This is a genomic window from Sphingomonas aerolata (assembly GCF_003046295.1).
GTDB lineage: Bacteria > Pseudomonadota > Alphaproteobacteria > Sphingomonadales > Sphingomonadaceae > Sphingomonas > Sphingomonas aerolata.
Genome location: NZ_PZZN01000001.1, coordinates 283389 through 397955, shown reverse-complemented (window position 1 = coordinate 397955; position 114567 = coordinate 283389). Strand labels below are relative to the sequence as shown.

105 protein-coding genes and 2 tRNA genes (1 of these 107 cut by a window edge) are annotated in these 114567 nt (G+C 66.5%); 54 read left to right on the top strand and 53 right to left on the bottom strand.

Annotated elements, in window-relative coordinates; translation table 11 throughout:
• Complete coding sequence (locus C8J24_RS01945) at positions 1-1776, top strand: SLC13 family permease (RefSeq protein WP_107929911.1); 1776 nt, start codon at positions 1-3, stop codon at positions 1774-1776.
• A 34-nt stretch (positions 1777-1810) separates the two neighbouring features.
• Here the strand turns inward: C8J24_RS01945 and C8J24_RS01940 are convergent, their stop codons facing one another.
• Entirely contained in the window at positions 1811-3235 is a 1425-nt protein-coding gene (locus tag C8J24_RS01940) for an aldehyde dehydrogenase family protein (RefSeq protein WP_107931402.1), read from the bottom strand.
• A 104-nt stretch (positions 3236-3339) separates the two neighbouring features.
• Here C8J24_RS01940 and C8J24_RS01935 point away from each other — a divergent pair, with 104 nt between their 5' ends.
• Positions 3340-4305, top strand: coding sequence for a quinone oxidoreductase family protein (locus tag C8J24_RS01935; RefSeq protein ID WP_107929909.1), 966 nt, complete (start codon positions 3340-3342; stop codon positions 4303-4305).
• Between the two features lie 255 nt (positions 4306-4560).
• On the opposite strand, the gene glnA is transcribed toward C8J24_RS01935, so the two are convergent.
• From glnA to aroQ, 6 genes are all read right to left on the bottom strand, one after another.
• Positions 4561-5973 carry a type I glutamate--ammonia ligase gene (glnA, locus tag C8J24_RS01930; RefSeq protein WP_056674602.1) on the bottom strand — a complete coding sequence of 471 codons (1413 nt, stop codon included), beginning with the start codon at positions 5971-5973 and terminating at the stop codon, positions 4561-4563.
• A 120-nt stretch (positions 5974-6093) separates the two neighbouring features.
• Positions 6094-6432 (bottom strand): P-II family nitrogen regulator, encoded by a 339-nt coding sequence (locus C8J24_RS01925; RefSeq protein WP_031394505.1) that lies wholly within the window; start codon positions 6430-6432, stop codon positions 6094-6096.
• Between the two features lie 156 nt (positions 6433-6588).
• Positions 6589-6924, bottom strand: a complete 336-nt coding sequence (locus C8J24_RS01920; RefSeq protein WP_107929907.1) for an arsenate reductase family protein — start codon at positions 6922-6924, stop codon at positions 6589-6591.
• A 102-nt stretch (positions 6925-7026) separates the two neighbouring features.
• Entirely contained in the window at positions 7027-8379 is a 1353-nt protein-coding gene (gene accC, locus C8J24_RS01915; RefSeq protein ID WP_107929905.1) for an acetyl-CoA carboxylase biotin carboxylase subunit, read from the bottom strand.
• Positions 8379-8867, bottom strand: coding sequence for an acetyl-CoA carboxylase biotin carboxyl carrier protein (gene accB, locus C8J24_RS01910; RefSeq protein WP_107929902.1), 489 nt, complete (start codon positions 8865-8867; stop codon positions 8379-8381). Before accB ends, accC begins: the two co-directional genes overlap by 1 nt.
• A 14-nt stretch (positions 8868-8881) precedes the next feature.
• Positions 8882-9340: a type II 3-dehydroquinate dehydratase gene (gene aroQ / locus C8J24_RS01905; RefSeq protein ID WP_031394575.1), complete on the bottom strand. Its 459-nt coding sequence runs from the start codon at positions 9338-9340 to the stop codon at positions 8882-8884.
• Between the two features lie 142 nt (positions 9341-9482).
• Between aroQ and thiS the strand changes: the two genes are divergently transcribed.
• From thiS to C8J24_RS17440, 4 genes are all read left to right on the top strand, one after another.
• Positions 9483-10490, top strand: coding sequence for a sulfur carrier protein ThiS (gene thiS / locus C8J24_RS01900; protein WP_107929900.1), 1008 nt, complete (start codon positions 9483-9485; stop codon positions 10488-10490).
• A 105-nt stretch (positions 10491-10595) separates the two neighbouring features.
• The gene (locus C8J24_RS01895) at positions 10596-10778 is read left to right on the top strand and encodes a CsbD family protein (RefSeq protein ID WP_031394577.1); all 183 of its coding nucleotides are present in this window, start codon (positions 10596-10598) and stop codon (positions 10776-10778) included.
• 141 nt (positions 10779-10919) lie between these two features.
• Entirely contained in the window at positions 10920-11582 is a 663-nt protein-coding gene (locus tag C8J24_RS01890; protein ID WP_107929897.1) for an HAD-IA family hydrolase, read from the top strand.
• Between the two features lie 115 nt (positions 11583-11697).
• Complete coding sequence (locus C8J24_RS17440; protein ID WP_156360324.1) at positions 11698-11853, top strand: hypothetical protein; 156 nt, start codon at positions 11698-11700, stop codon at positions 11851-11853.
• 32 nt (positions 11854-11885) lie between these two features.
• Here C8J24_RS17440 and C8J24_RS01885 read toward each other — a convergent pair whose 3' ends face one another.
• Both C8J24_RS01885 and C8J24_RS01880 read right to left on the bottom strand, forming a co-directional pair.
• Positions 11886-12956 carry a PA0069 family radical SAM protein gene (locus C8J24_RS01885; RefSeq protein ID WP_107929895.1) on the bottom strand — a complete coding sequence of 357 codons (1071 nt, stop codon included), beginning with the start codon at positions 12954-12956 and terminating at the stop codon, positions 11886-11888.
• A gap of 82 nt (positions 12957-13038) precedes the next feature.
• The gene (locus C8J24_RS01880; protein ID WP_107929892.1) at positions 13039-13761 is read right to left on the bottom strand and encodes an outer membrane protein; all 723 of its coding nucleotides are present in this window, start codon (positions 13759-13761) and stop codon (positions 13039-13041) included.
• A gap of 153 nt (positions 13762-13914) precedes the next feature.
• On the opposite strand from C8J24_RS01880, the gene C8J24_RS01875 reads away from it, so the two are divergent.
• Positions 13915-14097, top strand: a complete 183-nt coding sequence (locus tag C8J24_RS01875; RefSeq protein WP_031394581.1) for a hypothetical protein — start codon at positions 13915-13917, stop codon at positions 14095-14097.
• A 9-nt stretch (positions 14098-14106) separates the two neighbouring features.
• Here C8J24_RS01875 and C8J24_RS01870 read toward each other — a convergent pair whose 3' ends face one another.
• From C8J24_RS01870 to C8J24_RS01855, 4 genes are all read right to left on the bottom strand, one after another.
• A complete protein-coding gene (locus C8J24_RS01870) occupies positions 14107-14391 on the bottom strand; it encodes a hypothetical protein (RefSeq protein ID WP_107929890.1) in 285 nt (94 codons plus the stop codon).
• A gap of 221 nt (positions 14392-14612) precedes the next feature.
• Positions 14613-15140 (bottom strand): molybdenum cofactor biosynthesis protein B, encoded by a 528-nt coding sequence (gene moaB / locus C8J24_RS01865; RefSeq protein WP_107929887.1) that lies wholly within the window; start codon positions 15138-15140, stop codon positions 14613-14615.
• A gap of 6 nt (positions 15141-15146) precedes the next feature.
• Positions 15147-17018 (bottom strand): lytic transglycosylase domain-containing protein, encoded by a 1872-nt coding sequence (locus tag C8J24_RS01860; RefSeq protein WP_107929884.1) that lies wholly within the window; start codon positions 17016-17018, stop codon positions 15147-15149.
• Complete coding sequence (locus C8J24_RS01855) at positions 17015-17782, bottom strand: uracil-DNA glycosylase (protein ID WP_031394585.1); 768 nt, start codon at positions 17780-17782, stop codon at positions 17015-17017. Before C8J24_RS01855 ends, C8J24_RS01860 begins: the two co-directional genes overlap by 4 nt.
• Positions 17783-17932: 150 nt before the next feature.
• On the opposite strand from C8J24_RS01855, the gene C8J24_RS01850 reads away from it, so the two are divergent.
• From C8J24_RS01850 to C8J24_RS01825, 6 genes are all read left to right on the top strand, one after another.
• On the top strand, positions 17933-19594 hold the full coding sequence (locus tag C8J24_RS01850) for an electron transfer flavoprotein-ubiquinone oxidoreductase (protein WP_107931401.1): 1662 nt from the start codon (positions 17933-17935) through the stop codon (positions 19592-19594).
• Between the two features lie 4 nt (positions 19595-19598).
• Entirely contained in the window at positions 19599-21023 is a 1425-nt protein-coding gene (locus tag C8J24_RS01845; RefSeq protein WP_244180340.1) for a tetratricopeptide repeat protein, read from the top strand.
• Positions 21024-21043: 20 nt separating this feature from the next.
• Positions 21044-21901 (top strand): 4-(cytidine 5'-diphospho)-2-C-methyl-D-erythritol kinase, encoded by an 858-nt coding sequence (locus C8J24_RS01840; protein WP_107929882.1) that lies wholly within the window; start codon positions 21044-21046, stop codon positions 21899-21901.
• Between the two features lie 313 nt (positions 21902-22214).
• Positions 22215-23288 carry a recombinase RecA gene (recA, locus tag C8J24_RS01835; RefSeq protein ID WP_031396669.1) on the top strand — a complete coding sequence of 358 codons (1074 nt, stop codon included), beginning with the start codon at positions 22215-22217 and terminating at the stop codon, positions 23286-23288.
• A gap of 259 nt (positions 23289-23547) precedes the next feature.
• Positions 23548-24405 (top strand): class I SAM-dependent methyltransferase, encoded by an 858-nt coding sequence (locus C8J24_RS01830; protein WP_107929878.1) that lies wholly within the window; start codon positions 23548-23550, stop codon positions 24403-24405.
• A complete protein-coding gene (locus tag C8J24_RS01825) occupies positions 24402-25037 on the top strand; it encodes a glutathione S-transferase family protein (protein ID WP_107929875.1) in 636 nt (211 codons plus the stop codon). The genes C8J24_RS01830 and C8J24_RS01825 overlap by 4 nt, the downstream gene beginning before the upstream one ends.
• A 58-nt stretch (positions 25038-25095) precedes the next feature.
• Here C8J24_RS01825 and C8J24_RS01820 read toward each other — a convergent pair whose 3' ends face one another.
• On the bottom strand, positions 25096-26433 hold the full coding sequence (locus C8J24_RS01820) for a dicarboxylate/amino acid:cation symporter (RefSeq protein ID WP_031441733.1): 1338 nt from the start codon (positions 26431-26433) through the stop codon (positions 25096-25098).
• A 105-nt stretch (positions 26434-26538) separates the two neighbouring features.
• On the opposite strand from C8J24_RS01820, the gene C8J24_RS01815 reads away from it, so the two are divergent.
• Positions 26539-27774: a M24 family metallopeptidase gene (locus tag C8J24_RS01815; protein ID WP_244180338.1), complete on the top strand. Its 1236-nt coding sequence runs from the start codon at positions 26539-26541 to the stop codon at positions 27772-27774.
• Positions 27775-27790: 16 nt separating this feature from the next.
• Here C8J24_RS01815 and C8J24_RS01810 read toward each other — a convergent pair whose 3' ends face one another.
• The 5 genes from C8J24_RS01810 to C8J24_RS01790 form a co-directional block, all read right to left on the bottom strand.
• Entirely contained in the window at positions 27791-28492 is a 702-nt protein-coding gene (locus tag C8J24_RS01810; RefSeq protein ID WP_107929870.1) for a phosphocholine cytidylyltransferase family protein, read from the bottom strand.
• A gap of 1 nt (position 28493) precedes the next feature.
• The gene (locus C8J24_RS01805) at positions 28494-29585 is read right to left on the bottom strand and encodes an inositol-3-phosphate synthase (RefSeq protein ID WP_031396675.1); all 1092 of its coding nucleotides are present in this window, start codon (positions 29583-29585) and stop codon (positions 28494-28496) included.
• Between the two features lie 15 nt (positions 29586-29600).
• Positions 29601-30371 (bottom strand): CDP-alcohol phosphatidyltransferase family protein, encoded by a 771-nt coding sequence (locus C8J24_RS01800; RefSeq protein WP_244180336.1) that lies wholly within the window; start codon positions 30369-30371, stop codon positions 29601-29603.
• Positions 30372-30491: 120 nt separating this feature from the next.
• Positions 30492-32567 (bottom strand): NAD(+) synthase, encoded by a 2076-nt coding sequence (locus tag C8J24_RS01795; protein ID WP_107929866.1) that lies wholly within the window; start codon positions 32565-32567, stop codon positions 30492-30494.
• A 70-nt stretch (positions 32568-32637) separates the two neighbouring features.
• The gene (locus C8J24_RS01790; protein ID WP_156363278.1) at positions 32638-32868 is read right to left on the bottom strand and encodes a hypothetical protein; all 231 of its coding nucleotides are present in this window, start codon (positions 32866-32868) and stop codon (positions 32638-32640) included.
• A 254-nt stretch (positions 32869-33122) separates the two neighbouring features.
• Between C8J24_RS01790 and C8J24_RS01785 the strand changes: the two genes are divergently transcribed.
• The 8 genes from C8J24_RS01785 (at position 33123) to C8J24_RS01750 (ending at position 39117) form a co-directional block, all read left to right on the top strand.
• Positions 33123-33479: an ArsC family reductase gene (locus C8J24_RS01785; RefSeq protein WP_107929864.1), complete on the top strand. Its 357-nt coding sequence runs from the start codon at positions 33123-33125 to the stop codon at positions 33477-33479.
• An 11-nt stretch (positions 33480-33490) separates the two neighbouring features.
• Complete coding sequence (locus C8J24_RS01780) at positions 33491-33772, top strand: DUF427 domain-containing protein (RefSeq protein WP_107929861.1); 282 nt, start codon at positions 33491-33493, stop codon at positions 33770-33772.
• A gap of 85 nt (positions 33773-33857) precedes the next feature.
• Positions 33858-34730, top strand: a complete 873-nt coding sequence (gene panB / locus C8J24_RS01775; RefSeq protein ID WP_107929859.1) for a 3-methyl-2-oxobutanoate hydroxymethyltransferase — start codon at positions 33858-33860, stop codon at positions 34728-34730.
• A gap of 92 nt (positions 34731-34822) precedes the next feature.
• On the top strand, positions 34823-35560 hold the full coding sequence (locus C8J24_RS01770) for a tetratricopeptide repeat protein (RefSeq protein ID WP_031441741.1): 738 nt from the start codon (positions 34823-34825) through the stop codon (positions 35558-35560).
• On the top strand, positions 35557-36879 hold the full coding sequence (locus C8J24_RS01765) for an outer membrane protein assembly factor BamB family protein (RefSeq protein ID WP_056406153.1): 1323 nt from the start codon (positions 35557-35559) through the stop codon (positions 36877-36879). The genes C8J24_RS01770 and C8J24_RS01765 overlap by 4 nt, the downstream gene beginning before the upstream one ends.
• 71 nt (positions 36880-36950) lie before the next feature.
• On the top strand, positions 36951-38339 hold the full coding sequence (gene der / locus C8J24_RS01760; RefSeq protein WP_031395626.1) for a ribosome biogenesis GTPase Der: 1389 nt from the start codon (positions 36951-36953) through the stop codon (positions 38337-38339).
• A 3-nt stretch (positions 38340-38342) separates the two neighbouring features.
• Positions 38343-38624, top strand: coding sequence for a sulfurtransferase TusA family protein (locus C8J24_RS01755; protein WP_338110767.1), 282 nt, complete (start codon positions 38343-38345; stop codon positions 38622-38624).
• A 55-nt stretch (positions 38625-38679) separates the two neighbouring features.
• Positions 38680-39117, top strand: coding sequence for an Hpt domain-containing protein (locus C8J24_RS01750; RefSeq protein ID WP_031441744.1), 438 nt, complete (start codon positions 38680-38682; stop codon positions 39115-39117).
• A gap of 54 nt (positions 39118-39171) precedes the next feature.
• Here C8J24_RS01750 and bfr read toward each other — a convergent pair whose 3' ends face one another.
• The 3 genes from bfr to purL form a co-directional block, all read right to left on the bottom strand.
• The gene (gene bfr / locus C8J24_RS01745; RefSeq protein WP_042467738.1) at positions 39172-39687 is read right to left on the bottom strand and encodes a bacterioferritin; all 516 of its coding nucleotides are present in this window, start codon (positions 39685-39687) and stop codon (positions 39172-39174) included.
• A 93-nt stretch (positions 39688-39780) separates the two neighbouring features.
• Positions 39781-39951 carry a (2Fe-2S)-binding protein gene (locus C8J24_RS17765; protein WP_037527780.1) on the bottom strand — a complete coding sequence of 57 codons (171 nt, stop codon included), beginning with the start codon at positions 39949-39951 and terminating at the stop codon, positions 39781-39783.
• Positions 39952-40044: 93 nt separating this feature from the next.
• Positions 40045-42264 (bottom strand): phosphoribosylformylglycinamidine synthase subunit PurL, encoded by a 2220-nt coding sequence (purL, locus tag C8J24_RS01735; protein WP_107929857.1) that lies wholly within the window; start codon positions 42262-42264, stop codon positions 40045-40047.
• A gap of 160 nt (positions 42265-42424) precedes the next feature.
• Here purL and C8J24_RS01730 point away from each other — a divergent pair, with 160 nt between their 5' ends.
• The gene (locus tag C8J24_RS01730) at positions 42425-42847 is read left to right on the top strand and encodes a hypothetical protein (RefSeq protein ID WP_107929855.1); all 423 of its coding nucleotides are present in this window, start codon (positions 42425-42427) and stop codon (positions 42845-42847) included.
• A 131-nt stretch (positions 42848-42978) separates the two neighbouring features.
• On the opposite strand, the gene map is transcribed toward C8J24_RS01730, so the two are convergent.
• Positions 42979-43806, bottom strand: a complete 828-nt coding sequence (gene map / locus C8J24_RS01725; protein ID WP_107929852.1) for a type I methionyl aminopeptidase — start codon at positions 43804-43806, stop codon at positions 42979-42981.
• A gap of 52 nt (positions 43807-43858) precedes the next feature.
• Between map and C8J24_RS01720 the strand changes: the two genes are divergently transcribed.
• Together C8J24_RS01720 and C8J24_RS01715 are read left to right on the top strand one after the other, a co-directional pair.
• Positions 43859-44617 carry a competence/damage-inducible protein A gene (locus C8J24_RS01720; protein WP_037527778.1) on the top strand — a complete coding sequence of 253 codons (759 nt, stop codon included), beginning with the start codon at positions 43859-43861 and terminating at the stop codon, positions 44615-44617.
• Positions 44618-44942: 325 nt separating this feature from the next.
• Entirely contained in the window at positions 44943-47699 is a 2757-nt protein-coding gene (locus C8J24_RS01715) for a response regulator (RefSeq protein ID WP_107929850.1), read from the top strand.
• Between the two features lie 66 nt (positions 47700-47765).
• Here C8J24_RS01715 and C8J24_RS01710 read toward each other — a convergent pair whose 3' ends face one another.
• Positions 47766-48380 carry a TetR/AcrR family transcriptional regulator gene (locus C8J24_RS01710; protein ID WP_031441750.1) on the bottom strand — a complete coding sequence of 205 codons (615 nt, stop codon included), beginning with the start codon at positions 48378-48380 and terminating at the stop codon, positions 47766-47768.
• 70 nt (positions 48381-48450) lie between these two features.
• On the opposite strand from C8J24_RS01710, the gene C8J24_RS01705 reads away from it, so the two are divergent.
• Complete coding sequence (locus C8J24_RS01705) at positions 48451-49404, top strand: NAD(P)-dependent oxidoreductase (RefSeq protein WP_338110765.1); 954 nt, start codon at positions 48451-48453, stop codon at positions 49402-49404.
• On the opposite strand, the gene C8J24_RS01700 is transcribed toward C8J24_RS01705, so the two are convergent.
• From C8J24_RS01700 to C8J24_RS01680, 5 genes are all read right to left on the bottom strand, one after another.
• Positions 49401-49772 carry a thiol-disulfide oxidoreductase DCC family protein gene (locus C8J24_RS01700; RefSeq protein WP_107929848.1) on the bottom strand — a complete coding sequence of 124 codons (372 nt, stop codon included), beginning with the start codon at positions 49770-49772 and terminating at the stop codon, positions 49401-49403. The two genes, C8J24_RS01705 and C8J24_RS01700, sit on opposite strands and share 4 nt — an antisense overlap.
• Complete coding sequence (locus tag C8J24_RS01695) at positions 49769-50344, bottom strand: TspO/MBR family protein (protein ID WP_107929846.1); 576 nt, start codon at positions 50342-50344, stop codon at positions 49769-49771. Before C8J24_RS01695 ends, C8J24_RS01700 begins: the two co-directional genes overlap by 4 nt.
• Before the next feature lie 3 nt (positions 50345-50347).
• Positions 50348-50596: a glutaredoxin domain-containing protein gene (locus C8J24_RS01690; RefSeq protein WP_107931398.1), complete on the bottom strand. Its 249-nt coding sequence runs from the start codon at positions 50594-50596 to the stop codon at positions 50348-50350.
• Positions 50597-50690: 94 nt separating this feature from the next.
• A complete protein-coding gene (locus tag C8J24_RS01685) occupies positions 50691-51710 on the bottom strand; it encodes a phytase (protein WP_167396668.1) in 1020 nt (339 codons plus the stop codon).
• Complete coding sequence (locus C8J24_RS01680) at positions 51710-54766, bottom strand: TonB-dependent receptor (RefSeq protein WP_159511178.1); 3057 nt, start codon at positions 54764-54766, stop codon at positions 51710-51712. The genes C8J24_RS01685 and C8J24_RS01680 overlap by 1 nt, the downstream gene beginning before the upstream one ends.
• A gap of 278 nt (positions 54767-55044) precedes the next feature.
• Between C8J24_RS01680 and C8J24_RS01675 the strand changes: the two genes are divergently transcribed.
• Positions 55045-55118: transfer RNA gene (locus tag C8J24_RS01675), tRNA-Gly, on the top strand.
• A gap of 95 nt (positions 55119-55213) precedes the next feature.
• Here the strand turns inward: C8J24_RS01675 and C8J24_RS01670 are convergent.
• Both C8J24_RS01670 and C8J24_RS01665 read right to left on the bottom strand, forming a co-directional pair.
• Positions 55214-56836 carry an OFA family MFS transporter gene (locus C8J24_RS01670; protein WP_208620893.1) on the bottom strand — a complete coding sequence of 541 codons (1623 nt, stop codon included), beginning with the start codon at positions 56834-56836 and terminating at the stop codon, positions 55214-55216.
• Between the two features lie 123 nt (positions 56837-56959).
• Positions 56960-57634, bottom strand: coding sequence for a fumarylacetoacetate hydrolase family protein (locus C8J24_RS01665; protein ID WP_107929838.1), 675 nt, complete (start codon positions 57632-57634; stop codon positions 56960-56962).
• A gap of 141 nt (positions 57635-57775) precedes the next feature.
• Here C8J24_RS01665 and C8J24_RS01660 point away from each other — a divergent pair, with 141 nt between their 5' ends.
• Together C8J24_RS01660 and C8J24_RS01655 are read left to right on the top strand one after the other, a co-directional pair.
• Complete coding sequence (locus C8J24_RS01660) at positions 57776-58867, top strand: catalase family protein (RefSeq protein WP_107929836.1); 1092 nt, start codon at positions 57776-57778, stop codon at positions 58865-58867.
• 1 nt (position 58868) lies between these two features.
• Positions 58869-59633 (top strand): metallophosphoesterase family protein, encoded by a 765-nt coding sequence (locus C8J24_RS01655; RefSeq protein WP_107929833.1) that lies wholly within the window; start codon positions 58869-58871, stop codon positions 59631-59633.
• Positions 59634-59745: 112 nt separating this feature from the next.
• Here C8J24_RS01655 and rpoC read toward each other — a convergent pair whose 3' ends face one another.
• Together rpoC and rpoB are read right to left on the bottom strand one after the other, a co-directional pair.
• Positions 59746-64032 carry a DNA-directed RNA polymerase subunit beta' gene (rpoC, locus tag C8J24_RS01650; RefSeq protein ID WP_031393739.1) on the bottom strand — a complete coding sequence of 1429 codons (4287 nt, stop codon included), beginning with the start codon at positions 64030-64032 and terminating at the stop codon, positions 59746-59748.
• 199 nt (positions 64033-64231) lie between these two features.
• Positions 64232-68413, bottom strand: a complete 4182-nt coding sequence (rpoB, locus tag C8J24_RS01645) for a DNA-directed RNA polymerase subunit beta (RefSeq protein ID WP_031393738.1) — start codon at positions 68411-68413, stop codon at positions 64232-64234.
• Between the two features lie 561 nt (positions 68414-68974).
• On the opposite strand from rpoB, the gene C8J24_RS01635 reads away from it, so the two are divergent.
• Together C8J24_RS01635 and C8J24_RS01630 are read left to right on the top strand one after the other, a co-directional pair.
• Positions 68975-70252 carry an EAL domain-containing protein gene (locus C8J24_RS01635; protein ID WP_146163611.1) on the top strand — a complete coding sequence of 426 codons (1278 nt, stop codon included), beginning with the start codon at positions 68975-68977 and terminating at the stop codon, positions 70250-70252.
• 126 nt (positions 70253-70378) lie between these two features.
• Positions 70379-71722: a hypothetical protein gene (locus C8J24_RS01630; RefSeq protein WP_107929827.1), complete on the top strand. Its 1344-nt coding sequence runs from the start codon at positions 70379-70381 to the stop codon at positions 71720-71722.
• A 211-nt stretch (positions 71723-71933) separates the two neighbouring features.
• Here C8J24_RS01630 and rplL read toward each other — a convergent pair whose 3' ends face one another.
• Positions 71934-72308 (bottom strand): 50S ribosomal protein L7/L12, encoded by a 375-nt coding sequence (gene rplL / locus C8J24_RS01625; protein WP_031392842.1) that lies wholly within the window; start codon positions 72306-72308, stop codon positions 71934-71936.
• 64 nt (positions 72309-72372) lie between these two features.
• Positions 72373-72888 carry a 50S ribosomal protein L10 gene (gene rplJ, locus C8J24_RS01620; RefSeq protein WP_031392843.1) on the bottom strand — a complete coding sequence of 172 codons (516 nt, stop codon included), beginning with the start codon at positions 72886-72888 and terminating at the stop codon, positions 72373-72375.
• A 402-nt stretch (positions 72889-73290) separates the two neighbouring features.
• On the opposite strand from rplJ, the gene C8J24_RS01615 reads away from it, so the two are divergent.
• Together C8J24_RS01615 and C8J24_RS01610 are read left to right on the top strand one after the other, a co-directional pair.
• Complete coding sequence (locus tag C8J24_RS01615) at positions 73291-75795, top strand: PhoX family protein (RefSeq protein WP_208620892.1); 2505 nt, start codon at positions 73291-73293, stop codon at positions 75793-75795.
• 95 nt (positions 75796-75890) lie between these two features.
• Positions 75891-76745 (top strand): oxidoreductase, encoded by an 855-nt coding sequence (locus C8J24_RS01610; protein WP_107929824.1) that lies wholly within the window; start codon positions 75891-75893, stop codon positions 76743-76745.
• An 84-nt stretch (positions 76746-76829) separates the two neighbouring features.
• Here C8J24_RS01610 and rplA read toward each other — a convergent pair whose 3' ends face one another.
• Positions 76830-77522, bottom strand: coding sequence for a 50S ribosomal protein L1 (gene rplA / locus C8J24_RS01605; RefSeq protein ID WP_031439626.1), 693 nt, complete (start codon positions 77520-77522; stop codon positions 76830-76832).
• A 4-nt stretch (positions 77523-77526) separates the two neighbouring features.
• Positions 77527-77958, bottom strand: a complete 432-nt coding sequence (gene rplK, locus C8J24_RS01600) for a 50S ribosomal protein L11 (RefSeq protein WP_031392847.1) — start codon at positions 77956-77958, stop codon at positions 77527-77529.
• A 447-nt stretch (positions 77959-78405) separates the two neighbouring features.
• On the opposite strand from rplK, the gene C8J24_RS01595 reads away from it, so the two are divergent.
• The 3 genes from C8J24_RS01595 to C8J24_RS01585 all read left to right on the top strand — a co-directional run bounded on the left by C8J24_RS01595 (position 78406) and on the right by C8J24_RS01585 (position 81703).
• Positions 78406-78795, top strand: a complete 390-nt coding sequence (locus tag C8J24_RS01595) for a hypothetical protein (protein ID WP_056674699.1) — start codon at positions 78406-78408, stop codon at positions 78793-78795.
• A gap of 122 nt (positions 78796-78917) precedes the next feature.
• Positions 78918-80297 (top strand): sensor domain-containing diguanylate cyclase, encoded by a 1380-nt coding sequence (locus C8J24_RS01590; RefSeq protein ID WP_107929822.1) that lies wholly within the window; start codon positions 78918-78920, stop codon positions 80295-80297.
• A gap of 5 nt (positions 80298-80302) precedes the next feature.
• Entirely contained in the window at positions 80303-81703 is a 1401-nt protein-coding gene (locus C8J24_RS01585) for a methyl-accepting chemotaxis protein (protein WP_107929820.1), read from the top strand.
• Between the two features lie 33 nt (positions 81704-81736).
• Here the strand turns inward: C8J24_RS01585 and C8J24_RS01580 are convergent, their stop codons facing one another.
• The 3 genes from C8J24_RS01580 to C8J24_RS01570 form a co-directional block, all read right to left on the bottom strand.
• Positions 81737-84736, bottom strand: a complete 3000-nt coding sequence (locus tag C8J24_RS01580) for a TonB-dependent receptor plug domain-containing protein (protein WP_244180334.1) — start codon at positions 84734-84736, stop codon at positions 81737-81739.
• 130 nt (positions 84737-84866) lie between these two features.
• On the bottom strand, positions 84867-85544 hold the full coding sequence (locus tag C8J24_RS01575; protein WP_056406405.1) for a FadR/GntR family transcriptional regulator: 678 nt from the start codon (positions 85542-85544) through the stop codon (positions 84867-84869).
• Between the two features lie 39 nt (positions 85545-85583).
• Positions 85584-86930, bottom strand: coding sequence for a GntP family permease (locus C8J24_RS01570; RefSeq protein WP_244180332.1), 1347 nt, complete (start codon positions 86928-86930; stop codon positions 85584-85586).
• Positions 86931-87320: 390 nt separating this feature from the next.
• On the opposite strand from C8J24_RS01570, the gene C8J24_RS01565 reads away from it, so the two are divergent.
• Both C8J24_RS01565 and C8J24_RS01560 read left to right on the top strand, forming a co-directional pair.
• The gene (locus tag C8J24_RS01565) at positions 87321-87533 is read left to right on the top strand and encodes a helix-turn-helix domain-containing protein (protein ID WP_037529849.1); all 213 of its coding nucleotides are present in this window, start codon (positions 87321-87323) and stop codon (positions 87531-87533) included.
• A gap of 85 nt (positions 87534-87618) precedes the next feature.
• The gene (locus C8J24_RS01560; RefSeq protein WP_107929815.1) at positions 87619-90615 is read left to right on the top strand and encodes a glycosyl hydrolase family 28-related protein; all 2997 of its coding nucleotides are present in this window, start codon (positions 87619-87621) and stop codon (positions 90613-90615) included.
• Positions 90616-90648: 33 nt separating this feature from the next.
• Here C8J24_RS01560 and C8J24_RS01555 read toward each other — a convergent pair.
• From C8J24_RS01555 to C8J24_RS01545, 3 genes are all read right to left on the bottom strand, one after another.
• Positions 90649-90724 (bottom strand) — tRNA-Thr (locus tag C8J24_RS01555).
• 17 nt (positions 90725-90741) lie between these two features.
• Positions 90742-91596 (bottom strand): hypothetical protein, encoded by an 855-nt coding sequence (locus tag C8J24_RS01550; protein WP_107929813.1) that lies wholly within the window; start codon positions 91594-91596, stop codon positions 90742-90744.
• A 74-nt stretch (positions 91597-91670) separates the two neighbouring features.
• Positions 91671-92990, bottom strand: a complete 1320-nt coding sequence (locus C8J24_RS01545) for a replication-associated recombination protein A (RefSeq protein ID WP_056406173.1) — start codon at positions 92988-92990, stop codon at positions 91671-91673.
• A 176-nt stretch (positions 92991-93166) separates the two neighbouring features.
• Here C8J24_RS01545 and C8J24_RS01540 point away from each other — a divergent pair, with 176 nt between their 5' ends.
• A complete protein-coding gene (locus C8J24_RS01540; protein WP_416365528.1) occupies positions 93167-93778 on the top strand; it encodes a PadR family transcriptional regulator in 612 nt (203 codons plus the stop codon).
• The gene (locus tag C8J24_RS01535; RefSeq protein WP_107929811.1) at positions 93775-94065 is read left to right on the top strand and encodes a DUF2218 domain-containing protein; all 291 of its coding nucleotides are present in this window, start codon (positions 93775-93777) and stop codon (positions 94063-94065) included. Before C8J24_RS01540 ends, C8J24_RS01535 begins: the two co-directional genes overlap by 4 nt.
• 25 nt (positions 94066-94090) lie before the next feature.
• Here C8J24_RS01535 and C8J24_RS01530 read toward each other — a convergent pair whose 3' ends face one another.
• Positions 94091-95242 carry a glycosyltransferase family 4 protein gene (locus C8J24_RS01530; protein WP_107929808.1) on the bottom strand — a complete coding sequence of 384 codons (1152 nt, stop codon included), beginning with the start codon at positions 95240-95242 and terminating at the stop codon, positions 94091-94093.
• 124 nt (positions 95243-95366) lie between these two features.
• Here C8J24_RS01530 and radA point away from each other — a divergent pair, with 124 nt between their 5' ends.
• From radA to C8J24_RS01505, 5 genes are all read left to right on the top strand, one after another.
• A complete protein-coding gene (gene radA, locus C8J24_RS01525) occupies positions 95367-96737 on the top strand; it encodes a DNA repair protein RadA (RefSeq protein ID WP_107929806.1) in 1371 nt (456 codons plus the stop codon).
• Positions 96738-96847: 110 nt separating this feature from the next.
• Entirely contained in the window at positions 96848-97414 is a 567-nt protein-coding gene (locus C8J24_RS01520) for a CvpA family protein (protein ID WP_107929803.1), read from the top strand.
• Positions 97411-97899: an iron-sulfur cluster assembly scaffold protein gene (locus tag C8J24_RS01515; protein ID WP_107929801.1), complete on the top strand. Its 489-nt coding sequence runs from the start codon at positions 97411-97413 to the stop codon at positions 97897-97899. Before C8J24_RS01520 ends, C8J24_RS01515 begins: the two co-directional genes overlap by 4 nt.
• The gene (locus C8J24_RS01510) at positions 97899-99662 is read left to right on the top strand and encodes a cation:proton antiporter domain-containing protein (RefSeq protein ID WP_107929799.1); all 1764 of its coding nucleotides are present in this window, start codon (positions 97899-97901) and stop codon (positions 99660-99662) included. Before C8J24_RS01515 ends, C8J24_RS01510 begins: the two co-directional genes overlap by 1 nt.
• Positions 99659-99988 (top strand): DUF423 domain-containing protein, encoded by a 330-nt coding sequence (locus tag C8J24_RS01505; protein WP_107929796.1) that lies wholly within the window; start codon positions 99659-99661, stop codon positions 99986-99988. The genes C8J24_RS01510 and C8J24_RS01505 overlap by 4 nt, the downstream gene beginning before the upstream one ends.
• A gap of 13 nt (positions 99989-100001) precedes the next feature.
• Here the strand turns inward: C8J24_RS01505 and C8J24_RS01500 are convergent, their stop codons facing one another.
• From C8J24_RS01500 to C8J24_RS01490, 3 genes are read right to left on the bottom strand one after another with little or no spacing between them, the layout of a single operon-like run.
• Positions 100002-100142, bottom strand: a complete 141-nt coding sequence (locus tag C8J24_RS01500) for a DUF2256 domain-containing protein (protein ID WP_081874135.1) — start codon at positions 100140-100142, stop codon at positions 100002-100004.
• Entirely contained in the window at positions 100142-101242 is a 1101-nt protein-coding gene (gene aroB / locus C8J24_RS01495) for a 3-dehydroquinate synthase (protein ID WP_107929794.1), read from the bottom strand. Before aroB ends, C8J24_RS01500 begins: the two co-directional genes overlap by 1 nt.
• The gene (locus C8J24_RS01490) at positions 101239-101778 is read right to left on the bottom strand and encodes a shikimate kinase (protein ID WP_031395245.1); all 540 of its coding nucleotides are present in this window, start codon (positions 101776-101778) and stop codon (positions 101239-101241) included. Before C8J24_RS01490 ends, aroB begins: the two co-directional genes overlap by 4 nt.
• 103 nt (positions 101779-101881) lie before the next feature.
• On the opposite strand from C8J24_RS01490, the gene C8J24_RS17945 reads away from it, so the two are divergent.
• From C8J24_RS17945 to C8J24_RS01475, 4 genes are read left to right on the top strand one after another with little or no spacing between them, the layout of a single operon-like run.
• On the top strand, positions 101882-102016 hold the full coding sequence (locus C8J24_RS17945; RefSeq protein WP_260171443.1) for a hypothetical protein: 135 nt from the start codon (positions 101882-101884) through the stop codon (positions 102014-102016).
• Positions 102000-103892 carry a hypothetical protein gene (locus tag C8J24_RS01485; protein WP_107929792.1) on the top strand — a complete coding sequence of 631 codons (1893 nt, stop codon included), beginning with the start codon at positions 102000-102002 and terminating at the stop codon, positions 103890-103892. The genes C8J24_RS17945 and C8J24_RS01485 overlap by 17 nt, the downstream gene beginning before the upstream one ends.
• A gap of 13 nt (positions 103893-103905) precedes the next feature.
• Positions 103906-104856, top strand: coding sequence for a tyrosine-type recombinase/integrase (locus tag C8J24_RS01480; protein ID WP_107929790.1), 951 nt, complete (start codon positions 103906-103908; stop codon positions 104854-104856).
• 31 nt (positions 104857-104887) lie between these two features.
• Positions 104888-105835, top strand: a complete 948-nt coding sequence (locus C8J24_RS01475; protein WP_031396232.1) for an acetyl-CoA carboxylase carboxyltransferase subunit alpha — start codon at positions 104888-104890, stop codon at positions 105833-105835.
• A 74-nt stretch (positions 105836-105909) separates the two neighbouring features.
• Here C8J24_RS01475 and C8J24_RS01470 read toward each other — a convergent pair whose 3' ends face one another.
• Complete coding sequence (locus C8J24_RS01470) at positions 105910-106080, bottom strand: Flp family type IVb pilin (RefSeq protein ID WP_107929788.1); 171 nt, start codon at positions 106078-106080, stop codon at positions 105910-105912.
• A 120-nt stretch (positions 106081-106200) separates the two neighbouring features.
• The gene (locus C8J24_RS01465) at positions 106201-106416 is read right to left on the bottom strand and encodes a Flp family type IVb pilin (RefSeq protein ID WP_414711882.1); all 216 of its coding nucleotides are present in this window, start codon (positions 106414-106416) and stop codon (positions 106201-106203) included.
• Positions 106417-106447: 31 nt separating this feature from the next.
• On the opposite strand from C8J24_RS01465, the gene C8J24_RS01460 reads away from it, so the two are divergent.
• Positions 106448-106858, top strand: a complete 411-nt coding sequence (locus C8J24_RS01460) for a (deoxy)nucleoside triphosphate pyrophosphohydrolase (RefSeq protein ID WP_107929786.1) — start codon at positions 106448-106450, stop codon at positions 106856-106858.
• A gap of 39 nt (positions 106859-106897) precedes the next feature.
• On the opposite strand, the gene C8J24_RS01455 is transcribed toward C8J24_RS01460, so the two are convergent.
• Positions 106898-107479 carry a DUF1989 domain-containing protein gene (locus C8J24_RS01455; protein ID WP_107929784.1) on the bottom strand — a complete coding sequence of 194 codons (582 nt, stop codon included), beginning with the start codon at positions 107477-107479 and terminating at the stop codon, positions 106898-106900.
• Positions 107472-108170, bottom strand: coding sequence for a guanitoxin biosynthesis heme-dependent pre-guanitoxin N-hydroxylase GntA (gntA, locus tag C8J24_RS01450; RefSeq protein WP_107929781.1), 699 nt, complete (start codon positions 108168-108170; stop codon positions 107472-107474). The genes C8J24_RS01455 and gntA overlap by 8 nt, the downstream gene beginning before the upstream one ends.
• A 68-nt stretch (positions 108171-108238) precedes the next feature.
• On the opposite strand from gntA, the gene C8J24_RS01445 reads away from it, so the two are divergent.
• The 4 genes from C8J24_RS01445 to C8J24_RS01430 all read left to right on the top strand — a co-directional run bounded on the left by C8J24_RS01445 (position 108239) and on the right by C8J24_RS01430 (position 112796).
• On the top strand, positions 108239-109027 hold the full coding sequence (locus C8J24_RS01445; protein ID WP_338110759.1) for a Crp/Fnr family transcriptional regulator: 789 nt from the start codon (positions 108239-108241) through the stop codon (positions 109025-109027).
• Positions 109024-109242, top strand: coding sequence for a hypothetical protein (locus tag C8J24_RS01440; RefSeq protein WP_037529014.1), 219 nt, complete (start codon positions 109024-109026; stop codon positions 109240-109242). The genes C8J24_RS01445 and C8J24_RS01440 overlap by 4 nt, the downstream gene beginning before the upstream one ends.
• A gap of 195 nt (positions 109243-109437) precedes the next feature.
• Positions 109438-111507, top strand: a complete 2070-nt coding sequence (locus C8J24_RS01435) for a M3 family metallopeptidase (RefSeq protein ID WP_244180330.1) — start codon at positions 109438-109440, stop codon at positions 111505-111507.
• Positions 111507-112796 (top strand): MFS transporter, encoded by a 1290-nt coding sequence (locus C8J24_RS01430; protein ID WP_031395035.1) that lies wholly within the window; start codon positions 111507-111509, stop codon positions 112794-112796. The genes C8J24_RS01435 and C8J24_RS01430 overlap by 1 nt, the downstream gene beginning before the upstream one ends.
• A 42-nt stretch (positions 112797-112838) precedes the next feature.
• Here the strand turns inward: C8J24_RS01430 and C8J24_RS01425 are convergent, their stop codons facing one another.
• Positions 112839-114167: a sensor histidine kinase gene (locus tag C8J24_RS01425; protein ID WP_107929777.1), complete on the bottom strand. Its 1329-nt coding sequence runs from the start codon at positions 114165-114167 to the stop codon at positions 112839-112841.
• 52 nt (positions 114168-114219) lie between these two features.
• Positions 114220-114567 carry the 3' end of a response regulator gene (locus C8J24_RS01420; RefSeq protein WP_031395033.1) on the bottom strand. Its footprint extends 372 nt past the window's final position, so 348 of the gene's 720 nt are visible here — the last part of the coding sequence; its start codon lies beyond the right edge, outside the window — the gene reads right to left on this strand; the stop codon is at positions 114220-114222.

The window sequence follows — 114567 nt, the reverse complement described above, 5'->3', positions numbered from 1 at the left end:
ATGACCCTTCCCCAATCCCTTTCGATCGCCACGCTCATCGGCATGATGATGCTCTTCATCTGGGGACGGTTTCGCTACGACGTCACAGCGATCCTGGCGTTGCTCGCGAGCATCGCGCTCGGGATCGTCAGTCCGAAGGACGCTTTCAAGGGCTTTTCCGACGACATCGTGATCATCGTCGGTTCGGCGCTCGTCATCTCGGCGGCGGTCCAGCGCTCGGGGGTGATCGAGCTCGCGCTGGCGAAGCTCGCAAAGCGGGTCACGCGGGTGCGGTCGCAGCTCGTCGTGCTGACAGCGTCGGTGGGGTTCTCGTCTGCGTTGGTCAAGAATATCGGCGCGCTGGCGATGCTGATGCCCGCCGCGTTCCAGATGGCCAAGAAGAACAACACCTCGCCATCGGTGTTCCTGATGCCGATGGCGACCGCGTCGCTGCTCGGCGGTCTCATCACGCTCGTCGGCACCTCGCCCAACATCATCGTCAGCCGCGTCCGCGAGCAGATGACCGGGCAGCCGTTCGGGATGTTCGATTATACCCCGGTCGGGCTCGGGCTGACGGTGATGGGGCTGATCTATCTGCGCTTCGCCTATCGCCTCCTGCCGCGCGACCGGCGGGCTGCGCCAACGATGGGCGAGGCGCTCGATATCAAGGGGTATATCACCGAAGCCGCGATCCCCGAGACGTCCCCCGCGGTCGACGAGTCGGTCGAGGATTTTCTCGCACGGCACGACGGCGAGGTGTCGATTACGCGGATCCTGCGTGCGGGCATGCGCAGCGCGCCGAACGAGCATACGCACCTGAGGGCGGGCGACGTACTGATCCTCGGCGGCGAACCGGATGCGCTCGAACGCGTGATCGCGCGCGACCGGCTGAAGCTCGAAGGCGAGGACCGCGAAAAGGCGGATCAGGCGGACGACGATGAAGTCGGCGTAATCGAGGCGGTCGTCAATGTCGGTTCGCCGCTGGCGGGCCGGACCGCGGCGCGGCTTGCGCTGCAGGCGCGGTTCGGGGTCAATCTGATCGCGATCTCGCGACAGGGCGAGCATCTGTCGCGCAGACTGGCGAATATCGAGCTGCGCGCGGGCGACGTGCTGGTGCTGCAGGGGCCGCTCGAACAGCTGCCCGGCAAGCTGCGCGACCTGGGCTGCCTGCCGCTGGCACAGCGGGAAATGCGGCTCGGCGTGTCGAAACGCAGCTGGCTGCCGATCGGGATCCTCGGCGTCGCGATGGGCGCGACGGCGATGGGCTTCGTGCCCGTGGCGGTGGCGTTCTTCGCGGCGGCGGGGCTGATCATGGCGACCGGCGTGCTGCCGGTGCGCGAGGCCTATGACCATGTCGAATGGCCGATCCTGATCATGCTCGGCGCGTTGATTCCGGTCAGCGATTCGCTTCGCACCACCGGCGCGTCGGACGTCATCGCGACATGGTTGTCCGCGACCGCATCGACGCTGCCGCCCTGGGGGGCGGTCGCGCTGATCCTGGCGGCGGCGATGGCGGTGACGCCGTTCCTGAACAATGCCGCGACCGTGCTGGTGATGGCGCCGATCGCGGCAACGTTTGCGGGCGATCTCGGCTATCGGCCCGAGGCGTTTCTGATGGCGACCGCGGTCGGCGCGGGGTGCGACTTCCTCACGCCGATCGGTCATCAGTGCAACACGCTGGTGATGGGGCCGGGCGGCTACAAATTCAGCGATTACGCCCGGCTCGGCGCGCCACTGTCGCTGCTGGTGCTACTGGTCGGCACGCCGCTGATCGTCGCGGTATGGCCGATGCACTGAGCCCCCTCCCGCGGGGGAGGGGGCGTCGGCGGCATCAGCCGGGCAGGCCCACCACGGTCTTCACCTCCATGAAGTCCGTCAGCCCGTAACGGCCGTTCTCGCGGCCATTGCCCGATTGCTTGTAGCCGCCGAACGGCGCGCCGATGTCGGGGCTCCACGAATTGATCGTGACCAGCCCCGCACGCAGCTTAGGCGCGACCTTCGCTGCGGCGGCCGGATCGCCTGAGATCGTCGCGGACAGGCCATATTCGGTCGCGTTGGCGATGCGAATACCCTCGTCCTGGTTTGCATAGGCGGTGATCGTCGCGACCGGGCCGAACGTCTCCTCCTGCGCGATCCGCATGTCGGGGCGGACATCGGTGAACAAGGTCGGCTGGATGTAATAGCCCGCGTTGCGCCCGTCGGGACGACCCACGCCGCCGGTGACCAGCGTCGCACCCTCGTCGATCGCCGACTGGATCAGCCCCTGGATCTTGTCGAACTGCGCCTTGTTGACGACGGGGCCGATATGCTGGCCCATTTCGGCAGGGTCGCCGACCCTGGTCTGCTCCATCATCCCCTTCACGATCGCGGTGGCCTCGGCGACCTGGCTGGCATGCACCAGCAGCCGGGTCGGCGCGATGCAGCTCTGCCCCGAATTGGCGAGCACGCCCGCAACCGTCGGCGGCAGGACTTTGGTAAGGTCCGCACCCTCGAGCACGAGGTTCGCTGCCTTGCCGCCCAGCTCCTGATGGACGCGCTTGACCGTCGGTGCGGCGGCCTGCGCCACCGCGATGCCCGCGCGGGTCGAGCCGGTGAAGCTGACCATGTCGATGTCGCGGTGGCTCGACAGGGCGACACCGACGCCCGGGCCATCGCCGTTGACGAGGTTGAACACCCCCGCCGGGACGCCCGCGGCGTCCATGATCTCGGCGAGGATGATCGCGCAGGAGGGCGCCTCCTCGGACGGCTTCAGGATCATCGTGTCGCCTGCCGCCAGCGCTGGCGCGACCTTCGCGCAGATCTGGTTGAGCGGCCAGTTCCAGGGCGTGATCATCGCGACGACGCCGAGCGGTTCGTGCACGACGGTCGCCTTGCCGATGACTTCGGAGAATTGGAACGCCGCCAGCGCCTTGGCGGTCGCGGAGAAATGCGCGAGGCCGGTCGGCGCCTGTGCCATCGATGCGAGCGCCATCGGCGCGCCCATCTCCTGCGACATCGCCTTGGCCAGATCGGGCATGCGCGCCTTGTACTCGGTCATGATCCGGCCGAGCACGTCGAGCCGCTCCTGAACGCTCGTCTGGCTCCAGCTTTCGAACGCGGCGCGGGCGGCGGCGACCGCCTTGTCGACATCGGCCGCGGTGCCGAGCGTGATCTCGGTACAGGGCTGTTCGGTCGAGGGATCGATGACCTGGTGGATCCGGCCGCCGTCGCTGTCGACCCAGGCGCCGTCGATATACTGCTTCAGATAGCTCTTCATCATGCCTCTCCGCATCGTGTTTTGCAGAGGAATGGGCGTCGGGCGGATCGGTTGCAACCCGAAACGCGGAGCCTAGTTAGGGTCATGACCAACAGGAGACGGGCATGGCACGCGTAGCGACAATCAGGACGACCGGTGGCCCCGAGGTGATCCAGTGGGACGACGTCGACCTGCCCGCGCCGGGCAAGGGCGAGGTGTGGATGCGCAACACCGCGGTCGGGCTGAACTATATCGACACCTATCACCGCAGCGGTGTCTATCCGGTAGCATTGCCCTCGGGGCTCGGCAGCGAGGCGGTCGGCGTGGTGATGAAGGTGGGCGAGGGGGTCACGGGCTTTGCCGCGGGCGACCGCGTCGGCACCTTCGGCCCGACCCGCGGGGCCTACGCCACCGAGCGCAACGTGCCCGCGGGTGAGCTCTTCCATTTGCCCGACACGCTCGACGACCGCACCGCCGCGGCGATCCTGCTGAAGGGCTGCACCGCGGAGTTCCTGATCGAACGCTGTGCGTGCGTCGAGGCGGGGCAGACGGTGCTTGTCCATGCCGCCGCGGGCGGGGTCGGGCATATCCTGGTCGGCTGGCTGAAGGCGATCGGCGCGACCGTGATCGCCAGCGTCGGCAGCGAGGCAAAGGCCGAGCGGACGCGCAAGGCGGGGGCCGATCACGTCATTCTCCACCGGTCCGAGGACATCGCGGCGCGGGTGCGCGAGATCACCGGCGGGAAGGGCGTGCCCGTGGTGCTCGACGGCGTCGGTGGCGCAACGTGGGCGGCGTCGCTCGACAGCGCGGCGAAGCGCGGGCTGATCGTCAGCTATGGCAATGCGGGGGGTGTGGTGGACGGCGTCAATCTGGGCGTGCTGGCGGCCAAGGGGTCGCTGTTCGTGACGCGCCCGACGCTGTTCGATTATGCCGAGCACCGGCAGGCGATGGTCGATCGGGTGTTCGCGATGCTCGAGCAGGGCGCGTTCAAGCCGGAGATCGGCCAGACCTTCGCGCTGGAGGATGCGGCAGATGCGCACCGGGCGCTCGAGGCAGGGGAGACGTTCGGGAGCAGCGTGCTGCTGGCCTGAGCGCGCCGCAGCCATGTTCTCCCGCGAAGGCGGGAGGCCAGACTGGGGCGCCGCCTCCGCGGGGACACAGGGTCTGGATGTATCGTGCAGTTTGAGCCTCCCCGGTCGGTGGAGTTTGCAGAGCACCTCAACGGAAAAAGGGCGCTCGGATTGCTCCGGACGCCCTTTCTCTGTCAGCGCCGTGGCGAAGCCACGTCGTCGGTCGTCGCTATAGGCGACGCCGGCCGACAGCGGCTAAGCTGCCGGCACGGCAGATTAGCCGCTGTAGTACATGTCATACTCGACCGGGCTCGGCGTCATTTCCCAACGCGCGACTTCGGCACGCTTGATCTCGACATAGCTCTCGATCTGGTCCTTCGAGAACACGTCACCCTTCAGCAGGAAGTCGTGATCGGCGAGCAGGCAGTCGAGCGCCTCGCGGAGCGAACCCGCGACGGTCGGAACCTGGGCGAGTTCTGCGGGCGGCAGGTCGTACAGGTTCTTGTCCATCGCTTCGCCCGGATGGATCTTGTTCAGGATGCCGTCCATGCCCGCCATCATCAGCGCCGCATAAGCGAGATACGGGTTGGCGAGCGCATCGGGGAAGCGCACTTCGACGCGCTTCGCCTTGGGGCCGGTGCCGTACGGAATGCGGCACGAGGCCGAGCGGTTGCGCGCCGAATAGGCGAGCAGCACGGGCGCTTCGTAGCCGGGGACGAGGCGCTTGTAGCTGTTGGTCGTCGGGTTGGTGAACGCGTTGACCGCCTTGGCATGCTTGATGATGCCGCCGATGAAATACAGGCACATGTCGCTGAGGCCCGCATAGCCGTTGCCGGCGAACAGCGGGGTCTTGCCTTCCCAGATCGAGAAATGCGTGTGCATCCCCGAGCCGTTGTCCTCCTTGATCGGCTTGGGCATGAACGTCGCCGTCTTGCCATATGCGTGCGCGACCTGGTGGACGACGTACTTGTAGATCTGCATGCGATCCGCGGTCTGCGTCAGCGTGCCGAAGGTCAGGCCCAGCTCATGCTGTGCAGCCGCGACCTCGTGGTGATGCTTGTCGCAGGGAAGGCCCATCTCGATCATCGTCGAGACCATCTCGCCGCGGATGTCGACGGCGCTGTCGACCGGCGCGACCGGGAAATAGCCACCCTTGGCGCGCGGACGGTGGCCGAGATTGCCGCCCTCATATTCGCGACCCGAATTGCCCGGCAGCTCGATGTCGTCGATCTTGTAATAGCTGGTCGAATAGCTGTTCTCGAACCGGACGTCGTCGAACATGAAGAACTCGGCCTCGGGGCCGACATAGACGGTGTCGCCGACGCCGGTCGTCAGCAGATACGCCTCGGCGCGCTTGGCGGTCGAGCGCGGATCGCGGGCGTAGAGCTCGCCGGTCGACGGATCGGCGATGTCGCAGATCAGGATCATCATCGGCGTCGCCGAGAACGGATCGACATAGACCGCGTCGAGATCGGGCTTGAGCGTCATGTCGCTCTCGTTGATCGCCTTCCAGCCCTCGATCGACGAGCCGTCGAACATCAGGCCGTCGGTCAGCTCGTCTTCGCCGATCAGGCTGGCGACCATCGTCAGATGCTGCCACTTTCCCTTGGGATCGGTGAAGCGCAGATCGACCCACTCGATCTCCTGGTCCTTGATCATCTTCAGGACGTCGTTGGCCGAATTTGCCATGATGCTAAGCCCTCTTTGCTCGATAGGTCGGCAGATATGCCGGAAATGATAGTGCGGCGCAGCGCGCTAATTCCACAGATTGTTGCGCCGCGTCAAATGAAGTCGGTGTCAGTAAAGCCGTTAAATCGCGTCGTCGTCGCGCTCGCCGGTGCGGATACGCAGCGCGCTTTCGACGGGAATGACGAAGATCTTGCCGTCGCCAATCCGGCCGGTCTGCGCGGCCGCGGCGATCGCCTCGACGACGCGCTGTGCCAGACCATCCGCGACGACGACCTCGAGTTTCACCTTGGGCAGGAAGTCGACGACATATTCGGCGCCGCGATACAGTTCGGTATGGCCCTTCTGCCGGCCAAAGCCCTTGGCCTCGGTCACGGTGATGCCGCTCACGCCGATCTCGTGCAGCGCTTCCTTCACCTCATCAAGCTTGAACGGCTTGATGATGGCTTCGATCTTTTTCACAGGTACGCCCCCGATTGTCGTTGAAACCAACGCCCTACAGGGCGCCTTGCACCAAACGTGCCAGTTGTCGCCACTTCGGGCAACGGCCGATTCACCCGTAAACCCTGCCCGAAAATACAGCATCCGGAAGGGATGTGCACGATGCGGGGGCAGCGATCACAAAATTTCGTGCAGCCGCGCGATGGGCCGTCCGAGGCGGACGCCCTTGTCGGTTTCGACCAGCGGACGCTCGATCAGCAGCGGATCGATCATCATCGCGTCGAGGATCGCCTCGGCGTCGCCGTGCTTGACCGCCTTCGCGCCATCCTCTGCCATGCGCAGACCCTGGCGCGGCGTCATGCCTGCGCGCTCGTAGAGACGGACGAGATCGGCGCGCGACGGGGGAGTCTTCAGATATTCGATGATCGTGACGTCCGCACCGGCCTCTTGCAACAGCGCGAGCGCCTCGCGAGACTTGGAGCATTTCGGATTGTGGTAGATCGTCGCCTTCACGAATGCTCCGTCGTCATTGGACTGACCTCGGCCAGACCATGTGTCCCGCCCGGTTCTTGTTCTCCCGCCTTCGCGGGAGAACATTCTAAGTGGCAGGAGCGCTTACGCCCCCTGCTTGGCGAGCCACTCTTCCAGCCACTTGATCGTGTACGCGCCTTCCTGGAATTCAGGATCGTCGAGCAGTGCACGGTGCAGGGGAATCGTCGTCGTGACGCCCTCGATCACCATCTCCTCAAGCGCACGCCGCAACCGTCGCAGCGCGCCCTGACGCGTCGCGCCGTAGACGATGAGCTTGGCGACCATCGAATCGTAATAAGGCGGCACGCGGTAGCCGGCATAGAGCCCGCTATCGACGCGAACATGCATCCCGCCGGGTGCATGATAGAGCTTCACCAGCCCCGGCGACGGCGCGAAGGTGCGCGGATCCTCGGCGTTGATGCGGCATTCGATCGCATGGCCGCGGAACTGCACCTCTTCCTGGCGCAGCGTCAGCGGATGCCCCTCGGCGATGCGGATCTGTTCACGCACGAGATCGAGGCCGGTGATCATCTCGGTCACCGGATGCTCGACCTGAAGCCGGGTGTTCATCTCGATGAAGTAGAACTCACCCGCTTCCCACAGGAACTCGATCGTCCCCGCGCCGCGATAGCCCATGTCGGCCATCGCCTTGGCGACGATCCCGCCCATCCGCTCGCGCTCTTCGGCGGTGATGATCGGTGAGGGGGCTTCCTCGAGCACCTTCTGGTGGCGGCGCTGGAGCGAGCAGTCGCGCTCGCCGAGATGGATCGCGTTGCCCTCGCCGTCACCGAAGATCTGGAATTCGATATGCCGCGGATTGCCGAGGTATTTTTCCATGTAGACGGTGGCGTCACCAAACGCGGCCTTCGCCTCGCTGCCGGCCTGCTGCATCTGCGTTTCGAGGTCTTCGGCGTCGGTGACGACCTTCATCCCGCGACCGCCGCCGCCGGATGCCGCCTTGATGATCACCGGATAGCCGATCTCGTCGGCGATCCGCTTGGCCTCGGCGATGTCGCTGATCGCGCCGTCCGAGCCGGGGACGAGCGGCAGCCCGAGCGCGCCTGCGGTGCGCTTGGCCTGGACCTTGTCGCCCATCGTGCGGATGTGCTCGGGCTTCGGGCCGACGAACAGGATGTTGTGCAGCTCGACGATCTCGGCGAACTGCGCGTTCTCGCTGAGAAAGCCGTAGCCCGGATGGATCGCATCCGCGCCGCTGATCTCGGCGGCGGAGATGATGTTGGGGATGTTCAGATAGCTGTCGGTCGCCGACGGCGGTCCGATGCAGATCGCCTCGTCAGCGAGCCGCACGTGCATCGCGTCGGCGTCGGCGGTCGAATGGACCGCCACCGTCTTGATGCCCATCTCATGGCAGGCACGATGGATCCGCAGCGCGATCTCGCCGCGGTTCGCAATGAGCAGCTTCTTGATTTGCTTCATTATTCGACCACGACCAGCGGCTGGTCAAATTCGACCGGCTGGCCGTTCTCGACGAGGATCGCGGTGACGGTGCCGGCCGAGGGCGCGACGATCGTGTTCATCACCTTCATCGCCTCGATGATCAGCAGCGTGTCGCCCGCATTGACCTTCTGGCCGACGGTCGAGAACGGCTTCGCCTCGGGGTTGGCGGCCAGATAAACCGTGCCGACCATCGGCGACTTGACCGCGCTCGCGCTGATCGCCGGGGCGGACGCGCCGACCTCGGCCTGCGGGATCGCCAGCGGTGCGGAGACGGGTGGTGCCGCAGGGGCGGGGGCATAGTGCGCGACGGGTGCGGCCTGCGCTGCCTTGCGTGCGACGCGGATCCGGCGCGAGCCGTCCTCGACTTCGATCTCGGTCAGCTGCGTGGTGTCGAGCAGTTCGGCGAGCTGGCGCACCAGGGTCACATCGACCTGCATTGCGCCTGTTGTTTCTGGTGTATCGGTCATGGCGGGGCCTCCTGTCAGAACCGTGCGACGGCTTCAAGCGCGAGCAGATACGAAAGCGCGCCGAAACCCGCGATCGTTCCCTTCGCCGCCTGTCCGACCAGGCTGACGTGCCTGAACGATTCGCGGGCGTGGGGATTGGAAAGATGGACTTCGATCACCGGCGTCTTCACGCCCTTGATCGCGTCATGGACCGCGACCGAGGTATGCGTGAACGCGCCGGCATTGAGGATGACGGCCTTCGCGCCGCGCGCCTGCGCCTCCTGGATCCAGTCGACGAGGTGCCCTTCGTGATTCGACTGGCGCATGTCGATCGTCAGGTCGAGTTCTCGCGCGCGGTCCTCGAGCTGGCCGGCGATGTCGTCGAGCGTCTCGTCGCCGTAAATCTCCGGCTCGCGCGTCCCCAGCAAGTTGAGGTTGGGGCCGTTCAGGACGAAGATTGTCGCAGGGACGGTGGCAGGGACTGTCGCGGGCAAAGGCTGCTCCTGGTTGCAGGGGCGGCAAACCACCCTCTATATGCACCCCCCTTACCCGTTCGTGTCGAGCGAAGTCGAGACATGAGACCGGCAGCGGACGGGTGGTTTCCTGACTTCGGTCGAAACGAACGGAAAACTCTGCATGCCCCACTCCGACGGCACCGTCTCGATCACCGTGAACGGCGAGCACAAGCGTGTTTCCACCGGCCTCAGCCTTGCAGGGCTCGCGACCGAACTGGGCCTCATCCCCGAAAAGATCGCAGTCGAACGCAATATGGAGGTGGTGCCGCGTTCGACGCTGGCGGACGTGATGGTCGAGGATGGCGACGACCTCGAGATCGTGCACTTCGTCGGCGGCGGCGATCATGCCGCGGCGATCAACACCGACAGCTGGACGGTTGCCGGCCGCACCTTCCGCTCGCGGCTGATCGTCGGCACCGGCAAGTACAAGGATTTCGCGCAGAACGCCGCCGCGGTCGAGGCCTCGGGGGCAGAGATCGTCACCGTCGCCGTGCGCCGCGTCAACGTGTCGGATCGCAATGCGCCGATGCTGACCGACTTCATCGATCCGAAGAAGATCACCTACCTGCCCAACACCGCGGGCTGTTTCGATGCCGAATCGGCGATCCGGACGCTGCGGCTGGCACGCGAGGCGGGCGGCTGGGAACTGGTGAAGCTCGAGGTGCTCGGCGAGGCGAAGACGCTTTATCCCGACATGGTCGAGACGCTGCGCGCGACCGAGATCCTGGCGAACGAGGGTTTCAAGCCGATGGTCTATTGCGTCGACGATCCGATCGCGACCAAGCGGCTGGAGAATGCGGGTGCGGTCGCGATTATGCCGCTGGGTGCGCCGATCGGCTCCGGGCTTGGCATTCAGAATCGCGTGACGATCCGGCTGATCGTCGAGGGGGCAGGGGTGCCCGTGCTCGTCGATGCGGGCGTCGGCACCGCGTCGGATGCGGCGGTGGCGATGGAGCTTGGCTGCGACGGCGTGCTGATGAACACCGCGATCGCCGAGGCGAAGGATCCGCTGATGATGGCGGCGGCGATGAAGGCCGCGGTCGAATCGGGGCGGCTTGCCTATCGCGCGGGGCGGATGGGGCAGCGGCGTTATGCCGATCCCTCGAGCCCGCTTGCCGGCCTGATCTGACACCATGACGCAAACGTCACGGAACCCTCGATAAAGACGGCCGTTATAGTCTCACAAGTTCAGAGCGGTACGATTGGCGTATCGCACAACATAGTGGAGGCTCTCATGGGCGAATTCACCGATAAGGTCGCAGCCGCAGGCAACAAGGTCGCAGGCAACGTCAAGGAAGCCGTAGGCAAGGCGACCGACAACGACCGTATGGTCGCAGAGGGCGAAGCACAGCAGGCCAAGGGTACCGCGCAGAACGTCAAGGGCAGCGTCAAGGGCGCACTCGGCGACGATATCTAAGCTTAGGCTTGATGACAGAAATATGGCCGCTTCGGGAAACCGGAGCGGCCTTTTCTTTGGCGTCGCCGTCGCGCGCTGCGCGGGACCTGGTAATGGTGTCGCTGCCGACCAGGACAGCCAAATGATTAAGCGAGATACTCCATGACCCTGCCGACCCGCAGCTACGCCGCCTTCCTGTTCGACATGGACGGAACGATCCTGACGTCGATCGCGTCGGCCGAGCGTACCTGGACCAAATGGGCGATCGCGCATGGCCTGGATGTCGCGACCTTCCTGCCGACGATTCACGGCGTTCAGTCGGTCGAGACGGTTCGGCGGCTGGGTCTGCCCGGCGTCGACCCGGTCGTCGAAGCGGCGGCGATCACCGCCGCCGAGATGGAGGATGTCGAAGACATTACCCCGATCCGTGGTGCGGCTGATTTCCTCGCGACACTGCCGGCCTGGCGCTGGACGATCGTGACCTCGGCACCGCGCGCGCTGGCCGAGCGGCGTCTTGCCGCCGCGGGTCTGGCGATCCCGGCGCAGTTCATCGCGGCCGAGGACGTCGCAAACGGCAAGCCCGCGCCCGACTGTTTCCTGCTGGCCGCCGAGCGTCTGGGTGTACCGGCATCCGACTGTCTTGTCTTCGAGGATGCACCGGCAGGTATTGCGGCAGCCGATGCCGCGGGATCCGATGTCGTCGTCATCACGGCAACGCATGGCCGCGACCACCGCGTGGACGCAGCGCGGCATGCGATTGTGGATTATGACGGTGTTGAGCTTACGGCCGACGGTCCTGGTCGCTGGCGGCTTGGCCGCGAATAAGGGCTGGATCATGACATCGTCGATCCGGCCGCATGACGGGTAACTATCCGAGATTGATCTGTTTTCGACGCATTATGGATATACACTGGTAATGAGTTGAGCGCAGGATCGGCGGATGGAATTTCCGGTGCGACCAGCCAAGCTCGAACGCTTCATGGACGACCAGGCCGTACTCGCGCGCATCGCACCGAACCCCGCGGTCGCGCAGATGCACCGCGACCTCGAACGATATTATCGCGAGCAACTGGATCAGGCGCTGCGCCTGATCTGATCACGGGGGCCGCAATCAAGCCGGGGCCTGGATCAGAATAACTCCCCCTGCGGCCCCTGTGGCGCGCGGAACAGGTCACACCGCAATCCGACCCGTTCCGCGTTAAGTCCGTGCTTCCGCACGGCAATATCGAACCTCGTCTTGAGCAGGTCCGCCCAGGGGCCTTGCCCCTTCATCCGGCTGCCGAACCCCGGATCATTGTCGCGTCCGCCGCGGATCGACTGGATCGTCGCCATGACTTTGCCGGCGCGATCGGGAAAATGCGCGTCCAGCCACGCACGGAACAGCGGCGCGACTTCCCAGGGCAGGCGGACCGGGATGAAGAACGCAAAACGCGCACCGGCCTGTGCGGCGCGCGCGATCAGATGTTCGATCTCGTGATCCGTGATCGCGGGGATTACCGGCGCGATCGAGACATAGACCGGCACGCCCGCCGCCGCGAGCGCGCTGACCGCCGCAAGCCGTCGCTCGGGATGCGGCGCGCGGGGTTCGAGCGTTGCCGCGATCTTCGGATCGAGCGACGTGATCGACATCGCGACCGCGGCCAGACCCTTTGCCGCCATCGGGGCGAGCAGATCGAGATCGCGGATGACGCGATCCGACTTGGTCGTGATCGTCAGCGGGTGGTTGGTCTCGGCCAGCACCTCGATGATGCCGCGAGTGATCCGCCAGTCGGCTTCGATCGGCTGATAGGGATCGGTGTTGGTCCCCAGCGCCATCGGCCGCGCGCTGTACCCCGGTTTCGCCAGCTCGGCCCGGAGCAGCGCGGCGGCGTCGGGCTTGGCGAAGAGCCGGCTTTCGAAATCGAGGCCGGGCGACAGATCGTGAAACGCGTGGCTCGGTCGGGCAAAGCAGTAGATGCAGCCATGCTCGCAACCGCGATAGGGATTGATCGAACGGTCGAAGGGGATGTCGGGCGACGCATTGCGACTGATGATCGTCCTGGCCCGCTCGACCGTGACCGTCGTCCGCAGCCGGGGTGCCGCGCCGTCGATCGCATCGCGCGCATCAAGCCAGTCGCCGTCCGCTTCGGTCTGCGGAAGGTTGAAGCGCGTGCTCTCGCCGTTCAGCGTCGCGCCGCGTACCGGGCGGGGTCTGGTCATCCCCGATACTAGCATTGGGCGAGGAACGAATAAAGAACAAACGGGCGGCGTCCCCGACGCCGCCCGGTGTCGTCATGCGCGTTCAGAACCTGACGCCGAACCCCGCGATCGCCTGGTGGCGGCTGAAATCGAGGCTGGTCTTGGTCGTGCCGTCGTTCGCCTCATAGCCGTTATAATCGGTGTAGACGTACTCGAGCTTGCCGTAGAAGCGCGACGAGAACGCGGTCTGGATACCGGCCCCCGCGTGGAAGCCGCTGAGCGAGTCGGATCCCGCGACGTTGTTTTCCTCAACCGTCGCGTTGCGGTTGCTCAGGCGCAGCCGGCCACTCGAAAAGCCGCCCTTCACATAGAGAAGCGTCGTCGGGGACAGGAGATACCCGCCGCGGGCGCCGACGGCGATGTTGCGGTTCGCGGCGATGCAGGTGCGATCGCCCACGCTCACGATGTCGTTCTCGCACTCCTTCGCGCTCGACCCTTCGAGACCGGCATAGACGCCGAGCACCGCGCTGACATTGACCTGCGCGTCATAGCCGACCTCGCCGCCATAGGTGACGCCGCTCTTGCCGACGCGGACATTTGCCGAGTCGGTCGCCGTGTCGACGTTCAGCTCGGAAATGACGCGTTCATAGCCGATCCGCGGTTCGACCCGCAGGCCCGACACCTGGCTCGCCGGATTGCCGCGCGAATCGCGGTCGAATCGATCATAGGCGCGACCGTCATAGGTCCGGCCGTCGGACGACTGCGCCACGACCGGCGTGGCGGCCGTCCCGGCTGCGACGAGCGCGAGCAGGTAGATTTTACGCATACTGATACTTCCCCCTTGCCGCCCGTCGTCGTCGACGGGCCGGTACCTGCCTGGTATCGCGCGGGAATGCTGACAGGACGTTAACCGGAAGCGCGGCAGGCCGGGTAAGGCGCCGCGGATGGTCGCGGGGCGGTTTTGCGCGTAGAACGGGGCATGGCAGAGAATCTGACGACGGTGGAGCGGGCCTTCGAACTTGCGCGGTCCGGCGAGTGCGATTCGGTCAACGGTCTGCGCCAGCGATTGCGTCGCGAGGGGTATGACGCGGTGCATCTCCACCTCCACGGCGCGGCGATCAACAAGCAGCTCGTCGATCTGATCCACGCCGCGAGAGGCTGAACGCCACGATCATTTCTGGGCGAGGATCAACTCCTTCGGCATGTTGAGGCCCGACGCGGCCCAGGCGGATGCGGTGCGGCAGGTGATCCGGTCGATGCGGGTGCCGGTGACCGCGGGTTCGGTCAGGCAATATTTGCGCGACTTCGCATCATATTTCAGCGTCGTCATCTGGGCCTGTGTCGCGCTTCCCCGCGGAGCGGCGTTCGCGATCGTCGGGCTGGCGGCCGTGGCGATGGCGATCGTGATGAGGGTGACGGTGCGGCCGAGCGTGCGCGTGGTTGGCAGAGCGGGCATGACGGTGTGTCCTTCCAGAAGATGAGGTCGAGCCGCCCGGGGGCGGCATGAAGACCAATGCATCTGGCGTGCCAGTTGACTACTACACTAAGACACTTCGCTTCTGCGCTCTAAAACCTCGTCTTTTTGCCCGCAGCGGCGATCGGCACGATCCACGCCCAGCGGAAATCGCGCCATCAGTTGGGAATCGATGCCGAAACATGGCCCGTCGACGTGCGCGGTCAGCGCTCGAGCAGGCGCGGCATCAGTTCGACGAAGTTGCAGGGCCGGTGACGGCTGTCGAGCTGGTCGCGCAGGATCCCGTCCCACCCGTCCTTCACAGCGCCGGTCGAACCCGGCAGCGCGAAGATATAGGTGCCGTGCGCGACACAGGCGCAGGCCCGCGACTGCACCGTCGACGTGCCGATCGTCTTGTAGCTGAGCATCCGGAACAGCTCGCCGAACCCGGGGATCATCTTTTCGGCGACGCGCTCGACCGCCTCGGGCGTCACGTCGCGGCCGGTGACGCCGGTGCCGCCCGTGGTGATGACGCAATCGACCGCCGGATCATCGATCCAGGCGTGGAGGCGGGCGACGATCGTCTCGACGTCATCCTTCTCGATCCGGCGGTCGGCGAGCACATGCCCTGCCTCTGCCAGTCGTGCGACGAGCGTATCGCCCGAGCGATCCTCGGCCAGTCCGCGCGTGTCGGACACCGTCAGCACGGCGATCCGGACCGGCAGGAAGGTCCGGCTTTCGTCGATTGGCATAAACGATCAGTCCGCGCGTGTGACGGTGGAGGATTGCGCACCGACGCTGGCGTTGACCGCGATCATCGGCTGATGCGCGGTGAGGCTCGCGCTCGCGCGTGCATTGGGCCGGGCGTTCATGCGGATCGCGGTCGCGCCGGGCAGGCCGGGGAACCGCGGCCACATGCCCTGCGCCAGTGCGTTGCGGCTGGTCGAGGCCTTCCGCCCACCCTGCGCCTCGTACATCCAGTAGTTGCGCAGCACGGTGGTGACGTAACCGCGCGTCTCCCAATAGGGAATGCTCTCGATATACAGCAGCGGATCGCCATTATCGTGGACGATTGCGTTCCAGTCGCCGACCGGGCGCGGGCCCGCATTATAGGCTGCGATCACCTTGGGCAGCAGCCCCCCGGTAACGCCGGCCATGTCGCGCAGCCGTTCGAGATGCCGCTGGCCGATGTCCATGTTTGTCGACGGTTTGGTCAGCGCCTTGAGGTCGATCGACGTGCCGCGTTCGCGCGCGAAATCGGTCGCCGCCGCGGGCATGATCTGCATCAGGCCGTAAGCACCCGCGGGGCTGCGCACCGTGTTGCGGAAGCGCGATTCCTCGAGCGTGTGCGCGTAGACTAGCGCCTTGTCGATGTGCCAGCCGCTGTCAGGCGTCCAGTTCGGCGTCGGATAGCGCGCCTCGGCCGCGGTGGTGATCCCCTGCGGGCAATTATGCGCGAGCCAGACGGTCGTGGCGGGCAGGCTGAGCGCCTCTGCGACCCGGACGAGATTGCGGAATTCGCGGGGATCGCCGATCTTCGCCTGCTGGCGGATGACGGTATCGGCCAGATCGGTCTCGCCGACCTCGACGAGCGCGGCTGCGACGCGGACATTGGGGCGCTTCTCGACGACCTTCCAGTCGCGAGCTACCACGCCGCCTGGACCGCTGCCGCCGACCCGCGCGGGATCGGCCATCGCGAGCTGCTGGCGTGCGAGCTGGCCGTAGAAGCTTTCGCCGAACTGCGCCGCAGCCTTCAGCCGACCCTGGATCTTGTCGGGACGTGCGCAGACCATGTCGGCGCGCGACGCCCAGTAGAGCGCCGCCGCGCGCAGGTCGACATCGCCCGCGCGTGCCGCGACGCCTTCGAACCCCGTGCCGGCGTTGGCACAGTCATTCTGTCGCCACGCAGCCAGCGCCCCGACCCAGCGGGCCTGGACCGCCCATTCGCCGACACCGTCCTGGCCCTTGGCGGCCATCACGCGCGCATTGGCGTCGTCACCCTGGAGGAAATAAATCCACGCGATCTTCTGCTGCCATTCGGTCAGCGTCTCGGGCGTGAGCCCGGGCGTGCTGTCGAGCAGCGACTGTGCCTCGCGGCCCATGTCCGCCTTGACGTAAGGCTGCATCTTCAGCGCGAGGTCGGCAGCGATCATATCGCCTTTGAGGCTCTTCGCGCGCACCCGACGCGGTGCGCCGTCCTGCCAGATCAAACGCTGCGCGACGGGCAGGGGAGGCAGATCGACCGCACCGCGGACCGCGGCGAGGCGTGCAATCTGTTCCGCCTCTGGCAGCTCGGGGGCCTCGTTCAGCAGCGCGACGAGCGGCGCCATCTCGATCCGTGGCGATCCCTTGGCGATGTACATCTCGGCGCGCGCGATCGCATGGAGCGGGCCGGGCTTCATGGTATCAAGCTGGATCTGCGCATCGGTCCATTTGCCGTCGCGGATCGCGCCGAAGACCGCGCGATAGGCGTCACGCTGCGCCGGATCGAGCTGATCGGGAATCTGTTCGGCGGTCGGTGCACCGGCAACGAGTCGGGCATCGCCCGTACCGCTGTCGGCGATCGGTGCCGCCAGAGCGGGCAGCGGCAATGCCGCACAACCGAGCAGGATTGCGAGCGTGCGGGTCATGCCCGCGTCTCCTGAGACATCTGGCCCCCCATCAACATCTGCAAATCCTTCCAGGCTTCTGCCTTGGCCGCCGGCTTCTCGATCAGAAAGCGCGGGTGAAAGCTGGCGACCACGCCTGCTTCTCCGACCTTATGGCTAATTCCATGTAAACGTCCCCGCGCCGCCTGCAATTCCATCCCGAGGATGGCACGGCTCGCCGCATTGCCGAGCAGAAGCAACCGCTTGGGCGCAACAAGTTCGATGTGATGCTTGGCGATCTCCGCCAGCCGGTCCTCGACCTCGCGCTGGATGCGACCCGCGGTCGGGCGCTTGGCGCAGACCGCGGCGACATGGACCTCCGACCGGGTCAGCCCGATCGCGGCGAGCATGCGGTCGAGCAGGCGACCCGATGCGCCACTCAGCAGCTGTCCGGCGCCGCCATTGTCCGTGCCGTCGTCGCGATCGGGGCAGTCGGCAAGCACCATGACCGTAGCGTCAGCGGGCCCCTCGGCCGCCAGCGAAATGCCGTTCCATCCCGCCTCGGGCACATCCGCGCCGGTCCGCCAGGCCAGGAATTCGGTCAGCGAGAGCGGCATCGTGGCGACCGCCACCGGCGGTGCGACGGGCACGCCGGCGGGCGCCGGCGGCGCGATAACCAGCGGTTCGGGTGCCGCGAACCAGTCGCGCGGGGCGTCGTCGACGAGCATGTCGACACCGGCATCGTGCCACCAGTCGAGCACGCTGACCGCGGCGTTGCGCCAGTCGATGGTCTGATCCGCCCCCATATGTCTCCTATGCTGCGTGGTTGACGTGGCGGTCAACTCGCGCAATCGCCTAAATAGACGCGACACGGACAAGACGGTGCCGGCCCGAGCCCGAACGAACGGGAGGGGCGGGAAGCCGGGCAGACAGGGACCATCCCCCGGGAGACGATGATGACGACACGTGAATCGATGCCCTACGACGTAGTGATCGTCGGCGCAGGTCCCGCGGGGCTATCGGCAGCGATCCGGCTGAAACAGCTGGCGGCCGAGAAGGACGCGGACATCTCGGTCTGCGTGCTCGAAAAGGGATCCGAGGTCGGCGCGCACATCCTGTCGGGCGCGGTCATCGATCCCAAGAGCCTCGACGAGCTGCTGCCCGACTGGCGCGAGAATGGCTGTCCGCTGGCCGAGGTGCCGGTGACGGAGAATCATCACTGGATCCTCAGCAAGACGAAGAAGAGCGAGATGCCGCACTTTGTCACGCCGTCGTTCATGCACAACAAGGGCACCTATACCGGCAGCCTCGGCAATCTGTGCCGCTGGATGGCGGGCAAGGCGGAGGAGCTCGGCGTCGAGATCTTCCCCGGCTTCGCGGCCGCCGAGATCCTGTTCAACGACGACGGGTCGGTGAAGGGCGTCGCGACCGGCGACATGGGCGTCGCGCGCGACGGCACGCACAAGGGCGATTATACCCCGGGGCTCGAACTCCACGCCAAATACACCTTCTTATCCGAAGGCTGCCGCGGTCACCTGACCAAGCAGCTGATCGCGAAGTTCGATCTCGCCAAGGACAGCGATCCGCAGGTCTATGGTCTCGGCATCAAGGAGTTGTGGGACATCGATCCCGCGCTCCATTCGCCCGGCCGCGTCATCCATACGCAGGGCTGGCCGCTCAGCGAAACCGACGGGTCGAACGGCGGCGGCTGGATCTATCACCAGGCCAATGGCCAGGTCTCGATCGGCTTCGTCACGTGGCTGAACTACACCAATCCGCATCTTTCGCCGTTCCACGAGATGCAGCGCTGGAAGACGCATCCCGAGATCGCGGCGCTGCTGAAGGGCGCCAAGCGTGTCAGCTATGGCGCGCGCGCGATCAGCGACGGCGGGCTGCAGTCGATTCCGAAGCTGGTGATGCCGGGTGCCGCACTGATCGGCGACAGCGCCGGCTTCCTCAACGTGCCGCGGATCAAGGGAACCCACACCGCGATGAAGTCGGGCATGATGGCGGCCGAGGCCGCGGTCGAGGCGATCGTGTCGCAGCGCGGGCATGACGAACTCGCCGCCTATCCGGAGGCGTTCGAGCGCAGCTGGGTGAAGAAGGAGCTGTCGGTCGTCCGCAACGTCGTGCCGCTGGTCAAGAAGTTCGGCGACATGCTCGGGTCCGGCCTTGCCGGTGTGACGATGTGGCTCGAGCATTGGGGTCTGAAGGTGCCGTTCACGCTGCACCATCATCCCGATCACGAAAGCCTGTGGCGCAAGGATCTGGTCAAGCCGATCGTCTATCCCAAGGCGGACGGCGTGCTGACGTTCGACCGGCTGTCGTCGGTGTTCATCTCGAACACCAATCACGAGGAGGACCAGCCGGTCCACCTGACGCTGAAGGACCCGGCGGTGCCGATCGCCTACAACCTGCCGATGTACGACGAGCCCGCGCAACGCTATTGCCCGGCCGGCGTTTACGAGGTGGTGGGCGAAGAGACGGGCGATCCGAAGTTCGTGATCAACGCGCAGAACTGCGTCCACTGCAAGACCTGCGACATCAAGGACCCGACACAGAACATCAACTGGGTCGTGCCCGAGGGCGGTGGAGGCCCCAACTATCCCAACATGTAAGTCTGTGCTGCTGGCGATCGGCCTGCTGACCGCCCCGACGGCGGCGCTGGCCGACACCGGTGGTCTCTCTGCCTATCTCAAGGCGCGCGCCGCGGATGCGGACGGGAGGGTGATGATTGCCGCGGACCAGTATGCTCGGGCACTGGCGGCGGCACCCGACGATCCGGTCGTTGCGATCCGCGCCTACCGGGAGGGAATCGAGGCGGGCGACATGCCGCTCGTCGCGCGCGCAGCGGGGGTGCTGGCGAAAGCCGGGGTCGCGCCCGCGGACGCTGCACTGTTCCCGCTCGCCGCCGCCGCGCGCAAGGGCGACACCAGGGCGACCCGGACGGCGATCGCCACGCTCGGCAAGGGCCCGCTGGTGGTGCTCGCACCATCGCTGAACGCGTGGGTGGCGCGTGCCGAGCATCGTGACCCGGGCGCGGCGCTGGCAACCGCGGGCGAGGATCCGGTCGCGCGCCGCTTCGCTGCCGAGACGCGTAAGCGCATCGCTGCCGCCCCCGCGCGCCAGCCACTCGGCCTTGCCGTTGCACAGACACTCGCGGGTTTGGCGGGGGACCTTGTCGCAGGGGCGCCGTCGCCGCTGGCAATCGCGCTCGCTCAGGCGGCGGTGGAGGCCGATCCCGATTATGCCCCCGCGCGAATCGTCCTTGCCGACGCGCTTGCGCATAGCGACCGGGTCGACCGCGCAATGGCGGTCCTCGACAGGGTCGATGGCACGTCGCCGTCCGCAGAGACGGCGATCGCCAAGCGTCTCGAAATCCTGTCGGTTGCCGGCCGTGACGAGGCGGCGCTGGCCATCGCGAGGACACGCGCCGAGCGGCAGGAGGCGGTCGCCGGTGACTGGCAGCGTTACGCTGACCTGTTGCTGACGACCGGCGATGCGGCGGCGGCGGCGCAGTGGTATGGCCGGGTTCTGGCGGCGGACCGCAGCGCGCCGGCGGCCGCGCGCGGAAGCTGGGGGGCGTGGCTGCAATATGGCGGGGCGCTCGATCAGGCGGGCCGCTGGCCCGAGGCCCGCGTCGCGCTCCGCAAGGCGGTTGCCCTCGCCCCGACGCAACCGCTCGCGCTCAATTATCTGGGATTCGCACAGGTCGAGCATGGCGACGACATCGCGGGCTCGATTCGCCTGCTCGAACGGGCGAGCCGGCTCGATCCCGCCAACCCGTCCGTCACCGACTCGCTCGGCTGGGCCTATCACCGCGCCGGCGATACGCGACGCGCGCTGCCGTTGCTCGAGCGTGCCGCGCAGGCGGAGCCGACCAATGCCGAAATCGGCGATCATCTGGGTGATGCCTATTGGAGCATGGGCCGACGCTACGAGGCGCGCTATGCGTGGCAGGCCGCGATCGTCACCGGCGATGCCGAGGAGCGCGCGCGCATCGCCGCGAAGATCGACACCGGCTTGCCGATCGCTGCGCGCCGCTGACCCCTGATCCCGAGACCCCGATGCCGACGACGACCGAAACCGCACCTGCCAAGATCAATCTCGCGCTGCATGTGCGTCACCGCCGCGCGGACGGCTATCATGAACTCGAGACGCTGTTCGCTTTTGCCGAGCATGGCGACGCCGTCACGGTGCGCACGGCGGACGCGGACAGCTTCGCCATCATCGGACCGTTCGCCGCGGCATTGCGTCCGGCGGCGGGGGGCACCGACGCCGCGCCATGGGACGGCAACCTCGTGACGGCCGCAGCGGACGCGTTCGTCGCGACGTTCGGGATCGCCGCGCACCACGCGATCACGCTCGACAAGCGGCTGCCGATCGCATCCGGGATCGGTGGCGGGTCCGCCGATGCCGCGGCGACGCTGCGCGCGCTGGCGCGGTTGCACGGCGTCGCGGTGCAGGATCCGGCTCTTCACGACATTGCCGCCCGACTGGGTGCGGACGTGCCTGCCTGCCTCGTCAACCGGACGACGTTCGGGACCGGGCGCGGCGACACGCTCGTCGAGCTCGACGGGCTGGCGGGAACGCCGTTGCTGTGCGTCAATCCGGGGGTGGCGGTGTCGACCGCGGCGGTATTCGGCGCGTGGGACGGGATCGACCGCGGGCCGCTCGGCGAGGGGCCGCTGCTCGAACGCGCGATCGCCGGGCGCAACGACCTCGAGGCGCCGGCCTGCGCGATCGCGCCGGAGATTGCCCGCGTCCGCGCGCTGCTGGATGCGGCGCCGGGCGTGCTGCTCGCGCGCATGTCGGGGTCGGGGGCGACCTGCTTTGCGCTGTTCGACAGCATCGCGGCCCGCTATTCCGCGGCGACGGATGCCGCTGCGCAGGGCTGGTGGACGCTGGCGTGCGCGCTGCGCTAAACGCAGGTCAATTGCCGCGTTGAAACTGTTCGGCTTTGGGACTCCGGACGCTGTAAAATCGATTGCATCGCACCGGTCGGAGGCGTCAAATCGGGATGTCCACTACCGGATCGGCGCCACGGTTTGCCGACCGGCCCAAGGTTTCTCCCAAGACGCCGAAGCGGACCCATGATGGGAGGGCGGTCACCGAAAGGCGGCCGCCCTTTTTCACATTCCCCGATGTTCCGCACTTGTTCCGTGAGAACAAAAGCAATACATGGCGTTTGACGCGTTGAATGGCACGCGCGCTTGCTTTAGCGATGGGAGCTTATCGATGGCCGCTAATCTGAAAGTGATCGACACCGGCATGGCAACAGCAACCAACGACCGGCAGAAGGCGCTCGATGCCGCACTCGCGCAGATCGACCGCGCGTTCGGCAAGGGCTCGGCGATGCGTCTGGGCTCGAAGGAGACGATGCAGGTCGAGGTGATCTCGACCGGCTCGCTCGGGCTCGACATCGCGCTCGGCGTCGGCGGCTTGCCGCGCGGCCGCGTGATCGAGATCTACGGTCCGGAAAGCTCGGGCAAGACCACGCTCGCGCTCCACGTCATCGCCGAAGCGCAGAAGAATGGCGGCACTGCTGCGTTCGTCGACGCCGAGCATGCGCTTGACCCGGTCTATGCCAAGAAGCTCGGCGTCAACATTGACGAGCTGATCGTGTCGCAGCCTGACACTGGTGAGCAGGCGCTCGAGATCGTCGACACGCTGGTGCGTTCGAACGCGATCGACGTGCTTGTGGTCGACTCGGTCGCGGCACTCGTGCCGCGCGCCGAAATCGAGGGCGAGATGGGCGACAGCCATGTCGGGCTTCAGGCGCGCCTGATGTCGCAGAGCCTTCGCAAGCTGACCGGTTCGATCAGCCGGTCGCGTTGCATGGTGATCTTCATCAACCAGCTCCGCATGAAGATCGGCGTCATGTACGGCAACCCGGAGACGACGACGGGCGGCAACGCGCTGAAGTTCTACGCCTCGGTCCGTCTGGACATTCGCCGCATCGGTGCGGTCAAGGCGGGCGACGAGGTCACCGGCAACCAGACGCGCGTGAAGGTCGTCAAGAACAAGGTCGCACCGCCGTTCAAGCAGGTCGAATTCGACATCATGTACGGGCAGGGCGTCTCCAAGCTTGGCGAGATTCTCGATCTCGGCGTGAAGGCCGGGCTGGTCGAGAAATCGGGTGCGTGGTTCAGCTATGACAGCGTCCGGCTCGGTCAGGGTCGCGAGAATTCGAAGACCTTCCTCAAGGACAATCCCGAGACTGCCGATCGTCTCGAAAAGCAGATCCGCGCGCGCACCGACAAGGTCGCCGAGGAAATGATGGTCGGTCCCGACGCCGAAGACGACGCCTGAGTGAGAGTCGGAGCCCTTTTCCTCGCGGGGAAGGGCTCCGCTTCCTGCGACAGGGCGAGGCAGCGTCCAGGGCTGATGGGTCGGGCGAGTCTCGTCTCGCCTGGTTGAGCTGATAGGCCGCAGCGGGACGCGTGTTGGGCGATCGTCCGGAAATCCAGCGAGCCTTGGCGGGCATACGCTTCACGACTTGCGTCAAACGCGCCACAAGAGCTGATCTTGTGCGCACAGACGGGAGTTCGACCATGCGATACGGCGGATCATGACCAGTGATCGAGACTGGACCGGACGCGTCGGCGACATCTGGGCCACGGAATGGCGCCGTACCGACCGCAGCTTCGAGGGGCTTGCGCCCGTACTGAACGCCGCGATCCTTGCGGCGGCAGGCCCGCAGACCCGCACTATCGTCGATATCGGTTGCGGCGCCGGCGCCACGTCGCTGGCCAGCGCGGAGGCTCTGCCGGACGGGCAGGTGATCGGCATCGACCTATCTCCGAAACTGATCGCGGTGGCGAACCACCGGGCCGGGCATCTGACTAATGTCGCGTTCCACTGCGCCGACGTCGCGGCGAGCGTCGAGACGCATGCGCCGATCGACCTCTATGTCTCGCGGCATGGGGTCATGTTTTTCGCCGATCCGGTGGCCGCCTTTGGGCGCCTTGCCAATGCAGCCGCACCTGGAGCCAGAATCGTCTTCTCATGCTTCGCCGAGCGTTCCGCCAATCGCTGGGCGGTGGAAACCGTCGCGAGCATTGATGTTGCGCCGGAAGCGACGGGCGGGACAATCGCGCCGGGGCCCTTTGCCTTCGCTGATCCGGCCTATGTCGCGGAGATGCTGAAGCAGGCCGGGTGGCGCGCGACGACACCACAGCGTGTCGAATTCGCTTATCGCGCGGGAGGCGGCGCGGATCCGGTGGCGGACGCGGTCGACTACCTCAGCCGGATCGGCCCCGCGGCGTCGCGGATCCGCGACACGCACGGCGCGGAACGCGAACAGGCGCTGGCGCGTCTGACCAGCGCCTGTGTCGATCGTCTGGCCGGGGATGCGGTCGAATTTCCGGCCGCTGCCTGGATATGGACGGCGCACGCAGCGCGCGACAGCCAAGGGAGCCTGCCATGATCACCGTCCACCATCTCGAAAACTCGCGGTCGCAGCGAATCCTGTGGATGCTCGAGGAACTCGGGCTGTCCTATGAGATCAAGCGCTATGCGCGCGATCCGAAGACGATGCTCGCACCCCCGGAACTGAAGGCGGTCCATCCGCTCGGCAAGTCGCCGGTGATCGAGGACCGCGACGTCGAAGGTGGGCGGGTCGTGGCGGAAACCGGCGCGATCGTCGAATATCTCGTCGACAAGGCGGACGGTCGGCTCGGGGCCCCCGCCAAGCGCGCGGACGCGCTGCGCTACCGTTTCTGGCTGCATTATGCCGAAGGGTCGATGATGCCGCCGCTGTTGCTGAAGCTGGTGCTCGCGAGGATCCCGGTGATGGGGAAGATCGCGCTGAAGCGCATTCAGCCGATGATCGATGTCCATCTCGATTATGTTGAGGCCGAACTGTCCAAGCGCCCCTGGTTTGCGGGCGACCAGATGACCGCGGCGGACATCATGATGAGCTTTCCGCTCGAGGCGGCGCGCAGCCGTGCGGGGCTCGACGAATCGCGCCCCGCGACGATCGCCTGGCTCGGCAAGGTCCACGCGCGCCCGGCCTATCAGGCGGGGCTACAGAAGGGCGGCCCCTATGCCTATGCCTGACCCGGGCGCACGCCACGAGGCGGGCGGGGCAACCGCCTCCTGACGTCCCCCGTGCCGCTCAGGCTTGGCCGGGTTTGATCTTCTCATAGCTGTCGACATTCACCTTCGGGCCATGCCCGGTCGGTGCGTGCGGCGGGTCGCGGTCGGCGGGTTCACGCTCGTCGAGCCCGCCCTCCCATTTCGCGACCACGGTCGCGGCGACCGCATTGCCGATGACGTTCGTCGCCGACCGGCCCATGTCGAGGAAGTGATCGACCGCGAGGATGAGCAGGATGCCGGCCTCCGGAATCTTGAACATCGACAGCGTGCCCGCGATCACCACGAGCGAGGCACGCGGCACGCCGGCGATGCCCTTCGACGTGACCATCAGCACCAGCAGCATGGCGATCTGCTGGCCGATCGGCATGTCGATTCCGTAGGCCTGCGCGATGAACAGCGACGCGAACGTCATGTACATCATCGACCCGTCGAGATTGAACGAATAGCCGAGCGGCAACACGAAGCTGGCGATCCGCGGCGGCACGCCGAACCGGTCGAGCGCCTCAAGCGTACGCGGATAGGCCGCCTCCGACGACGCCGCGGAGAAGGCGAGGATCAGCGGGTCGCGGATATAGCGCACCAGCAGCCGCGTCCGCGGGCCGATGAGCAGGAAGGCGATGCCGATCAGCATCAGCCAGAGCAGTGCCAGCCCGAGATAGAAGGTCAGCATGAAATAGCCGAGATCGCCGAGGATGCTCGGGCCCCGTTCGGCGAGCGTCGCGGTCACCGCGGCAAACACCGCGAACGGCGCGAACCGCATCACATAGTTGGTGATCTGCAGCATCACCGCGACGAGCGCCTCGATCGCCTTGACGAGGGGGGCGGCCTTTTCGCCGACCGCGGTGATCGCGACGCCGACGAACACCGAGAAGACGACGATCTGAAGGATCTCGTTGCTCGCCATCGCCGAAATCATCGAGTCGGGAACGATATGGGTGATGAACTTGGCGAGATCGAAGGCGGCTCGGTCGACGCCGCTCGACGCGGTCGCCGGCGGGATGGCGAGCGCGAGGCCGACCCCGGGCTGCAGCACGTTCACCAGGATCATGCCGAGCGTCAGCGACAACAGGCTCGCACAGATGAACCAGCCGAGGCTGCGCAGGCCGACGCGGCCGAGCGCGCCGGTGTCGCCCATATGCGCGATGCCGACGACCAGCGTCGAGAAGACCAAGGGTGCGATGATCATCTTGATCAGCCGCAGGAACAGCGACGTGACGATCGAGAAATAGCCGGCAATGTCCTTCAGCTGCGCGGCGGATTGCGCACTGCCGTCGTCGATCGACGCGTTAAGAATCCAGCCGACGGCCATGCCGGCGACCAGCCCGAACAGGATATAATAGGTTAGCCGCTTGGCCATTAAACGCTCCCGAAACTCGCGCAGGAGGGAAGGGGATTGCGGCGCCCGGGTCAAGGACCCTATCGTCCCGACATGGCAATCTCTCCCGAATTACCCACCAGGCGCATGCTCCTAAGTGCCGCCGCCGCGCTCCCGCTGCTGTCGATCGGCGCGGTCCTGCGCGCGGCAGAACCCGACCTGTCGGCACTGTCCGATCTCACCGGGGGTGCCAAGCCGATCGATGCGGACGAGCGCGCCGCTCGACTGGTGCGCGCCCAGGCGCTGATGAAGGCGGCAGGGATCGGCGCGGTACTGATCGAGCCGGGGTCGTCGATGCTCTACTTCACCGGTGTCCGCTGGAGCCGGAGCGAGCGGCTGACCGCCGCGATCCTGCCGGTCGAGGGGCAGCTCTGTATCGTCACGCCGTTCTTCGAGGAGCCGTCGGTGCGCGAGACACTCGCGGTGCCGGCGGAGGTTCGCGTCTGGCAGGAGGACCAAAACCCGCTCGCGGTGGTGGCGGGCTTCCTGCGCGATCGCCGGTTGATTGCGCGGCCGATCGCGATCGAGGAGACGATGCGATTCTTCGCCATCGACGCGCTCCGTCGGCTGGTACCGGAGGCACGGATCGTGTCGGCCAATCCGGTCGTGCGCGGCTGTCGGATGATCAAGACGCCTGCCGAGATCGCTTTGATGCAGACGGCCACGGACGTCACGCTCGCCGCCTATCGATGGACCCATGCGCGGGTCGAGACGGGCATGACCGGTCCCGAGATCGGCGCGCTGATGACGGCCGCGACGCGGAAGCTCGGCGGGGCGCCCGAATTCTCGATGGCGCTGGTCGGCGAAGCCTCGGCCTATCCGCATGGCAGCCGGGAGATCCACCGCGTCGCGGACGGGCAGGTCGTGCTGATGGATTGCGGGTGCACCGTGCAGGGCTATCAGTCGGACGTCTCGCGCACCTGGGTTCACGGATCCGCCACCGCCGACCAGCGCAAGACCTGGGACCAGGCGATACGCGGTCAAAAGATCGCGTTTGCCGCCGCGCGGATCGGCGCGACCGCGGGCAGCGTCGACGATGCGGTGCGCCAGCATTATCAGGCGCTGGGCTATGGTCCGGGCTATAAGCTGCCCGGGCTGTCGCACCGGACGGGGCACGGGATCGGCATGGACGGGCACGAGCCGGTCAATCTGGTGCGGGGCGAGGCGACGAAACTCGCGGCGGGCATGTGTTTCAGCGACGAGCCCGGCATCTACATCCCCGGGCGCTATGGCATCCGGATCGAGGATTGCTTCCACATGACCGAAGAGGGGCCGAGCTGGTTCAGCGTGCCGCCCACGTCGCTCGACCGCCCGCTGGGCTGACGAGCCCGGGGCCTGTTCAGGCGGCCTGGCTCATCCAGCGTTCGGCATGCGCGAGGGCGGCTGCATCGTCGACGTCGATCCAGTCGATATCGCTGCAGTCGACGGTCTCGGCACGGTTCTCCGCGGCGAGCATGCGGACGCCTTCGGTCAGCGAGGGACTGGCCAGCGTGGCGAGCGCGGCGCCGAGGCGCGGCGAGATCGCGAAAACCCCCGTGTCATAGGCGTCATGCGGTTCGAGGCCCTTGCCGATCGCCACAATCGCCGACCCGTTGGTCGCGACACACGTGACGTCTTCGGGGTCGACCCAGGGATGACCGAGCCGGCGGTCGATGCCGAGCCGAAGCCCGTTGCCCGATCCGGCGGTGGCCATGCGGCGATACAGCGCGGGGAGGACGAGGTGGTCGCACATCGCCAGAACCGCGTCCTGCCCGGCCAGCGCGTCGGTCGCGGCAAGCACCGATACGCCATTGGGCTCGCGGTGATCCGCAAGGACGGTTTCGACATGGAGCGGCCAGCTGCGGCTGGCGAGATAGGCCTCAATCGCGTCACGGCCGTAGCTCAGCGTGACGATCGCACGCCTGATCCCTGCTTCCGCAAGACCCTCGAGCGCATGCGCGATGAGGGGGCGGCCGGCGACCGGGCAGAGGGGTTTATAAGGCGCCGAGGCGCGAAGACGGCTGCCTTCCCCGGCGGCGAGGATGACAGCCGTCTCGATCATGTCAGGCGGCCTTGATGAACCGCTCGACCTCGATCTGCGCGAGATCGTCGGTCATCTGCGTGCGCGGATGCTTGCAGAAATAGGCCGATGCAGGGTCGATCACGCCGGCGATGCCGCGATCTTTTGCGATCTTGGCGCAGCGGATCATGTCGATCGCGACACCCGCCGAGTTGGGCGAATCCTCGACCGACAGGCGCAGCTCGAGGTTCATCGGCACGCCGCCGAACAGCTGGCCTTCCATGCGCAGGAAGCAGACCTTGTTGTCGTTCTGCCAGGGGACATAGTCCGACGGACCGATATGAACGTTGTCGTCGTCCATGCGCTCGGCCGCGACCGACTGGACGGCTTCGGTCTTCGAGATCTTCTTCGATTCGAGACGGCGATGGTTCGACATGTTGAGGAAGTCGGTGTTGCCGCCGGTGTTGAGCTGGTAGGTGCGATCCAGCTTCACGCCGCGCTTGGCGAACAGGTCGGTCAGCACGCGGTGGACGATCGTCGCGCCGAGCTGTGCCTTGATGTCGTCGCCGATGATCGCGACGCCGGCGTCTTCGAACTTCTTTGCCCAGACGGGGTTCGACGCGATGAAGACGGGAATGTTGTTGACGAACGCCACGCCGGCTTCGATCGCGCAGTCGGCATAGAATTCGGTCGCTTCCTGCGAACCGACTGGCAGGTAGTTCATCAGAACGTCGGCGCCCGACGCCTTCAGATCCGCGATGACCTGCTCACGCGTCGGCTCTGCGGCGTCGGCGAGAAGGAACGTGCGGTCGTCCTTGAAGTCCGACATGTGATCGGCGACGCCGTCGAGCGTCTTGCCCATCTTCACGATGGTGCCGGTGTTGCCGACATTGGGGGCGAACACCGCGGTGCAGTTGGGCTTGGCAAAGATCGCCTCGGCGACGTCCTTGCCGACCTTGCGACGATCGACGTCCCAGGCCGCAACGACCTTGATGTCGCTCGGCTTGTAGCCACCCATGTCGAAATGCATCAGGCCGACCTGGTCGTTTGCCCCCTCGCGATAATGCTCGAGACCCTGGACGAGCGAGCTCGCGCAGTTGCCGATGCCGACCACGGCGATCCGAATGCTATTCATTACTGACCCTGTTCCTTACGAAAGATGCATGCGCGACGCGGTCTTCGATCGCGGCGGTGCGGTATTACGGACGAAAGCCCGTTCGACACGACGGTGCCAGACGAGCCCGACGATGGCGACGAGCGTCAGAGGGACGATCTCGAACCACCAGAAGATGCGCGGGTTGCCCGCAAAGCAGGCGACGAAGATCGCCCATACTCTGACATTCGCGGTTAGCAAGGCCATGAAGCGCAATGGCGCCACTGCGCGCGCGGCATAGCTCTGGCCAAGCGCGACAGGATCGCTGGCCTGACCGAGCGTGCGTTCGAACGGCATCGCGATCCGGTCGATGCTACCGGCCACCCCGTCATAGAAGCGGACGAGCGCGTTGCCGGTCGGCACGGGCGGCGCGTCGAGTGCGACACCGCGGATCCGGCGATGGAAGCGCGAGCGCTCACCCTCGTACATGTTGGACTGCACCGCGTGCGCGGCGCCCGCCGCCACCGCGAGGATCCAGGCCTCGGGCGTGTCGATGGTGAGGGCCAGCGAGATATAGATGAGCGCGAACACGCCGTGATCGCATAGACCGTCGAGCATCCGCCCGAGCGGGCTCGCGGTCTTGGTCGCGCGGGCGACCATGCCGTCCAGACCGTCGGCGATCAGCCATCCGATCGACAGGGCCAGGCCGACCAGCGCCAAAGCGGGATTGCCCCAATGCGTATAGGCCAGCGCAGCAGCGCCCCCCAGGACCAGTCCCGCCACCGACACCGTGTTCGCCGAGATGCGACGCGCGAGTGCGAGGGGCAAAAGCGCGCGGCCTGCCGGGTGAATCAGCCAAAGGTTAGATGGGATCTCGATCCGGCGATCGCGCGATCCATCCGGTGGAGCCACTGTCATAGGATTTTCATAATGCGCGCGGCACGCGGTTTATGCAAGGTGGCCTGGCTCGGCCTGCGGAACGGCTGAGCGCAATTCGTCGATCCAGACCCGCGCGGTTCCATCCGACGGTGCGCGCCAGTCGCCGCGCGGCGACAATGCGCCGCCCCCCGAGACCTTTGGCCCGTTCGGCAATGCGGATCGCTTGAACTGGCTCGTCGCGAAAAAGCGCTGAAGAAACCTTTCGAGCCATGCGGTTATCGTCGAGAGGTCATAGGCGACGCGCGCAGTCGCCGGCAGGTCGGCGGGCCATGCCCCGCTCTCCGCATCGCGCCAGGCATGCCAGGCGAGAAACGCGATCTTCGACGGCGCGAGGCCATAGCGGATCACGTAATGCGCGAAGAAATCGTTCAGCGCATAAGGCCCGATCATCGATTCGGTGCTCTGCAGCGCGCCGTCCGCACCCGCGGGGACGAGTTCGGGAGAGATTTCCTGCGCGACGATCGTCGACAGGATTGCATCGGTCGCGGCGTCATACTGGCCGGTCCGGATGCACCAGCGGATCAGGAACTGAATCAGCGTCTTGGGCACGCCCGCGTTGACCGCATAATGGCTCATCTGGTCGCCGACGCCGTAGGTGCACCAGCCCAGCGCCATTTCGCTCAGGTCGCCCGTGCCGACCACGATCCCGCCGCGCTGGTTGGCGAGACGGAACAGATAATCGGTCCGCAACCCCGCCTGGACGTTCTCGAAGGTGATGTCATAGGTCGGCGCGCCATCGGCAAAGGGATGCCGCATATCCTCGAGCATCCGCCGCGCCGCGGGGCGGATGTCGATTTCCTCGGCGGTGATGCCCAGCGCGCGCATCAGCGCCCAGGCATTCGCCTTCGTGCCCTCGCCTGTCGCAAAACCGGGCATGGTGAAGCCGAGGATATCGGCACGCGGGCGGCCGAGCCGGTCCATCGCCTTGGCCGCAACGATCAGCGCATGCGTCGAGTCGAGCCCGCCCGACACGCCGATCACCAGCGTTCGCGCCCGCGCCGCCTCGAGCCGCTTCGCCAGCGCCTCCACCTGGATATTGAACGCCTCGTAACAATCCTCGTCGCGGCGGGCGGGATCATTGGGGACGAACGGGAAGCGGGGGACGACGCGTTCGAGCCCGACGTCCGCGACGGCGGGATTGGTCAGGTGATCGAACGCGATCCGCCGGACGCGCGTCTCGGGATGCCCCGCAAACGCCGCCGCGTCGTTGAACGTGCCGGTCCGCAGCCGTTCCTGCGCGATCCGCTCGCAATCGACGTCCGCGACGACCAGATCCGGCTCGGTCGCGAAGCGGCGCGATTGGGCGAGCTGTTCGCCGAGCTCGTGGATCAGCCCCTGGCCGTCCCATGCGACCTCGGTCGTGCTCTCGCCCGGGCCGGCTGCCGAATAGACATAGGCGCATACCGCGCGTGCCGACTGCGCCGCCGCCAGCATCTCGCGCTCGCGCGCCTTGCCGATGACGATGTTCGACGCGGACAGGTTGCAACAGATCAGCGCGCCGGCCAGCGCACCCGCGGTCGATGGCGGGGTGGGGGCCCAGTAATCCTCGCAGATTTCGGCATGGACCACTAAGCCCGGCAGGTCGCTCGCCGCAAAGATCAGGTCAGTGCCGAACGGCACGGACTCGCTGCCGAGATCGATCGACAGCCCCGTCAGTCCCGCGCCGCTCGCGAACCAGCGCTTTTCGTAGAATTCGCGGTAGTTGGGCAGGAAGGTCTTCGGCACGACCCCGAGCACGCGACCGCGCGCAATCACAACGGCGCAATTATACAGCCGCCCCGCGCGCACCAGCGCCGCGCCCACCAGCAGCACCGGCCGGAGCGTCACACTCGCCGCGACGACGCTATCGATCGCCGCCAGCGTCGCACGCTGCTGCGCGGTCTGCAGATGCAGATCGTCGAGCGCATAGGAGGTGAGGTTGAGTTCGGGAAAGACGACGAGGTCGATATGCTGCGCATCCGCCTGTGTCGCCAGCGCGATCGTCGCCGCGGCATTGGCGGCAGTATCCCCGACCGACGCTCGTGGGGTTGCTGCGGCAACCCGGATCAGGCCGTGCGTGTGGATCGTGTAGAATGGGTGCGTCATGCGCCGATCGTTAAACGCGCGGGGCAGTTCATGCTACCGGCTTCACCGGCCGGATATGCTGAGGCTGCTGTCAGGGGGCGCTCTGCGCAGACGTGGAGGCGATGACCCCCTGCACGGCACGGGCGCGCCGGCGTTCGAGCTTCTGCCGTTCGGAGATCTGGTAGGTCTTCGCAATCCGGTACCGCTGCTGCTTCGTCTTCGCGTCGACACTGCCCAGCGCGAGTATGCCGCCAAATGCGAGGATCGCGAATAAGAGGGTAATGAGGTTCAGTTGTCGCGCTTCTGCAGCCTTGTCCGTCATCATCCCGCTCCCATCGCCTGCCGTCATCGGACCCGACAGGTCTTTCACGGCATCCCGCCGAAAAACCTTCTATGTCCGCAACTTGTCTTGGTCATTCCGTAAATCGTACAGCCATTTCGCGGCGCCGAGGTTCCACCGTCCATGGCAAAAATCCGCACTGCGGCTGTTGCGCGATCGGCAGGCAGATCTGCTATCGGGACTGACAGGCGATGGCACGCGGGATGCGTGGCAGGGTGTCTTATGGGGAAGCGATTTTGACGATCACGCTGTTCGGGATCAGGAATTGCGACACGATGAAGAAGGCGCGCGCGTGGCTCGAAGCGCATGACGTCGCCTATGTGTTTCATGACTACAAGACCGCCGGAATCGAGGACGCACGACTGCGCGACTGGATCGGCCGGGTCGGGTGGGAGCCGTTGCTCAACCGCGCCGGCACCACGTTTCGGAAACTGCCCGAGTCTGACCGCGTCGACCTGGACGCGGACAAGGCGGTCGCGCTGATGCTGGCACAGCCGTCGATGATCAAGCGCCCGGTGCTCGATACCCGCGAGACGCTGCTGGTCGGGTTCAAGCCCGAGCGGTATGAGGCGGCGGAGCTGGGGAACGCCTGAAGGAGACGAGCATGCCTGTCGCTACATGGAACGGCCAAGAGATCGCCCGGTCCGACGATACCGTCGTCGTCGAGGGCAATCACTATTTTCTCGCGGACAGCGTCGATCCGGCGCTGCTCGAAGACAGCGCGACGCAGTCGAATTGTCCGTGGAAGGGTACGGCGCGCTACAAGACGCTGGTCGTCGACGGCAAGCGCAACGTCGATGCGGTCTGGTACTATCCCGATCCCAAATCCGCCGCGGCCGAGATCAAGGACCGCTATGCATTCTGGAAGGGCGTGACGGTCGGCTGAACCTCGCGGGGGGCCAGGGCGGGCTCGGGCGGGCGCGACGGGACGGGCTGGGCGAGCGGCATCGGCTTCGCTAGAACGCGCGCCCATGTCCACGACCTACACGCTCGACACCGCGACGAGTCGCGCCAACCCGACGCCCGCCCCGCTCAAGCGGCTGACGATCCCCGCGATCCGCCGGCAGAAGGGGCAGGTGCCGCTCGTCATGCTCACCGCCTATACGGTGCGCAACGCGCAGCTGCTCGATCCGCATTGCGACATGCTGCTGGTCGGCGACAGCCTGGGGCAGGTGATCTACGGCCTGCCCTCGACCGTGCCCGTCACGCTCGAGATGATGGCGGCGCACGGAGCGGCGGTGGTGCGCGGCAGCTATCATGCGGTGGTCGTGATCGACATGCCGTTCGGCAGTTATGAGGCATCACCCGAAAAGGCGTTCGAAAGCGCCGCGTGGCTGCTGAAGCAGACCAGTGCGGCGGCGGTGAAGCTCGAGGGCGGCACCGCGATGGCGCCGACCGTACGGTTCCTGGTCGAGCGCGGGATTCCGGTGATGGGGCATGTCGGCCTCACCCCGCAGGCGGTCAACGTCCTGGGCGGCTATGGCGCGCGCGGCCGTACGCCCGAGGAGGCGGCGAAGATCGTCGCGGATGCCAAGGCGGTCGCTGAGGCGGGCGCATTCGCGCTGGTGATCGAGGGCGTGGTCGAGCCGATCGCGATCGAGATCACGCGCGCGGTCGCCTGTCCGACGATCGGCATCGGCGCATCGGTCGAGTGCGACGGCCAAGTGCTTGTTGCCGAGGACATGCTCGGCCTGTTCGACCGTACCGCCAAGTTCGTGAAGCGGTTCGAGGATCTCGCCGCCAAGATCTCGGGCGCGGCGGAGACCTATGCTGACGAGGTTCGCAGTCGTGCCTTTCCGGGACCCGACCAGAGCTATGCGCCGCGCGCCGGCACGGTGGATTGATCCGGCTTTTGTTTCGGACGCGTGGCGGCTAAGGTCCGCGCCATTCCACCATCCCCCGATTTCCTTTCCTCCCTTTGTCTCCGGAGTCACCCTTGGCCCTGCCGCCGAAAACCGATGAAGCGTTCCTCCGCGAGGTCGACGAAGAACTGCGCCGCGATCAGCTCGCGGGTTTCTGGACGACCTGGGGCAAATGGGTCGCGCTCGGGGTGGTCGCAGCACTCGTCGCGCTGGCCGGATTCCTCTATTATCAGCATCGCACCGAAACCCAGGCGGGTGTCGAGGGCGAGCAGCTCCAGGCCGCCTATGACGCGCTCGCCGCGGACAAGGTCGCCGAGGCGAACACGACGCTGACCAAGCTCGCCGCGTCCGACCGCGCCGGGTACAGCGCGCTCGCGCGGTTCACGGAAGCGGATATCCTTCTCCAGAAAGAGGATATGAAGGGCGCTGCGGCCAAGCTGGCGGCGATCGCCGCTGACACGTCGGTCGCCAAGCCGTTCCGCGACCTGGCGCTGGTCCGGCAGACGTCGGCGGAATATGACACGCTCAAGCCGCAGGTCGTGGTCGAGCGGCTGCGTCCGCTCGCGGTCACGGGCAATCCATGGCTCGGCAGCGCGGGCGAGATGGTCGCGGTCGCCTATGTCCGGATGAACCAGACCAAGCAGGCGGGGACGCTTTTCGGCCAGATCGCGGCTGATCCCGGCGTGCCCGAGACGATTCGTCAACGCGCTGTTCAGATGGCCGGTGTACTGGGCGTCGACGCCGTTGCCAGCACCGGGACGGCCGGGACCGCCGCTGCTGCTGCATCAAACGAGGATACCAACGCGCAATGACGAAGTCTTATCGGGTGACGGTCGCGGTGGCTGCGCTCATGGCCTTGAGCGGCTGCGGCATCTTCAAGGGTGGCGTCAAGAAGACCCCTACGGTCGGAAACCGGGTATCGATCCTGACCTCCGAAAACGGGGTCGAGACCGACGCGACGATCGCCGATGTGCAGGTCCTCCTGCCGGCCCCCTCGGTCAACGACGCCTGGGCACAGCCGGGCGGCAATCCCGCCAAGTCGATGGGCCAGCTTGCGCTCGCCGCGCAGCCCACCAAGGCATGGCAGGCCTCGATCGACGGTGGCTCCAACCGCGAACGCATGGCCGCGCCGCCTGTCGTCGGTGAGAACAAGCTGTTCGTGATGGACGTCCACGGCGTCGCGCATGCGTTCAAGTCCGACACCGGCGGGGCGTTGTGGACCACGCCGATCACCGAGGGCAAGATCAACCAGTCTGCGCGGTTCGGCGGCGGCGTGAGCTATGACGACGGCAAGGTCTATGCGACCGACGGCGTCGGCGACGTGGTCGCGATGAACGCGTCGGATGGCGCGATCCTGTGGCGGGCCAAGCCCGGCGGCCCGCTGCGTGGCTCGCCGACCGTGTCGAACGGTGCGGTCTATGTCCTGACGCAGGACAACCAGATCTTCTCGCTCAACCAGGGCGACGGCAAGGTCCAGTGGGTCCAGTCGGGCACGCTCGAGACGCAGGGCGTGTTCGGCGTCGCGGCACCCGCGGTCAGCCAGGGCACGGTCGTCTCGGGGTTCTCGAGCGGCGAGCTCAGCGCCTATCGCTACGAGAATGGCCGTATCCTGTGGCAGGACGCGTTGTCGCGCACGTCGATCACCACATCGGTGTCGAGCCTGTCGGATATCGACGCGGCCCCGGTCATCGATGGCGGCCGTGTCTATGCGGTCGGGCAGGGCGGGCGCATGGTCGCGCTCGAACTCTCGACCGGCCAGCGTCTGTGGGAACAGAATTTCGCGGGCATCTCGACCCCCTGGATCGCGGGCGAATGGCTGTTCGTGGTCACCGACGATGCGCGGCTGGTCTGCCTGTCGCGATCGAACGGCAAGGCACGTTGGATCGCGCAGCTGCAGCGGTTCGATAACGAGAAGAAGAAGAAGGGGCCGGTGACCTGGTATGGCCCGATCCTGGCGGGCGGACGCCTGATCCTGACCAATTCGCGCGGTGAGATCGTTTCGGTCAATCCTGGCGATGGCGCGGTCGGCAGCACGATCGAGACCAAGACGCCGTTCACGCTGCCGCCGATCGTCGCAAACTCGACGCTCTACACGCTCGACCAGAAGGGCAAGATCACCGCCTATCGGTGAGCCATCACCCCTCTCCCGGTGGGAGAGGGGTAACAGGTGACGACGGAGCGTTCCCGCGCTAAGGGCACGGCATGTCCAAACTCCCTGTGGTCGCAATCGTCGGCCGCCCCAATGTCGGCAAGTCGACCCTGTTCAACCGCCTCGTCGGCAAGAAGCTCGCGCTGGTCGACGACCGGCCCGGCGTCACGCGCGATCGCCGCGAGGGCGATGCGTCGCTGATCGGGCTCGATTTCCGCATCATCGATACCGCCGGATACGAGGATCACGACGCGCAGACGCTGCCCGGGCGGATGCGTCAGCAGACCGAGGCTGCGGTCGGCCAGGCCGATGTCGCATTGTTCCTGTTCGACGCGCGCGCCGGCATCGTGCCGCTCGACGAGGAGATCGCCCGCTGGCTGCGCACCGCCGACGTGCCGGTCGTGCTCGTCGCCAACAAGGCCGAGGGCCGCGCGGGCAATGACGGCGTGCTCGAGTCGCTGGCGCTCGGCTTCGGCGATCCGGTCGAGCTGTCCGCCGAGCATGGCGAGGGCATGGGCGACCTGTTCGAGGCGTTGCTCCCGCTGCTCGAAGGCAAGGACGAGGTTCCGGAGGAGCAGCCCGACAATGAATATGAGGGGCCCCTGAAGCTCGCGATCGTCGGACGTCCGAACGCGGGCAAGTCGACCCTGGTCAACCGCATCCTCGGCGAAGACCGGATGATCACCGGTCCCGAGGCCGGCATCACGCGCGATTCGATCAGCGTCGATTACGACTGGCATCCGACCGGCGGCGAATCGCGCAAGGTGCGGCTGATCGATACGGCGGGCATGCGCAAGCGTGCCAAGGTCCAGGACAAGCTCGAGAAGATGTCGGTCGAGGACGCGCTGCACGCGGTCGACTTCGCCGAGGTCGTCGTGCTGCTGCTCGACGCGACGCTGGGGCTCGAGGCGCAGGATCTGCGGATCGCCGACAAGGTGCTGCAGGAGGGCCGTGCGCTCGTCATCGCGCTGAACAAATGGGATATCGCCGAGAGCGCGTCGTCGCTGTTCAACGGCGTCAAGCGCGCGCTCGAGGACGGGCTGAGCCAGGTCAAGGGCGTCACCGTGATGACCGTGTCGGGCGCGACCGGCAAGGGCATCGACCAGCTGCTCCAGGCGTGTTTCGACACGCGCGACGCCTGGTCGAAGCGCGTCGGCACCGGCGAGCTCAACCGCTGGTTCGAACGCGCGATCGAGGCGACGCCGCCGCCGGCGCCGGGCGGCAAGCGGATCAAGATGCGCTATGTCACGCAGGTCAAGACGCGTCCGCCGAGCTTCGTGATCTTCGGCACGCGCGTCGACCAGCTGCCCGCGAGCTATGAGCGCTATCTCGTCAATTCGATGCGCAAGGATCTGGGCTTCGGCGCGGTGCCGGTCCGGCTGATGTTCCGCGCGCCGAAGAACCCGTACGACGATAATCGCGGCGGCGGCGGCGGCTACTAAACGGTGGCGTCCGGGGTGGTCCGGATCGACGCGCGGGGCATGCGGTGCCCCTGGCCCGCGATGCGGCTGGCCAGAACGCTGCGTCAGGCGGGCGAGGGATCAGGCTCGGACGGGATGTCGGCCAGTGTTCGGATCGAGGTCCGCGCCGATGATCCGCGTGCGCCTGCCGAGCTGGCGGCGGTCGCCGCGGCGGCGGGCGCGGACATGGCGATCATTTCCGATCCAGTCGCGCCAATATTTGTCGTGACACGCGGGTCCGACAGCAACAATGTCTTTACGGAATAGCGATAGGCTGACCGTCGACGTTCATGGCGGGCCGGCCAAACGGGAGTAGGCGTCAGTGTCATTCGAAGGAAACACCCTGGTCGACTGGCCGGCGTTTCAACAGGCCCGCAGCGAGCTTGGCGGCGGGTTCATCCGCATCCTCGGCTATTTCCGCGAAGACGGCGTGAAGTCGGTCGCCGCGATCGAGGCGGCGATGCGCGCCGGTAGCGCGGCGGCGCTGATCATTCCAGCCCACACCCTTAAGGGCGAGGCGCGCCAGTTCGGCGCCGAGCCGCTGGCCGATCTCGCCGAGACGATCGAAACGATCGCACGCGACTGTGTCGAGCTTCACGATACCCCGGATGCCGCGCTCGAGCATGTCGCACGGTTGCGGCCGCTGTTCGGCGAGACCCTGACGCTGCTCGAGCGCGAGGCCAATCCGCTGGTCCCTCGCCGTCCCGCCGCGGGCGGGTTCGGGCGGCGTGCCGTCCCATCGGGGTTCGGCGCCGAATAAGCACACTGCCGGCGCGCGTTGCCGGTCGCCGCGGACGACGACCGGCAGACGGGTTCAGCCCTTCAGATAGGGTGCTGCGCCGGCCTTGGGCGAATCATGCTCGGAGATCGAGTTGAGCTGGATGTAGTTGTGGATGCCCATCCGCGCGATCATCTCGAACTGGCGTTCGATCGTGTCGACATGCTCTTCCTCGCTGGCAAGGATGCGCGCGAACAGGTCGCGGCTGATATAGTCCTTCACCTCTTCGCAATAGGCGATCGCGCTCTTGAGCTGGATCGTCGCCTCGACCTCGAGCGCGAGGTCCGATTTCAGAACCTCCTCGACGGTCTCGCCGATGCGCAGGCGGCCGAGCAGCTGGAAATTGGGCAGGCCATCGAGAAACAGGATGCGCTCCGACAGCCAGTCGGCATGCTTCATCTCATCGATCGACTCCATGCGCTCATACTGGGCGAGCTTGTAGACGCCCCAATGCTCGAGCATCCGATAATGGAGCCAATATTGGTTGACCGCGGTCAACTCGTTCTTGAGCGCCTCGTTCAGGAAATCAATTACCGTGGGATCGCCGCGCATTGCCATAACTCCGTCACCTCTGAGCGGCATGTAGCGGTTTTACGTTCGTGGCGGCAAGGGCGACGGGACCGCGCCATGTGGTGCCGCGCCGGGTCAGGCTGCGGCGCGTTCCTCGTTGATGATCGCCCGGGCGACCGACGTGCACTGACCGCATTTCGGCTGGCGACCCAGCGAACGGAACGCCTGACAGGGCGTCGTGCACCCACCCCGCGCGCAGCTGCGGACGTCGGATTCTCGAATGGCATTGCAGACGCAGACGACCATGGAAGCTCCCTCATGAGAGCTTCCAATTAGCGATAATGCGAACCAGTCGCAAGTGCTTTTGCGTCTGATTCGCACCTCATGCCGCGTTGTTGTTCAGGCCAGCGCGGCGTCTGCCCCCATCAAATTTGGGAAAAAGCCCTCATGCGCGGCGCGCAGCGTGTCGAGCGCGATCACGTCGTCGCGGTCGGGGCGTTCGAAGATCAGGCGCTTGCCGCCGGTGCGGCCCAGTGGCTCGGCCTCGACGTCGGCGGCATGCGCAGCGCCGAGGAAGTCGAGCAGCGCGTGATCCTCGACGGTGACGATATAGACGCCCTGGTCTTCCGCGAAGAACGCACGCGCGCAGTCGAAGGGCTGCTTGCGGTCGATCATCGCGCCGATGCCGCCTGCGAGCGCCATTTCGGCCAGGGTCACGGCGATGCCGCCGTCCGAGACGTCATGGACCGCCGACAGCTGGCCCTCGGCGATCGCGTTGCGGATGAGGTCGCCGACGCGGCGCTCCGCTGCCAGATCGACCGCAGGCGGGGGGCCGTCCTCGCGGCCATGGCATTCGCGCAGCCACAGCGACTGGCCGAGATGGCCGTGCCGCGTGCCGACCGCGAGGATGATGTCGCCCGAGCCCTTGAAGGCGATCGTCGCATTCTTCTGCCAGTCGGCGAGCAGGCCGATTGCGCCGATCGCGGGCGTCGGCAGGATCGCCGAGCCGCCGCCGGTCGCCTTGGATTCATTGTACAGCGATACGTTGCCCGAGACGATCGGGAAGTCGAGCGCGATGCACGCGTCGCTCATCCCCTCGAGGCAGCCGACGATCTGGCCCATGATCTCAGGCCGCTGCGGGTTGGCGAAGTTGAGGCAGTTGGTGACTGCCAACGGCAGCGCGCCGACCGCGGTGAGGTTGCGCCATGCCTCGGCGACCGCCTGCTTGCCGCCCTCGACGGGATCGGCGAAGCAATAGCGCGGCGTGCAGTCGGTGGTCATCGCAAGCGCCTTCTGCGTGCCGTGGACGCGGACGACCGCGGCGTCGCCACCGGGGCGCTGGACGGTGTCGGCGCCGACCATGTGGTCATACTGCTCCCAGATCCAGCGCCGCGAGGCGATGTCGGGCGAGCCCATCAGCGTCACCAGATCGGCAGCGATGTCGTTGCTGTGCGGCACGTTTTCGAGCGGTGCCGGCTTGGGCGTCGGCACGTGCGGGCGATCGTAGAGCGGTGCCTCGTCGGCGAGCGGTCCGAGCGGAATGTCGCAGACCGTCTCGCCCTTGAACGTCAGCACCATGCGGCCGGTGTCGGTGACACGGCCGATCACCGCGAAATCGAGCTCCCACTTCTTGAAGATCGCCTCGGCCTCGGCCTCGCGGCCGGGCTTCAGCACCATGAGCATCCGCTCCTGGCTTTCGCTCAGCATCATCTCGTACGGCGTCATGCCCGTTTCGCGCTGCGGCACGTCGTCCATGACGAGTTCGATACCGACCCCGCCCTTCGATGCCATCTCGACCGACGAGGAGGTGAGGCCGGCGGCGCCCATGTCCTGGATTGCGACGATGACGTCGGTCGCCATCAGTTCGAGACAGGCCTCGATCAGCAGCTTTTCGGTAAAGGGATCGCCGACCTGGACGGTCGGGCGCTTGGCGTCCGAGTCCTCACCGAAGTCCGCGCTCGCCATCGTCGCGCCGTGGATGCCGTCGCGACCGGTCTTGGAGCCGACATAGACGATCGGATTGCCGATGCCGCTGGCGGCCGAATAGAAGATCTTGTCCTGATCGGCGATCCCGACGGTCATCGCGTTGACCAGGATGTTGCCGTCATACGCCGCGTGAAAGTTCACCTCGCCGCCGACCGTCGGCACGCCGACGCAATTGCCATAGCCGCCGATGCCGTGGACGACGCCCGAGATCAGGTGGCGCATCTTGGGGTGATCGGGCCGGCCGAAGCGCAGCGCATTCATGTTCGCGATCGGTCGCGCGCCCATCGTGAAGACGTCGCGCAGGATGCCGCCGACGCCGGTCGCCGCGCCCTGATAGGGTTCGATGTAGGACGGGTGGTTGTGGCTCTCCATCTTGAAGATCGCCGCCTGGTTGTCGCCGATGTCGACAACGCCGGCATTCTCGCCCGGGCCGCAAATGACGCGCTCGCCCTTGGTGGGCAGCTTCATCAGGTGGATCTTGCTCGACTTGTAGCTGCAATGCTCGGACCACATCACCGAGAAGATGCCGAGCTCGACGAGATTGGGCTCGCGGCCGATCGCGTGGAGCACGCACTCATATTCTTCGGGGGACAGGCCGTGGTCGGCGACGATCTGCGGTGTGATCTCGGTCATGGGGCGGGCTTTAGCGGGGTGGGGGGCGACTTGCCAGCGTCGATCCTGCTCGAAGCGCGAGGGATTGGCGACGTGCAATTGCCATGTCATGAAACGGCGTCAGGCTTCCCGCCGATACCGCCCGGTATATGGGAGGGCGGTCGTCATTCGGGGGGGTAAAATGAAGATCGCGTCGATACTGGCTATTGCGGCGCTGGGGAGCACGGCGATGCAACTGCCCGCGCAGGCACCGGCGAGTTTTTGCGAGCGGCTTGCTCCCAAACTTAACATGAAGCAGGCCGGATCGAAGCCCGCGCGGGCCACCGAATGGCGCGTCAATACGATGGGTCTTGGATCGCATCTGTTTGGCGGGTCGTCGATGGTGTCGTTCATGGTCCGGCCGTCGGGCGAGCAGACCCAGGCGGCCTATGACAAGGCGACGAAGGCCTGCAGCCAGTCGCCCAAGGGTATCCTGTGCCGGATCGAGGGGCCGGCCGAGCTGACGGTGCAGACCAAGGGTGGCGAAGCGAAGGGCGATGCGGCCGCCGGTGAAAGCGCCGAGGTGGAGTTGCGGAAGGCTGCGATCCTCTGCCGCGACCTGTAGTCGTCATCCCACTCTGCGTCGTCATCCTGACGGACGTCAGGATCTAGGGTAACGAGGTACGCGCCTTGCGGCTCTGGATCCTAACTTTCGTCAGGATGACGGGAGGGGGCGATTGCGCCCCCGCGTGCGTATCACCCGTAGGGCGGCTGCGTGTAGCCCTTGGGGCTGAGCGTGAAGATGTCGCAGCCGGTCTCGGTGATGCCGATCGAGTGCTCGAACTGCGCCGACAGCGAACGGTCGCGCGTCACCGCGGTCCAGCCATCGTCGAGCAGCTTAACGTCGGGGCGGCCGATGTTGATCATCGGTTCAATCGTGAAGATCATGCCGGGGCGCAGTTCGGGGCCGGTGCCGGGCTTGCCGACATGGACGACTTCGGGGGCGTCATGGAACAGCCGGCCGACGCCGTGCCCGCAGAAATCGCGGACCACGCCGTAGCGGTGCTTCTCGGCATGACGCTGGATCGCATGAGCGACGTCGCCCATGCGGTTGCCGGGCTTTGCCTGCTCGATGCCGAGCATCAGGCATTCATAGGTCACCTCGACGAGGCGCCGCGCCTTGATCGGTACGTCGCCGACCAGGTACATCCGGCTCGTGTCGCCGTGCCAGCCGTCGAGCAGCGGCGTGACGTCGACATTGACGATATCGCCCGACTTCAGCGTCTTCTCGCTCGGGATGCCGTGGCAGACGACATGGTTGATCGAGATGCAGACGCTGTGCGTATAGCCACGATACCCGAGCGTCGCCGGCACCGCGCCGGCGGCGGTGACGAAGTCGTAGATCAGCCGGTCGATCTCCGCAGTGGTCACGCCCGGCACCATGTGAGGCACGATCATGTCGAGCGTCTCGGCGGCGAGCCGCCCGGCCTTCATCATGCCTTCGAAGGCGGCGGGGCCGTGGAGCTTGATGGCGCCGGTGCGCGCGTCCGGCGCGTCGGACGTGACGGTTACATATTCGGTCATGGCGAGCGATATAGCGTGGCGGCGCAACTTTTGCGAGGCTATGCGAAGGGCCATGACACAGGAACGCATCTGGACGGCCGCACTGACGATCATCGGCGACGAGATCCTGTCGGGCCGCACGCAGGACAAGAACGTCGCGCAGATCGCGGCCTGGCTCAACGTGCAGGGCATCCGGCTGGCCGAAGTGCGCGTCGTCGCCGACCGGACCGAGGCGATCGTCGAGGCGGTGAACACCTTGCGCGCACGCAACGACTATCTGTTCACCACGGGCGGGATCGGCCCGACGCATGACGACATCACCGTCGACTCGATCGCCGAGGCGCTGGGTGTCGCGGTCGAGCATCATCCGCGCGCGATGGCGGTGCTGGAGGCCTATTATGCGACCCGCGGCGGGCTGACCGAAGCGCGTGCGCGGATGGCGCGCGTGCCGGTCGGTGCCGACCTGATCGACAACAAGGTGTCGGGCGCGCCGGGGATCCGGATCGGCAACATCTTCATCATGGCGGGGGTGCCGCACATTACCGCCGGCATGCTCGACGCGCTCACCGGCACGCTGGAAGGTGGACGCCCGGTCGTGTCGAAGACGATCGGCTGCTGGGTGGCGGAGAGTGAAGTCGCCGACCTGCTGCGCGATGCCGAGAAGGCGCATGACGGCGTCGCGGTCGGCAGCTACCCGTTTTTCCGCGACGGCCGGACGGGCGCGAATTTCGTCGTGCGCAGTGCGGATGCCGCGCTGGTCGATCGCTGCATCGCCGATCTGGTCAGCGCGCTCGAGGCGACCGGGCGCGTGGTGACACCCGAAGGTATCTGACGCCGCGGGCGTACTCCAGGTTGGTGGACGGCCCGCTGGGCCAAGTCGCTTGCAAAGCACGGCAATACCCGTCAGCCTTCGTAAAAATACGAAGGAGAGGCTGGATGACTGCAAGCAATCTGATGCTGATGATCGTGGGCTGTATGGCGGTGTTGCCGCTGGTGGCGCTCGCCTTCGTGATGTGGCGGCCGGTGACCAAGCCCCTCGACTGAGGGGCGTTGCGCCGCGTGCACGTCGGTCGTGCGCGCGGCTCGCTCCGTCTGCCAAGTCCGGTGCCGATGCCAGGCGCGATTGACAGGCGCGGTCGGAGAGCTACCCCGGTGGCATGGTTACCCGACAGACCCGCAACCCGGTGCTCGCGTCCGAACTCGACCGCTTCATCGATGCCCAGGTAATTGCCGGCACCGGCACCAGCGCCGATGCGGTTGCCGCTGAGACCCTGACGCTGCTGCGCGACCGGCTGGGGCGATCCGGCGCCGCCACCCCGGTGGCCTGGCCGATCGCCGGCGGGGCATGTGGCGCAGCGATACGAGCGCATGACTGGAGCGCGACGCCGCTCGGCGCGATCGACACCTGGTCCCCGCAGCTTCGCTCGACCGTCAATACGGTGGTCAACTCGCCCGTCGCCAAGGTGCTGATGTGGGGCACCGACGGCCTGATGCTGTATAATGACGGCTATGCCAGGATCGCGGGCGGCAAGCATCCGGCCGCGATCGGTGCGCGCGCCGTCGACGTCTGGCCCGAGCAGGCGGACTTCAACCGCCACGTGCTGGGCGAGGTGATGCGCGGCGAGGTCATGCTGTTTCGCGACCAGCCGATGACGCTGCACCATGACGGCGCGGCGCACGCGGTGACGCTCGACCTCTTCTACACCCCGGTGCATGATTTCGACGGCAGCGTCGGCGGCGTGCTGGGTACCGTGATCGACAATAGCGAGCGGGTGGCGGCGGAACGGCAGCTGGCGCGGAGCGAATCGGAGCTGCGGATCGTCACCGACGCGCTGCCCGTGCTGATTTCCTATATCGATCGTGACTATGTCTATCGTTTCGCCAACAGCTTTTACGAGGACTGGGTCGGGCTGACACCCGCCCAGGTTGTCGGACGGCATGTCCGCGACGTCATCGGTCAGCCCGCCTTTGCGGTACGGCAGCCGATGATGGACCGGGCTCTGGCCGGCGAGACGGTAACCGCCGATGCGCGGCTGCCGCACCGCGACGGCGGCGACCGCGCGTCCGAGCTGCGCTATATCCCGCGGGTCGAGCCCGATGGGGCGATCAATGGCTTCTACGTGCTGGTCTTCGACGTCGAGGAGCGGGTCAATCGCACGCTGCAGCTCGAACGACAGATCAGCCACCGTGAACGCGCCGAACGTCAGTTGCGCGTTCTCAACGAAACGCTCGAGGCGCGCGTCATCCGCGAGATCGAGGAGCGCCGGCTTGCCGAAGCGGGGCTCGCCCAGGCGCAGAAGATGGAGACGATCGGCAAGCTGACCGGCGGCGTCGCCCACGACTTCAACAATTTGCTCCAGGTCGTCTCAGGCAATCTGCAGCTGCTCGGCAAGGACATCGCCGGAAATGTGCGCGCCGAGCGCCGGGTCAGCAACGCGATGGCGGGGATCGAACGCGGCGCCAAGCTCGCCGCGCAGCTGCTCGCCTTCGGCCGACGCCAGGCGCTCGAACCCAAGGTGGTCAACGTCACGCGGTTCGTGCGCGGGATGGACGACATGCTGCGCCGTGCGATCGGCGAGGCGATCGAGGTGGAGACGGTCGTCGGCGGTGGGCTGTGGAACACGTTCATCGACCCGACGCAGATCGAGAATGCGCTGCTCAACCTCGCGATCAATGCACGCGACGCGATGGAGGGGCGCGGCAAGCTGACGATCGAGCTCGGCAATGCCAGCCTCGACGACGCCTATGCGCGCGGCCATCTGGAGGTCGCGGCGGGGCAATATGTCATGCTGGCGGTTACCGACACGGGCAGCGGCATGGCGCCCGACATCATCGACAAGGTGTTCGAGCCGTTCTTCTCGACCAAGAGCGAGGGCAAGGGATCCGGGCTCGGCCTGTCGATGGTCTATGGCTTCGTCAAACAATCGGGCGGCCATGTGAAGATCTACAGCGAGGTCGGCGAGGGCACGACGATCAAGCTCTATCTGCCGCGCGCGATGGGCCCCGAAGACGTCGAGGTCGCGACCAGCGGTGGGCCGATCATCGGCGGGACCGAGACCGTGCTGGTGGTCGAGGATGATGACGAGGTCCGTGCGACCGTCGTCGAGATGCTCGGCGACCTTGGCTATGGCGTGCTGAAAGCGGTCGACGCGGGCAGTGCGCTGAACGTCATCGAAAGCGGCGTGCCGATCGACATGCTGTTCACCGACGTGGTGATGCCGGGGACGCTGAAGAGCCCCGAACTCGCCCGTCGTGCGCGCGAGCGGATCCCCGATCTCGCGGTGCTGTTCACGTCGGGCTATACGGAGAATTCGATCGTGCATGGCGGCCGGCTCGACGTCGGCGTCGAGCTGTTGTCCAAGCCCTATACGCGCGAGGCGCTCGCCCGGAAGTTCGAACAGGTTCTCGCCGGCCAGCGCGCGCGGCGGCGCACGGCGGAGGGTCACGAGGATGCGCCGCGGTCGGATGGAGACGTCCCGATCCGCGTCCTGCTCGTCGAGGATGACGCGGCGATCCGTGCGGGCGCGGCCGAGATGCTGCGCGATCTGGGCATGGCGGTGATCGAGGCGGCCAGCGCCGAAGCGGCGCTGGCGACGCTGCAGGCGCGCCCGGTCGATGTGCTGGTCAGCGACGTCAATCTGCCCGGGCTGTCCGGTCCGGAGCTTGCCGAAGCGGTCCGCATGCGTCGGCCGGGAATCGGGGTGGTGTTCGCAACCGGCGACAGCGAGGTCGCGCTCGTGCCGTGGGATCCGCAGGCGATCCTGCTGCCGAAGCCCTATGGCGTCGAGGCACTGCGCTCGGCTGTCGTCAGGGCGGCGTCGAGGGCGGCGATCGACAGGCCAGCGCCGGCTGAGACTGCGGCCGAAGGACCTGTGCTGATGCAGATCGCGTCAGACGGACAGACCAGAGGGTAATCCTGACCGGCAGCGACCGTGCCGGGGGGAGGGGAGCGCGCGACGGAGGCGTGCGTGCCCCGGCGCCTAGCGCGTCGGCCAGACCATCATGCAGGTGTCGACAAGCTGATTGAGCTCGCCACAGGTGGCGCCCGATCCGCCCTGGATCGCCAGCCCCTGCATGACCGCGAACAGATAGCGCGCGAGGGCAGGCGACTCGAGACCGTCGGGGAACTCGCCCGCAGCCTTGGCCTCGTCGAACCGGCGGATCAGCGCAGCCTGTGACGACTCGCGGCGTTTGGCGACCTCGGCCTTGATCGGTTCGGCCTCGACGCCACAGGCAACGCTGCTGATGATGCTCAGGCACCCCTTGGGATCGCAGGTGCTCGTCTGCATCTGAAGCGCCCCGCGCAGCAGCCGCTCGGCCACCGCCTTGGCGGTCGGCGCATCGAGCGCGGAGGTCATATAAGCGAGCTTTTCGCGCTCATAGAGGTCGAGCGCCTTGTGAAACAGCGCTTCCTTGTTGCCGAACGCGGCATAAAGGCTCGGCTTGGTGATCTTCATCTCGGCCGTGAGTTCGGCCATCGACGCCGCCTCATATCCGTTTCGCCAGAAAACGCGCAGCGCGGCCGCAAGCGCCTCCTCGAGATCGAACTCGCGGGGGCGGCCCTTGGGGGCGGTGAGAGTGCACAAGCTATTCATACCAGTCGGTATATAGGCACAAGTGGAAAAACGTCCAGTATCCCGGACGTTCCGGGACCGATCGACCGGCATGCGCGCGTCGAACATCCGCGCCGCCCGCGCGTTGGGCGGGGCAGGACCGGCGGGTGATCCTGCTGCGGTCGGACAAGGGATTATGATCATGAGAATCGGGTTTATCGGTCTGGGCCAGATGGGGCATGCGATGGCTGCCAATCTGGTAGAGGCGGGTCATGAGGTGACGGTGTGGAACCGCTCGCCGGACAAGGCCGATGCGCTGGTCGAACGCGGCGCGACTCGGGCCGCGACGCCCGCCGAAGCGGCGCAGGGCGACGTGGTGATGACGATGCTGGCGGACGATGCCGCACTGGAGGCGGTGGTCTACGGCGATGACGGGATCCTCGGTGCGCCGGCGGTCCATGTATCGCACAGCACGATCAGCGTCGCGCTGGCGGAGCGGCTGACGGCGGATCAGGACGGGGCCGGAGGCTATGTCGCGGCCCCCGTCTTCGGTCGTCCGCCCGCGGCGGCGGCGGCGATGCTGTTCGTCGTTGCGGCGGGACGCGACGATCTGATCGCCCGGTGCGGGCCCGCACTGGATGCCATCAGCCAGCGTGTGTTCCGTGTCGGCGAGACGCCGTCCGCCGCCAATCTGGTGAAGCTCAGCGGCAACTTCATGATCATGGCGGCGGTCGAGGCGATGGCGGAGGCGATGACGCTGGCGGAAAAGGGCGGGGTCGAACCGGCGCTGCTGCTCGAGGTGCTGACGGGTACGCTGTTCAACGCGCCGGTCTACAAGACGTACGGCGAGATGCTGGTCGAACAGCGGTTTACACCCGCGGGCTTTGCCGCACCGCTGGGGCTGAAGGACATGAACCTCGTCGACACCGCGGCGGGCCGCCTGCGTACGCCGATGCCGCTGCTCGGCGTGGTGCGCGATCATCTGCGCGCCGCGATCGCGCAGGGGGGGGGAGATGTCGACTGGTCGGCGGTGGGCGCCGTCGTCCGGCGCAACGCCGGGCTTTAACGCCCCCGTTCGCCCGCCTGTCGGCCGCGCAGCGCGGCCTGCAGGCGGGGTCGCACTACGAGGAAGCCGAGATAGGCACGCTCTAGCAGGCGGAGCGCCGTGCCGTTACGCGCGAGCAGGCCGAGTGGCCGCAGCATCGGGATTGCGCGCCACATCGCGGCGAACGCCGCCGCGCCCGACAGCATCGTCCCGTCCTCACGCGCATGAAACCGCGCGAGCAGGTCCCGGCGGTCGATCGGGCAAGTCGCATCGGGATCGGTGGCATCGACGAAGGTGATCGCGCCGCGCCGGTCGAGCCGCCGCATGAGCGCGATCTCGCGCCGGCATAACGGGCAGTCGCCGTCATGCCAGACGACCAGATCGGTCACCGGGCGTCCGCCGCGTCGGAGTCGGGGTTGCGTGCGCTGATCCGCGTGGCGAGCAATGTCGCAAAGCCGAGCCAGCCCACGAACGGCACGCCGAGCAGCGCCGCGGGACGATCGACCTTCGCCGCCGCCGCGACATACGCACCGCCGGTTGCGACCATCGTGCCTGCGACGACCGCGCCGGATCGCAGCGCCCGCTTGTGAAAGAAGATCTCGGTCCAGCCGCCGACCATTGCGGTGTTGAGCAGCCACAGCCCGACCGCACTCGTGCGACGTGGCCCTGCGGGCTGGCGGAGCAGACGATATCCACCGACGGCGAGCCCGGTCTCGAGCACCGGCCACACCGCGCCGAACACGGCATCGGGCGGCGTATAGCTGGGCTTGTCGAGCCGCTTGTACCAGCGGCGGGTCCGCGGATGAGAGGGGTCGGGCGCATTGCGGCGACCGATCGCGGCGCTGACGCCGAGGACCGACACGACGATCAGTGCGGCAGCGGTCCGCGACAGCACTGGCGGTGGCGGTGGCGCATGCGCCGGTACGGGCGACGCGACCGGATGGTGATCAGGATGGGCCATCGGTCAGCGCTCCGCCAGATAGCGTTCGAGATCGTCGCAGCCACCGATCGTCTCGCCATCGATGACGATCAGCGGGGTCGTCGCGATGCCGTGCTCGGTCTTGAACGCCTCGACCCTGTCCCGATCGCGGAGGATCTGGTCGTCGACGTCATAGCCTTCTGCCTGAAGCAGCTGCTTGGCGCGAACGCCGAACGGGCAGGTGTGATCGGGCAGCACCATCCGGTGCAGCGTCGCGGTACGGGTCTGGGTCATCATCGTCCTCGGATCTGCGGCCTCTCGATACGCCGATCGATGCCAGATCCTATAGCGCGGGATGGCCCCAGACGTTCCCTCCGGACGTTGCGGGCTAGCGGCGCAGGGCGCGGCGCACGGCGGTCCAGCTGACGAACTTGAAGTTCTGCGTGTCGGGGGCGTTGTCGCCGTCCTGCGCGACGAACAGGCCGCCCGGATAGGCCGGGCCGAAATCGCCGAGCATCAGGTCGATGCCGTCGGTATCGCTGGTCCCGTCGATCGCCCCGCCGCCGATCCGGAACCGTCCCGCATAGGTGACGCCGGGCAGGCGGTAGAGCGTGTAGGCGTTGTCGCCCTGGCTCGAGACGACCAGATAGCCGCCGCGTCGGCCCGAGGGCGCGAGCGCGAGGCCTTCCGCATCGGCGACGAGCGTCTTGCCGTCGACCTGCGCGATCGGCGTCGGCGTCCCCGGTGCTGCCGGATCCGCGTCGAACCGCCAGAGCCCGACATCTTCTTCCGCGACGTAGAGCAGCCCGGTCCGGTCGTCGACGACGCAGCCCTCGGCCTGGCTCGCGAGCTTCATCGAGCGGACGGTCGTGACCTTGGGGACCGTGCCCGAGACGTCGATCGCGACCTGATCAATCCGCCCGTCCTTCAGCACGACGAAGCCGAACAGCGCGTGATCGCGCGCGCGCGTCCACAGGCACATGCCGTAAGCCTCGCCCGGGCCGACCGGGAAGCGGCCGAGCGGCACGAGCCTCGCCGCCGCGGTGTCGAGCGTGAACAGCGAGACGTGTGCGACGTCGACATTGGCGCGGTCGCTCGCCGCCGCGATGACGCGCGTGCCGACCGCGCGCAGGTCGACATTGTTCAGCCGGTCGGCGGGCGTGAAGCTCAGCCGCTTGCCGGCCAGGCTGTAGACGTGGATGCCCGCCTTCTTGTCGGTCCCGATGACCAGGCTCTTCGCCGGGTCCGCGGGGTTGCGCCAGATTGCGGGATCGTCCGCCGCATCCGCCGCGGTATCGACCGGATCGGTTTCCGCGGTCGCCGCGACCAGCGGCGCGGTGGCCGTCTGGGGCATGCTTGTGGTCGCGCACCCGGCGAGGATCAGCGCGACGAGCGGCAGTCCGCGCATCAGAAGGTCACCCGCACGCCGCCGGTATAGCGCCGCCCGAACGTCTCATGCTCGATCGTATAGGCGGACGAGCCGGCATAGCGGCGGCCCGGGCCGTTCAGCAGATTGGCAAAATCGCCATAGATCTCGACATTGTTGTTGATCGCATAGCGCACGCTGGCGTCTAGCTCATTGTCCTTCGCCCAGTAGAAGTCGCCGCCATCGATCCCGCGGACGACGCCGCCGATCGTGTCGGTGCCGCCGATCGCATCGAGCCATGCCGAGCGGTTCTGATAGGACACCCGCGCCGAAAAGCCGTATTTCTCGTAATAGGCGATCAGATTGTAGATCGCGTCCGACGCACCGGGCAGCGGCACCTTGCGCGAGGGCAGGGCCGCGGTCCCCGGCGTCTCGGCGCGGCTCTTATTGATCGTCGCGTTGAGCTGGACGCCGAAGCCACCCATCCATTCGGGCAGCCCGAGATCGGCGGTGAAGGGCTCGAGCTGCTGCTGGATCGCACCCTCGATGCCCATGATATAGCCGCTGCCGCCGTTGACGATCGTCGAATAGAGATAGCCCGATCGGTCGACGCCGCCGGTGTTCAGCGTCGTCCGCCCGAACGTCTGCGTCGAATCGAACAGTACGTCGGTGACGTCCTTGTAATAGGCGCCGATCGACAGGAAGCCGCGCGGCATCGTGTAATATTCGACGTAGAGATCGACGCCCTTCGCCTTTTCGGGCTTCGCATCGGGATTGCCGCCGGAGATGGTGGCGTTCGCATCGTTATAGCTGAGATTGGGGCGCAGCTGATCATAATCGGGGCGTGCGGCGCCGGTGTTGAACGACAGCCGTGCCTTCATCCGGTCGTCGACGTCCCAGTTGAGGTGGAGGCTCGGATAGACCAGCGTCTGGCTCGACTTCACGTCGATCGGTGTTGTGACCGTCGTCGCCGCGCTGCCGGTGCCGACCGTGCCGATCGAGAAGGCGCGTGCGTCGTTGCGGATATGCTCGACGCGGGCGCCGCCGATGATGCTGCCCCAGCCGGTCGTCGCGGTCGCCATCGCATAGGCCGAATAGACCTTCTCGCCGACGTCGTAGAAATTGGCGTCGCTGCGAACATAGCTGCCGACCGCCTTGGCCTGATCGACCAGTCCGAGAACCTTGTCGCGGTCGAAATACTGGAAGGTGTAGCCGAGCGGGATCTCGCCCTGGAACCCGCCGGGCTTGGCGATCGCCGAATAGTTCGTCGCGATACCCGCCGCGGCGAACTGCGCGGGCGTAGACAGATCGAGCAGATATTCGTTCGACGTCTTGGTGCGGTCGTCATAGCGCACGCCGGCGGCGAGGATCGTCGAGGCGCCGAACACCGACGCCTCGCGGCTGATGTCGAGCTTGGCGGTATAGGCCTCGGTCACGTCCTGCGCCTTGAGCGAGCGCAGGCGCGACAGGGTGCGCGGGAAATCCTCGATCGCCGTGACCCGGTCGCCGCGCGAAAAGCTGCCATCTGCGTTGCGGATCGTCCGGTACAGCTGCACCTTGGCGAGCTGCGGATCGGTCAGGTCATAGCCGACGGTCAGGCGGTTGGCGGCATTCGCACCGTTGGTGCCGAACGAGGGGCTGTCATAGTTGAGCTGCGCAGGCTGCGACCGGTCGTCGATCGACCGGGTGTAGTTGCCGCGCCACGCGACCTTCCAGTCGCCGAGTTCGTGATCACCGCCCAGCGTGTTGGTGAACACCGACTGCTTGTACTTGCGCACCGTGAAGTTCGAATTGAGATCGATCCCGTACACCGTGCCGAGCAGGGGGGTGTTGCCCGTGCAGACATCGGCATAGCCCGTGGTGCCCGAGGCCGGTCGCGCATTGACCGCGCAGGCGGCGGTGCCGTTCGGGGTGCGCGACTGCTGGTCGTCGAGATCGAAGATGTAATTGTTGCGCTGCTCGTCATCCTCGAACGCGGAGTAGATCGTCTCGGCGAACAGCTTGTGGCCGGGGGCGGGGCGCCAGTCGAGCCGGCTCGACAGCGAATAGTTCTTGCGCGTCAGCCGGTAGAGCTTGTTCTCGGTCTCGCGCGCCCAGTTGCGTGTCTCGTACCCGGGGCGCAGGTCGCGGTCGACCGCTTCGAAATCGGTCTCGAAATTGTCGGTGACCATGCCGCGGCGATAGAGGCTGGCGGACGAGACGATGCCGAATTCGCCGATCCCCGTGTCAAACCGGTCAGATACGACCAGCGAGCCTTCATATTCGGTCTTCTTGCCGAGCTCGACATGACCGAGGCCGCCCTTGGCCTGAACCTTCAGCCCCGGATAGTCGAACGCCGAGCGGGTGATGATGTCGACATTGCCCGCGATCGTCTCGCCGGTCATGTCGGGGGTCACCGCTTTCCGCACGATGATCTGCGACGCGATCGCCGAGGGGATCGAGTCGAACCGGGCGTCACGACCCTCCGGGCTGACCACGTTGATCCCGTCGAACGACAATGTCGTCCAGTTGATCGGGCTGCCCCGCAGCGTGATGTAGCGAGCCTGGCCCTGGTCGCGCTGGACGCCGACGCCAGGCAGGCGGCTGACCGCCTGCGCCACATTCTGGTCGGGCAGGCGCCCGATCGAATCCGACGCGATCACTGAGACCAGCGAGGGGCTGGTCCGCTGGATCTGCAGCGCCGCCGCTTCGGACTCGGCGATCGGGCGCGATCCCGAAACGACGATCTCGTCGCCGTCGGCACTGGTCTCGATCGTCATCGCGACATCGAGCACGACCGCCGCGTCGGTGACCGTGACGCTGCGCCGGGCATCGGGAAAGCCGACATAGCGGACCACGACGTCATGCGTCCCGGCGGGGATCCCGGCCAGCGTGAACCGGCCCGCGCGATCCGCCGCGGTCGCGAGACCCAGCGCGGGGATCGAGACCGATGCGCCGTCGAGATAGTCGCCGCTGCCGGCCTGCGAGATCGTGCCCGTGATGCTGGCATTGCCACGCGGGGCGGGGGCTGCGGCTGCGGCGGGGCCATCGACCGGTTCGGCGCGGGCGATCCCGATCGCGAGCGGGATCATCGCGCTGCCGATAAGAAGCGCGCGCAAGACAGCAGGGCCGCGTGCGCGGTGTGACAGGCCGATGATCATGATGGTTCCCCGATTGGTCCAGCTATGGGCTGGCTTGCCGGGGTGCCTATTGCAGACCAATGGCAGCGTGGTGACACGGGGGTGACAGTTTCATTACGTCGTGCCCCGCGTCCCTCGACACAGCGCGCCATTCCGCGTCGAGAAGCATCTTGCGTCGCCAACGCCGAGCCGATAGACGCTCGCCATCGCATCGCGACCGCCGGCGCTTATCTGCCGCACGGACGCGCGGTCGATATGCGGGTGTAGCTCAATGGTAGAGCTTTTGCTTCCCAAGCAAGTGACGAGGGTTCGATTCCCTTCACCCGCTCCACGCCGACACCGTCGGTGCCAGCGCAAATCCTTTTCCACGCCGACCACCGGGTCGCGATCGCCTGTCCAGCGATGCGACCGCGGTGTCGCGTTCGGTCACTTGATCAGGATGACCGCCTTCGACAGCGTCATGTAGATCCCCCAGAGGATCGGCACGCCGACCGCCAGCCAGGCGAGGATGACGGTCGACCGCGATCCACCGCCATGCTGTGCGGTGGTGGTGGCCGTCGTGGCGTCGATGGCAGTCGTCGAAGCCACGCCCTCGGTAACCGGCATGTGGAAGCGGCTTGCCACCGGCTTGACGAACAGGTTGGCGACGAAGCCGACCACGAGCATCGCCGCGAGCATCAGGAAGATCGGCTGATAGACCTGATCGCGTGGGATCCCCGCGGCAATCCGGCCGTCGCGCATGTTGGCGACGAGCAGCGGCCCGACAACGCCCGCGGTCGACCAGGCGGTCAGCAGCCGGCCGTGGATCGCGCCGACGAACTTGGTCCCGAATATGTCCGCCAGATAGGCGGGCACGGTCGCGAAGCCGCCGCCATAGGTCGAGGCGAGGATGCAGAAGACGAGGATGAAGAGACCGAGGCCTCTGCCAGCGAGTGCGGGGGCGGCGATACCATAGAGGACAGCGCTGATCGCCAGGATTACCGCGTAGAGCGGCTTGCGCCCCAGCCGGTCGGAGAACCACGCCCAGAAGAAGCGGCCGCCGATGTTGAACAGGCTGATCGCGCCGACGAACCCGGCACCGACCGCCGCCGCGGCGACCTTCTGACTGTCGCTGAATGCGGTGAAGAGCACGCCCGGCGCATCGATCAGGCGACCGCCAAAGATCTCCTGAAGCATTGGCGAGGCGACGCCGATGATGCCGATCGACGCGGAGACGTTGAGCAGCAGGACGATCCAGATGAGCCAGAATTGCGGCGTCTTGTGCGCATCCTTCAGATCGACGTTGAACCGGCTGATCGTTGCCTTGGCATCGGTCGGCGGGGTCCAGCCGGCGGGCTTCCAGCCCTCGGCAGGCACGCGGTAGCCGAGCGCGCCGGCCATCATGAACACGAAATAGATGACTGCGAGGACGAGGAACGTTTGCCAGACGCCGACGCCGGTCGGGCCGGAGAAGTGCTTCATCAAGGAGTTGGCGAGCGGGCTGCCGATCATCGCGCCGCCGCCAAAGCCCATGATCGCCATGCCCGTCGCCATGCCGCGCCGGTCGGGAAACCATTTGATCAGCGTCGAGACGGGCGAGATATAGCCGAGACCCAGACCGATGCCGCCGATCACGCCCGAACCGAGCCAGATAAGCCACAATTGGTGCATCGACACGCCGATCGCGCCGATCCCCATCCCGCCGCACCAGCAGAACGCGGCGACGACGCCGGCCTTGCGCGGACCGGCGCGTTCGAGCCAGCCGCCCCAGATCGCCGCGGCGGCGCCGAGGACGACGAAGAAGAGGGTGTAGGTCCAGACGAGGTCGCTGACCCGCCAGTCGCAGGTCGTGGTCGTCAGCGCCTGGGCCAGCGTCATGCTTTCGCAGACCACCGGATCGGTGATCCCGATCGCGCGCGACAGCGGCAGCCAGAACACGCTGAAGCCATAGGCCATGCCGATGCACAGATGGATGGCGAGCGCGCAGGGCGGCACCAGCCAGCGATCAAAGCCCGGCCCTGCTACCGTCCGTGCCCGGTCGAGCAGCCCGCCGGTTGATCCATCCGCCATCATCATCCCCTTTTTATGAAGGGGATGCATGCGGGCGGGCGGCGACAAAGGAAAGCCGACTAAGGTCGGGGACGACTATATTTATACAAAAACATCGTCCCCGCCACGTCGATCAGGGGTCGATCAGGCGTCGAACAGGATCTCGAGCGGCTCGAGATCGGTGATCGTCGCGCGGACCTGTACCCCGGGCAGGATCGGCCCGACGCCCGCGGGGGTGCCGGTGAAGATCAGATCGCCGGGGGCGAGTTCGACCTGACGCGACAGCGCGGCGATGACTTCGGCGACGGACCAGATCATCATCGACAGGTCGCCCGACTGGCGCGGTTCGCCGTCGATCGTCAGCCCGATCGCACCTGTCGCAGGCGGCGCGCCGGGGGTGAGCGCCGCGATCGGGGCGGACCGGTCGAACCCCTTGGCCATGTCCCATGGTCGCCCGGCCGCCTTGGCCGCCGCCTGCAGGTCGCGCCGCGTCAAGTCGATACCGACCGCATGACCGAAGATCTTCGCCGTGGCCTGCGTCGCATCGATGTCCCGTCCGCCTGCGCCCAGCGCGACGACCAGTTCGACCTCGTGATGCAGATCCTGCGTCATGCTCGGATAGGGCAGGGTGCCGCCACCGGGCACGACGGCATCGGCGGGCTTGGTGAAGAAGAAGGGCTGCTGCCGATCGGGATCCGACCCCATTTCGCGCGCGTGGTCGGCGTAATTCTGTCCGACGCAGAAGATCCTGCGGACCGGAAACCGTGCCGCGGATCCGACGATCGCGATCGTGGGGGCGGTGACGACGGGAATCTGCATCGGTTTCTCCTTCGATGGGCGCCGACCGCGTGGACCGGGGCGCGGCGCTTTGCAACAGCGTGCGGGATCGTACCGATCGCCCGTGCAGCGGGAACGTCGCGGAGTTCGGCGGGTTTGGATCCGAAACGACAGGAGATCCGCATGTCCACCCAGCCCGTACGATTCGCCCCCTCGGTCGAGACCATCGCCGAAGACGAGGCCGAGACGCTGGCGTCGCTCAAGGACAGCTTTCGCGAGATCCTCGAGACCACGTCGCAGGATTATGCGCATGCCGTGCGCGCGGTTCATGCCAAGGCGCATGGCATCGCGCGCGGCACGCTGACGATCGCTGACGGCCTGCCCGAAACGCTCGCGCAGGGCATTTTCGCGCAGCCGGGGCGTCATGAAGCGGTGCTGCGCATCTCGACGAACGCGGGCGACATTCTCGATGATAGCGTCAGCCTGCCGCGGGGCGTCGCGCTGAAGATCCTCGACGTGCAGGGCGATCGCCTGCCGGGCTCTGAAGGCGAGACGACGCAGGATTTCATCATGGTCAACGCGCCGGTCTTTGCGGCACCCGATCCCAAGGCCTTTTCGAAGAACCTCAAGCTGCTCGCCAAGACGACCGACCGCTTCGACGGTGTGAAGAAGGCGATGTCGGCGACGTTCCGCGTCGTCGAATCCGCACTGGAAGCGGTCGGGGCGGAGTCCGCGACGCTCAAGACGCTCGGCGGCGCGAAGCCAGTTCACCCGCTCGGCGAGACCTATTTTTCGCAGACGCCGCTGCGCTACGGCGACTATATCGCCAAGGTCGCGCTGTTCCCGGTCTCGCCCGCGCTGACGCGACTGACCGGCGATACGGTCGACATCACCGCACGCCCCGATGCGCTGCGGGAAGTCGTGCGCGAGGAGCTGATCGAGCATGGCGGTGTCTGGGAACTGCGCGTCCAGTTGAACACCGACCTCGACGCGATGCCGATCGAGGACGCGACGGTGGAATGGGATCAGCAGGCAAGCCCGTTCGTCACGGTCGCCACACTCGAGGTGGCGCCGCAAATCTCCTGGGAGCACGGCGTGACCGATCATACCGACGATGCGCTGTCCTACAGCGTGTGGCACGGGGTGGTCGACCATCAGCCGCTGGGCGGCGTCAATCGCGTCCGCAAGGAAACCTATGAGCTTTCGGCGGGATTCCGCGGGACGTTCAACGGGTGTCCGATGCACCAGCCCAAGACGCTGGCCGAACTTGCCTGACATGGCAGATGTTTCAGGACGCTCGCACACGCTGTTTCACGTCAGCGACGTTCATTTTGGGGCGGAGGATCCGGCGGCGCTCGCCTGGTTCTCCGCCTGTGTCGAGGCGGAGCGGCCCGACGCGGTGATCATGACCGGCGATCTGACGATGCGTGCCACGAAGGAGGAGTTCCAGCGTGGCGGCGACTGGCTGCGCAGCCTCGGCGTGCCCGTCACGCTCGAGGTCGGCAATCACGACATCCCCTATTACTGGGACCCGTTCCGCCGGTTCTTCTCGCCCTATCAGCGTTATGCCGCGGTCGAGTCGATGATCGAGAAACCCCTGGAACTGCCCGGGATCACGATCGTCCCGCTCAAGACGACGGCCCGCGCGCAGTGGCGCTGGAACTGGTCGAAGGGGCGTGTCAGCCCGGGGTCGCTGTCGCGCGCGCTGGCGATGATCGAGGATGTGCCGAAGGATCACCTGGTCTTCGTTGCGGCGCACCATCCGCTGATCGAAGGCGGCACGACCGGGACAGCAAAGACCCGCCATGGTGACAGCGCATTGACCGCACTGGCCGATGCGGGAGCGCATGCCGTGCTGTCAGGTCATGTCCACGACCCCTTCGACATTCCCGTCGAACGCAGCGGCCGGGAGATCCGCATGATCGGTGCCGGCACCCTGTCCAAGCGGACGCGCGGCAGTCCGCCCGCGTTCAACGAATTACGCGTCACCGGCCAGCAGCTCCGGACGATCCCGCGAACCATGGGTGACGACACCGGCTGACCCACCAAGGCGCGCGGTTCGACCCGACCGCCCCGCCAGTAGCCTGAAACGACAAAGGCCGCCGCCCGGATCTCCGGACGGCGGCCTTTTAACTGGTGTCTGATGCGCCCGATTACTCGGGCTTGTTCAGATACTCGCCGGCATCCGCATCGGTGCCGGTGCCCGAGGTCACGACTTCGCCAAGCGCGTCGTCCCCCGTGCCGCCGGAATCGCGCGGCGAGCGGGCGAGTTCGGCGTCATGCTCTTCCTTCGCCGACTTCGGCGCGATGATCGAGGCTTCGGCCATCTTGCGCTGGGCGACGCGCATCGAGGCATCGCGGCTGTTCGCCACGACCCGCAGGCGGTTGAGGCCTGCGCCGGTGCCTGCCGGGATGAGCCGGCCGACGATCACGTTCTCCTTCAGACCCATCAGCATGTCCTGCTTACCCTGGACCGCGGCCTCGGTGAGAACGCGGGTGGTCTCCTGGAACGATGCCGCCGAGATGAAGCTGCGGGTCTGCAGCGACGCCTTGGTGATACCGAGCAGGATGGGCTTGCCCTGTGCACGGGTCTGCTTCTTGTCGAGCTTCTCGTTGGTCGCGTCCATTTCCTCGCGATCGACCTGCTCGCCCTTCAGCAGTGTGGTGTCGCCGCCGTCGGTGATCTCGACCTTCTGCAGCATCTGACGAACGATCGTCTCGATGTGCTTGTCGTTGATCTTCACGCCCTGGAGACGATAGACCTCCTGGATTTCCGACACGAGATACTCGGCGAGGGGCTCGATACCCATCGTCTCGAGGATGTCATGCGGATCGGGCGAGCCGCCGATCAGGTTGTCGCCGCGCTTGACGTAATCGCCTTCCTGCACGTCGATGACCTTCGACTTCGGCACCAGATACTCGACGACGTCGCCGCCATCCTCGGGCTGGATGCCGATCTTGCGCTTCGCCTTGTAATCCTTGCCGAACACAACGCGGCCCGAGATCTTGGCGATGATCGCCGAGTCCTTGGGGATACGCGCCTCGAACAGCTCGGCAACGCGCGGCAGACCACCGGTGATGTCGCGCGTCTTGGCGCTCTCGCGGCTGACGCGGGCCACGACGTCGCCGCCGAACACCTGTGCACCATCCTCGACCGACAAGGTCGCACCGATCGCCAGCATGTAGCGGCCGGTCTCGCCCGACGTCTCGTCGAGCAGGGTCATGCGCGGACGCAGATCCTCCTTCGACTTGGTCGCCGCACGATATTCGATCACGACGCGCTGGGCGATGCCCGTGGCTTCGTCGGTCTGCTCGGTGAGCGTCTTGCCCTCGATCAGGTCGACATACTTGATCGTGCCCGGGTTCTCCGTGATCACCGGCATGGTGAACGGATCCCACTCGGCCATCCGGTCGCCGCGCGACACGATGTGGCCATCGTCGAACAGCACGTACGCGCCGTAGGGGATACGATCGACCGAGAGCTCGCGGCCGTCCATGTCGACGATCGCGATTTCACCCGAGCGGCTGAGCACCACGCGACGGCCACGCTGGTCGACGATGATACGCAGATCGCGGAACTGCACCGTACCGTCGGCATGCGCCTCGAGGTTCGACGTTTCGTTGAGCTGCGCTGCACCACCGATGTGGAACGTACGCATCGTCAGCTGCGTGCCCGGCTCACCGATCGACTGCGCGGCGATGACGCCGACAGCTTCACCGATGTTCACCGGCGTACCGCGGGCGAGATCGCGCCCGTAGCACTTGCCGCAGACGCCGATCTTAGATTCGCAGACCAGCGGGCTGCGAATCTTGCACGACTGTGTGCCGAGGCCTTCGATCGTCGTGATCATCGGCTCGTCGAGCAGCGTGCCCGACGGGATGATGACCTTGCCGGTCTTCGGATCGGTGATGTCCTCCGCGGTCGTACGACCAAGGATGCGCTCGCCGAGGCTTGCGATCGTCGAACCACCCTGAAGGATCGCCTTCATTTCGAGTGCGCGCGTCGTGCCGCAATCCGGTTCGATGATGACGCAGTCCTGCGACACGTCGACCAGACGACGCGTGAGGTACCCCGAGTTCGCCGTCTTCAACGCCGTATCCGCGAGGCCCTTACGAGCGCCGTGGGTCGAGTTGAAGTATTCAAGGACGGTCAGACCCTCCTTGAAGTTCGAGATGATCGGCGTCTCGATGATCTCGCCCGATGGCTTGGCCATCAGGCCACGCATACCGGCAAGCTGCTTGATCTGCGCCTGCGAACCACGGGCACCCGAGTGGGCCATCATGTAGATCGAGTTGATCGGCTTTTCACGGCCGGTCTCCGTATCGACCTTCACCGCACGGATCTCGTCCATCATGGCGTTCGCGACCTGGTCACCGCAACGGCTCCAGGCGTCGATCACCTTGTTGTACTTCTCCTGCTGCGTGATCAGACCGTCCTGATACTGCTGCTCGAAGTCCTTCACGAGCGCCTTGGTATCATCGACCAGACCGACCTTCGCGTCCGGAATGATCATGTCGTCCTTGCCGAACGAGATGCCGGCGCGGAAGGCATGGCGGAAGCCGAGCGTCATGATCGCATCGGCGAACAGCACGGTCTCCTTCTGGCCGGTGTGACGATAGACCTCGTCGATCACGTCGCCCACGTCCTTCTTGGTGAGCAGGCGGTTGACGGTGTCGAACGGCACCTTGTGGCTGTGCGGCAGGCACTCCCCGAGCAGCATGCGGCCCGGCGTCGTCTCGTAGCGCTTGAGATACTGCTTGCCGTTCTCATCGGTCTGCGGAACGCGGCTGATGATCTTGCTGTGCAGCGTCACGGCCTGGGCGTTCAGCGCCTGATGCACTTCGGCCATGTCGCCGAGCAGCATGCCCTGGCCCGGCTCGTTCTCCTTCATCATCGACAGATAATAGAGACCCAGCACCATGTCCTGCGACGGCACGATGATCGGCTTGCCGTTGGCTGGCGACAGGATGTTGTTCGTTGACATCATCAGGACGCGCGCTTCCAGCTGCGCTTCGAGCGACAGCGGGACGTGGACGGCCATCTGATCGCCATCGAAATCGGCGTTGAACGCGGAGCAGACCAGCGGGTGAAGCTGGATCGCCTTACCCTCGATCAGCACCGGCTCGAACGCCTGGATGCCCAGACGGTGAAGCGTCGGCGCACGGTTCAGCATGACCGGATGCTCGCGGATCACCTCGTCCAGGATGTCCCAGACTTCCTTGCGCTCCTTCTCGACCCACTTCTTCGCCTGCTTCAGCGTCATGCTGAGGCCCTTGGCGTCGAGGCGTGCGTAGATGAACGGCTTGAACAGCTCGAGCGCCATCTTCTTCGGAAGGCCGCACTGGTGCAGCTTGAGTTCAGGCCCGGTCACGATGACCGAACGACCCGAATAGTCGACGCGCTTGCCGAGAAGATTCTGGCGGAAGCGGCCCTGCTTGCCCTTGAGCATGTCCGACAGCGACTTGAGCGGACGCTTGTTGGCGCCCGTGATCGTGCGACCGCGGCGACCATTGTCGAACAGTGCGTCGACGGCCTCCTGCAGCATGCGCTTCTCGTTGCGGACGATGATGTCCGGCGCGCGGAGCTCCATCAGGCGCTTCAAGCGGTTGTTGCGGTTGATCACGCGGCGATACAGATCGTTCAGATCCGACGTCGCGAAACGACCACCGTCCAGAGGCACCAGCGGGCGCAGTTCGGGCGGGATGACCGGCACGACCTCGAGGATCATCCATTCGGGGCGGTTGCCCGAATCGATGAAGCTCTCGACGACCTTCAGCCGCTTGATGATCTTCTTGGGCTTGAGCTCGGACTTGGTGACCGCGAGCTCTTCGAGCAGCGTGGTACGCTCACCCTCGAGATCGAGCGACTCCAGCATGATGCGGACCGCCTCGGCACCGATACCGGCCGAGAACGCGTCCTCGCCATACTGGTCCTGCGCGTCGAGGAGCTCGTCCTCGGTCATCAGCTGGTACTTCTCGAGCGGGGTCAGGCCCGGCTCGATGACGATGTACGCCTCGAAGTACAGCACGCGCTCGAGCTGCTTGAGCTGCATGTCGAGCAGCAGGCCGATGCGGCTCGGCAGCGACTTCAGGAACCAGATGTGCGCGACGGGAGCTGCGAGCTCGATATGGCCCATGCGCTCGCGGCGGACCTTCGAGACGGTAACCTCGACGCCGCACTTCTCGCAGACGATGCCCTTGTACTTCATGCGCTTGTACTTGCCGCACAGGCACTCGTAATCCTTGATCGGACCGAAGATGCGCGCGCAGAACAGGCCGTCACGCTCGGGCTTGAACGTGCGATAGTTGATGGTCTCGGGCTTCTTGATCTCGCCGAACGACCAGCTGCGGATCTTGTCCGGCGATGCGATGCCGATCTGGATCTGGTCGAACGTCTCGGCCTTGGCGACCGGATTGGCGAAGGGGGTCATTTCGTTCATATATTGATCCTTCCAACTCCCCTCCCGCGAGCGGGAGGGGAAGGGGCCCAAGCTCTTGCTTGGGAAGGGGTGGGCACCCGGTTCGATCTTGGCGCTCCATCACCGGCCGGGAGCCCACCCCCGGCCCCTCCCGGAAGGGCCCCATCAAAGTATTACTTTGATGGGAACCCGTCGCGGGAGGGGAGCTAGTTCAACCGCGTTACTCCGCCGCGATCTGGATGCCGTCGCTGTCGAAGCCGGGCTCCGACTGCTTCAGGTCCACATTCAGGCCCAGCGAGCGCATTTCCTTGACGAGCACGTTGAAGCTCTCCGGAATGCCCGCCTCGAACGTGTCGTCACCCTTGACGATCGCCTCGTAGACCTTGGTGCGGCCGACCACGTCGTCCGACTTCACCGTGAGCATTTCCTGCAAGGTGTACGCCGCGCCGTAGGCCTGGAGTGCCCAGACCTCCATTTCGCCGAAGCGCTGACCACCGAACTGCGCCTTACCACCCAGCGGCTGCTGCGTGACGAGCGAGTATGGCCCGATCGACCGTGCGTGGATCTTGTCGTCGACCAGATGGTGGAGCTTGAGCATGTAAATGTACCCAACCGTCACCTTGCGATCGAACTTGTCGCCGGTACGTCCGTCGAACAGGTCCGACTGGCCCGACGGGTCGAGACCCGCCAGTTCCAGCATCGCCGACACGTCCGCCTCGCGTGCACCATCGAACACCGGCGTCGCCATCGGCACGCCGCCCTTCAGGTTCTTGGCCAGCTCGATGATCTCGTCACCCGAACGGGCGTCGATCTCTTCGTGATACTGCTCGCCATAGACCGTCTTGAGACGATCGCGGACCGCCTCCGGCATCGCACCGGCCTTGGCCTCCGGATTCTCCTCGCGCCAGGTTTCGAGCGCGTGGGTGATCTGCTGACCCAGACCGCGTGCGGCCCAGCCCAGATGCGTCTCGAAGATCTGCCCGACGTTCATGCGCGACGGCACGCCCAGCGGGTTGAGCACGATATCGACCGGCGTCCCGTCGGCGAGGAACGGCATGTCCTCCGCCGGCAGAATGCGGCTAATGACGCCCTTGTTCCCGTGACGGCCGGCCATCTTGTCGCCCGGCTGCAGCTTGCGCTTCACCGCGACGAACACCTTTACCATCTTCAGCACGCCCGGCGACAGCTCGTCACCACGCTCCAGCTTCTCGCGACGATCGTGGAACTTGTCCGTGATCAGCTTGGCGGCATCGTCATACTGGATCTTGACCGCTTCCAGATCGCTCTGGATCTTGTCGTCGGCGACCGCGAACTTCCACCACTCGTGGCGGTCGACGCTGTCGAGCAGATCCATGTCGATCACGACGCCCTTCTTGACGCCCTTGGGCGCCGAGGTGGCCGTCTGGTCGAGCAGCATCTCGCGAAGACGCGACCAGGTCGCACGGTTCAGGATCGAACGCTCGTCGTCCGAATCCTTCTTCAAGCGCTCGATCTCCTCGCGCTCGATCGCCATCGCGCGCTCGTCCTTGTCGATGCCGTGACGGTTGAAGACGCGAACGTCGACGACCGTACCCGACACGCCCGGCGGCAGACGAAGCGAGGTGTCGCGCACGTCGCTGGCCTTTTCGCCGAAGATCGCACGGAGAAGCTTCTCCTCCGGCGTCATCGGCGATTCACCCTTCGGCGTGATCTTGCCGGCGAGAATATCGCCCGGCTCGACCTCTGCACCGATGTAGACGATGCCCGCTTCGTCGAGGTTGCGAAGCGCTTCCTCGCCGACGTTCGGGATGTCGCGCGTGATGTCCTCAGGCCCGAGCTTCGTATCGCGGGCCATCACCTCGAACTCGTCGATATGGATCGACGTGAACACGTCGTCCTTCACGATCCGCTCGGAGATCAGGATCGAATCCTCGTAGTTATAGCCGTTCCACGGCATGAACGCGACGAGGCTGTTGCGACCCAGCGCCAGCTCGCCGAACTCGGTCGACGGACCGTCGGCGAGCACGTCGCCGGCACGGACCACGTCGCCCACCTTCACCAGCGGACGCTGGTTGATGCAGGTCGACTGGTTCGAACGCTGGAACTTCATCAGCGTGTAGATGTCGACGCCCGACTTGCCGGCATCGATCTCGCCGGTTGCACGGATCACGATACGCGCCGCGTCAACCTGGTCGACGATGCCCGCACGCTTTGCCGAGATGGCGGCGCCCGAGTCACGTGCGACCGTCTCTTCCATGCCGGTGCCGACGAACGGCGCCTCGGCCTGGACGAGCGGCACGGCCTGACGCTGCATGTTCGAGCCCATCAGTGCGCGGTTGGCGTCATCGTTTTCCAGGAACGGAATGAGCGATGCGGCGACCGAGACGAGCTGCTTGGGGCTGACGTCCATCAGCGTGATGTTGTCGGGCAGCGCCATCAGGAATTCGCCCGCCTGACGCGACGAGACGAGTTCCTCGGTAAAGCCACCGTCACCGGTCAGATCGGCGTTGGCCTGCGCGATCGTGTGCTTGGCCTCTTCCATCGCCGACAGGTACACGACGTCGTCGGTCACCTTGTGGTCGACGACCTTGCGGTACGGGGTCTCGATGAAGCCGTACTTGTTGACGCGGCTGAACGACGCGAGGCTGTTGATCAGGCCGATGTTCGGGCCTTCCGGCGTCTCGATCGGGCAGATGCGGCCGTAATGCGTCGGGTGAACGTCGCGGACTTCGAAGCCGGCGCGCTCACGCGTCAGACCACCTGGTCCAAGTGCCGACACGCGACGCTTGTGGGTAACTTCCGACAGCGGGTTGGTCTGATCCATGAACTGCGACAGCTGCGACGAGCCGAAGAATTCGCGGACCGCGGCAACCGCAGGCTTCGCGTTGATCAGGTCGTTCGGCATGACGGTCGAGACGTCGACCGACGACATGCGCTCCTTCACGGCGCGCTCCATGCGGAGCAGGCCGACGCGGTACTGGTTCTCGAGCAGCTCGCCGACCGAACGGACACGACGGTTACCGAGGTTGTCGATATCGTCGATCTCGCCCTTGCCGTCCTTGAGGTTCACGAGCGTCTTGATGACCTCGAGAATGTCCTCGGTGCGCAGCGTCGTGACGGTGTCCTCGACGTCGAGGTCGAGACGCATGTTGAGCTTCACGCGGCCCACGGCCGACAGGTCGTAGCGATCCGGATCGAAGAACAGACCCGAGAACAGCGCCTCGGCGGTCTCCAGCGTCGGCGGCTCGCCGGGGCGCATCACGCGGTAGATGTCGGACAGTGCCTGCTCGCGCTCTTCGGCCTTGTCGACCTTGAGCGTGTTGCGGATCCAAGGACCCGTTGCGACGTGATCGATGTCGAGCAGGTCGAGACGCTCGATGCCTGCTTGGTCGAGCAGTTCGAGGTTCTCGGCGGTCACTTCGTCACCGGCTTCGATGTAGATGCGGCCGGTCGACTCGTCGATCAGGTCGTATGCCGAATAGCGGCCGAAGATTTCCTCGGTCGGGATCAGCAGGTCGGTGAGACCGTCCTTGAACGCCTTGTTCGCGGCGCGCGGGGAGATCTTCTGGCCGTTCGGGAACACGACTTCGCCGGTCTTCGCATCGACGATGTCGAACATCGGCTTCTGGCCACGCCAGTTCTCGACCTGGAACGGAACGATCCAGCCTCCCTGGCCGCGGACGAACGTCACGCGGTTGTAGAAGTAGTTGAGGATCTCTTCCGACGTCATGCCGAGCGCGTAGAGCAGCGCCGTGACGGGCAGCTTGCGCTTGCGATCGATGCGGACGTTGACGATGTCCTTCGCGTCGAACTCGAAATCGAGCCACGAGCCGCGATACGGAATGACGCGGGCAGCGAACAGATACTTGCCCGATGCGTGCGTCTTGCCGCGATCGTGGTCGAACAGGACGCCCGGCGAACGGTGCATCTGGCTGACGATGACGCGCTCGGTGCCGTTGATGAAGAACGTGCCGTTCTCGGTCATGAGCGGCATGTCGCCCATGTACACGTCCTGCTCCTTGATATCGATGACCGACTTGGCCTCGGTATCGGGATCGACCTCGAACGCGGTCAGGCGCAGCGTGACGCGCATCGGCGCGGCATAGGTGATCCCGCGCTGGCGGCACTCCTCGACGTCGAACTTCGGCGGCTCAAGGACGTAATCGTCGAAATCGAGATAGGCGGTGCCGGCGAAATCCTGGATCGGGAACACGCTGCGCAGCGTCTTCTCGAGGCCCGAGACATGGCCGATCGACTTGTCGGAGCGCAGGAACTGCTCGTAGCTCTCGCGCTGGACTTCGATCAGGTTCGGCATCTGCACGACTTCGTGGATGTTGCCGAAGACCTTGCGGATGCGGCGCTTTGCGGTGCCGCCGTCGCGACGCTGCTTGGCAGCGCCCTCGTTGATCGCCTTGGAAGCCATAGGTTATTTGCCCTCAATAAACTGACGGGTCAGCCGTAATTTCGTGCCCGGGAACCCCCGGACGGGGCGTGCAGTAACGCAAAAAGGCCGCGCGCAATCACATGCGGCGGCTTTCGGCGAATGAAACCCCGGCATCCAATACGATCGACATGCTGCGCGACGGCCTGTCATTTCCCGGATGCTGTGGTGAGTGGCTCATATAGGACGGTGGTCGGCGCTTGTCAAAGCGGTCCGGTATCGCGCGGAATTGCGCGGAAAATGTCGAAGACCGGATGGACTTGCGACCGGGCATGCGCAGCGCAGCGGGTCGTGGAAAAATATTTGTAATAAAATCACAATGCCACGCAACGGCTTATTGGGCGACGAGCGACCCGGTGCGGATGCGGCGCTGTTCGCGGGGATAACAGCCCTGATCAGGATTAGTAGATACCAATTGGCTACCGGGATTGAATCCGCCGTACGGCGGGGCCTTGCCGGTGCCGTTCAGCCGTCATTCGTCAGCGTCCACCCTATTGCCGAGTTTACGCCCATGTCGATAGCCGCCCGGTCGGACCCGTCCGCGTGAGCGCCGATCCCAGTCTGGCGCCCCCACCGGGTGCGGCAGCAGGTTTCGGCCTGGGGCTGGCAAGCCCGGCCTCCGCTTGTCTGCCTGTGGCGGTAGAAGGGCGCGCGGTTCTGCCGCGACTGCTGTTCGTCCATGCCGCCGACGCGGCATCGTGCCAGGCGCATGCCGAGCTTCGGTCGCGGGGCTACTCCGTCGCCTGGATCGGCCATGCGGCGGAGATCGCGGCGGGAACGGCGTTCGCGCCTGACGTCGTGATTGCCGACGCGCAATCGCGGGGCGACGATCTGATCACCGTGCTTGATCAGATCGGGCACGACGGCCGGATCTGCCCGGTGATCGAGTTGCGGCCGCCGGGCGAATATCCGTCCGCCGTCCTCGGCGAGGCGATGATCGGCGAGCATCCGCTCGTCGGGTCGCTCGAGCGGACCTACAAGATCGGCGCACTCACCGCGATCCTCGCGTCGCTCGCGACCGGAACGGGCCGGTCGGAAGACGCTGGGGGCGACCGGCGCATGATCGCGGCGCTGCTTGTGGAATCGCGGCTGCTGCCTAACCTGCATTACGAGTTCCTGCCCAAGATCGACCTGACCACCGACCAGGTTGCCGGCTATGAAGCGCTCGGCCGGCTGCGCAACATCCCGGGTGTGAACCCCGAATGGCTGTTCGCCGCGATGACCGATGCGGGGATCGAGGCGGCAGCGACGATGAAGGCGGTCACCGCCGCGCTCGACCTCTGGCTTGCGCTGAGCGTCGAGCAACGGTCCGCGCCGGTCGCGATCAACTGCAGCCAGGCGGTGCTGGCCGATCCGCTGTTCCAGGCGGCGCTGGGCGATGAACTGCGCCGGCGGGGCGTCGCGTCGAACGGGCCGGGACGGGGCGTCCTGATCATCGAGATCACCGAGGATGCCCGGCCGGTCGATACCCAGCGGCTGGTCCGCGACATGAACGGGTTGCGCGATCTGGGCGTGGTGTTCTCGCTCGACGATTTCGGCAAGGGGGCGACGAATTTCGATCGCGTCTTCACGCTGCCGATCGCCGAGCTGAAGATCGACAAGGACTTTTTCGGCCATTGCGCACGCCACGTGCACGAACTCGGCATCCTGCGCGAGGTCGTCCGGTCCTGCCACGCGCGGGGGCTGAGCACGGTCGTCGAGGGGGTCGAGACCGAAGAGCATCTCGCGATCGCCCGTGACCTGGGCGCTCGCTGTGCGCAGGGCTTCTACTGGGGCCGGCCGATGGCGGCGGGGAGCTTCGCGCACGTCCGCGTGATCTGAAGGCCAGCAGTTCGCGATGCGGACGATCATCTGGTCGCCCTCGCGGCGCGGCTCATCGCATGGCGACTTGCCGCCGCGACCCGTTCGGCCTCCCCGCGCTAGCGTTGCAGGAGGGAATTTTCGACGATGAGCATACAATGGCGCCGCGCGCTTCTGATCGTGCCGGCTGGCCTGGCGCTGGCGCCGCCCGTGGTTGCGCAGGAGGCGGGCCAGACGTCGGACGCCGCGTCGCAGCAGTCGACCCCACCGGCGCCCGCCGGGACGGTTCGCGGGCTCGAGCCGCTTCAGGCCCGCGACACGGGGACGGCAGCGGTTCCCGTACCCGATACGCCGCGACTGGTTCTGCCGGCTCCGGCGACTGCGGAGGCGCCGCCGCGCAGCCGCACCCCCGCGCGGGCGCCGGCGACACGCACTGCAGACCCGGATACGCCGCGAGCCGCGCGGGTCGATGCCGCGACGACGTCCAGGCGTGCAGCGGAGCCCCTGCCGTCCGCCGCACCGCGCGACGCGGCGGACCTTCGAACGAATCCAGCACCCGCATCGACCGCCACCACGGCGCCGACGGCTCCGGCACCAGCCGTTCCGGCAACCACCGCGAGCCCCGAAGTCGCCCCCGCCGCCGCGCCGTCCTCCGCTTCCAACGAACGCACGATCGCCGCGCCACAGCAGGGCAGGGCGATGCCATTCTGGCTCTGGCTGGCGGTCATTCCGATCGTCGTCATCGCGCTGTGGTTGCTGCGCAGGGGGCCGCGTAAACGGCATGATCGGCTGGACTATCACGAGCCCGAACCGCTGATTGAAGCCGAGGCACCGCCGGCAAGGCCGCTTCCCCCGCTACCCACGCCGGTGCCGGTCCCGCCGAGCCCCGCGCGGGTGGTGACGCCGACCCCGGCGATCGCACCGCCGTCCCCGCCTGAGCCCGCGACGGCGGCAACCCCGCAATTTCTCGACCGGCGCGCGCGCGAGCCGGAGCGGGCGCGTCTGTCGGTCGAGCTGCGCCCGCTTCGTGCTGGGCTGAACCTGCTCAGCGCGACGGCCGAGTGTGAGCTCGTGGTGACGAACGTCGGCGCGGGCGTCGCGGAGGCGATCCGGGTCCAGGCGGTCCTGCTGAGCGCGCATGCTGGACAGGACGCCGATCTGACGGCGGTGAATGCGGGTCAGGTGCCGCGTCCGGCGACCGCGCCGTTCACGCTCGCGCCGGGCGAGTCACGCACGATCCGCACGGTCTCGGCCATGTCGCGCGAGGCGATCCACAGCATGACCGCGGCCGACCGGCCGATGTTCGTGCCGATCGTCGCGGTCAACATCCGCTATGCCAGCGGGGCGATTGCCGGTCAGACCGCGCGCGCCTGGGCGATCGGTGTCGAGCGGGTCGACTCGGCCAAGCTTGCGCCGTTCTGGCTCGATATCCCCGCGCGCATGTATGACGGGATCGCCGCGCGTCCCCATGCGCCCGCGATCATAGTCTAGGCGGGCTCGGGCGAGGGGGCGGGTCGCGTCGATCCGGCCCGGTCGCGTTCTATCCAGGCAAAAAAAAGGGCGACCCCATCGCTGGGGCCGCCCTTTTTTAGCTGCGGCCAGCAGGGGCGGAGCCCCTGCTTCGTCGGTCGGTGCAAGCACCGCCGGCCGGCCTTGCGGGGAGTGCGCTTCAGCGTGGCTGAAGCGTCTCTCCCGCTGCGGCTTACTTGACCTCGACGGTCGCGCCAGCTGCTTCGAGCTGTGCCTTGATCTTGGCGGCTTCGTCCTTCGACACGCCTTCCTTGACGGCCTTGGGAGCCGACTCGACCAGCGTCTTGGCTTCGGTCAGGCCGAGCGACGTGATCGCGCGGACTTCCTTGATGACGTTGATCTTCTTGCCACCGTCGCCGGTCAGGATGACGTCGAATTCGGTCTGCTCTTCAGCGGCCGGTGCGGCTGCGCCGCCGCCAGCTGCCGGTGCTGCGACCGCTGCTGCGGCCGAAACGCCCCACTTCTCTTCGAGCAGCTTCGAAAGCTCAGCTGCTTCGAGAACGGTCAGTTCGCTCAGGCTCTCAACGAGCGCGTTCAGGTCTGCCATGATAAATCTCCATCTCGGGGCATGTGCCCCATCAGTTCAAAAAGTTACGAAAGAGCCTGCAAGATCAGGCGGCTTCCTTCTCCGCGTAGGCGGAAAGCACGCGCGCGAGCTGCGCTGCCGGAGCCTGCGTGATCGTCGCCAGCTTCGTGGCAGGTGCCACGATGAGGCCGAGGATCTTGGCACGCAGTTCATCCAGCGAGGGCAGCGTTGCGAGCGCCTTCACACCGTCGACGTCGAGGGTCGTCGCGCCCATCGCCCCACCCACGATTTCGAACTTGTCGTTCGTCTTCGCGAATTCCACGGCCACCTTGGCGGCCGCGACGGGATCGATGGAGCTGGCCAGACCGACCGGACCCGTGAGCATGTCGCCCAGCGAGCTGTAGTCGGTGCCGTCCATTGCGATCTTGGCAAGCTTGTTCTTCGAGACCTTGTAGGTCGCGCCGGCGTCGCGCATCTTGTTCCGCAGCACAGTGGACTGTGCGACGGTCAGGCCGAGGTTGCGCGTCACAACGACGACGCCGACCTCGGAGAAGGTGCGGTTCAGCTCGGCTACGGCCGCGGTCTTTTGATCACGATCCATGCCATTCTCCACGTTTTCAGGTTCACCATTTGCACGGTGGACCCGGTTACTAACCGGAGGCGCAGACAAGCCCGCGCTTCCGGGTGTCTCGTCGATGGGGCATGGGAGAGGGCAGGCGCCGGAAGCGCTCCGCAAAATCTCATTCCCCGTCTAGGTGGGAGATTAAGCGCCGGCAAACCCGGTGCACCCACTGTCTCGGACGGAGTTCGGCAGGCGGACCCGCCGAACGAAGCCGCCGCATAGCCGAATCGGTCGCGAAGTCAATCGCCCAGATGCGGTCCGGTGCGTGTCGCGGAACCGTCACGCGACTGACGCGGAGGTGTCTCCGTTCCTTCACCGCACTGCCGCTTTACCCGGCCAAAGCTCCCCGCAGCGGTCAGATCGGCCGATCCGGGGGGACGTATGAAAATTCCGACGAACATGACGATGGCCTATCACGATGGCGATATCGACACGAACACCAGCGCCAATCCGCATCTGAACGATCTGATCGCGGTGCGCTATTCGCGTCGCCAGACGCTGATGGGCGGCCTGTCCGCCGCGACTGCCGCGGTGTTCGGGGGCATGCTGCTCGCAGGGTGCGACGAGGATGACCCGCGGCGTGCGGTCACCGTGCAGGCCGGTGCATCGGGCGCGACCTCGGCAGGCAAGACGGTCACGCTGACGGGCACGGTAGCGTCGGGCAGCGCGACGGGCGTCGCCTGGGCCCAGACCGGCGGCCCGGCCGTGACGCTCGCCAACGCGAACACCGCGACCGCGACCTTCACCGCGCCCAGCGTCGCTGCCGATACCACGCTCACCTTCACCTTCACCGGCACCAGCACCGACGGCATCCGCAGCGAGACCTCGACCAGCGTCACCGTCAGCCCGGCGCGGCTCGACTTCACCGCGGTCCCCAAGAGCCTTGCCGACGTCGTCGCGGTACCGGCCGGCTACAGCCTCACCGTGCTCTACCGCCTGGGCGATCCGATCGCGAGCGGCGTCGGCGCCTATGCCAATGACGGCAGCGACACGAACTTCGCACGCCGTGCGGGCGACCATCATGACGGCATGAGCTATTTCGGGCTGGCCGCAACCGGCAGCACCCCCGACGCCAACGGCAACACGCGCGGCCTGCTCGTGCTCAACCACGAGAATATCACCCAGGCCTATCTGCACCCCAATGGCGCGACCAGCATCGGCGGCGCGATCGGTGCGGGCGGTGTCCGCCCCGAGTCCGAGGCGCTGAAAGAGATGGAATGCCACGGCGTCTCGGTGATCGAGATCAGCCGGTCGGCCACCGCCTGGAGCTATGTGCCGGCCTCGGCGCTCAACCGCCGTATCACGCCGCTGACGCCGATGAGCTTCAGCGGTCCGGTCCGCGGCAACGCACTGCTCAGGACGCGCTATTCGACCGACGGCACGGCAGGGCGCGGGACGATCAACAACTGCGCGAACGGCACGATGCCGTGGCACACCTATCTGACCAATGAAGAGAATTGGGCAGGCTATTTCCGTCGCCAGTTCGGTGACGTCGCTGCGCGGGGCGGGTCGACCGCCAAGCAGAATGTCTCGCTCGCCCGCTATGGTATCCGCGAGACCGCCAACGCCACCACGTTCAACGGCAATTACGGCTGGGCCTCGGTCGTACCCGCTGACGCTGCCAACACGCTCTATGCGCGCTGGAACGTCACCACGACCGCCGCGACCGATGCCACCGGCGATTTCCGCAACGAAGCGTTCCAATATGGCTGGGTGGTCGAGATCGATCCGTTCGATCCCGCCTCGACCCCGCGCAAGCGCACCGCGCTCGGCCGCATGAACCATGAGGGTTGCGAGATCGGCCGGGCGATCGCGGGCGTCAAGCCGGCCTTCTACATGGGCGACGATGCGCAGAACGAATATATCTACAAGTTCGTGTCCGCCACGCCGTGGTCGGCGGCAGACGCGACCGCGACCAACCGGCTCGCGATCGGCGACAAATATCTCGACGCGGGCACGCTCTATGTCGCCAAGCTGAACGCCGACGGTTCGGGCCAGTGGCTGCCGCTGGTGTTCGGTCAGGGGCCGCTGACCAGCGCCAATACGACCTATCCGTTTGCGGATCAGGCCGATGTGCTGATCAATGCGCGTCTGGCGGGCGACGTGCTGGGCGCGACCAAGATGGATCGTCCCGAATGGACTGCGGTGAACCCGGCGACGGGCGAGATGTACTGCACGCTGACCAACAACTCGTCGCGCACCGCGGCGAATGTCGATGCGTCGAACCCGCGGGCCTATACCGATCCCAAGACTACCGGTGGCCAGACCACGGGCAACGCCAACGGCCATGTCATCCGTCTGCGCGAGACCGGCGACACGTCGGAGGCGACCGCCTTTACGTGGGACATCTACGCATTCGGTGCGGGCAGCGATCTCGATGCGACCAACATCAACCTGTCGGGGCTCGACGCGACGAACGACTTCTCGTCGCCCGATGGCCTGTGGTTCGGCCTGCCGAGCAATCCGACCGGCAACGTCACCCCGGTGATGTGGATCGAGACCGATGACGGCGCCTATACCGACGTCACCAACTGCATGCTGCTCGCGGCAATTCCGGGCCGTGTCGGCGACGGCGGCACGCGCGCCGTGACGAGCACGCTCGGCGGGACCAGCAACACGGTCACGACGCGGATCGGCAAGGCACCGGCCACGACGCTGCGGCGCTTCCTGGTCGGGCCGAAGGAATGTGAGATCACGGGCATTCATTCGACCCCGGATGGCCGCTCGCTGTTCGTCAACATCCAGCATCCCGGCGAGAATGGTGGTCCCACCAACATCACCAGCAGCTGGCCCGCGAACCAGGCCGGCGCGGTCGCGACCCCGTCGCGTCCGCGTTCGTCGACGATCGTCATCACCAAGAACGATGGCGGTATCATCGGGCTGTAAGCAGGGCAGGGGGCGGGTCACATAACGGACCCGTCCCCGGCTTTCGGCGTTACCTCATGCGAACGCATATCCAGCGTATCCGGAAAGGTTCGTCCATGACTCTCCCCGCATCGCCCGTCTGGTTCATCACGGGTTGCTCCACCGGCTTCGGCCGCGATCTCGCCAGGCTGGTCCTGGATCGCGGGTGGCGCGCCGTCGTCACCGCGCGGGACGCCGACCGGGTCGCCGACCTGGTCGAGGGGCATGACGACACCGCGCTCGCCCTCGCGCTCGACGTCAACGACCAGGCGCAGGTCGAGGCTGCGGTCGCGGCGGCCAAGGCGAAGTTCGGCCAGATCGACGTGCTCGTGAACAATGCGGGCTATGGCTATCAGGCGACCGCCGAAGAGGGGGACGAGGCCGAGATTCGTGCCCAGTTCGACACCAATGTGTTCGGGCTGTTCGCGATCACCCGCGCGGTCCTGCCGATCATGCGCGCGCAGGGCAGCGGCAACATCGTCAACTTCACCTCGGTCGCCGGGCTCATCGGGTTTCCGGGATCGGGCTATTATGCAGCATCGAAGCACGCGGTCGAGGGCTGGTCCGACTCACTGCTTGCCGAGGTCGGGCCACTCGGCATCGGCGTGACCTGTGTCGAGCCGGGCCCGTTCCGCACCGACTGGGCGGGGCGATCACTGCGCCAGACGCCAAGCCAGATTGCCGATTATGCCGATACCGCGGGCGCGCGGATGGCGGGAACGAAGGACGTCAGCGGGACGCAGGCCGGTGATCCGGTCCGGGCAGGCGAGGCGATCATCGCCGCGGTCGGCCAGGACGTGACGCCGCGCCATCTGGTGCTCGGCGCATTCGGCTATGAAGCCGTGACCGCAAAGCTGCGCGAACGGCTGGCCGCGATTGAGGCGGCGCGCGACATCAGCCTGGGTGCGGACTTTCCAGCCGATGCGACCTGAGCGCATCAGGCGGCCCTGACGCAAAAAGGGCCGGGAGATCGCTCTCCCGGCCCCGTTTCTAACACCCGAAAGCGCGAACGCCGATCAGGCGCCGGCGACTTCCGTCGTGTCGACCTTGATCCCGGCACCCATGGTGCTCGAAACCGCGATCTTGCGGACATACTTGCCCTTCGCGCCCGACGGCTTGGCCTTGACCACGGCGTCAACCAGCGCGTCGAAGTTCGCGCGCAGGTCTTCTGCCGGGAACGACGCCTTGCCGATGCCCGAGTGGATGATGCCGGCCTTCTCGACGCGGTATTCGATCTGGCCGCCCTTGGCGTCCTTGACCGCCTGCGCGACGTTCATCGTCACCGTGCCGAGCTTCGGGTTCGGCATCAGGCCCTTGGGACCCAGCACCTTACCGAGACGACCGACGATGCCCATCATGTCCGGGGTCGCGATGCAGCGATCGAAATCGATCGTGCCACCCTGGATGGTTTCCATCAGGTCTTCCGCGCCGACGACGTCTGCGCCTGCTGCGAGAGCCTCTTCAGCCTTCGCGCCGCGGGCGAACACGCCGACGCGGACGGTCTTGCCGGTGCCCTTGGGCAGCGTCACCACGCCGCGGACCATCTGGTCTGCGTGACGCGGATCGACGCCCAGGTTCAGCGCGACTTCGATCGTCTCGTCGAACTTCGACGTGGCGCCCGAGCGTGCGAGCGCGATCGCTTCGTCAATTGCGTGAAGCTTGACGGTGTCGACCGTGACGGCCTTCTGCTTCTTGGTCAGCTTTGCCATGATATCAGCCCTCCACCACTTCGAGGCCCATTGCGCGGGCGCTGCCTTCGATGATCTTCGTCGCAGCGTCGATATCGTTGGCGTTGAGGTCCTTCATCTTCGTCGTGGCGATCTCGCTCAGCTGCGAGCGCTTGATCTTGCCAGCGACGACCTTGCCCGGCTCCTTCGAACCCGACTTGAGACCGGCGGCCTCCTTGATCAGGTACGATGCCGGCGGGGTCTTCGTCTCGAACGAGAACGAGCGATCCGCATAGACCGTGATGACGGTCGGGATCGGCATGCCCTTCTTCAGTTCGCTCGTGCCGGCGTTGAACGCCTTGCAGAACTCCATGATGTTCACGCCGCGCTGACCCAGCGCAGGCCCGATCGGCGGCGCGGGCTTTGCCTCGCCTGCAGGGACCTGCAGCTTGATGTATCCGGTAATCTTTTTAGCCATGTCACTCTCTTGATAGGGGTCGCCCGCATAAGCGCGTACGGCCCGGTTTCGAGTCTAGCGGTACGAACGACGCACGCTCGACGCGCGTCTCCCGCAGGTTCCATCATCAGATGTTGGAAGCTGGCGCGCATAGCCGAGGCGTGCCGCTGGTGCAAGCCCGTGCACCGACCATTGGCGATCGCGGCGCAGGCGCCGGCCATGTCCCGGCGTCGGGATCACCCGACCGGTCACAGCAACGGCTGCCGCCGAGTATGCAACCGATTGCAGTCCGGAAGTCTTCACCTTCACCGCAATGATCCAGATCAGCGAATTTCAAGTTATTCGTACAAGATGATCTAAATCATGAGCGAAAACACAGCAAATGTGGCAAGTCCTGCACGAGGAGAGATTAGGACAGCCATGAGAGCGGCCTTTGATCATGACAGCGGAACATTGAGATTCCTTACAATGGCGCTCGGGCTTGCGCTTGGTCTGATGATCCCGCTTGGATTCATATTGGCATGCTCGCTTATACTTGATCGGCCGGTGACGATACTTATCGTCGGAATTATCGTTGGAATATCCGCAACCTATGCCCTCTCGGTGATCCTGATGCGGCCGTCGAAGCATGACGAGGAGCATGTCGGGGACGCCGTTCCCAAGGTTTCGCTTGCCATGATTTGCCTGGCGACGGCGCTGATCGTCTGTGGGTTCAGCATCTATGTGTCCGACCGGCCGCATTATCTTCTCTACCGGGACATGCCCCATATCGCCGCAGCGATGCTGTTCCTCCCCGGCATGCTCATCGGGTCTGGCTGTATCCTCTGCATGATCGCCGGGCGCGCCGTCTCGCGCTAGGCCGCACGGTTCGTCGCTCGGACCGCGCCAAAAAAGTGCCGACACGCCCGGGGCCCCATGGTGCCGGCCTATAATGGAGGCCGGACGTGTCGTTGCACGCCCGTCACTCCGAGAGTTTCGGCATGGATACGAAGATCAGCGTCGCGGACGGCGGCGGCAGATGGGATATGGCGAACGCCCCGTTCGTCGTCGACGCGCTGGCACGTTCGATCCCAACGGTGCAATTCTCGATGGAAGGCGAGGTGTTGGCGGTCAATGATCGCTATCTGCGCATTTTCGGTCGCGAGGCGCAGGACCTGATCGGCGGCCATCACAGCAGCTTCGTCCGGCTGACCGCGGCCGGGACGGCGGACTATGCGACCGTCTGGAACACGCTGCGCAAGGGGCGTCTGATCCAGACCGAGTTCGGCAGCATCGCCAAGGATGGTCGCGAAGTCTGGTTGCAGGCAACCTATATGCCGGTGCTGGACAGCAACGGCGTCCCGCAGCGCGTGTTCAAGCTCGCCAATGATATCACGTATGAGCATCAGCACGCCGCGGACCACATCAAGATGCTCGAGGCGATCTCGCGATCGACCGCGATGATCGAATTCGCGCTCGACGGGACGATCCTGTCCGCCAATCCGCTCTATCTCGCAATCACCGGCTATACCGAGACCGACATTCGCGGTCGGCATCACCGCATGTTCGTGTCCCCCGAGGACGCCTGCGATCCCAGCTATGAGCGATTCTGGGAACGGCTGCGCGAGGGGGAATTCATACGCTCCGAATTCCGCCGGATCGGGCGGGACGGGCGGCCGATCTGGCTGCAGGCGAGCTACAACCCCATCCTTGACGCGTGCGGCCAGCCGACACGGATCGTCAAGATCGCGACCGACATCACCGAATCGGTCGAGCTGCGCCTCGAAAACGCGCATCACGCGTTCAGCGACGCGCTGACCCAGCTTGCCAATCGGCGACGGTTCAACCGGACGCTGGCGGAGGAGGTCCGCCGCGCGATCCGGTCGGGTGACGACCTGTCGCTGATCCTCATCGACATCGATCATTTCAAGCGGTTCAACGATAATCATGGTCATCAGCAGGGCGATGCGTGCCTGCGGATCGTCGCGACCGCCATTCGGTCAGCGGTGCGGCGCGCCAATGATCTGGTCGCGCGTTTCGGCGGCGAGGAATTCGCGGTGCTGCTGCCCAGTGCCGGTGCCGATGTTGCGGCGACCGCGGCGGAAACGATCCGTGCGGCGGTCGAGACGTTGCGCGTCGACCATCAGGACGGGACACGCCCGGTGCTGACCGTCAGCGTGGGTCACGCATCGCTCAGCCGGGATCACCGCAGCGCCGACGTCCTCGCCGACGATCTCGTCGAGCGCGCGGACCGTGCGCTCTACCGGGCCAAGGAAGCCGGCCGCAACACCGTGTGCGACGACCGCGCCATCCATCCCAAGGGCTCCGTGACGCCGCCGTTCCGCGCGCCATTTTCCCGCTCGATCTCTCCCAAAGGATAACCCGAATGCTATGGTTCAAAGCCGACGCGCCTATCCGCCTGAAACTGCTGATCGCCTTTTCCAGTTTCGTCGTTCTGGTCGCCTGCACCGCAATTGCGGGATTGGTCCTTAAGGGCACCGCGCTGATCGGCGCGGGCGTCGCGGCAACGCTGATCGCGGTTGGGCTCGGCTATACCTATCGCGAGATGATCGCGGTGCCCTATGTCACCACCGTCGTTCGTATGGAGGCGCTGGCCGCGGGTGATCTCGAAAGCCCGATCGAATTCACGAACTTTCGCGACTGCGTCGGCCGCATGACCAAGGCGATGGGAACGTTCCAGGAGAATGCGCGGGTGCAGATTGCGCTGAACGTCGAGGCGTCACGCAACGCCGATGTGGTCAACCGCATGGCGCAGAATTTCAAGCAGGTGGCCGAGGGCAATCTGACTGTCGACATCACCGAGGACTATCCGGCGATCTACGAGGATCTGAAGGCGAACTTCAACATCGCGCTCGCCAGTCTGCGTGATCTGATCCGCTCGGTCGCGCAGGGCGCCGCCAGGATCCAGATCGGCTCGGGCGAGATTGCGCAGGCGTCCGAGGATCTGGCGCGGCGAACCGAGAGCACCGCGGCGAGCCTGGAGGAGACGTCGGCGGCGATCCATCAGATGGACAATCGCCTGAAGGATACCGCGCAGGGCGCGACGCGGTCGGTGGCGACCTCCGAGCAGGCGCTGAGTGCGCTCGATCATGGACGCCACAAGACCGACACGGCGGTCCAGGCGATGGAGCGCGTCAGCGATAGCGCCAAGGGGATCGACAGCGTCATCGAGGGACTCGACAAGATCGCGTTCCAGACCCGCGTCCTGGCGATGAACGCGGCGGTCGAGGCGGGACGCGCAGGCGATGCCGGACGTGGCTTTGCGGTGGTCGCCGATCTGGTGTCTGCGCTGGCGATGCGCGCGGAGGAAGAGGCCAAGCGCGCGCGCAACCAGCTGACCGTGACGCAGGTCGATATTGGTGCGGCGGTCGACGCGGTGCAACTGGTCGATCAGGCGCTGTCGGGGATCGTCGCCTCGGGGCGTGAAGCGGCGGATATTTCGCGGCAGATCGCGACCGACAATCAGGCGCAGGCGCTTGCTATCACCGAGGTGAGCGCCGCGGTCGGCAGCATGGACCAGGCGACGCAGAAGAACGCGGCGATGGTTGAGCAGACGTCCGCCGCAGCGCGGCAGCTCGCGCAGGAGGTCCAGCTGCTCGCACAGCACGCGCAACGCTTCGTCGTCGATGGCGGCGGGGCCCGGCAGGCGGCACCGGCCTCGGCGGCGCAGCCGGCAACGGGCGGACGCGACCATTATACGCTGGCGAGCGATACCCGGCGGCTGCCCGCCTCCGCGATCACCGCGCTGACCCGGCCGAGCTGGTAGGATCGACCAGCCGGGTCGGGGGCGGGTCCCGGTCTAGAAGCGGGCGCGCATGCCGACCCGGTAGATACGGCCGAGCGTGTCATAGAGCGCCGGGTTCACGTCGAGGCCGGTATTGGTCTGCGGCGCGGGTTCGGGATCGTGATCGAACATGTTGTCGACCTTGAAGAACAGACTGACCTGTTTGGACAGGTTCACCGACCCGCCGAGATCGACGTAGAAGGCGCCTTTCATCGTGTTGTAATCGATCGTCGGGTTATTGGCGGTCGAAGCGGGGCAGGCGGTCGTGCACACGACATACTGGTTGCCGAAATTGCCGTCGGAGAACCAGCGCTCCTGCAACGTCAGGCTGAAGAGGTCATTGTCGTAGCTTTGCGTGGCGAGCCATTTCCAGTCGGGTGTCGCACCATTGTTGGCGCCCGCCTGGTCGACCGTCGCGACACCGGCGATGCCCGCCTTCACGAGGAACTCGCGGACATTGGTGCCGAGCGCGCGGAGGGTGAAATTGCCCGGCAGGCCGAGCGGCCGCTTCCACTGGTAGCTCGCCTCGATGTCGAACCCGCTGGTCTTCCACGAGGCAAGGTTGAATGGCTGGACGTTGATGAAGTTGCCGCCCTGGGTCGGGCTGTTCAGGACGAAGCCGCCGCAGAACGCCTGATTGCCCTCGAAGCAGAAGCGCACGATCTGGTCCGCCGACAACGTCGAGATCACGCCGTCGAGCTTGATGCTGTAATAGTCGAACGACAGGCCGAGCCCGGGCAGCCAGGACGGGTGCGACAGGACGATGCCGGCTTCGGTATTGCGCGCGATCTCGGGCTTCAGGTCCGGATTGCCGATGGTGTTCTGGAACGCCTGGACGCCGCCGCCGGGGGGGAAGGGGTTGGTGAAGTTGGGCAGCGTCGTGACGGTCGGTGCGGCAAACAGTTCGGACAAATTGGGTGCGCGGACGTCGCGCGACGTCACCGCGCGCAGGCGGATGCCGTCGAGCGGCGTCTCCCAGGTGCCGCCGATCTTCCACGCCCAGATTGTCCCCGACGTGCTGTAATGCGTGACGCGACCCGCACCGTTCAGGTTCGCGCGGCCGATCGCGTCGCCCTTGAACAGCGGCAGGTTCAGCTCGAGAAAGCCCTCATAGACCTCGTATTTGCCGCCACCGTTCTTGTAGTTCCCCGCCGCCCAGTTGCTGCCCAAGGTCGAGTTGAGCAGCGGGTCAGCGGGATAGTCGGCGCTGTTGGGGCTGAGCGCGGTGACGCCGGCGCCATAGGGATCGCCGTGGACGCGGTAATATTCCCGCCGATATTCGCCGCCGAACGCGACCGCGAGCGGCCCCGCCCACAGGCTGAGCGGTTCGCCCGAGAAGTTCAGGCTGGCGACGTCCTGCGTCAGCTTGGTCCGCTGCAACGGTCCGTTGACGGGGGTGACATAGGCGAGCGCTGCGGCGGAGGGGGGCGACCCGCCGAAGATGTTGATCGGCTGACACCCGGCAGCGCGAGCGGCGGCGTCGGCGCAGACGATCGCGCCGTTCAGCGTGATCGCGTTGGCGGCCGCGACATAGCGGTTCTGCAAGACGGTGTTCTCGACATCGATATGCGCGATCGTGATGCCATGTTCGTAATAGCCGTCATAATTCCAGTCGGTGCCGGCCAGATCGAACCGCCCCTTCAGCCCGCCCACGAACCGGTATTGGCGGCGGTCGGTCTGCACCAGCGGATCGGGGAAATTGCCGTTGCTCGTGCCGAAGCCGAACTGCGTGATCCCGGCGGTCGCGCACCGATCGCGGATCAGCTGCGGCAGATACGGATTGGCGCACTGCACGGTCAGACTGGGGCGGTTATAGCCCGGGCTCGGCTGGTTGCTCGTCTTCACCTGCGCGAGGTTGACGGTGACATAGGCTTCGTTGTTCTCGGCAAAGTCGAAGCCGACGCGGGTGAAGCCGTTGAGGCGTTCGAGTGAGGATTTGAGCGACGCGCCCGACCCCGGCGCACCCGACAGGTCGCCGCCGACGCAGAAGCTGTTGCCGGGGAAGCAGCCGGTAACGCCACCCGTTCCGGTCGGGCGGCCGTTCGACCCGTAGTTGAAGTTGAACGGCGCGCCATTCTGGTCGAACGCGATCCCCTGTAGCGGGCCGTTGTTGATCAGCCCGAACCGCGCATATTGATAGGGCTGGGCATAGTCGCGATAGTTGAACTGCGGCAGGCCGTTGTTCGCCTGGCCGGTATTGACCAAAGTCGTCGCGCGGTACCAGTCGCGCCCCTTGGCGAGATCGGTGCCGAAATCGCCGGGCCCGACGCCGTCCTCATGATCATATTCGGCGCTGACGATCAGGTGCAGCCGGTCATTGAACAGCGATTTGCCGAACGCCGCCTGGACCAGCGCCTGCTGATCGTCGCCGTAATTGGTGATCCCGCCCTGGATATTGCCCTTGAACCCGGTGAACCGCGTGTCGGTGATGAAGTTGACCACGCCGCCGACCGCGTCCGAGCCGTAAGAAGCGGACGCACCGCCTGTGACCACGTCGACGCGCTTCACGAGCAGTTGCGGGAACATGCTGATGTCCGGAACGCCCGTCACGTTCGCGCCGACGACGCGTTGCCCGTCGAGCAGGGTCAGCGTCCGGATCGGCCCGAGGCCCCGCAGCGAAAACGAGCTGAGCCCCTGCGTGCCGCTCGACGTGCTGAACGTGCCGGTCGCTGCGCCGGTCGAGCCTTGCAGCGACGGCAACTGCGCGATCGCGTTGAAGATGTTCGGCTGGGCATTTTTGAGGATCTGTTCCTCGCCGATCACGGTCGTCGGCGTCGGCGCGTTGAACCCGCTGGTGGTGATGCGCGTGCCGGTGACGACGATGTCGGCCGCGGACGCTGGCGGCGGGCTGTCTTCGGCGAGCGGCGTCGCCGGCGTCACGGTCGGGGGCGGGGCCGGGGGGGCGGTCTGGGCGAGAACGGGTGTCCCGATCAGCGCGATCGCCGACACCATCATCCCGGTCGCGGTGCCGCCGATGCGTGCGGCAAAATCTCGGTCGTGCCTGGCCTTCGCCATGATCCCATCCCCTTTCGGTCATGGCCCAGGCCGTCTGTCCGGTCCGGGTCCGCAATCCGTTATGCGGCGATCCTATCGTGGACCGGCGGGGGGAACATCTACGACCATCGTCGCAACGTTCGAGGTGCAATTAGGGCATGAGGCGCTTGCGGCCCTGCGACAAATGCCACCGCATCGCCAGCGCGGCGCCGTCGGCATCCTGCGCCCGGATCGCCTCGACGATCGCGTCATGCTCGTCCATCATCGCGCCGATCACCTCCGGCGCGCGCGACCGCGATATGTCCACGCCGGCGCGCAGGATCCGCATCACCGCATCCTGGAGATGCTCGAACACCGGCAGGAACGCCGCGTTGGCGGTCGCCTCGACGATCGCGCGGTGGAGCAGCCAATCCTCGTCGTGCGCGGGCGCGTTGGACAGCAATGCCGCGCGCAATGCCTCGAGCGCCTGCTCGATCGCCGCGAGCTGTTCGTCCGAGCGTCGCTGCGCCGCCAGCCGTGCCGCCTCCGCCTCGAGCACGAAGCGGACCTCATAGGTGCCAAGCGTCGCGGCGAGCGCATCCATCGGCATGTGCGTGCCGAGCCGCGCGGACGGCCGCCGCTTGACATAGGAGCCCGCGCCGAGCCGCGCCTGGGTGATGCCGTCCGAGGCGAGCCGGGCCAGCGCCTCGCGAACGATCGTCCGCGACATGCCGAACATCGCCGCGAGCTTCGCCTCCGATGGCAGCCGGTCGCCGATCGCGAGTTCGTCATCGGTGATGATCCGCACGATCGCGGTGTAGGCGCGATCCGCCAGCCGCCCCTCGCTCACCGGCACCCGCCCCCTCTCGTCACCGCGTCCTGTCCCATCTCAGACGACATAGCTCAGCGCCAGGACGAGGACGAGGCCGACCACCGAGATCGCGGTCTCGAGCAGCGACCAGGTGCGGAAGGTGTCGGCGGTGCTCGTGCCGACATAGCTCTTGACCAGCCAGAAGCCGGGATCGTTGACATGGCTGAAGAAGACCGAGCCCGCGCCGATCGCGAGCACGACGAGTTCGGGGGAGACGCCCGAGTTCGCGACGACGCCGGGCATTATTCCGACCGCAGTGATCGTCGCGACCGTCGCCGACCCCGCCGCGAGCCGGATCGCGACCGCGACAAGCCAGCCCAGCAGCAGCGGGGAGATCGCATACATCAGCACCGTCCGGGCGAGCAGGTCGGACAGCCCGGCGGTCACCAGCACCTGTTTCAGTGCGCCGCCCGCGCCGATCGCCAGCAGGATCGCCCCCGCCGCGCCCATCGTTTCATGCCACACCGCGTCCTGGATCGCCGCCTCGCGCAGCCGTCGCCCGAACAGTAGCGGCAGCGCGACGAGGTTGGTCAGCAGCAGCGCGACGACCGGGTTGCTCGCCGCGACGAGCCAGCCCGCTCCCTTCAGCGCGGGCATCATCTGCCCCAGCTCACCCGTCGCGATCATCAGCACCGGCAGCAGCACGATCAGCAGCGCCCAGAGCCGCGGCGGCGGTGCTATGGCGAGCCCCGCGTCGGTCGCGACCGGTGACGACAGCCGGACGCCGCGAGTCGTGATCTTCGCCAGCAGTGGACCCGCGATCACCGCGGTGGGGATCGCGATCAGGATGCCGTACAGCATTGTCCGCCCCAGATCCGCGCCCAGCGCCTCGACCGCCAGCAACGGACCCGGATGCGGCGGGACGAGCGCATGGACGACGCCGAGCCCTGCCAGCGCGGGCATGATCAGCCGGAGCTTGGCGGCATCCCGTACCGGGCCGTCCTCGCCCGTCATTTCCTCCGCGGCGGCGACGACGATCGGCAGCAGCAGGACGAGCCCGGTTTCGAAGAACAGCGGCAGGCCGACGACGATCGCGATGCCCAGCGTCGCCCAGGGGGCGGCGCGTGCGCCGGTCATCTGCAGGGCACCGCGGGCGAGCGACGCCGCGGCCCCTGACAGATGCAGCATCGCGCCAAGCGACAGGCCGAGCGCGACGACGAGCCCGGTCCCGCCGATGATGTCGCCGACCCCCTTCTGCACCGCCTTGGCGACGTCGGGCAGCGGCAGGCCGGCCAGCAGCCCGACGGTGAACGCACCGCACAACAGGCCGATAAAGGGATGCAGCCGGCCGCGGACGATCATCACGACGGCTAGGGCGATGCCCGCCAGCGCCGCGATCACGAGCCTCAGGTCGCCGCCGATCACGGATGGGTGCCGTTCGCTCGCATGCGACCGCGCTGTGACTGCATCATCGACATCACTCCCAATGATCCGACGACGCGTTCGTCTGCCGGTTTGATAACAGCTGTAGGACAGGTTTCTGTCTGACGACACCGAAAAGGCTTGATCACCGCGAAAATGCGGAGGCATAGTGAGGACCTGTCCAACCGACTCCGCAAGAGAGATGGATGGGCCGGCACTGAGAAGCCTTTGACCGCGGCAATCGACCGGGGCGTGAAAAGCCGACAGCAGAGGAGGATGACCATGGACGGGACTGCCCAGACCGCACGGCAAATCCAGCACGCCCCCACGACCTCGAACGCGATCTCGAACGCGATCTCGAACGCGACCACGAACGCGGGCCAGGCGCTGGCGATGCGCGCGCCGTTGCCGCGGCTGACGCCGACGCAGATCAAGGTCCTGCGCGGGGTGCATTCGGGATTGCTCAACAAGCAGATCGCCTTCGATCTCGGCATCGCGGAAGCGACCGTGAAGGCGCACATGACCGCGTTGATGCGCAAGCTCAACGTGCGCAACCGCACGCAGGTCGCGGTGCTCGCGCATACGCTCATGCTGCAGGCGGCCTGACCCGGCTACGACCTTTGTCGCGCCTGAAGCGATCAGCGGCTTGCATTAGGCCGGTACCCGGGCGGCACTCACGGAGAGATGAATGATGGACGTGAAATGGCTGGCGGGCACGGCGCTGCTGCTGCTCGCGACCCCGGCGTTCGCCGGGACGACGTCGGTCTATCGTACCGCGCCGGCCGATCCGCGGGCGATCACGGTCCGCGGCGTCGGCGATGGCCGTGCTGATGACAGCGCGGCGATCCAGCAGGCGATCGACGCGGCGGCGGCGGGCGGCAAGGGCGGCGTCGTCTTCCTGCCATCGGGCCGGTACCGGATCAGCCGGACGATCTTCGTCCGCTCGGCGGTTCGCCTGTTCGGGGTGGGAGCGACCCGGCCCGAGATCCTGCTCGCCGATAACAGTGCGGGCTTCGCATCCGGGGTGGCCGCGATGGTCAGCTTCACCGGCGAGGATCAATACCAGGTCGGCAAGGCACCGGTGCCGCCGCGGACCAGCGTGCCGTTCGATCCGAGCATCTTCGACGCGACGTCGAGCACCTTCTATTCGGCGCTGTCGAACGTCGACTTCCGGATCGGCGCGGGGAATGCAGGCGCGGTCGCGGTGCGCTTCCGCGTCGCGCAGCATGGCTATCTGCGGCATGCCGACTTTCATATCGGATCGGGGCTGGCGGGCGTCTATCAGGCAGGCAATGCCTTCGAGAACCTGCGCTTCTTCGGTGGGCGCTATGGCATCATGTCGGAAAAGACGTCGCCCGCATGGCAATTCACGCTGCTCGATTCGGAATTTTCCGGGCAGCGCGATGCCGCGATCCGCGAGCATGAGGTCGATCTGACTCTGGTCAACGTCGTCATCCGCGACACGCCCGTGGGTATAGAGATCGATCGCGGTTATTCGGATTCGCTGTGGGGGAAGCACGTCCGGTTCGAGAAGGTCACGCGCGCCGGCATCGTCGTTTCGAACGAGGGCAGCGTCTTCACGCAGATCGGGTTCGACAATGCGGTGGCGGTCGACACCCCGACCTTCGTGCGGTTTCGCGGCAGCGGCAAGACGGTGGCGGGATCGGGCGCGCGCTACCGGGTCAGCGATTTCTCCTATGGCCTGAAGCTGCCGGCGCTGGGTGCGATCGGCGACTATGCGACCGATGTCGCGATGACGCCGCTTACCCGCACGCCCGCGCGGCCCGCCCGCGCAATCCGGGCCATGCCGCCGGTTCGGGACTGGGCGAATGTCCATGATCTCGGCGTCAAAGGTGACGATGAGACCGACGATACCGCCGCGCTGCAGCGCGCGATCGACACGCACCGCGTGCTGTATTTCCCGACCGGGCGCTACCGGGTCACCGACACGATCCGCCTCCGGCCCGACACGGTGCTGATCGCGCTGCATCCCGGACTCACGCACCTCTATCTGGCCGATGCGACACCGGCCTTCATGGGGGTCGGGGGCCCCAAGGCGCTGATCGAAAGCGCCAAGGGGGGCGATGCGATCGTGTCCGGGCTGGGGCTGTGGACCGGCGGCGTCAACCCGCGCGCGACCGCGTTGCTGTGGAAGGCCGGCGAGACGTCGATGGTCAACGACGTCAAGATCCAGGGCGGCGGCGGCACCGCGCTGACCAAGGGAAGCCCGATCGGCTTCGGCGATCCGCGCGCGCGCTTCGACGGGCAATATCCCAGCATATGGGTGACGGACGGTGGCGGCGGCACCTTCGCCGCCTTGTGGTCCCCCAACACGCTGGCATCGGCGGGGTTTCACGTGTCGAACACCAGCACGCCGGGCCATGTCTACCAATTGTCGGCCGAGCATCATTATCGCGCCGAAATCGTCCTCGATCATGTCGCGAACTGGGAGTTCCTCGCGCCGCAGACCGAGCAGGAGGTTCGCGACGGCGTCGACGCGATCTCGACCGAGATCCGTCATTCGCGCAACATCCTGTTCGCCAATTATCACGGCTACCGCGTCACTCGCTCGATCAAGCCCATGGATGCGGCGATCAAGCTCTACGAGTCGGGCGATATCCGCTTCCGCAACGTCCATGTGAACGCGGAGAGCGGGTTTGCGAGCTGCGATGCCAAGGGCTGCGGCACCTTCCTGCGGGCGAGCAAATATCCGGTCGAGAACGCGATCAAGGACATCACCGGCGGGCAGGAGGTCCGCGAGCGCGAATTCGCCCGGCTTGACGTGCCCGCGGTTCCCGCGCCCAGGGTTTCGGCTCCGGCGGCGGTCGAGAAGCTCGCCGACGGCTTCTATTCGATCGCCGGCGGTGCAGCCGACGCGAACGGCAAACTCTACTTCATCGACCGCCATTTCCAGCGCATTCACGGCTGGTCGAAGCGCGAAGGTCTGTCGATCGTCGCGGAGGCACCACTCGATCCGGTCAATCTGATGGTCGATCGATCGGGGCGGCTGCTGGTCCTGTCGTCGGCAGGACGCGATGCCACGGTCTACAGTATCGATCCGGCAAAGCCCGCCGATGTCCGGGTCATCGCGCCGACCGCGATCGCCGAGTCCGGCCCGGCGAACAGGGATGCCGCCACCGTGCTGCCCGTCAACGTCTGGGAAAACGGCGAATTCGCGGACCGGATCGATCCCGTCAGCTATCAGTATCCGACGATGGCGGACCTGTTCGCGGCGAAAATGGGCGAGGCCAAGGCGGCGCAATATGTGTCGCCCGACGGTTCGCTCGCGCTGCCCGCCTTTCGCGTGTGGAATCAGGGGCCGGACGATCATCAGGGATGGCGCTGGTCGGATACGCTGAACGCGAACGGCTTCGTCGCCGCGCGGCCCGGCGAGCGCGTCGTCCTGACCAACGCGTCGGAGAATCGCACCTATAGCGGTCTGGTCGGGGCGCAGGGCAGGGTCACCGACCTGAAGCCGGTGGCCGATCGCGGTGGGGAGAGCGTTGCGCGCGATGCCGCGGGCCGGCTCTACGTCGCCAATGGGCAGGTGTTCGTCTATGATGCCGGGGGGGCGCTGGTCCGGCGGATCGATGTGCCCGACCGTCCGCTGCAACTGGTGATCGGCGGCCCCGACAACCACACGCTCTTCATCCTCACCCACCATGCGCTGTACGCCACCGCGATCTGAGGGCGTGCGCGGTGGTGCGGTCGGGTGGAGGAGTGGTGCCGGTTGCAGGAATCGAACCCGCGACATCCAGTTTACAAAACTGGCGCTCTACCAACTGAGCTAAACCGGCAGCGGGCGCCTCATGCGTCAGGTGACGCCGAACGTCCAGCCTTCGGTTGCAGCAATAAGCGAAGTCATCGCCCGAGGACACCAGAAATCGGCATTCTTCGCATTGGCGCGGAGCCAGGCCGCGGTCAGGATCGCGTCGGTCGCATGGTCGTCATAGCGCGCGAGTGGGCGGTGCGGTGCGGAGCCGAGCGCGGCGAGCGCGGCGTCGAGCGTCGCGCCGTCGCGCATCTTGCTGCGGCCGACGGGGCGCCCCGCGGCGCGCGCGGCGATGCTGGTATAGATTTCGACGATCGCGGCGCCCGATCGCGGCGGGGCATCGAACGGCCAGACCGGGATCCGCCCGTCGAGACGGTGCAGCAGGCGCATCCCGGCAAAGCTCGCCTTGGCAACCTGCGCCGCGCCGATCGCGTCATACACGGTCGAAGGTTTGCGGCTGCCGTCGTCCGGCATCTCGCACCGACGCCAGTGCAGGAAATCCGCCTTGGTCCCGTCCGACGCGCCGAGATAAAAATGCGTGCCGCGGCGGCGCTCGATGAACGATGTCGCGCCGAGATCGGGATCGTCGCTCTGCGCGTCGACCATTGCCCAAAGCGCGCGGGCATCGGCGGTCGGCGCCTCACCGGGCAGATGCGCACCACGGGTCACGAAGGGGGCAGAAAAGCTGAAGTCGAACCCGGCAAGCAACGGCAGGTCGCGGCGGGCGACCAGCCAGTCGAGCACCGCCTGGCGTGACCAGATCCCGTCCGGTGCGGAGACAAGCGTCGGGGCAGCGTGATCACGGCCACAGATCGCAACGGCGATCCCCTTGTGCCGCTGTCCTTTCGCGCCGGACCAGTCGATCGCGACGAACTGCGCGAAGTGATCGGGGGTCATCGAAGACGCACGCAGGGCGTATCAGCCCTGCGGGGCGCGGGGGATCCGATCGTCTCGCAGGCGTTCATGCGCGGCTAGGCATCCTTGGCCTGCCGGCGTTCGTCCCACCAGGCGAGGCGCTCGGCAATACGCTTCTCGAACCCGCGGTCGGTCGGCGCGTAGAAGGTCTGCGGCGTCATCTCGTCGGGCCAATAGTCCGACCCCGAAAAGGCGTTCTCGGCATCATGGTCATAGGCATAGCCCTTGCCATAGCCGATATCGCGCATGAGCTTGGTGGGGGCGTTGCGGATTGCGGCGGGCGGCATCAGCGACCCCGTCTCGCGCGCCGATTTCCAGGCCGCCTTCTGCGCCTTGTAGACCGCGTTCGATTTGGGTGCGGTGGCGAGATAGACGCAGGCCTGGGCGATCGCGAGTTCGCCTTCCGGACTGCCCAGGAAATCATAGGTGTCCTTGGCGGCGATACACTGGACGAGCGCCTGGGGGTCGGCGAGACCGATATCCTCGACCGCGGCGCGTGTCAGGCGGCGCAGCAGGAACAGCGGCTCCTCGCCCGCGGTGAGCATCCTTCCGAGATAATAGAGCGCCGCCTGCGGATCGCTGCCGCGGATCGATTTGTGCAGCGCGCTGATGAGGTTGTAATGCCCTTCGCGATCCTTGTCGTACACCGCGACGCGGCGCTGGAGGAAGTTCGACAGCCCCGCCGGATCGAGCGGTTCAGGCAAGTCGACCGAGAACAATGTCTCGGCCTGATTGAGCAGGAACCGGCCATCGCCGTCTGCGCTGGCGATCAGCGCATCGGTCGCCTCGGGCGTGAGCGGGAGCGGACGGTCCATCAGCGTCGCCGCGCGGGTCAGCAGCAGCTCGAGCGCGCCGCGTCCCAGTCGCTCGAGGATCAGGACCTGCGCACGGCTGAGCAGTGCCGCGTTGAGCTCGAAGGACGGGTTCTCCGTCGTCGCGCCGACGAGCGTCACCGTGCCGTCTTCCACATAGGGAAGAAACCCGTCCTGCTGCGCGCGATTGAAGCGGTGGATCTCGTCGACGAACAGCAGCGTACGCTTTCCCAGGCGCGCATGGTCGCGGGCTTCGGCAAACGCCTTTTTCAGATCGGCCACGCCCGAGAACACCGCGGAGATCGCGACGAACCGCAGATCGACTGCGTCAGCGAGCAGGCGCGCGATCGTCGTCTTGCCGGTGCCGGGCGGTCCCCAGAGGATGATTGACGACAGCCGTCCCGCCGCCACCATCCGCCCGATCGCGCCGCCTGCGCCGGTGATGTGATCCTGCCCGACGACCTCGTCGAGCGTCCGCGGGCGCAGGCGATCGGCAAGCGGTGCGTTTTCGGGATGCGCGTCGGGTGGGGGGGCGGGTTCGAAACCCGCAAAAAGGTCGGCCATGCTCGCAATGTAGTCGATACGGACGACTGTGCCACCCTGGGCCTGGCCTCGCTTTCCGCTGTCTGACGACGCGTCTCCTGCCCAAGACATGCAAAAGATATATCTTGAAAGATCTTGCGAAGCGCAGTTGAAGATTTATCTTGTCCGTATCGGGATGCGCTCGACAGGAGATTCGAATGTTCATGCACATGCACGGCCGCGGATGCGGTCACCGTGACGGACACCATGCCGCGATGGGCGGCGGCTATGGCGGTGGTCGGGGCGGCGGGCGCTTCGCCTTCGCCTGGGGGCCGGGTGAGGGTGAGCGGCCGGGTGGCGGGCGGCAGCGGAGGATGTTCGACGGGGGCGAACTGCGCCTCGTCCTGCTCAGGCTGATCGCCGACTCACCGCGCCACGGCTATGACCTGATCCGCGCGATCGAGGAGCTTACCGGGGGCGCCTATGCGCCGAGTCCGGGCGTGGTCTATCCGACGATAACGCTGCTCGACGAAATGGGGCTGATCGAGGAGCAGCAGTCCGAGGGCGCCAAGAAGCGCTTTGCGATCACGCCGGCCGGCACCACGCATCTCGACGAGAATGCAGAGCAGGTCGCGGCGTTAATGGCGCGGCTGGCGGCGGTCGGCGAGCACCGGGAACGCGCGGATCGCGCTCCGATCCGGCGCGCAATGGGCAATCTGCGCCACGCAGTGCAGGACCGGCTGCTCGGCGACGGCTTTTCGGAAGAGGCGGCGCACCAGGTGGCGGCGCTGATCGACGAGGTCGTCCAGAAGATCGAGCGCGTGAAGTGAGCGTGTCGATCGCACGCGTGCCGACGCAGTCGGCGAGCCGGTATCTTCAGCAGCTTGCCAAACACTGGAGCCACAAGATGGAGGTGCGCTTCACCCAACAGGAGGGGCGTATCGCGTTTCCGGGTGGTGCGGTGCTCGAGATGCGCGCGGACAGCCAGACGCTCGACGTCGCGCTGACGGTGCCTGAGGGCGGGGATGTCGAACGGATGCGCGACGTGGTGTCGAGCCATCTTGACCGGTTCGCGTTTCGCGAGGCGCCGCTGACGTTCGATTGGGTGGACGCGTAACCTTACGGGTGCGCGTCGCATTCAATCACCGGTGCCGGCGCGCCGTCACCGCCAGATAGGTGTCGAGTACCGTCTGGTTGATCGTGTCCCAGCGATAGCCCGCGGCCTTGGCGTGTCCGGCTTCGCCCATCGACTGCCGGAGCGCGGGATCCGACACGATCCGACCAATCGCATCGGCATAGGCGGCGATATCGGTGGGCGGCACGAGGAAGCCGGTCGTGCCGTCCTCGATCAGGTCGACCGCGCCGGTCGCGCGCGCGGCGACCACGGGCACGCCCGCCGCCATCGCCTCGAGCGTCACGTTGCCGAAGGTCTCGGTGATGCTCGGGTTGAAGAACACGTCCATCGACGCGACTGCGCGGCCGAGTGCGTCGCCCGACTGGAAGCCGGCGAACACGGCTTCGGGGACATGGCCCGCGAACCAGTCGCGTGCAGGACCCTGACCGACGACGACCACGCGGTGAGGCACGCCCCGGCGGCGCAGTTCGGTGACGACGTCGGCAAAGACGTCGAGGCCCTTTTCCTTCACCAGCCGGCCGAGAAACCCGACCACCATCTCGTCGTCCGCGATACCGAGCGACCGGCGCCAGGCCGTGTCGCGCCGCGCCGGGTCGAACCGCGCGTGATCGATACCGCGTGACCAGATGCCAATCGACGACTTCACGCCCCAGCCGCGGAGCAGCTCGGCCATGCTGGGTCCGGGCACCAGGACCTCTTCCACGCGATTGTAAAAGCGCGTCAGCCGCTTCTTCGCGATCGGCTCGAGGAAGCCGAGCCGGTAATAACGGAAATAGGTCTCGAACCGGGTGTGGAAGGAGGCGACGGTCGCGATGTCGCGTTTGCGCGCATAGGCGACCGCGGCATGGCCGAGAAACTCGGGCGCCGAGACATGGACGATATTGGGGGCGAACGCGTCAATGTCGCGGCGGACGCGCGGCGTGATCCCGAGTGCGGCGCGATATTCGCCGCGTCCGCCGACCAGCGGGATCGCGGGCACGTCGACCAGATCGCCGATCGCGGGGAAGGCGGGCTCCGCGACCGTTGGCGAATAGACCCGCACCTTGACGCCGCGCGACAGCAAATGGCCGACGAGCAGGTTCAGCGACTGGTTCGCACCATCGCGGACGTAATTATAGTTGCCGCTAAACAGGGCCACGCGGAGGTCGGTCGGCTGCATCGCTCGGGCGGATAGCGTTGCCCGTCGGTTAGCGCCAGACAATCCTCTGTTGCCGAGGCGGTGGCGTTTCGCCGCGCGGGTGATCGCTGTTCCCTTATCGTTCCTATCTCGCTACACCGCGGCGATGGCGAAAATTCAGAAACGGTATGTGTGTCAGGCGTGCGGATCGGTCGCATCGCGCTGGGCCGGGCAATGCGCCGACTGCCACGAATGGAACACGCTGGTCGAGGAGGCGAATACCGCCGCAACGCCGTTTCATTCGAAGCATAATCTGCAGACCGGCGGCCGCGCGATCCAGCTCGTCGGGCTGGATGCGGAGATCAAGCTGCCCGATCGGATGGCGACCGGCATCGCCGAACTCGACCGTGCGCTGGGCGGGGGCTTCGTCGAGGGGTCGGCGACGCTGATCGGCGGCGATCCCGGGATCGGCAAGTCGACCTTGCTGTTGCAGGCGGCAGCGAAGATGGCGCTCGCCGGCCAGTCGGTGGCCTATGTCTCGGGCGAGGAGGCTGCGGACCAGGTCCGGCTGCGCGCGCGACGTCTCGGGCTCGGTAATGCGCCCGTGCAGCTCGCGGCGGCGACCTCGACGCGCGACATCCTGACGACGCTGCAGACAAAACCGCCGGCGATGCTGGTGATCGATTCGATCCAGACGATGCATTCCGACCTGATCGAAGGCGCGCCCGGTACGGTCAGCCAGGTACGGGCATCGGCGCAGGAGCTGATCCGGTTCGCCAAGGAGCGCGGGACGGCGGTCGTGCTGGTCGGCCATGTGACCAAGGACGGCAGCATCGCGGGGCCGCGTGTCCTCGAGCATATGGTCGACACGGTGCTGAGCTTTGAAGGCGAGCGCAGTCATCAGTACCGGATCCTGCGCGCGATCAAGAACCGCTTCGGCGGCACCGACGAGATCGGCGTCTTCTCGATGCAGACCGAGGGGCTGGCGGAGGTGGGCAATCCGTCGTCGCTGTTCCTGACGACGCGCGACGACGCGATGACCGGCGCGACGGTGTTTCCGGCGCTGGAGGGGACGCGACCCGTGCTGGTCGAGATCCAGGCGCTGACGGTGCGGCTGGCGAGCGGCGCCACGCCGAGGCGCGCGGTGGTCGGATGGGATTCGGGGCGGCTGGCGATGATCCTCGCGGTGCTCGAGGCGCGGTGCGGGCTGAGCTTTTCGTCGGCCGAGGTCTATCTCAACATCGCCGGCGGGTACCGCGTGCAGGATCCGGCCGCCGATCTTGCGGTCGCCGCGGCGCTGATATCGGCGATGGCGGAGCGTCCCGTACCGGTCGATGCGGTCGCGTTCGGCGAGGTCGCCTTGTCGGGTGAGATCCGGCCGGTCGCGCATGGTCCGCTGCGGCTGAAGGAAGCGAGTAAGCTGGGGTTCGAGCGCGCGCTCGTCCCCGCGTCGATGAGCGACGAGAAGAGCGGTATGCGGTTGTCGGGGTTCAAGACGCTCGCCGCGTTCGTCGACCACATGCTCGGGCGGGGATGAGGCGGGACGTGGCGTCCGGCGTCGGGGCGGGCGACCGCGGGGTGGCGATGATCCGGCGGTTCGTGCGGCTGCACTAGCGGTTCGCGGCGCGCGTCCCTATTCCAGACATCATGAACCTCACCGCCCTCGATGTCATCGTCCTGCTCGCGGTTGCCGGCGCCGCCGTTCTCGGCCTGATTCGCGGGTTCGTGACCGAGGTGCTGTCGATGTTCGCCTGGGTCGCGATCGTCGCGATGCTCAAGCTGTTCCACATCCCCGTCGCGGCCGCGCTGACGCCGGTCATCGGTACGGTCAGCGGTGCGGCGGTCCTCGCCTTGGCGATCATCACCGGGCTGACCTATATCGGCGGGCGGCTCGTCGCCAACGCGATCGGCGCGCGGACGCGGACGTCGATCCTGGGACCGGTCGACCGCGCGCTCGGGTTCGGGTTCGGCGCGCTGAAGGGACTGATCCTCGCCAGCCTCGTCTTCCTGCTCGCGACGCTGGTGATCGACACGATGAGCGGCGGTGCGGCGCGGCGGCCCGAATGGATGACCCGTTCGCGCACCTATCCGCTGCTCAATGCGACGAGCGCGAGCATCGCCGATTTCGTCGATCGCCGCCGTCGCGGCAAACCGGTGTTCGGCACGAAGCCGAACGCGTCCCGATCCGATACCGCAAGTGAGCCGACCCCATGAACGCCCCCCTCTACAATGCCGAGATCCTGCGTCTTGCCGCGTCTATTCCGTATCATGAGCGCCTGAACGCGCCGATGGCGACCGCGGAACGCCGCTCGCCGATCTGCGGCAGCCGCGTGACGGTGGACGTCGATATGGGCGCGGACGGGCGCGTCGCCGCGGTTGGGCTGCTGGTGCGCGCCTGTGCGTTGGGTCAGGCGTCCTCGTCGTTGCTCGCCTCGAGCATCGTAGGGCGGACGCCTGCGGAACTGGCGGCGGCCCGCGATGCGATCACCGCCTGGCTCGCGCGTACCGGCGACGCCCCCGACTGGCCCGGGATGGATGTCTTCGCACCCGCACTCGACTACACCGCGCGGCATCCGTCGATCCGCCTCGCTTTCGAAGCGGCGGCGGAGGCGGCCGAGGCGGCGGCGAACACTGCGTCGGGTCATGCGGAGGTGTCGGTCACGGCCCCCGCGAGCGCATCTGCCGGGACCGATGTCTGATGCATGACGGCACGCCGACGTCGCTGTTGCGGGACGGGGTGGTTTTGCTCGGCTTCGGGCTGGTGTTCGTGCTGCTGTTCCGAAGGATCGGCCTCGGCGCGACGCTGGGCTATCTCGTCGCGGGGGCGGTCGTCGGGCCGCATGTCCTGGGGCTGGTGGGTGACGCGGAGGCCAAGCTCGGCTTTGCCGAACTCGGTATCACGTTGCTGCTGTTCATCGTCGGGCTCGAGCTCAACCCGAGCCGGCTGTGGCGGATGAAGCATGAAATCTTCGGGCTGGGCCTGATGCAGGTGGTTGCCTGCGGTCTCGCGATCACCGCGATCGTGTGGCTCGGCGCGCGCTTCTCGCTGCCCGCCGCGCTCGCCTTGGGACTGCCGCTCGCGCTGTCGTCGACCGCGCAGGTGTTGCCAATGCTGCAATCCTCGGGGCGGATGCGGACGCCCTTTGGCGAGCGCGCCTTCTCGATCCTGTTGTTCCAGGATCTGTCGATCGTCCCGCTGATCACGATCGTCGCGGCGATGAGCCGCAATCCCGCCGATGCGAATGCGCCCCCCGGATGGCTGCTCGCGCTCTACACGGTCGCCGCGGTCGTCGGGCTGATCATCGCCGGGCGATTCCTGTTGCGGCCGTTCTTCCGGCTGATCGGCAATATGGGCGAGCGCGAGATGTTCGTGTTCGCTGGCCTGTTCACCGTCATCGCCAGTGCAGCGGTGATGGAATGGCTCGGCCTGTCGACCGCGCTCGGTGCGTTCATCGCCGGCGTGATGCTCGCGGACAGTCCGTATCGGCATGAGCTGGAGGCCGATGTCGAGCCGTTCCGGTCGATCCTGCTCGGGCTGTTCTTCCTCGCGGTCGGCATGCTGCTCGATCTCGGCGCGATCGCCGAGCGGCCGCTGTTCGTGCTGGCGATGGCCGCGGCGCTGATCGCGACGAAGACCGGCGTGATCATGGCGATCGGCATGGCGTTCAAGATGACCTGGCGGCAGGCCTTCGCGCTCGGCCTGTTGCTGAGCCAGGGCGGCGAATTCGGCTTCGTGCTGTTCGCACAGGCCCAGGCGGGGCTGCTGATCGATCCGGAAGCAGCGAGCCTGTTCGGCGCGATCATCACGCTGTCGATGGCGACGACCCCGTTCCTGATGGGGATCACCCGCCGGTTCCGGACCGAGCCGATCGCACCGGGCACCGATCGGGAGGGTCCGGTCGCCGATGGCGCCAATGCGATCATCGTCGGCTATGGCCGGTTCGGGCAGACGGTCGGTCAGATGCTGCTGGCCCAGGGCATCCCGGTCACGTTGATCGATACCGATATCGAGATGATCGACATTGCGGGCGAGTTCGGGGCCAAGGTCTATTATGGCGACGGCACCCGGCTCGACCTGTTGCGCCAGGCGGGGGCGGCGGACGCCGAACTGATCTGCATGTGCATCGACGGCGATCAGATCGAGCCGGAGACCATCGCGGCGATCCATGAGGCGTTCCCTAAGGCGGAGATCTATGTCCGCGCGTTCGACCGCCGCACGCTGGTCAAGCTGAAGAACGGCCCGGCGACCTATGTCGTTCGCGAGGTTCTCGAATCGGCGGTCAAGATGGCGCGGCTGGCGCTGCGCGGGCTCGGCGTTGCGCCGGCCGAGATCGATCGCGCGGAGGAAGCGTATCGTGTGCGCGACAAGGAACGGTTGCGCATCCAGATCGCCGCCGGCGACATCCGCGCGGCGCGCACCGAAACCGCGCAGCGCTTTCCATGGGGGAATGATCCACAATGATGCTCGTCGTTCTGGCGGCGCTGTCGGGCGCGATCGCGGTCGCGGCGGGGGCGTTCGGTGCGCATGGCGCAAGCGGTCCCGCGGTGGAGTGGCTGAAGACGGGCGCGCAGTATCAGCTTATCCATGTCGTCGCGGCGCTGGTCGCGGTGCGGATGGACGCGCGGGGGCCTGCCTGGCTGTTCGTCATCGGCGCGGCGATCTTCGCGCTCACGCTCTACGCCATGGCGCTCGGGGCGCCGCGCTGGTTCGGTGCGATCACGCCGATCGGCGGCGCGTTGCTCATCGGTGGGTGGCTGTGGCTGGCGTGGAGCGCAGCGCGCAGCTGACGGTGCTGCTGGGCTAGCGTTTCTTGCGGCAGGCATCCGAGCAGTAGATCACCGAATCCCAGTCGCGCGCCCATTTCTTGCGCCAGGTGAACGGCCGTTCGCAGGCCGGGCAAATCTTCGTTGGCAGGTTCTGCTTGGCGACGCCATTGGGCATCAGCGGGGCTCCGCGTCGAGGAAGGCGGCGACATCGGCGAGGTCGACGGTCGTGTCGAGATAGGTCCGGCCGATCCCGCGGGCGAGCAGGAAGGGCAGCGTGCCCGCCGCCATCTTCTTGTCGTGGCGCATATGATCGACGAGCGTCGCGCCATCCGCGGCGACATGCGCGCCGGCCAATCCGTCGGGCAGCTGAACCGCGCGCCAATGGGCCGCCACCCGATCGGCCTCGTCGCGCGAACAGAGCCCGTGGGCCGCCGAATAGCGGAATGCCAATGCGCAGCCCGCGGCGACGCCCTCGCCGTGGATCAGCGTCTGCGAGAAGCCCGTCTCGGCCTCGAGCGCATGGCCGAAGGTGTGGCCCAGATTGAGCAGCGCGCGCGTGCCGGTCGTCTCATGCTCGTCCGCCGCGACGATGCGCGCCTTGGCGGATACGCTGTGGATGATGGCGTATTCGCGCAGCGCGATGTCGCCGGCGAGCAATGCCGCGCCGTTCGTCTCGCACCAGGCGAAGAAGGCGGGGTCGTCGATCAGCCCGTATTTCACCACCTCGGCATAGCCCGCGCGCAACTCACGGATCGGCAGCGTGTCGAGCACCTGCGGGTCGATCAGGACCATCGCCGGCTGGTGGAAGGCGCCGATCAGGTTCTTGCCCGCACGCGTGTTGATCGCGGTCTTGCCGCCAACCGAACTGTCGACCTGCGCGAGCAATGTGGTCGGGATCTGGACGAAGCGGCAGCCGCGCTTGAGGATGGCGCAGGCAAAGCCGACGAGATCGCCAATCACCCCGCCGCCGAGCGCGACGACGTGATCGCCGCGCTCGATGCCGATGTCGAGCAGGTGGTCGCACAGCCGTTCCAGCGTCGCCCAGCTTTTCGATCCCTCGCCGGGCGAAAGAACGATCGCCTCGCTCGCGACACCGTGCGCCGTGAGTGACGCTTGGAGCGTCGCCAGATGGCCGCTCAGATTCTCGTCGGTGACGATCGCCATCGTCCGACCGCGCGCGAGCGGCGCCAGATGATCGCCGGCCTCCTCGAGCAGGCCGGCCCGGATATGGATCGGATAGGTCCGTGCGCCCAGATTCACGGTGATGACGGTCATAGGCCGATGGCTTTCAGGATGGAGGCAACGGTCGCCTCGTGCGGCGCCTTGTTGCTCGCGATATGGATATGCGCCTTGGCGTAGATCGGGTTGCGGACGCGCGCGAGCTCGGCAAGCACCTGGCCCGCGTCGCGGTTGCGCAGCAGGGGGCGGGTGTTACGACGCCCGACGCGCTCGACGAGGATCTCGGGCGGCGCGCTGAGCCAGATCGCGGTGGCTTCGGCGAGGATCAGGCTGCGCGTCTCGTCGTTGATGAACGCGCCGCCGCCGGTCGCGATGACCTTCGGCGTGCCGTCAATCAGCCGCGCGATCACGCGGCGCTCGCCGTCGCGGAAATAGGCCTCGCCATATTTGGCGAAGATCTCGCTCACGCTCATGCCGGACGCTGCCTCGATCTCGTGATCGGCGTCGACGAAGGGCAGCCGCAAGCGGTGCGCGAGGCGGCGGCCGACGGTGGTCTTGCCCACGCCCATCAGGCCGACGAGCACGATCGGGGGGCCGCTCCAGGGGGCAATCGGGTTGTGGCTTTGCAACATCGCGGTCCGCGCTATACAGCGGCACTGCGCGGGGGGAAACGGCATCCGCATGCCTATTCGCATCCGTCAGCAATGTCCTATCAGTCATTACAAGGTTTTGCGTATGTCCCGCCTGATAGTCTCGGTCGTCGTTATCCTGGTCGTCGTCGTCGGTGGGTTGTTCCTGCTCGCCGGTCGCGCAACCGAGCGCCCGCAGACGCAAGTCGAGAAGGCCGTGACGCTTGCGAACCTGTCCTAAGGTCACGCTGGCGGCGCTCGCCGCCGCCTGCAGCCTTGCCGCGCTCGCGCCGGCGATCGGGCAGGACCGACCGGAATCACTCCTGCCGCCCGGTTTCGGTGATACGACGCCAGCCCCTGCGCCGCGCCGGAGTCCGCCGGCCGCCAGCCCGGCGCAATCGCAGCCCAACGGGTCGGCGCCAGCACGGTCTGCACCGTCGACCCCATCTTCGGGCCCGACCGCGTCCCCCGGCGCTCCCGTTCCGGCGCCGCCGGCCGGGATGGCGACGATCCAGCCGCTGCCCGCACCCGATGGCAGCATTCCCCCGCTGACGGCAACGCCTGCCGCTGACACGCCGCCAGCGATCGATCCGGCGGTGCTCGCGCAATATGAGATGCCGGCCTCGGCCCGGCGTTCGCTCGATCGTGTCGGGCCGATCGGTTCCGGCGAGGGCGGTCTTTCGGCCGACGCGTTCGGCGATGCCGAGGGCCCTTATCTCGAGACGCTGATGCGGCGGTTGAGCGCGCCGCTCCCGTCACGCTGGATGTCGATCCTGTTGCGACGGGCGCTCGTGTCGCGGGTCGAGACCCCGGTCGGCGTAAACGGCGCGGATTTCGCCGCCGAGCGCGCCTGGCTGTTGCTGCGCATGGGCGAGTCCGTCGCCGCGCGTGCGGTGGTGCAGGGCGTCGATACCGGCAATTACACGCCCAAACTCTATCAGGTGGCGATGAATGCCGGTCTCGCCGCAGGCGATCCAGGCGCGCTGTGCCCGCTCGTCGAGGGCGCGATGCAACGCGCGCCAGCGCGTGGCTGGACGATGGCGCAGGCGATGTGCGCGGGGCTGTCGGGATCGCCGACCCAGGCCGGCACGCTGATCACCGCGGCACGGCGCCGCAACGTCGCGTCGGGCGTCGACATGCTGCTCGCGCAGAAGGTCGTTGGCGCAGGCGGGCAGGGGCGTCAGGCGGTCACGATCGAATGGGATTCGGTCGACCAGTTGACCTCGTGGCGGTTCGGTCTGGCGATGGCGACCGGGGTCGCCGTTCCCGATGCGCTGTACCGGACCGTCGGCGTGCAGGCGACCTATTGGCGCGCGCTGTCGCCTGCGATGACGATCGCCGACCGCCTGCCCGCCGCGGACGCCGCCGCGGCGCAAGGCGTGCTGTCGAGCGCGGCACTGGTCGATCTCTACGCAGCGGCGGAGGCGGACGACAGCGTGCAGAGCGCGGTGGCCGCGACCGTGCAGGACCTGCGTACCGCCTATGCCGACCGCAATGCCGAAGGCCGGATGACCGCGCTGCGATCGATCTGGGGCAAGGCGGAGGACGCGTGGCCGTCCTACGCCCGTATGGTGCTGACCGCGCGGGCGGCGGCACGGATCCCGCCCGCAAATGGCGAACGCGATGCGGACCGGATGGTCGCCGCGATGCTGTCCGCGGGGCTGGACCGGACCGCGGCGCGCTGGCGCGGCACGGTCGCCAAGGGGGGCGATGGCTGGGCGATGATCGCGCTGGCGGATCCCGATGCGACCGGTCGCCTGAGCTATGGCGATCTGGCTGCCTATAGCGGTGGCCGCGGCGATTCGGCCCTGAAGCAGCGTCTGCTGTTCGCCGGACTGGCGGGGCTCGGTCGTCTGAGCGCGGGCGATATCGAACGCGCGGCGCAAGCGCTGGCGGTTCCGATCGGCACCGAGAATGGCTGGACGCGTGCGCTCGACAGGGCGGCGCGAGCGGGCCAGCCGGGGACGGTCGCGCTGCTCGCGGCGACGGGCATGCAGACCGCCAGCTGGCACGGCATGCCGCCCGAGGCCTTGTACCGGATCGTCGCCGCGTTGCGCGCTGTGGGTCTTGAGGGCGAGGCGCGTATGATCGCGGCCGAGGCAATCGCGCGCGCGTGACGCGGGCCCGATCATGACCGATGCGGTCGCCGGGGCGGATGCGGTCGAGCGCGCGCCGCCGGCGGCGAGCGACCGCGCGCTGATCGAGCGGTTCCTCGAGATGATGGCGGCGGAATCGGGGGCCGCGCCGAACACGATCGCGGCGTATCGCAGCGATCTCATGCTGGCGTCACGCGTTGCCGATGGCGCGCTGGCTCGCGCGGACGGCGATGCGCTGGGGCGGCTGGCGGACAGCTGGAGCAGCCTGTCGCGCGCGACGGTCGGCCGCAAGTCCGCGGCCTTGCGCCGGTTCTTCGGATTTCTCGCGGACGAAGGGCATCGCAGTGACGATCCGGGCAAGGCACTGCCGCGGCCGGGCACGGCACGCCCCTTGCCGAAGATCCTCAGCCACGCCGATGTCGATCGATTGTTCGCCGCGATCGTCGAGCGCGTGGGGCGCGATCCGATGGATCCGGTCGACCTGCGGCTCTCCGCGCTGATCGAGCTTCTTTACGGATCGGGGCTGCGTGCGACAGAGCTCGTCAGCCTGCCACGCGCCGCGGTGCATCCCGACCGGCCGTTCCTGATCCTGCGCGGCAAGGGCGGGCGCGAGCGGCTCGTGCCGATTTCCGACCGGGCGCGTGCCGCGGTCGCGCTGTGGCGCACGCATGTCGCGGCGGATCAGCCCTGGCTGTTCCCCTCCGGCAAGGGGCATTTGTCGCGGATCCGCCTGTACCAGATCGTCAAGGCGCTGGCCGCAGAGGCGGGGGTGCCCCCCGACCGCGTCAGCCCGCATGTCCTGCGCCACGCCTTCGCGACGCATCTGCTCGCGGGGGGCGCCGATCTGAGGGCGTTGCAGGCGATGCTCGGGCATGCCGATATCGCGACCACGGAGATCTATACGCATGTCGAGGCAAGCAAACTGATCGAGCTCGTCAACACCCGCCACCCCCTGACCGATCCGGAGCACGCGACCTCACGTTGACGTTCCGGCGCGCGCCCCGTAACCGACGCGGATGCCAAGCTTCCTCGACTTTGAGAAACCCATCGCCGAACTGCAGGGGCGGATCGACGAACTTCGTGAGACCGCCAGCGATGGCAATCTCGATCTGTCCGCCGATATCATGCGGTTGCAGGCGAAATCCGACAAGCTGCTGAAGGACACCTTCGCCCGGTTGACGCCGTGGCAGAAGACGCAGGTCGCGCGCCATCCCGAGCGGCCGCACTTCAAGGATTATGCCGCCGCACTGTTCGAGGAATTCGTGCCGCTGGCCGGTGACCGAGCGTTCGGCGACGACCAGGCGATCCTGGGGGGCTTTGCGACGTTCCGCGGCCGCAAGATCATGGTGCTCGGCCATGAGAAGGGCGACGATACCGCGAGCCGGCTGCGCCACAATTTCGGCATGGGCAAGCCCGAGGGCTATCGCAAGGCGATCCGCCTCGTCGAGCTGGCCGACCGCTTCGGCCTGCCGATCGTGACGCTGGTCGACACGTCGGGGGCGTTTCCCGGCATCCAGGCTGAAGAGCGCGGACAGGCGGAGGCGATCGCCCGGTCGACCGAAGCCTGCCTGAACGCAGGCGTGCCGATCGTCTCGGCGATCGTCGGCGAGGGCGGATCGGGCGGCGCGGTCGCGCTGGCAGCGGGCAACCGCGTGCTGATGTTCGAACATGCCATCTATTCGGTAATCAGCCCCGAAGGCTGTGCGTCGATCCTGTGGCGTACCGCGGACAAGGCGGCCGAGGCGGCGGAGGCAATGCGCATCACCGCGCAGGATCTGAAGGCGTTCGGCGTGATCGACACGATCGTGCCCGAACCGCTGGGTGGCGCGCACCGCGACCGCGCGGTGGCGATCGACGCGCTGGGCAGCGCACTGACGGATGCACTCGACTCGCTCGTTCCGTTGTCGCCGGTCGAGCTGCGCAAGGAACGCCAGGCCAAGTTCCTCAAGATGGGTCGTCTCTGACCCCCATAGCAAAAGGGCGGCGAACCCGGAGGTCCGCCGCCCGATGCGCCAGTTCGATCCGAGGATCGACTGGATCAGCCCGACGTGTTGAGCTTGGTCGAGACGTTGTTGAACGTCTTGTTCAGGCTGCCACCCAGGCCCTGCATCGCGGCGATGGCTGCGACGGCGATCAGCGCGGCGATCAGGCCGTACTCGATTGCGGTTGCGCCCTTGGTGTTCTTGAAAATCTTCCGAAGCGTCTGCATTCCGGTCTCCATCGTTAAAAGCATCAGTCACCCGGCCGCCCGGGGCTACACCGGATCAGCAATTCCGTGACTAGACGTGACCCATTGAGAAAAGCTTAAACGGGCGGATTTTTGCTATGGTTAGCGCGCGTTAGCCACTCGGTTGTGCAGCATGCCCCAGAGCGCCGTGGTGCCATCAGCAAGATAGACGAGTCCGGCGATCATGCCGAGAACAACGAGCGCAAGAATAAGGCCGTATTCGACTGCGGTAGCGCCGCGGCGGTCGGTGATGAGCGCGGCCGCAGCGGCGCGGATCTTGCGACGCATGGTCTTTACGACGATCAGCTTCGGCCTCATGGCGTGCCCTATACAGCGCGGAGATTAACGAATGACCAAAGCCGCTTACTTATTGCCGGTCGTCGCCGCGGCGCTGGTCGATGCGGATGGCCGCGTCCTGCTGCAGCAGCGCCCCGAGGGCCGCTCGCTGGCCGGGCTGTGGGAGTTTCCGGGCGGCAAGGTCGAGCCGGGCGAAACGCCCGAAGCCGCCCTTATCCGCGAGCTCGAGGAGGAACTGGCGATCACCGTGCCGCAGGCCTGCCTTGCCCCCGCCGCGTTTGCCAGTGCGCCGCTCGACGACCGGCATCTGCTCCTGCTGCTGTACATCACCCGCAAATGGACCGGCGTGCCGCGCGCGCTCGAAGCATCCGCGTTACGCTGGGTCCGCCCGGCGGACATGCACGACCTGCCGATGCCACCTGCCGACCGGCCGTTGATCGGACTGCTCGACGCCTTGTTGTGAGCGCACCTCCGGCGTTTCGGCGCCAAAGGGCAGACGGCGTCAGTCGATCCGGTACTGGATCGGTTTGAACGCGCCGCCATTGGACTGGAGCGCGGAGCAGGCGGTCAGGCCGATGATCAGGTCCATCTCCGCGCGGAACGTGACGGTGTCGCCGGCGCGGCTGAGCGGTGGTTCGACCGTGAACGCCCCGGTCGAGCCATCGATCGGCACGTTCATGAAGCAGTTGAACGCGACCGGGATCGCATCCGGCTCGATACCATAAGGCGCGAGCGCCGCCACGAGATTGCCGAAGCAGCCCCGGTGCGGATCGGCGTCGCCGTAGATGATCGCGAAGGTTTCCTTCGAACACGGCGTCAGCAGGAAATCATGCCGGCCGACATCATCGGCGATGATGTCGAGCATCACGGTGCTGCGGTTCGAATAGAGCCGGTCGCCCGTGGTGAGATAGAGCCGGCTGGCATAGTCCAGCGTCCGCCCCGACGAAATCACCTCGCGCGTGTCGGCGCGGCTATAAGCCAGAAGATCGGCGACCTGCCGGCCCTCGGGATCGATCACGGTCAGCGTCTGGCCGCGATCGAGCGTGAAGGCTGTCCCCGACCGGGGGCTGATCGTTTCAACCATGTGCACTGCTCCGCTTGAACGGGCATTTCCAGGAATCATCGACGACCCGCCCGCTATATTGGCGTGCCTCGCTCGATTCGCCGTGGCGCGCAAGCATCGGGTTCATCGACCCCGCCAACTCGAGATCGCGCGCCAGGATCGACGTGCGCAACTTGTCATAGCGCTGTTGCGTCCGCAGCACCTCGAACTGGTCGTGGAGGTTGAACACCATCGCCGGTGCCTCGAAACGACGCGCCGGACGGCTTGCCTGGGGGTGCAGGCCGACAACAAAAAACGCTTCGCCGGAAAAGCTCAGCGAAAAATGCGGATCGTCGGGATCGGCGCTGACCGAGGGATCTGGACGATGGCCAAGCCACGCGTCCTTGTCGCTCAGCGACTGGGCCCGAGCCCAGAGGTGCGCTTCGAATTCCTCTTCGCTCAGGTGCGTGGAACTGTCGGCCGGACCTTCGAACAGGACCACTAGCGTCCGGAAGATCGCGCGATCCTGGTGATATTTGCGGACCGTGTCGCCCAGCATCGGCAGGATGCGCAGGTCGTCCCATGCCGATCGAAGGTCGCGCGCGACGATGATGTCCATCTGCCCCTTCGCCAGCGCCGACTTGGCGCCGACACACGGAAAGGCAGTGTCCTTGATCGTCGCGATGAACGCGCGTGCGAGCGGATGGTCATTTTGGGATTGCGGCTGATACATGGTCGACGAGGAACAGATGGCCGGCGGCTTTGTTTCGCCTTCGACGCGATTGACTCATCTCGATCAATATGAATCCGCTGATGAGCGCGTCACGTGCGCGGTATTGCGGTGGGGAAACAGGCATGCTGACGGAAAAATTCTTGCTGGGCCGAGGCCGCGAGGACCTGAGCGCACAGGAAAAGCAGATCCTGGAGGACAGCGTCGCCGAGGTAAGGTCGCTGCCGCCGCGCCATCGCCTCGTGCGTGCCGGCCAGCCCGTCCAGACGAGCACGCTGCTGCTCGAAGGGTTCATCTGCCGTTACATGGATGATCGGGATGGTCTGCGGCAGCTCGTCGCCGTCCATATCCCGGGGGATTTTGTCGATCTTCACGCCTTCCCGATGAAGCGGCTGGATCATGACGTCGCCACATTGGGGCCGGTAAAGGTCGCGACGTTCGATCATGCGACGCTGAAGACGATTACGGAACGGCATCCGCATCTGACGCAGCGGCTCTGGTTCAGCACGCTGCTCGATGCGGCGATGCACCGCGAATGGATTTTCCGGATGGGGCGGCTCGGCGCCGAGGGCCGCGTGGCGCATCTGTTCTGCGAGATCTACGCACGATTGGCGATGGTCGGCTTGGCGAAGGACGGCTGCTACACGCTGCCGATGACCCAGCCCGATCTGGCGGAGGCCTGCGGCATCACCGGCGTCCACGTCAATCGCGTGCTGCGCTTGCTGCGAGAGCGCAAGCTGGTGACATTCCGGGCAAATACCGTCGAGATCATGGATCCAGCCGGGCTGGCGAGTGTTGGGGAATTTAATCCCGACTATCTTTACGGGACGAGCGCCACCCCCGCCGGAGCCTTTGCATGAACGACAGGTTGAAGCCGGAGGACGAGCCGGGCGTAGCGGCGGCCGAGCAGGGGCAGGTGACGCTTGATGGACCCAATGGCCTGGCAATCGCGATGACGCCCGCGGCGGCGGCCGAAACGGGCCGCCGGCTGATCGAGGCGGCACGTCTGGCTGAACAGCAGTCCCCGCCTTCAAACGCTATGGATGGGCATTCAGAGGCGTCTGACGACGTCTAGTCCCGGGCAGCCTGACCGGTCCTTTGGCGCCCTGGACACGGCCTGCCGGCGCGGGTCGGGGGGGGGCGCCGCGGCACGCGGGGTTCCGCATCTGCACATTGTCTCTATGGTGGCGTCAACATCGTCCGGGAGAACCATGTGCATTTTCTACCCCTCGCAATCAGTGCAGCCGCATTGATGGCGTCAGCATCTACCATGGCGCAGACCGCGGTCGCGCCCTCCGCCAATCCGCTGCTTGCCGACTGGACCGGCCCCGCCGGCGGGGTACCGCCCTGGGACAAGGTCCGCCCCGAACTGTTCCCGCAGGCGTTCCAGACGACGCTGGCGGAGCGCACCGCCGAATATCGCAAGATCGCCGACAACCCGGCCAAGCCGACCTTCGCGAACACGATCGTGCCGATCCAGCTTGCGGGCAAGCGCTACGGGCAGGTGATGACGCTGTTCGGCGTGATGACGGGCAACATGAACACGCCCGCCTATCAGAAGCTCGACCGCGAATGGTCGCCAAAATTCTCCGCCGCGTCGGATGCGATCACGTTCGACAAGCCGTTGTTTGCGCGGATCCAGGCGGTCTACGACGCGCGCAATTCGAGCGGGCTGGACGCGCAGCAGATCCGGCTCGTGACGCGGATCTATGACAGCTATGTGCGCCAGGGCGCGAAACTGAACGATGCGCAGAAGGCGCAGCTTTCTCAGTATAACCAGCAGCTCGCGACGCAGTTCTCGACCTTTGGCGAGAAGTTGCTCGCCGACGAGAGCAAGGCGATCTCGGTCACCGACGAGGCGCAGCTGGCCGGGCTTCCCGACAGCGTGAAGGCGGTCGCCAAGGCCGCGGCGGCCGAGCGCAAGCTGCCGGGCTTCGCGATCGTCAACACGCGCAGCGCGGTCGATCCGGTGCTGACCTACGCGACCGACCGCGCCCTGCGGGAGAAGGTGTGGCGCGCGTTCGTCAATCGCGGCGGTAACGGCGATGCCAACGACACGAACGCGACGATCGCGCAGATCGTCAAGCTGCGTGCCGACCGCGCGCATCTGCTCGGTTTCAAGACGCATGCCGACTGGCGGATGCAGGACACGATGGCCAAGACGCCCGCCGCGGCGATGGACCTCATGATGCGCGTCTGGCCCGCCGCCAAGGGGCGCGTCGCCGAAGAGGTCGCCGACATGCAGAAGATCGCCGGCGCGTCGCTGACGATCGAACCCTGGGATTATCGCTTCTACCAGGAGAAGGTGCGCAAAAGCCGGTACGATCTCGACCAGGCGCAGCTCAAGCCGTATTTCGAGCTCGGCAACATCATCCAGGGATCGCTCTACGCCGCTAACCGGCTGTACGGGCTGAACTTCAAGGAGATCACCGGCACGGTGCCGGTGTTCGAGCCGAACATGCGCGTGTGGAGCGTGACGGACAAGGCCGGCAAGGATGTCGGGCTGTTCTACCGCGACGATTTCGCGCGGACGGGCAAGCGCTCGGGCGCCTGGGCGAACACCTATCGCGGGCAGCGCGGGCTGGCCCCGGCGCAGCTGGTGCTGTCGTCGAACAACAACAATTTCGCCAAGGGCGCACCTGGCGAGCCGATCCTGATCAGCCTTGACGATGCGCAGACGCTGTTCCACGAATTCGGCCATGCGATCCATGCGATGCTGCAGAACGTCCAGTATCCGGGCCTTGCAGGGACGCCGCGCGACTTCGTCGAATATCCCAGCCAGGTGAACGAGCATTGGCTGCTCACTCGCGACGTGCTCGACAAATATGCGCGGCATTACCAGACCAAGGCGGCGATGCCGCAGGACCTGCTCGACAAGATCGAGAAGTCACGGACGTTCAACCAGGGCTTTGCCACCGCGGAATATCTGTCGTCGGCGATCGTCGACATGAAGATCCACACCGTGGCCAATGGCGTGATCGACCCGGACAAGTTCGAGGCGGCGACCCTCGCCGAGATCGGCATGCCCAAGCAGCTGGTGATGCGGCACCGCGTGCCGCAGTTCCAGCATCTGTTCTCGTCCGACAGCTATTCGGCGGGCTATTACAGCTATCTCTGGTCCGAGACGATGGACGCGGACACGTTCGCCGCGTTCGAGGAGGCGGGCAGCCCCTGGGACAAGCCGACCGCGGACAAGTTCGCAAGGCTCCTGCTGTCGACGGGTAACGAGACCGATCGTGCCGAGGCGTATCGCGCCTTTCGCGGTCGCGACCCGGATGTGAACGCGTTGCTCAAGAAGCGCGGCTTTGCCCCAACCCAAGCCGCACAGGACGCGAAATAATGGCCCCCGATCAGAAAACGCGCCTGAAAGCGATCATCGGCGGATCGACCGGCAATCTCGTCGAATGGTTCGACTGGTACGTCTATTCCGCCTTCACGCTCTACTTCGCACCGCATTTCTTCCCGTCGACGGATCGCACCGCGCAGCTGCTGAGCGCGGCGGCGATCTTTGCCGTCGGCTTCCTGATGCGGCCGATCGGCGCGTGGATCATGGGGGTCTATTCGGATCGCCACGGCCGCAAGGCGGGGCTGACGGTCGCGGTCACGCTGATGTGCGCGGGGTCGCTGATCATCGCATGTACGCCGGGATACGAAACGATTGGCGTGTTCGCGCCGATCATGCTGGTGATCGCACGCCTGATGCAGGGGCTTTCGGTCGGCGGTGAATATGGCGCGTCGGCGACATATCTGACCGAGATGGCAGGCAAGGATCGCCGCGGGTTCTTCTCGTCGTTCCAGTATGTCACGCTGATCTCGGGACAGCTGCTCGCGATCTGCGTGCTGTTGGTGCTGCAGTCGACGATGAGCGAGGCGGCACTCGACTCCTGGGGCTGGCGCATTCCGTTCGCGATCGGTGCGGTCCTGGCCGTGGTCGTGTTCTACATCCGTCGCGGGCTGGCCGAGACGCAGAGCTTCGAGAATGCCAAGTCCGAGGCGGGCGACGGCAAGCCCAAGTCGGGCTTCCTCCAGCTGATCACCAAGCATCCGCGCGAGACGATGACGGTGATGCTGCTGACCGCAGGCGGTACGCTCGCCTTCTATGCCTACTCGATCTACATGCAGAAGTTCCTGGTGAACACGAGCGGTTTCAGCCGCGAAGTGGCGAGCCAGATCAATGCCGCGACGCTGTTCGTGTTCATGCTGCTGCAGCCGATCGCGGGCGGGCTGTCGGATCGGGTCGGCCGCAAGCCGCTGATGATCGCGTTCGGCATTGCAGGCGTGCTGTTCACCTATCCGATCTTCACCGCGCTCGAGACGGCGACCAACCCGGTCTATGCAGGGTTGCTCGTGATGGCGGCGCTGCTGATCGTGACGGGCTACACCTCGATCAACGCGGTCGTGAAGGCCGAGCTGTTCCCCGCGCATATCCGGGCGCTGGGCGTCGCGTTGCCCTACGCGCTCGCCAACACGCTGTTCGGCGGGACCGCCGAATATGTCGCGCTCAAGTTCAAGGATTCCGGGTTCGAGCGCGGCTTCTACTGGTATGTGACCGGGATGATTGCGGTGTCGCTGATCGTGTATCTGCGGATGAAGGATACGCGGACGAACAGCCAGATCGTCGAGGACTAGGCGAGCATTGTCCCCCTCTCCGGCGGGGAGGGGGAAGACCGGTCAGCGCGGGAGTTCGATGATCGCGTTCAGGCCGCCGCCCGTGCGGTTGACGAGGCGGATCTCGCCGCCGGCCTCGCGGATGATGGCGCGGGCGAGCGCAAGGCCCAATCCGATGCCCCCGGTCTCGCGATTGCGCGACGTTTCCAGCCGGGTGAACGCGTCGAACACGTCGCCCATGCGATCCTCGGGGATCCCGGGTCCCTGATCGGCGACGACGATCGCGACGCGGCGCGCGTCGGCCTCGACGCGGACCTCTGCCGAAACACCATATTTGACCGCATTCTCGATCAGGTTGCGCACCGCACGCCGGATCAGCGACGGGCGCAGGTGCATCCGCAGTCGGCCCGCCTCGACGAAGGTCACGTTGTTACCGATATCGCGGAAATCCTCGACCACCGCGTCGACCAGCGCCGCCAGATCGACATCGGTCGGCGGCTCGCTCGGACGGCCGAGCCGGGCGAGCGACAGGATGTCGTCGAGCGTGCGGTTCATCTCGGCGATCGTGTCCGCCATCCGCGTGCGATCGGTGTCGTCCTCGACCGATTCGATACGGACACGCAGTGCTGCCAGCGGCGTGCGCAGGTCATGGCCGATCGCACCGAGCATCCGATCCTTCTCGTCGAGCATCGCGGTGACGCGCAGCCGCAGCGCGTTGAACGCGGCGACCAGCGCGGCGACGTCGTCGGGGCCGCGAACCGACAGCGCGATGCCCGGCTCGCCCGGCCGGAACGCCTCCGCCGCGGCGCGCAGATCGCGCAACGGGCGCGACATCCGCCGGACGATCCACAGCACCGGCAGCAGCACGATGACGTACAGGATCGCGGTCTGGCTCAACAGCGCGAACAGCAGCCGCCAGCCCGGCTGCGGCCACGGCGCGGTGATCGCCAGCCACCCGCGGCCCGGCTGTTCGACCGCGATCACCAGCGTTCCGCCCTGCCGGTCGCCCTGTCGATCACCCTGCCGGTTGGTGTTGCGAAGACCCTTCCGCCGCCGGGGCTCTGCATCGTCGTCGGAAACCGGGCGCAGACCGGTATCGATCCGGCCCACCGTCAGCCCTTGGTCGGCAAGCTGGCGACGGAGTTCCGCCGCGACCTCAGGATGCCGTTGATAGGCGAAGGGGGCGAGCGGATTGGCGGTGAGGCGACGGACCCGGCCGCGGTCGGCGGTCAGCGGTCGCCCGGCATGCGCCTCGCGCTCGAGCGCGTCGGCAATCCGCGTCGCCACCGGTCGCGTCGCCTGGGCGAGACGAAATTCGGTCCGGTCGCGAAGGATGAGCCCGAAATTGATCGCCTGCGCGACGAACAGGGCGAGTGCGATCAGCAGCGCCATCTGCCCTGCCAGACTGCGCGGCCAGGGTCGGGACGCCGTCACGGGTGCGGGATCACAGACGGATGACCTCGGCCGCCAGCGTATAGCCGCCGCCCCAGACCGTCTTGATCAGTTCGGGCGTCTTGGCATCCGCCTCGATCTTGCGACGCAGCCGGCTGACCTGGTTGTCGATCGCGCGATCGAACGCGGCGGCCTCGCGCCCCTGGGTCAGATCGAGCAGCTGGTCGCGGGTCAGGACCTGACGCGGTCGCGTGACCAGCGCGAGCAGCAGGTTGTACTCGCCTGTCGACAGCGGCACCGACACGCCTTCGCGATCGACCAGCGCGCGTTCGCCCGATTTGAGCACCCAGCCGGCAAAGGCGTAGGAATTGGCTTCGGGCGCATGCTGACGTGCGCCGCC

Coding starts and splice junctions, on each gene's coding strand:
- accB (WP_107929902.1), bottom strand. CDS start 8,867: ATGACCGATACACCAGAAACAACAGGCGCAATGCAGGTCGATGTGACC.
- C8J24_RS01430 (WP_031395035.1), top strand. CDS start 111,507: ATGGCCCCCGATCAGAAAACGCGCCTGAAAGCGATCATCGGCGGATCG.
- C8J24_RS01475 (WP_031396232.1), top strand. CDS start 104,888: ATGCCAAGCTTCCTCGACTTTGAGAAACCCATCGCCGAACTGCAGGGG.
- C8J24_RS01840 (WP_107929882.1), top strand. CDS start 21,044: ATGCCGACGACGACCGAAACCGCACCTGCCAAGATCAATCTCGCGCTG.
- C8J24_RS01630 (WP_107929827.1), top strand. CDS start 70,379: ATGAGCATACAATGGCGCCGCGCGCTTCTGATCGTGCCGGCTGGCCTG.
- C8J24_RS01470 (WP_107929788.1), bottom strand. CDS start 106,080: ATGCAGACGCTTCGGAAGATTTTCAAGAACACCAAGGGCGCAACCGCA.
- C8J24_RS01880 (WP_107929892.1), bottom strand. CDS start 13,761: ATGCGTAAAATCTACCTGCTCGCGCTCGTCGCAGCCGGGACGGCCGCC.
- der (WP_031395626.1), top strand. CDS start 36,951: ATGTCCAAACTCCCTGTGGTCGCAATCGTCGGCCGCCCCAATGTCGGC.
- C8J24_RS01820 (WP_031441733.1), bottom strand. CDS start 26,433: ATGGCCAAGCGGCTAACCTATTATATCCTGTTCGGGCTGGTCGCCGGC.
- C8J24_RS01875 (WP_031394581.1), top strand. CDS start 13,915: ATGGCAGAGAATCTGACGACGGTGGAGCGGGCCTTCGAACTTGCGCGG.
- C8J24_RS01445 (WP_338110759.1), top strand. CDS start 108,239: ATGAATCCGCTGATGAGCGCGTCACGTGCGCGGTATTGCGGTGGGGAA.
- C8J24_RS17440 (WP_156360324.1), top strand. CDS start 11,698: ATGGAATTTCCGGTGCGACCAGCCAAGCTCGAACGCTTCATGGACGAC.
- C8J24_RS01565 (WP_037529849.1), top strand. CDS start 87,321: ATGCGCGCGCCGTTGCCGCGGCTGACGCCGACGCAGATCAAGGTCCTG.
- C8J24_RS01815 (WP_244180338.1), top strand. CDS start 26,539: ATGCTCCTAAGTGCCGCCGCCGCGCTCCCGCTGCTGTCGATCGGCGCG.
- C8J24_RS01500 (WP_081874135.1), bottom strand. CDS start 100,142: ATGCCCAATGGCGTCGCCAAGCAGAACCTGCCAACGAAGATTTGCCCG.
- rpoC (WP_031393739.1), bottom strand. CDS start 64,032: ATGAACGAAATGACCCCCTTCGCCAATCCGGTCGCCAAGGCCGAGACG.
- accC (WP_107929905.1), bottom strand. CDS start 8,379: ATGAAGCAAATCAAGAAGCTGCTCATTGCGAACCGCGGCGAGATCGCG.
- C8J24_RS01935 (WP_107929909.1), top strand. CDS start 3,340: ATGGCACGCGTAGCGACAATCAGGACGACCGGTGGCCCCGAGGTGATC.
- C8J24_RS01830 (WP_107929878.1), top strand. CDS start 23,548: ATGACCAGTGATCGAGACTGGACCGGACGCGTCGGCGACATCTGGGCC.
- C8J24_RS01510 (WP_107929799.1), top strand. CDS start 97,899: ATGCATGACGGCACGCCGACGTCGCTGTTGCGGGACGGGGTGGTTTTG.
- map (WP_107929852.1), bottom strand. CDS start 43,806: ATGACCGAATATGTAACCGTCACGTCCGACGCGCCGGACGCGCGCACC.
- C8J24_RS01540 (WP_416365528.1), top strand. CDS start 93,167: ATGTTCATGCACATGCACGGCCGCGGATGCGGTCACCGTGACGGACAC.
- C8J24_RS01790 (WP_156363278.1), bottom strand. CDS start 32,868: ATGACGGACAAGGCTGCAGAAGCGCGACAACTGAACCTCATTACCCTC.
- C8J24_RS01580 (WP_244180334.1), bottom strand. CDS start 84,736: ATGGCGAAGGCCAGGCACGACCGAGATTTTGCCGCACGCATCGGCGGC.
- thiS (WP_107929900.1), top strand. CDS start 9,483: ATGCCCCACTCCGACGGCACCGTCTCGATCACCGTGAACGGCGAGCAC.
- rplA (WP_031439626.1), bottom strand. CDS start 77,522: ATGGCAAAGCTGACCAAGAAGCAGAAGGCCGTCACGGTCGACACCGTC.
- C8J24_RS17765 (WP_037527780.1), bottom strand. CDS start 39,951: ATGGTCGTCTGCGTCTGCAATGCCATTCGAGAATCCGACGTCCGCAGC.
- C8J24_RS01655 (WP_107929833.1), top strand. CDS start 58,869: ATGGCAGATGTTTCAGGACGCTCGCACACGCTGTTTCACGTCAGCGAC.
- radA (WP_107929806.1), top strand. CDS start 95,367: ATGGCGAAAATTCAGAAACGGTATGTGTGTCAGGCGTGCGGATCGGTC.
- C8J24_RS01490 (WP_031395245.1), bottom strand. CDS start 101,778: ATGTTGCAAAGCCACAACCCGATTGCCCCCTGGAGCGGCCCCCCGATC.
- C8J24_RS01810 (WP_107929870.1), bottom strand. CDS start 28,492: ATGATCGAGACGGCTGTCATCCTCGCCGCCGGGGAAGGCAGCCGTCTT.
- purL (WP_107929857.1), bottom strand. CDS start 42,264: ATGACCGAGATCACACCGCAGATCGTCGCCGACCACGGCCTGTCCCCC.
- C8J24_RS01520 (WP_107929803.1), top strand. CDS start 96,848: ATGAACCTCACCGCCCTCGATGTCATCGTCCTGCTCGCGGTTGCCGGC.
- gntA (WP_107929781.1), bottom strand. CDS start 108,170: ATGTATCAGCCGCAATCCCAAAATGACCATCCGCTCGCACGCGCGTTC.
- C8J24_RS01665 (WP_107929838.1), bottom strand. CDS start 57,634: ATGCAGATTCCCGTCGTCACCGCCCCCACGATCGCGATCGTCGGATCC.
- C8J24_RS01720 (WP_037527778.1), top strand. CDS start 43,859: ATGACACAGGAACGCATCTGGACGGCCGCACTGACGATCATCGGCGAC.
- C8J24_RS01670 (WP_208620893.1), bottom strand. CDS start 56,836: ATGGCGGATGGATCAACCGGCGGGCTGCTCGACCGGGCACGGACGGTA.
- C8J24_RS01590 (WP_107929822.1), top strand. CDS start 78,918: ATGGATACGAAGATCAGCGTCGCGGACGGCGGCGGCAGATGGGATATG.
- C8J24_RS01895 (WP_031394577.1), top strand. CDS start 10,596: ATGGGCGAATTCACCGATAAGGTCGCAGCCGCAGGCAACAAGGTCGCA.
- C8J24_RS01825 (WP_107929875.1), top strand. CDS start 24,402: ATGATCACCGTCCACCATCTCGAAAACTCGCGGTCGCAGCGAATCCTG.
- C8J24_RS01615 (WP_208620892.1), top strand. CDS start 73,291: ATGAAAATTCCGACGAACATGACGATGGCCTATCACGATGGCGATATC.
- rpoB (WP_031393738.1), bottom strand. CDS start 68,413: ATGGCTTCCAAGGCGATCAACGAGGGCGCTGCCAAGCAGCGTCGCGAC.
- C8J24_RS01690 (WP_107931398.1), bottom strand. CDS start 50,596: ATGACCCAGACCCGTACCGCGACGCTGCACCGGATGGTGCTGCCCGAT.
- C8J24_RS01515 (WP_107929801.1), top strand. CDS start 97,411: ATGAACGCCCCCCTCTACAATGCCGAGATCCTGCGTCTTGCCGCGTCT.
- C8J24_RS01705 (WP_338110765.1), top strand. CDS start 48,451: ATGCGCGCGTCGAACATCCGCGCCGCCCGCGCGTTGGGCGGGGCAGGA.
- C8J24_RS01765 (WP_056406153.1), top strand. CDS start 35,557: ATGACGAAGTCTTATCGGGTGACGGTCGCGGTGGCTGCGCTCATGGCC.
- C8J24_RS01560 (WP_107929815.1), top strand. CDS start 87,619: ATGGACGTGAAATGGCTGGCGGGCACGGCGCTGCTGCTGCTCGCGACC.
- C8J24_RS01695 (WP_107929846.1), bottom strand. CDS start 50,344: ATGGCCCATCCTGATCACCATCCGGTCGCGTCGCCCGTACCGGCGCAT.
- C8J24_RS01850 (WP_107931401.1), top strand. CDS start 17,933: ATGACGACACGTGAATCGATGCCCTACGACGTAGTGATCGTCGGCGCA.
- C8J24_RS01890 (WP_107929897.1), top strand. CDS start 10,920: ATGACCCTGCCGACCCGCAGCTACGCCGCCTTCCTGTTCGACATGGAC.
- panB (WP_107929859.1), top strand. CDS start 33,858: ATGTCCACGACCTACACGCTCGACACCGCGACGAGTCGCGCCAACCCG.
- C8J24_RS01855 (WP_031394585.1), bottom strand. CDS start 17,782: ATGGGGGCGGATCAGACCATCGACTGGCGCAACGCCGCGGTCAGCGTG.
- C8J24_RS01530 (WP_107929808.1), bottom strand. CDS start 95,242: ATGCAGCCGACCGACCTCCGCGTGGCCCTGTTTAGCGGCAACTATAAT.
- C8J24_RS01465 (WP_414711882.1), bottom strand. CDS start 106,416: ATGAGGCCGAAGCTGATCGTCGTAAAGACCATGCGTCGCAAGATCCGC.
- C8J24_RS01435 (WP_244180330.1), top strand. CDS start 109,438: ATGGCGCAGACCGCGGTCGCGCCCTCCGCCAATCCGCTGCTTGCCGAC.
- C8J24_RS01945 (WP_107929911.1), top strand. CDS start 1: ATGACCCTTCCCCAATCCCTTTCGATCGCCACGCTCATCGGCATGATG.
- moaB (WP_107929887.1), bottom strand. CDS start 15,140: ATGCCAATCGACGAAAGCCGGACCTTCCTGCCGGTCCGGATCGCCGTG.
- C8J24_RS01480 (WP_107929790.1), top strand. CDS start 103,906: ATGACCGATGCGGTCGCCGGGGCGGATGCGGTCGAGCGCGCGCCGCCG.
- C8J24_RS01860 (WP_107929884.1), bottom strand. CDS start 17,018: ATGACCCGCACGCTCGCAATCCTGCTCGGTTGTGCGGCATTGCCGCTG.
- C8J24_RS17945 (WP_260171443.1), top strand. CDS start 101,882: ATGTCCCGCCTGATAGTCTCGGTCGTCGTTATCCTGGTCGTCGTCGTC.
- C8J24_RS01595 (WP_056674699.1), top strand. CDS start 78,406: ATGGCGCTCGGGCTTGCGCTTGGTCTGATGATCCCGCTTGGATTCATA.
- C8J24_RS01440 (WP_037529014.1), top strand. CDS start 109,024: ATGAACGACAGGTTGAAGCCGGAGGACGAGCCGGGCGTAGCGGCGGCC.
- C8J24_RS01715 (WP_107929850.1), top strand. CDS start 44,943: ATGGTTACCCGACAGACCCGCAACCCGGTGCTCGCGTCCGAACTCGAC.
- rplJ (WP_031392843.1), bottom strand. CDS start 72,888: ATGGATCGTGATCAAAAGACCGCGGCCGTAGCCGAGCTGAACCGCACC.
- C8J24_RS01885 (WP_107929895.1), bottom strand. CDS start 12,956: ATGACCAGACCCCGCCCGGTACGCGGCGCGACGCTGAACGGCGAGAGC.
- C8J24_RS01940 (WP_107931402.1), bottom strand. CDS start 3,235: ATGAAGAGCTATCTGAAGCAGTATATCGACGGCGCCTGGGTCGACAGC.
- C8J24_RS01585 (WP_107929820.1), top strand. CDS start 80,303: ATGCTATGGTTCAAAGCCGACGCGCCTATCCGCCTGAAACTGCTGATC.
- C8J24_RS01795 (WP_107929866.1), bottom strand. CDS start 32,567: ATGACGCACCCATTCTACACGATCCACACGCACGGCCTGATCCGGGTT.
- C8J24_RS01425 (WP_107929777.1), bottom strand. CDS start 114,167: ATGGCGCTGCTGATCGCACTCGCCCTGTTCGTCGCGCAGGCGATCAAT.
- C8J24_RS01460 (WP_107929786.1), top strand. CDS start 106,448: ATGACCAAAGCCGCTTACTTATTGCCGGTCGTCGCCGCGGCGCTGGTC.
- C8J24_RS01660 (WP_107929836.1), top strand. CDS start 57,776: ATGTCCACCCAGCCCGTACGATTCGCCCCCTCGGTCGAGACCATCGCC.
- rplK (WP_031392847.1), bottom strand. CDS start 77,958: ATGGCTAAAAAGATTACCGGATACATCAAGCTGCAGGTCCCTGCAGGC.
- C8J24_RS01550 (WP_107929813.1), bottom strand. CDS start 91,596: ATGACCCCCGATCACTTCGCGCAGTTCGTCGCGATCGACTGGTCCGGC.
- rplL (WP_031392842.1), bottom strand. CDS start 72,308: ATGGCAGACCTGAACGCGCTCGTTGAGAGCCTGAGCGAACTGACCGTT.
- recA (WP_031396669.1), top strand. CDS start 22,215: ATGGCCGCTAATCTGAAAGTGATCGACACCGGCATGGCAACAGCAACC.
- C8J24_RS01610 (WP_107929824.1), top strand. CDS start 75,891: ATGACTCTCCCCGCATCGCCCGTCTGGTTCATCACGGGTTGCTCCACC.
- C8J24_RS01455 (WP_107929784.1), bottom strand. CDS start 107,479: ATGGTTGAAACGATCAGCCCCCGGTCGGGGACAGCCTTCACGCTCGAT.
- C8J24_RS01780 (WP_107929861.1), top strand. CDS start 33,491: ATGCCTGTCGCTACATGGAACGGCCAAGAGATCGCCCGGTCCGACGAT.
- C8J24_RS01870 (WP_107929890.1), bottom strand. CDS start 14,391: ATGCCCGCTCTGCCAACCACGCGCACGCTCGGCCGCACCGTCACCCTC.
- aroB (WP_107929794.1), bottom strand. CDS start 101,242: ATGACCGTCATCACCGTGAATCTGGGCGCACGGACCTATCCGATCCAT.
- C8J24_RS01805 (WP_031396675.1), bottom strand. CDS start 29,585: ATGAATAGCATTCGGATCGCCGTGGTCGGCATCGGCAACTGCGCGAGC.
- bfr (WP_042467738.1), bottom strand. CDS start 39,687: ATGCGCGGCGATCCCACGGTAATTGATTTCCTGAACGAGGCGCTCAAG.
- C8J24_RS01505 (WP_107929796.1), top strand. CDS start 99,659: ATGATGCTCGTCGTTCTGGCGGCGCTGTCGGGCGCGATCGCGGTCGCG.
- C8J24_RS01545 (WP_056406173.1), bottom strand. CDS start 92,990: ATGGCCGACCTTTTTGCGGGTTTCGAACCCGCCCCCCCACCCGACGCG.
- C8J24_RS01685 (WP_167396668.1), bottom strand. CDS start 51,710: ATGCGCGGACTGCCGCTCGTCGCGCTGATCCTCGCCGGGTGCGCGACC.
- glnA (WP_056674602.1), bottom strand. CDS start 5,973: ATGGCAAATTCGGCCAACGACGTCCTGAAGATGATCAAGGACCAGGAG.
- C8J24_RS01710 (WP_031441750.1), bottom strand. CDS start 48,380: ATGAATAGCTTGTGCACTCTCACCGCCCCCAAGGGCCGCCCCCGCGAG.
- C8J24_RS01730 (WP_107929855.1), top strand. CDS start 42,425: ATGAAGATCGCGTCGATACTGGCTATTGCGGCGCTGGGGAGCACGGCG.